The sequence below is a fragment of the Pseudomonas sp. NFACC46-3 genome (assembly GCF_900114515.1).
GTDB classification, from domain to species: domain Bacteria; phylum Pseudomonadota; class Gammaproteobacteria; order Pseudomonadales; family Pseudomonadaceae; genus Aquipseudomonas; species Aquipseudomonas fluorescens_Q.
In genome coordinates, this window is sequence record NZ_FOTH01000001.1 from 515,508 (window position 1) to 630,850 (window position 115,343).

The 115,343-nt window shown below is 61.1% G+C and carries 95 protein-coding genes, 1 tRNA gene and 4 pseudogenes (1 of these 100 only partly in view); 64 read left to right on the top strand and 36 right to left on the bottom strand.

Translation table 11 applies throughout. The features are described 5' to 3' along the window. Nucleotides 1-121: 121 nt before the first annotated feature. Nucleotides 122-1,669: an acyl-CoA synthetase gene (locus tag BM300_RS02105; RefSeq protein WP_092344531.1), complete on the bottom strand. Its 1,548-nt coding sequence runs from the start codon at nucleotides 1,667-1,669 to the stop codon at nucleotides 122-124. 74 nt (nucleotides 1,670-1,743) lie between these two features. Next, nucleotides 1,744-3,192, bottom strand: a complete 1,449-nt coding sequence (locus tag BM300_RS02110; RefSeq protein WP_092412223.1) for an aldehyde dehydrogenase family protein — start codon at nucleotides 3,190-3,192, stop codon at nucleotides 1,744-1,746. Nucleotides 3,193-3,335: 143 nt separating this feature from the next. On the opposite strand from BM300_RS02110, the gene BM300_RS02115 reads away from it, so the two are divergent. Genes BM300_RS02115 through BM300_RS02135 form a run of 5 tightly spaced genes read left to right on the top strand, consistent with a single transcriptional unit; the run spans nucleotide 3,336 to nucleotide 7,525 of the window. Next, nucleotides 3,336-4,487, top strand: coding sequence for an acyl-CoA dehydrogenase family protein (locus BM300_RS02115; RefSeq protein ID WP_203417420.1), 1,152 nt, complete (start codon nucleotides 3,336-3,338; stop codon nucleotides 4,485-4,487). Between the two features lie 26 nt (nucleotides 4,488-4,513). Further along, the gene (locus BM300_RS02120; protein WP_092412225.1) at nucleotides 4,514-5,920 is read left to right on the top strand and encodes a phytoene desaturase family protein; all 1,407 of its coding nucleotides are present in this window, start codon (nucleotides 4,514-4,516) and stop codon (nucleotides 5,918-5,920) included. Then, a complete protein-coding gene (locus BM300_RS02125; protein ID WP_092225430.1) occupies nucleotides 5,917-6,624 on the top strand; it encodes a hypothetical protein in 708 nt (235 codons plus the stop codon). Before BM300_RS02120 ends, BM300_RS02125 begins: the two co-directional genes overlap by 4 nt. Further along, nucleotides 6,621-7,256, top strand: coding sequence for a cytochrome c oxidase subunit 3 (locus BM300_RS02130; RefSeq protein ID WP_092225428.1), 636 nt, complete (start codon nucleotides 6,621-6,623; stop codon nucleotides 7,254-7,256). The genes BM300_RS02125 and BM300_RS02130 overlap by 4 nt, the downstream gene beginning before the upstream one ends. Further along, nucleotides 7,253-7,525: a cytochrome C oxidase subunit IV family protein gene (locus BM300_RS02135; RefSeq protein ID WP_170861999.1), complete on the top strand. Its 273-nt coding sequence runs from the start codon at nucleotides 7,253-7,255 to the stop codon at nucleotides 7,523-7,525. Before BM300_RS02130 ends, BM300_RS02135 begins: the two co-directional genes overlap by 4 nt. A gap of 115 nt (nucleotides 7,526-7,640) precedes the next feature. Here BM300_RS02135 and BM300_RS02140 read toward each other — a convergent pair whose 3' ends face one another. From BM300_RS02140 to BM300_RS02155, 4 genes are all read right to left on the bottom strand, one after another. Beyond that, nucleotides 7,641-7,961, bottom strand: a complete 321-nt coding sequence (locus BM300_RS02140; protein WP_092412229.1) for a 2Fe-2S iron-sulfur cluster-binding protein — start codon at nucleotides 7,959-7,961, stop codon at nucleotides 7,641-7,643. A gap of 31 nt (nucleotides 7,962-7,992) precedes the next feature. Beyond that, the gene (locus BM300_RS02145) at nucleotides 7,993-9,228 is read right to left on the bottom strand and encodes an NAD(P)/FAD-dependent oxidoreductase (RefSeq protein WP_092344523.1); all 1,236 of its coding nucleotides are present in this window, start codon (nucleotides 9,226-9,228) and stop codon (nucleotides 7,993-7,995) included. 334 nt (nucleotides 9,229-9,562) lie between these two features. Then, a complete protein-coding gene (locus tag BM300_RS02150) occupies nucleotides 9,563-10,057 on the bottom strand; it encodes an aromatic-ring-hydroxylating dioxygenase subunit beta (RefSeq protein ID WP_092225420.1) in 495 nt (164 codons plus the stop codon). Continuing rightward, on the bottom strand, nucleotides 10,058-11,317 hold the full coding sequence (locus BM300_RS02155; RefSeq protein ID WP_092225418.1) for an aromatic ring-hydroxylating oxygenase subunit alpha: 1,260 nt from the start codon (nucleotides 11,315-11,317) through the stop codon (nucleotides 10,058-10,060). Between the two features lie 417 nt (nucleotides 11,318-11,734). On the opposite strand from BM300_RS02155, the gene BM300_RS02160 reads away from it, so the two are divergent. The 15 genes and pseudogenes from BM300_RS02160 to BM300_RS02220 all read left to right on the top strand — a co-directional run bounded on the left by BM300_RS02160 (nucleotide 11,735) and on the right by BM300_RS02220 (nucleotide 23,426). Beyond that, nucleotides 11,735-12,385, top strand: coding sequence for a TetR/AcrR family transcriptional regulator (locus BM300_RS02160; RefSeq protein WP_092225416.1), 651 nt, complete (start codon nucleotides 11,735-11,737; stop codon nucleotides 12,383-12,385). Nucleotides 12,386-12,402: 17 nt separating this feature from the next. Then, nucleotides 12,403-13,293, top strand: a complete 891-nt coding sequence (locus BM300_RS02165) for a fatty acid desaturase (RefSeq protein WP_092344521.1) — start codon at nucleotides 12,403-12,405, stop codon at nucleotides 13,291-13,293. A 13-nt stretch (nucleotides 13,294-13,306) separates the two neighbouring features. Continuing rightward, entirely contained in the window at nucleotides 13,307-13,468 is a 162-nt protein-coding gene (locus tag BM300_RS02170; protein WP_063321856.1) for a rubredoxin, read from the top strand. A 115-nt stretch (nucleotides 13,469-13,583) separates the two neighbouring features. Then, nucleotides 13,584-14,423: pseudogene (locus tag BM300_RS31610) on the top strand (Tar ligand binding domain-containing protein); the annotation flags it as partial. Between the two features lie 78 nt (nucleotides 14,424-14,501). Further along, complete coding sequence (locus BM300_RS31615) at nucleotides 14,502-15,281, top strand: methyl-accepting chemotaxis protein (protein WP_371914648.1); 780 nt, start codon at nucleotides 14,502-14,504, stop codon at nucleotides 15,279-15,281. Nucleotides 15,282-15,556: 275 nt separating this feature from the next. Beyond that, nucleotides 15,557-16,294: a hypothetical protein gene (locus BM300_RS02180; RefSeq protein WP_092142536.1), complete on the top strand. Its 738-nt coding sequence runs from the start codon at nucleotides 15,557-15,559 to the stop codon at nucleotides 16,292-16,294. A gap of 117 nt (nucleotides 16,295-16,411) precedes the next feature. Further along, nucleotides 16,412-17,065 (top strand): cytochrome c oxidase subunit 3 family protein, encoded by a 654-nt coding sequence (locus BM300_RS02185; protein ID WP_092344517.1) that lies wholly within the window; start codon nucleotides 16,412-16,414, stop codon nucleotides 17,063-17,065. 4 nt (nucleotides 17,066-17,069) lie between these two features. Beyond that, nucleotides 17,070-17,351: a cytochrome C oxidase subunit IV family protein gene (locus BM300_RS02190; RefSeq protein WP_092461868.1), complete on the top strand. Its 282-nt coding sequence runs from the start codon at nucleotides 17,070-17,072 to the stop codon at nucleotides 17,349-17,351. 99 nt (nucleotides 17,352-17,450) lie between these two features. Beyond that, on the top strand, nucleotides 17,451-18,524 hold the full coding sequence (locus BM300_RS02195; protein ID WP_092344513.1) for a phosphotransferase: 1,074 nt from the start codon (nucleotides 17,451-17,453) through the stop codon (nucleotides 18,522-18,524). Nucleotides 18,525-18,626: 102 nt separating this feature from the next. Continuing rightward, the gene (locus BM300_RS02200) at nucleotides 18,627-19,571 is read left to right on the top strand and encodes a DUF7064 domain-containing protein (RefSeq protein WP_092461870.1); all 945 of its coding nucleotides are present in this window, start codon (nucleotides 18,627-18,629) and stop codon (nucleotides 19,569-19,571) included. Nucleotides 19,572-20,161: 590 nt separating this feature from the next. Beyond that, the gene (locus tag BM300_RS30945; protein ID WP_158265798.1) at nucleotides 20,162-20,890 is read left to right on the top strand and encodes a hypothetical protein; all 729 of its coding nucleotides are present in this window, start codon (nucleotides 20,162-20,164) and stop codon (nucleotides 20,888-20,890) included. Further along, nucleotides 20,887-21,507 (top strand): cytochrome c oxidase subunit 3 family protein, encoded by a 621-nt coding sequence (locus tag BM300_RS02205; RefSeq protein ID WP_170862001.1) that lies wholly within the window; start codon nucleotides 20,887-20,889, stop codon nucleotides 21,505-21,507. Before BM300_RS30945 ends, BM300_RS02205 begins: the two co-directional genes overlap by 4 nt. A 3-nt stretch (nucleotides 21,508-21,510) precedes the next feature. Then, complete coding sequence (locus BM300_RS02210; RefSeq protein WP_092225404.1) at nucleotides 21,511-21,786, top strand: cytochrome C oxidase subunit IV family protein; 276 nt, start codon at nucleotides 21,511-21,513, stop codon at nucleotides 21,784-21,786. A 711-nt stretch (nucleotides 21,787-22,497) separates the two neighbouring features. Continuing rightward, entirely contained in the window at nucleotides 22,498-22,902 is a 405-nt protein-coding gene (locus BM300_RS02215) for a hypothetical protein (protein WP_092225402.1), read from the top strand. Nucleotides 22,903-23,036: 134 nt separating this feature from the next. Continuing rightward, complete coding sequence (locus BM300_RS02220) at nucleotides 23,037-23,426, top strand: acyl carrier protein (protein ID WP_092225400.1); 390 nt, start codon at nucleotides 23,037-23,039, stop codon at nucleotides 23,424-23,426. A 226-nt stretch (nucleotides 23,427-23,652) separates the two neighbouring features. On the opposite strand, the gene BM300_RS02225 is transcribed toward BM300_RS02220, so the two are convergent. Further along, nucleotides 23,653-24,207, bottom strand: coding sequence for a DcrB/PsbP domain-containing protein (locus tag BM300_RS02225; RefSeq protein WP_092142563.1), 555 nt, complete (start codon nucleotides 24,205-24,207; stop codon nucleotides 23,653-23,655). A 683-nt stretch (nucleotides 24,208-24,890) separates the two neighbouring features. Here BM300_RS02225 and BM300_RS02230 point away from each other — a divergent pair. Then, nucleotides 24,891-25,700 (top strand): isocitrate lyase/PEP mutase family protein, encoded by an 810-nt coding sequence (locus BM300_RS02230; RefSeq protein ID WP_092142566.1) that lies wholly within the window; start codon nucleotides 24,891-24,893, stop codon nucleotides 25,698-25,700. Nucleotides 25,701-25,867: 167 nt separating this feature from the next. Here the strand turns inward: BM300_RS02230 and BM300_RS02235 are convergent, their stop codons facing one another. Continuing rightward, a complete protein-coding gene (locus tag BM300_RS02235; RefSeq protein ID WP_092142569.1) occupies nucleotides 25,868-26,158 on the bottom strand; it encodes a DUF3144 domain-containing protein in 291 nt (96 codons plus the stop codon). 676 nt (nucleotides 26,159-26,834) lie between these two features. Here BM300_RS02235 and BM300_RS02240 point away from each other — a divergent pair. The 8 genes from BM300_RS02240 (at nucleotide 26,835) to BM300_RS29860 (ending at nucleotide 35,193) form a co-directional block, all read left to right on the top strand. Next, nucleotides 26,835-27,572 carry a FadR/GntR family transcriptional regulator gene (locus BM300_RS02240; protein WP_092142572.1) on the top strand — a complete coding sequence of 246 codons (738 nt, stop codon included), beginning with the start codon at nucleotides 26,835-26,837 and terminating at the stop codon, nucleotides 27,570-27,572. Further along, entirely contained in the window at nucleotides 27,569-28,573 is a 1,005-nt protein-coding gene (locus BM300_RS02245) for an ABC transporter ATP-binding protein (RefSeq protein WP_092221645.1), read from the top strand. The genes BM300_RS02240 and BM300_RS02245 overlap by 4 nt, the downstream gene beginning before the upstream one ends. Further along, nucleotides 28,570-29,688 carry an ABC transporter ATP-binding protein gene (locus tag BM300_RS02250; protein ID WP_092461872.1) on the top strand — a complete coding sequence of 373 codons (1,119 nt, stop codon included), beginning with the start codon at nucleotides 28,570-28,572 and terminating at the stop codon, nucleotides 29,686-29,688. The genes BM300_RS02245 and BM300_RS02250 overlap by 4 nt, the downstream gene beginning before the upstream one ends. Then, nucleotides 29,685-31,187 carry an ABC transporter substrate-binding protein gene (locus BM300_RS02255; RefSeq protein WP_092221641.1) on the top strand — a complete coding sequence of 501 codons (1,503 nt, stop codon included), beginning with the start codon at nucleotides 29,685-29,687 and terminating at the stop codon, nucleotides 31,185-31,187. The genes BM300_RS02250 and BM300_RS02255 overlap by 4 nt, the downstream gene beginning before the upstream one ends. Nucleotides 31,188-31,221: 34 nt before the next feature. Further along, nucleotides 31,222-32,169 carry an ABC transporter permease gene (locus tag BM300_RS02260; RefSeq protein WP_092461874.1) on the top strand — a complete coding sequence of 316 codons (948 nt, stop codon included), beginning with the start codon at nucleotides 31,222-31,224 and terminating at the stop codon, nucleotides 32,167-32,169. Continuing rightward, nucleotides 32,166-33,038, top strand: a complete 873-nt coding sequence (locus tag BM300_RS02265; RefSeq protein WP_092221637.1) for an ABC transporter permease — start codon at nucleotides 32,166-32,168, stop codon at nucleotides 33,036-33,038. The genes BM300_RS02260 and BM300_RS02265 overlap by 4 nt, the downstream gene beginning before the upstream one ends. 24 nt (nucleotides 33,039-33,062) lie before the next feature. Then, nucleotides 33,063-34,658, top strand: a complete 1,596-nt coding sequence (locus BM300_RS02270; RefSeq protein WP_092461876.1) for a gamma-glutamyltransferase family protein — start codon at nucleotides 33,063-33,065, stop codon at nucleotides 34,656-34,658. A 412-nt stretch (nucleotides 34,659-35,070) separates the two neighbouring features. Beyond that, entirely contained in the window at nucleotides 35,071-35,193 is a 123-nt protein-coding gene (locus BM300_RS29860; RefSeq protein ID WP_139197636.1) for an OprD family outer membrane porin, read from the top strand. Nucleotides 35,194-35,230: 37 nt separating this feature from the next. Here the strand turns inward: BM300_RS29860 and BM300_RS02275 are convergent. Continuing rightward, nucleotides 35,231-36,196 (bottom strand): annotated as a pseudogene (locus BM300_RS02275) (AraC family transcriptional regulator N-terminal domain-containing protein). A 185-nt stretch (nucleotides 36,197-36,381) separates the two neighbouring features. Here BM300_RS02275 and BM300_RS02280 point away from each other — a divergent pair. Further along, nucleotides 36,382-37,566 carry an aldo/keto reductase gene (locus tag BM300_RS02280; RefSeq protein WP_092461878.1) on the top strand — a complete coding sequence of 395 codons (1,185 nt, stop codon included), beginning with the start codon at nucleotides 36,382-36,384 and terminating at the stop codon, nucleotides 37,564-37,566. A 233-nt stretch (nucleotides 37,567-37,799) separates the two neighbouring features. Further along, nucleotides 37,800-38,525: a hypothetical protein gene (locus BM300_RS02285; protein WP_170862002.1), complete on the top strand. Its 726-nt coding sequence runs from the start codon at nucleotides 37,800-37,802 to the stop codon at nucleotides 38,523-38,525. On the opposite strand, the gene BM300_RS02290 is transcribed toward BM300_RS02285, so the two are convergent. The 4 genes and pseudogenes from BM300_RS02290 to BM300_RS02305 form a co-directional block, all read right to left on the bottom strand. Continuing rightward, the gene (locus BM300_RS02290) at nucleotides 38,522-39,313 is read right to left on the bottom strand and encodes an alpha-hydroxy acid oxidase (protein ID WP_092344501.1); all 792 of its coding nucleotides are present in this window, start codon (nucleotides 39,311-39,313) and stop codon (nucleotides 38,522-38,524) included. The two genes, BM300_RS02285 and BM300_RS02290, sit on opposite strands and share 4 nt — an antisense overlap. Nucleotides 39,314-39,392: 79 nt before the next feature. After that, nucleotides 39,393-39,566, bottom strand: a complete 174-nt coding sequence (locus tag BM300_RS02295; protein ID WP_139232329.1) for an EamA family transporter — start codon at nucleotides 39,564-39,566, stop codon at nucleotides 39,393-39,395. Between the two features lie 66 nt (nucleotides 39,567-39,632). Further along, nucleotides 39,633-39,820: pseudogene (locus BM300_RS31255) on the bottom strand (hypothetical protein). Between the two features lie 314 nt (nucleotides 39,821-40,134). Continuing rightward, complete coding sequence (locus BM300_RS02305; RefSeq protein WP_256572636.1) at nucleotides 40,135-41,013, bottom strand: helix-turn-helix transcriptional regulator; 879 nt, start codon at nucleotides 41,011-41,013, stop codon at nucleotides 40,135-40,137. Nucleotides 41,014-41,358: 345 nt separating this feature from the next. Here BM300_RS02305 and BM300_RS02310 point away from each other — a divergent pair, with 345 nt between their 5' ends. After that, nucleotides 41,359-43,404: a TonB-dependent receptor gene (locus BM300_RS02310; RefSeq protein WP_256575782.1), complete on the top strand. Its 2,046-nt coding sequence runs from the start codon at nucleotides 41,359-41,361 to the stop codon at nucleotides 43,402-43,404. A gap of 26 nt (nucleotides 43,405-43,430) precedes the next feature. Here the strand turns inward: BM300_RS02310 and BM300_RS02315 are convergent, their stop codons facing one another. The 3 genes from BM300_RS02315 to BM300_RS02325 are packed head-to-tail and all read right to left on the bottom strand — an operon-like array spanning nucleotide 43,431 to nucleotide 49,587. After that, the gene (locus BM300_RS02315) at nucleotides 43,431-45,578 is read right to left on the bottom strand and encodes a TonB-dependent receptor (protein ID WP_092461882.1); all 2,148 of its coding nucleotides are present in this window, start codon (nucleotides 45,576-45,578) and stop codon (nucleotides 43,431-43,433) included. Nucleotides 45,579-45,610: 32 nt separating this feature from the next. Beyond that, on the bottom strand, nucleotides 45,611-48,706 hold the full coding sequence (locus tag BM300_RS02320; RefSeq protein WP_092461884.1) for a hypothetical protein: 3,096 nt from the start codon (nucleotides 48,704-48,706) through the stop codon (nucleotides 45,611-45,613). After that, entirely contained in the window at nucleotides 48,703-49,587 is an 885-nt protein-coding gene (locus BM300_RS02325; protein ID WP_092150915.1) for an ABC transporter ATP-binding protein, read from the bottom strand. Before BM300_RS02325 ends, BM300_RS02320 begins: the two co-directional genes overlap by 4 nt. A gap of 308 nt (nucleotides 49,588-49,895) precedes the next feature. Here BM300_RS02325 and BM300_RS02330 point away from each other — a divergent pair, with 308 nt between their 5' ends. The 14 genes from BM300_RS02330 (at nucleotide 49,896) to BM300_RS31260 (ending at nucleotide 76,411) form a co-directional block, all read left to right on the top strand. Next, the gene (locus tag BM300_RS02330) at nucleotides 49,896-56,333 is read left to right on the top strand and encodes a non-ribosomal peptide synthetase (protein ID WP_092461886.1); all 6,438 of its coding nucleotides are present in this window, start codon (nucleotides 49,896-49,898) and stop codon (nucleotides 56,331-56,333) included. A 38-nt stretch (nucleotides 56,334-56,371) separates the two neighbouring features. After that, on the top strand, nucleotides 56,372-61,846 hold the full coding sequence (locus tag BM300_RS02335; protein WP_092461888.1) for a non-ribosomal peptide synthetase: 5,475 nt from the start codon (nucleotides 56,372-56,374) through the stop codon (nucleotides 61,844-61,846). Further along, entirely contained in the window at nucleotides 61,843-63,582 is a 1,740-nt protein-coding gene (locus BM300_RS02340) for an ABC transporter ATP-binding protein (protein ID WP_092461890.1), read from the top strand. The genes BM300_RS02335 and BM300_RS02340 overlap by 4 nt, the downstream gene beginning before the upstream one ends. Further along, on the top strand, nucleotides 63,579-65,324 hold the full coding sequence (locus BM300_RS02345) for an ABC transporter ATP-binding protein (RefSeq protein ID WP_092461892.1): 1,746 nt from the start codon (nucleotides 63,579-63,581) through the stop codon (nucleotides 65,322-65,324). The genes BM300_RS02340 and BM300_RS02345 overlap by 4 nt, the downstream gene beginning before the upstream one ends. Next, nucleotides 65,318-66,421 (top strand): saccharopine dehydrogenase NADP-binding domain-containing protein, encoded by a 1,104-nt coding sequence (locus BM300_RS02350; RefSeq protein ID WP_092150928.1) that lies wholly within the window; start codon nucleotides 65,318-65,320, stop codon nucleotides 66,419-66,421. Before BM300_RS02345 ends, BM300_RS02350 begins: the two co-directional genes overlap by 7 nt. Further along, a complete protein-coding gene (locus tag BM300_RS02355; RefSeq protein WP_092461894.1) occupies nucleotides 66,418-67,449 on the top strand; it encodes a class I SAM-dependent methyltransferase in 1,032 nt (343 codons plus the stop codon). The genes BM300_RS02350 and BM300_RS02355 overlap by 4 nt, the downstream gene beginning before the upstream one ends. Beyond that, nucleotides 67,449-69,161: a methyltransferase gene (locus BM300_RS02360; RefSeq protein ID WP_256575783.1), complete on the top strand. Its 1,713-nt coding sequence runs from the start codon at nucleotides 67,449-67,451 to the stop codon at nucleotides 69,159-69,161. Before BM300_RS02355 ends, BM300_RS02360 begins: the two co-directional genes overlap by 1 nt. Continuing rightward, on the top strand, nucleotides 69,158-70,303 hold the full coding sequence (locus BM300_RS02365) for a Gfo/Idh/MocA family oxidoreductase (protein ID WP_092461896.1): 1,146 nt from the start codon (nucleotides 69,158-69,160) through the stop codon (nucleotides 70,301-70,303). The genes BM300_RS02360 and BM300_RS02365 overlap by 4 nt, the downstream gene beginning before the upstream one ends. Continuing rightward, nucleotides 70,300-71,019 carry a VOC family protein gene (locus BM300_RS02370; protein ID WP_092150937.1) on the top strand — a complete coding sequence of 240 codons (720 nt, stop codon included), beginning with the start codon at nucleotides 70,300-70,302 and terminating at the stop codon, nucleotides 71,017-71,019. Before BM300_RS02365 ends, BM300_RS02370 begins: the two co-directional genes overlap by 4 nt. Next, the gene (locus tag BM300_RS02375; RefSeq protein ID WP_092461898.1) at nucleotides 71,012-72,610 is read left to right on the top strand and encodes a (2,3-dihydroxybenzoyl)adenylate synthase; all 1,599 of its coding nucleotides are present in this window, start codon (nucleotides 71,012-71,014) and stop codon (nucleotides 72,608-72,610) included. The genes BM300_RS02370 and BM300_RS02375 overlap by 8 nt, the downstream gene beginning before the upstream one ends. Next, complete coding sequence (locus BM300_RS02380; RefSeq protein ID WP_092412287.1) at nucleotides 72,607-73,365, top strand: thioesterase II family protein; 759 nt, start codon at nucleotides 72,607-72,609, stop codon at nucleotides 73,363-73,365. Before BM300_RS02375 ends, BM300_RS02380 begins: the two co-directional genes overlap by 4 nt. Continuing rightward, entirely contained in the window at nucleotides 73,362-73,670 is a 309-nt protein-coding gene (locus BM300_RS02385; protein ID WP_092461899.1) for an isochorismate lyase, read from the top strand. Before BM300_RS02380 ends, BM300_RS02385 begins: the two co-directional genes overlap by 4 nt. Continuing rightward, nucleotides 73,667-75,028, top strand: a complete 1,362-nt coding sequence (locus BM300_RS02390; protein WP_092461901.1) for an isochorismate synthase — start codon at nucleotides 73,667-73,669, stop codon at nucleotides 75,026-75,028. The genes BM300_RS02385 and BM300_RS02390 overlap by 4 nt, the downstream gene beginning before the upstream one ends. A 699-nt stretch (nucleotides 75,029-75,727) precedes the next feature. After that, nucleotides 75,728-76,411: a DMT family transporter gene (locus BM300_RS31260; RefSeq protein WP_256575784.1), complete on the top strand. Its 684-nt coding sequence runs from the start codon at nucleotides 75,728-75,730 to the stop codon at nucleotides 76,409-76,411. Nucleotides 76,412-76,707: 296 nt separating this feature from the next. On the opposite strand, the gene BM300_RS02405 is transcribed toward BM300_RS31260, so the two are convergent. The 3 genes from BM300_RS02405 to BM300_RS02415 form a co-directional block, all read right to left on the bottom strand. Beyond that, entirely contained in the window at nucleotides 76,708-77,181 is a 474-nt protein-coding gene (locus BM300_RS02405) for a methyltransferase family protein (RefSeq protein ID WP_092461903.1), read from the bottom strand. Nucleotides 77,182-77,261: 80 nt separating this feature from the next. Then, nucleotides 77,262-77,642, bottom strand: a complete 381-nt coding sequence (locus BM300_RS02410; protein WP_092461905.1) for an antibiotic biosynthesis monooxygenase family protein — start codon at nucleotides 77,640-77,642, stop codon at nucleotides 77,262-77,264. 55 nt (nucleotides 77,643-77,697) lie between these two features. Next, nucleotides 77,698-78,591: an NAD(P)/FAD-dependent oxidoreductase gene (locus BM300_RS02415; RefSeq protein ID WP_092461907.1), complete on the bottom strand. Its 894-nt coding sequence runs from the start codon at nucleotides 78,589-78,591 to the stop codon at nucleotides 77,698-77,700. Nucleotides 78,592-78,697: 106 nt separating this feature from the next. Between BM300_RS02415 and BM300_RS02420 the strand changes: the two are divergent. Continuing rightward, nucleotides 78,698-79,318 (top strand): annotated as a pseudogene (locus BM300_RS02420) (TetR/AcrR family transcriptional regulator); the annotation flags it as partial. A gap of 204 nt (nucleotides 79,319-79,522) precedes the next feature. On the opposite strand, the gene BM300_RS02425 reads toward BM300_RS02420, so the two are convergent. Next, on the bottom strand, nucleotides 79,523-80,248 hold the full coding sequence (locus BM300_RS02425; RefSeq protein WP_092461911.1) for an SDR family oxidoreductase: 726 nt from the start codon (nucleotides 80,246-80,248) through the stop codon (nucleotides 79,523-79,525). Between the two features lie 148 nt (nucleotides 80,249-80,396). Between BM300_RS02425 and BM300_RS02430 the strand changes: the two genes are divergently transcribed. The 3 genes from BM300_RS02430 (at nucleotide 80,397) to BM300_RS02440 (ending at nucleotide 82,897) form a co-directional block, all read left to right on the top strand. Then, nucleotides 80,397-81,293, top strand: coding sequence for an AraC family transcriptional regulator (locus BM300_RS02430; RefSeq protein WP_092461913.1), 897 nt, complete (start codon nucleotides 80,397-80,399; stop codon nucleotides 81,291-81,293). Nucleotides 81,294-81,639: 346 nt separating this feature from the next. Next, nucleotides 81,640-81,891 carry an ArsR/SmtB family transcription factor gene (locus tag BM300_RS31620; RefSeq protein WP_092461915.1) on the top strand — a complete coding sequence of 84 codons (252 nt, stop codon included), beginning with the start codon at nucleotides 81,640-81,642 and terminating at the stop codon, nucleotides 81,889-81,891. Then, nucleotides 81,821-82,897, top strand: a complete 1,077-nt coding sequence (locus BM300_RS02440; protein WP_092461917.1) for a M10 family metallopeptidase C-terminal domain-containing protein — start codon at nucleotides 81,821-81,823, stop codon at nucleotides 82,895-82,897. Before BM300_RS31620 ends, BM300_RS02440 begins: the two co-directional genes overlap by 71 nt. 23 nt (nucleotides 82,898-82,920) lie before the next feature. Here BM300_RS02440 and BM300_RS02445 read toward each other — a convergent pair whose 3' ends face one another. The 7 genes from BM300_RS02445 to BM300_RS02475 all read right to left on the bottom strand — a co-directional run bounded on the left by BM300_RS02445 (nucleotide 82,921) and on the right by BM300_RS02475 (nucleotide 88,096). After that, nucleotides 82,921-83,376: a hypothetical protein gene (locus BM300_RS02445; RefSeq protein ID WP_092461919.1), complete on the bottom strand. Its 456-nt coding sequence runs from the start codon at nucleotides 83,374-83,376 to the stop codon at nucleotides 82,921-82,923. A 190-nt stretch (nucleotides 83,377-83,566) separates the two neighbouring features. Beyond that, a tRNA-Gly gene (locus tag BM300_RS02450) sits at nucleotides 83,567-83,642 on the bottom strand. Between the two features lie 63 nt (nucleotides 83,643-83,705). Next, entirely contained in the window at nucleotides 83,706-84,266 is a 561-nt protein-coding gene (gene pgsA / locus BM300_RS02455) for a CDP-diacylglycerol--glycerol-3-phosphate 3-phosphatidyltransferase (RefSeq protein WP_018608070.1), read from the bottom strand. Nucleotides 84,267-84,298: 32 nt separating this feature from the next. Then, nucleotides 84,299-86,122 (bottom strand): excinuclease ABC subunit UvrC, encoded by a 1,824-nt coding sequence (gene uvrC, locus BM300_RS02460; RefSeq protein ID WP_092145661.1) that lies wholly within the window; start codon nucleotides 86,120-86,122, stop codon nucleotides 84,299-84,301. A 2-nt stretch (nucleotides 86,123-86,124) separates the two neighbouring features. Then, nucleotides 86,125-86,766: a response regulator transcription factor GacA gene (gene uvrY, locus BM300_RS02465; RefSeq protein WP_003200277.1), complete on the bottom strand. Its 642-nt coding sequence runs from the start codon at nucleotides 86,764-86,766 to the stop codon at nucleotides 86,125-86,127. A gap of 126 nt (nucleotides 86,767-86,892) precedes the next feature. Continuing rightward, the gene (locus tag BM300_RS02470) at nucleotides 86,893-87,327 is read right to left on the bottom strand and encodes a GNAT family N-acetyltransferase (RefSeq protein ID WP_092145659.1); all 435 of its coding nucleotides are present in this window, start codon (nucleotides 87,325-87,327) and stop codon (nucleotides 86,893-86,895) included. Nucleotides 87,328-87,334: 7 nt separating this feature from the next. Next, nucleotides 87,335-88,096: a carbon-nitrogen hydrolase family protein gene (locus tag BM300_RS02475; protein ID WP_092224031.1), complete on the bottom strand. Its 762-nt coding sequence runs from the start codon at nucleotides 88,094-88,096 to the stop codon at nucleotides 87,335-87,337. Nucleotides 88,097-88,712: 616 nt separating this feature from the next. Here BM300_RS02475 and BM300_RS02480 point away from each other — a divergent pair. Then, complete coding sequence (locus BM300_RS02480; protein WP_092412601.1) at nucleotides 88,713-89,780, top strand: 3-deoxy-7-phosphoheptulonate synthase; 1,068 nt, start codon at nucleotides 88,713-88,715, stop codon at nucleotides 89,778-89,780. Nucleotides 89,781-90,005: 225 nt separating this feature from the next. Here the strand turns inward: BM300_RS02480 and BM300_RS02485 are convergent, their stop codons facing one another. Continuing rightward, complete coding sequence (locus tag BM300_RS02485; protein WP_256575785.1) at nucleotides 90,006-91,067, bottom strand: hypothetical protein; 1,062 nt, start codon at nucleotides 91,065-91,067, stop codon at nucleotides 90,006-90,008. A gap of 325 nt (nucleotides 91,068-91,392) precedes the next feature. Here BM300_RS02485 and BM300_RS02490 point away from each other — a divergent pair, with 325 nt between their 5' ends. From BM300_RS02490 to BM300_RS02515, 6 genes are all read left to right on the top strand, one after another. Next, a complete protein-coding gene (locus tag BM300_RS02490) occupies nucleotides 91,393-92,271 on the top strand; it encodes an esterase/lipase family protein (RefSeq protein ID WP_092145655.1) in 879 nt (292 codons plus the stop codon). A 96-nt stretch (nucleotides 92,272-92,367) separates the two neighbouring features. Beyond that, nucleotides 92,368-92,649 carry a peptidylprolyl isomerase gene (locus BM300_RS02495; RefSeq protein WP_003200262.1) on the top strand — a complete coding sequence of 94 codons (282 nt, stop codon included), beginning with the start codon at nucleotides 92,368-92,370 and terminating at the stop codon, nucleotides 92,647-92,649. 126 nt (nucleotides 92,650-92,775) lie between these two features. Further along, the gene (locus BM300_RS02500) at nucleotides 92,776-94,644 is read left to right on the top strand and encodes an extracellular solute-binding protein (protein ID WP_092461921.1); all 1,869 of its coding nucleotides are present in this window, start codon (nucleotides 92,776-92,778) and stop codon (nucleotides 94,642-94,644) included. Further along, the gene (locus BM300_RS02505; protein ID WP_092224023.1) at nucleotides 94,644-95,702 is read left to right on the top strand and encodes a microcin C ABC transporter permease YejB; all 1,059 of its coding nucleotides are present in this window, start codon (nucleotides 94,644-94,646) and stop codon (nucleotides 95,700-95,702) included. Before BM300_RS02500 ends, BM300_RS02505 begins: the two co-directional genes overlap by 1 nt. Next, nucleotides 95,702-96,724, top strand: a complete 1,023-nt coding sequence (locus BM300_RS02510) for an ABC transporter permease (RefSeq protein ID WP_063321976.1) — start codon at nucleotides 95,702-95,704, stop codon at nucleotides 96,722-96,724. Before BM300_RS02505 ends, BM300_RS02510 begins: the two co-directional genes overlap by 1 nt. Nucleotides 96,725-96,750: 26 nt before the next feature. Then, nucleotides 96,751-98,325, top strand: a complete 1,575-nt coding sequence (locus BM300_RS02515; RefSeq protein ID WP_092345078.1) for an ABC transporter ATP-binding protein — start codon at nucleotides 96,751-96,753, stop codon at nucleotides 98,323-98,325. A 5-nt stretch (nucleotides 98,326-98,330) separates the two neighbouring features. On the opposite strand, the gene BM300_RS02520 is transcribed toward BM300_RS02515, so the two are convergent. Genes BM300_RS02520 through BM300_RS02530 form a run of 3 tightly spaced genes read right to left on the bottom strand, consistent with a single transcriptional unit; the run spans nucleotide 98,331 to nucleotide 100,551 of the window. After that, nucleotides 98,331-99,194 (bottom strand): class I SAM-dependent methyltransferase, encoded by an 864-nt coding sequence (locus BM300_RS02520; RefSeq protein WP_092461923.1) that lies wholly within the window; start codon nucleotides 99,192-99,194, stop codon nucleotides 98,331-98,333. Between the two features lie 26 nt (nucleotides 99,195-99,220). Further along, a complete protein-coding gene (locus BM300_RS02525; protein ID WP_092170273.1) occupies nucleotides 99,221-99,601 on the bottom strand; it encodes an antibiotic biosynthesis monooxygenase family protein in 381 nt (126 codons plus the stop codon). 56 nt (nucleotides 99,602-99,657) lie between these two features. After that, complete coding sequence (locus tag BM300_RS02530) at nucleotides 99,658-100,551, bottom strand: NAD(P)/FAD-dependent oxidoreductase (protein WP_092461925.1); 894 nt, start codon at nucleotides 100,549-100,551, stop codon at nucleotides 99,658-99,660. Between the two features lie 108 nt (nucleotides 100,552-100,659). On the opposite strand from BM300_RS02530, the gene BM300_RS02535 reads away from it, so the two are divergent. From BM300_RS02535 to BM300_RS02555, 5 genes are all read left to right on the top strand, one after another. Next, complete coding sequence (locus tag BM300_RS02535; protein ID WP_092145643.1) at nucleotides 100,660-101,307, top strand: TetR/AcrR family transcriptional regulator; 648 nt, start codon at nucleotides 100,660-100,662, stop codon at nucleotides 101,305-101,307. Nucleotides 101,308-101,482: 175 nt separating this feature from the next. Then, nucleotides 101,483-102,898, top strand: a complete 1,416-nt coding sequence (locus tag BM300_RS02540; RefSeq protein WP_092344491.1) for a sigma-54 interaction domain-containing protein — start codon at nucleotides 101,483-101,485, stop codon at nucleotides 102,896-102,898. Between the two features lie 301 nt (nucleotides 102,899-103,199). Further along, nucleotides 103,200-104,591: a GntP family permease gene (locus BM300_RS02545; RefSeq protein ID WP_063321983.1), complete on the top strand. Its 1,392-nt coding sequence runs from the start codon at nucleotides 103,200-103,202 to the stop codon at nucleotides 104,589-104,591. Between the two features lie 7 nt (nucleotides 104,592-104,598). Further along, nucleotides 104,599-105,375, top strand: a complete 777-nt coding sequence (locus tag BM300_RS02550; RefSeq protein WP_072347040.1) for a 3-hydroxybutyrate dehydrogenase — start codon at nucleotides 104,599-104,601, stop codon at nucleotides 105,373-105,375. 190 nt (nucleotides 105,376-105,565) lie between these two features. Further along, nucleotides 105,566-107,521 carry an acetoacetate--CoA ligase gene (locus BM300_RS02555; RefSeq protein WP_092461927.1) on the top strand — a complete coding sequence of 652 codons (1,956 nt, stop codon included), beginning with the start codon at nucleotides 105,566-105,568 and terminating at the stop codon, nucleotides 107,519-107,521. A gap of 167 nt (nucleotides 107,522-107,688) precedes the next feature. Here BM300_RS02555 and BM300_RS02560 read toward each other — a convergent pair whose 3' ends face one another. Next, complete coding sequence (locus tag BM300_RS02560; RefSeq protein WP_092224007.1) at nucleotides 107,689-108,804, bottom strand: PilT/PilU family type 4a pilus ATPase; 1,116 nt, start codon at nucleotides 108,802-108,804, stop codon at nucleotides 107,689-107,691. A gap of 132 nt (nucleotides 108,805-108,936) precedes the next feature. Between BM300_RS02560 and BM300_RS02565 the strand changes: the two genes are divergently transcribed. Together BM300_RS02565 and BM300_RS02570 are read left to right on the top strand one after the other, a co-directional pair. Continuing rightward, nucleotides 108,937-111,474, top strand: coding sequence for a PAS domain-containing protein (locus BM300_RS02565; protein ID WP_092461929.1), 2,538 nt, complete (start codon nucleotides 108,937-108,939; stop codon nucleotides 111,472-111,474). Between the two features lie 48 nt (nucleotides 111,475-111,522). Beyond that, nucleotides 111,523-111,798: a peptidylprolyl isomerase gene (locus tag BM300_RS02570; protein WP_003182808.1), complete on the top strand. Its 276-nt coding sequence runs from the start codon at nucleotides 111,523-111,525 to the stop codon at nucleotides 111,796-111,798. Between the two features lie 147 nt (nucleotides 111,799-111,945). Here BM300_RS02570 and BM300_RS02575 read toward each other — a convergent pair whose 3' ends face one another. From BM300_RS02575 to BM300_RS02590, 4 genes are all read right to left on the bottom strand, one after another. Next, nucleotides 111,946-112,863 (bottom strand): sugar kinase, encoded by a 918-nt coding sequence (locus BM300_RS02575; RefSeq protein ID WP_092145628.1) that lies wholly within the window; start codon nucleotides 112,861-112,863, stop codon nucleotides 111,946-111,948. 140 nt (nucleotides 112,864-113,003) lie between these two features. After that, nucleotides 113,004-114,221 carry an amino acid deaminase gene (locus tag BM300_RS02580; RefSeq protein ID WP_092461931.1) on the bottom strand — a complete coding sequence of 406 codons (1,218 nt, stop codon included), beginning with the start codon at nucleotides 114,219-114,221 and terminating at the stop codon, nucleotides 113,004-113,006. Nucleotides 114,222-114,262: 41 nt separating this feature from the next. Then, entirely contained in the window at nucleotides 114,263-115,027 is a 765-nt protein-coding gene (locus BM300_RS02585) for an IclR family transcriptional regulator (protein WP_058543922.1), read from the bottom strand. A gap of 165 nt (nucleotides 115,028-115,192) precedes the next feature. After that, nucleotides 115,193-115,343: the 3' end of a RidA family protein gene (locus tag BM300_RS02590; RefSeq protein ID WP_092145622.1), read on the bottom strand. The gene runs 239 nt beyond the window's last position; only the last 151 of its 390 coding nucleotides appear in the window; the start codon falls outside the window, past its right edge; it ends in the stop codon at nucleotides 115,193-115,195.

The window sequence follows — 115,343 nt, forward strand, 5'->3', positions numbered from 1 at the left end:
ATGCCGATCAGTTAAGCCTCAAACCTGTGGGAGCAAGCTTGCTCCCACAGGTTTTGTGTCATGTGATCCTTGACTGACTGGCATTAGCCCTTGGGCGGCCTTTTTCGTTATGGCACGGTGCTCAGGCTAACCGGGCACGGTATTCGTCACGCAGCAGGCGCTTGAGCAGCTTGCCGTTGGGCTCACGCGGCAAGCTCTCGGCGAAGTCAATCACCCGCGGACACTTGATCGGCGACAAGTGCTCGCGGCAGTAGGCAATAAGCTCATCGACCAGCGTAGGGGAAGGTTCCACGCCCGATTCCAGTTGCACCACCGCGCGCACCTCCTCACCAAAGTCACGGTGAGGCGTGCCGATCACCGCGACGTCGAACACCTTGGGGTGAGTGATCAGTACGTTCTCGGTCTCCTGCGGGTACACGTTGACCCCACCGGAAATGATCATGTTGTTTTTGCGGTCGGTGAGGTACAGGAAGCCATCGGCATCCACATGTCCGATATCGCCCACCGTGGCCCAGCCGGCCGCATTGTAGGCCTCGGCGGTTTTCTCCGGGTCCTTGTGGTAGCTGAAGCGCGGGCCGTTGGCAAAATACACCAAGCCATCCTGACCCACCGGTAACTCCTGACCGTCCTCACCGACGATATGCAGCTCGCCGAGAATGGCGCGACCGACAGTGCCGGGACGCGCCAGCGCGGTCTTGCTATCGACCATGGTGGAACCGATGCTTTCAGTGCAGGAATAGAACTCGGCGAGGATCGGCCCCCACCATTCGATCATCGCCTGCTTGGTCGGTACCGGACATGGAGCCCCCGCATGCACCGCAACCTTCTGACTCGACAGGTCATAGCGCTCACGCACTTCCTGCGGCAGCGCCAGCAGGCGGTGGAACATGGTCGGCACCCACTGGCTGTGGGTGACGAGGTAGCGCTCAATGGCTTTGAGGGCGTTTTCGGAGTCGAACTTCTCCGCCAGCACCAGGATACCACCCAGGATGGTCATGCCTTGCCCCCACTTCATTGGCGCGGCGTGATAGTAAGGCGATGAAGAGAAATACACCGACTCTTCGTTAACACCAAAACCGCGCTGCATAAGACCTGCGATTACCGCCGTACTACCCAAAGGCAAACCGGTAAGGTTCGGCTTCACCCCCTTTGGCCGCCCAGTAGTACCCGAGGAATAGAGCATTTCGCTACCTTCCACGGCACCACGAATGGGGCTGCCATCGAACGCTGACAACGCGTCATCGAATAGCTTGACGCCAGGCACCGGGTCGAGGCTGTAGATCTGCGGTGGCCTTGGCAAGGCGCGCACGGCATCAAGGATCGCTGGTGCTGTCTTGGCACTGACCAGCAGTACCTGGGCTTCGCAGTCAGCCACGATATAGGCCGCCTCGAGAGCAGTCAGACGCGTACTGATAAAGGTGTAATACAAGCCAGCATAATGCGCTCCCCACTGTACTGCTGGACACTCCAGGCGATTTTCCAGGCAATAGGCCACGTGATCACCTGGCTTCAGACCCAACCACTGGTAAAGGCGGCCGAGCCGGTTGGCATAGGTATCCAGTGCGGCGTAGGTCAGCGTGGCGCCTGTTTCAGCCATGATCACGGCGGGTTTTTCCGGCGTACGCATTGCATGCACGCCTGGGTACAGTTGGGGTTGCTTGTCGCTCATTGCAGCGGCCTCTTGACAGTTGGCATTGCTTACGCTCGTGTGGCTGCACACGATTATGGTTGTTATGCAGTGGTTCACAGATGCTTGAGTATCCAGCCGAGTATCTTGCGCACTCGTGGCTTGTAAGGCGGAAAGAACATAGTCGCCAAAAGCACCTGCGTCTTGACGATGGCGCGCTCATGGGAAAATGCGCGAATGCCCCATTCGCCATGGTAACTGCCGATGCCGGAGTTATTGACTCCACCAAACGGCAGGTTATGGTGCAGAAAGTGTGCGGCAATGTGGTTGACACAAGTACCGCCAGCACTGGTACGGACAATCAGCGCATCGGCACTGGCCGGGTCGCGACTCCAGATATACAACGCCAGCGGTTTGGGCGCTGCGTTGATGCGCTCGATCACCTCATCCAGATGATTGAAAGCGATAATTGGCAACACCGGCCCGAAGATTTCTTCTTGCATGATCCGCGCGTCATCAGGTACGTCCCCCAATAACGTCGGCGAAACAAAATGCGCGCCGACATCCACTGCTCCGCCATAAATCAGCCGCGCACCGCGGGCCTTGGCGTCGTCGATCAGGTCGGCCACACGCTGGGTGTGACGCACGTTGATAACCCGTGACAGTTCAGCATCCATGGCGGCCAGTCCCTCGCCGTACCAGGTGTCAAGGTGAGCGCAAACGCGCTGCACAAACTGCGCACGGATGCTGCTGTGAACATAAATGTGGTCTGGCGCGATGCAGGTCTGCCCGGCATTGATGAACTTGCCCCAGGCGATGGTCTTGGCCGCAAGCTCGATGTCAGCGCTCTGGTCGACCACCACCGGCGACTTGCCGCCCAATTCCAGGGTGACACTGGTGAGATGCTTGGCTGCAGCGGTCATCACCACCTTGCCAATCGACGGCGAGCCGGTGAAAAAAACATGGTCGAAGGGTAGCTCGAGTAGCGCCTGTGCCACACTGGCATCGCCCTCAAACACAGCCACTTCGGACTCATCGAACACTTCACGAATGATTTTTACCAATACCGCCGACAGGTTTGGTGCAATCTCCGAGGTTTTGATCATCGCCGTATTGCCACTGGCAATGGCCGGGATCAGCGGCCCCAGGGTCAGCGTTACCGGGTAATTCCATGGCGCCAGAATCAGACAGCGCCCCCGCGGCTCATAGCGAACCCAGGCGCGAGTTCCCAGCATCATCATCGACTGTCGCACACGGCGTGGCTTTAGCCATTTCTTCAGGCGCCTGCAATAGTCCGAGATATCCATGATCACCGGCATCAGCTCGGTGAAATCGACCTCCACCGGTGGCCGTTTGAAATCTTTCCCGGCGGCCTCGACTATGGCTTCGCGATGCATCATCAGGACCTCACGCAAGCGTCTCAGCTTGGCGATGCGCTGCTCGACAGTGGAGCTGCGCAGGCTTAGTGCCGTCTGGCGCTGAATCGCAAATATCCGCTGGATATCCGCCGCCAACTGCGGCGTCAGTGTCTCGGTAGGGAAGATCGGTGCCGGGGCAGCGGACATGGCGCAACTCTCTGGTGTAGGACTGACTGACCCTCATCATCGCCAACGCTTCGAAGATGGAAATCGTCGTAAACGACGACACTGAACAATCCCCCCTTGCCTAGCATGCAGGCATCAGCCCAAAGCAAAGCATGGACATTCCTATGATCGACAGTTACCAACCGCGCTGGATGAACGAAGAGCTTCTGGCGCTGCAAGATCTTGCCAGACGTTTCACCGCCGAAGAAGTTACCCCCAATCAGGAGCGCTGGTACGAACAGGGCGCCACCGACCGCGAAGTCTGGCTCAAGGCCGGTGCCGCCGGCATCCTGCTACCGGACATCTCCAGCGAGTACGGCGGTTCCGACGGCACCTTTGCCCACGAAGCGGTACTGGCCCAAGAACTGTGCTTGGCCGGTGATACCAGTTGGCGCTGTGGCCAGCAGATCCATGTGATCGCCGCCCACTACATCGAACGCTACGGCAGCGAAGAGCAGAAACAGCGTTATCTGCCAGGCCTGGCCAGCGGCGAACTGATTGCCGGCATGGGCATGACCGAACCCAGCGGAGGCACCGACCTGCAGAACATGCGCACCCGCGCCATCAAGCAGGGCGACAAGTACATCATCAACGGTGCCAAGACCTTTATCACCAACGGCTCCATTGCCGACATCCTGGTGCTGGCGGCAAAAACAGACCCCAAGCAAAAAGCCAAGGGCGTCTCGCTGTTCATCTTTGAAACCAACAACCCGGGCTTTCGCGTCGGCCAACGCCTGAAGAAGATCGGCTTGCACGGCTCTGACACCTGCGAGCTGTTCTTCGAAGACTGCGAGGTGCCCGAAAGCGCGCTGCTCGGAGGCGTCGAAGGCCGCGGTTTCTACCAGATGATGCAGGACCTCACCTACGAACGCACCTTGACCGGCATCAACTGCGCCGCCGTCATGGAACGCGCTTTCCGCGTGACCCGCGACTATGCCCACGACCGCACCATGTTCGACAAGCGCCTGATCGATCTACAACACCCGCGCTTCGAACTGGCCGAGATCAAGACCGTGGCCACTATTGCCCGGGTGTTCTCCGACTTCGCCGTCGAACGCTATCTAGATGGCACCATCACCGCCGACATTGCCTCGATGAGCAAGTGGTGGATCAGCGAGCAGCAATGCGAAATCATCAGCCGCTGCCTGCAGTTGTTCGGCGGCCACGGCTATATGCTCGAGTACCCGATTGCCCGCATGTACATCGATGCACGCATCGAACCCATCTACGCTGGCTCCAACGAGATCCTCAGGGAAATCATCGGCCGCGGCCTGTAACGCCCCCTTGGCGCAAGGAGACAATGATGTCGGATAACCTAGAATTTGACGCCTTAGTCATTGGCGCGGGTGCCGGTGGTCTGTTTACCGCAGCACTGCTGGCAAAGCGCGGCTACCGCACATTGCTCGTGGAGCGTCTCGGCGAAGTCGGAGGCCGCGCATCGACTCGTTACAAAGATGGCTTCGCCGTGAATACCGGGGCGCTCGGGATTGAAATAGGTACAGAAACTGAAGAGGTGTTCAAAGAAGTTGGCGCACGGTTGATAGTGCGTCAACCCTCGCCGGGTATAGTTTGCCGGGTCTCAGGCAAGGATATAAACATCTCGGCGGGCCTTCCTGGCATGGCAAACCGTGTCGCTATAAAGCTACTGCGGCTTGCTCTCCACGTTATCCCACCACTCCAGCCCCGCACAGGTGAGTCCAGTCATGCCTGGGTTACACGCTTCACCAACAATCCGACGGTCCTGGGTCTACTTCACAACTTCATTGGATCAATCTTTGCCACCACACCACACCTGTTACCCGCCGATCTTTTTTTGCACTACCTGACGACCAAAGGAGCATTCAAGCAATTCGGATTCCCTCCTGGTGGAACTGTAACGGTATGGCAGGAACTCCTCACGTCCTACAAACGTCACGGCGGCGAGATTTGGTTGAACGCGCAAGTACAGCAACTGAGTTTTGCAGCCGACGGCACAGTGAACGGTGCAACGGTCAATCGCGATGGAATCCCACGGCAACTGACAACCAAGCTGACGGTGAGTGACATAGGGCCACAGGCAACCCTTGGCCTGTGCGGGGACGCAAACCTTCCCGCCGACTACATCACTACGGTAAAGCGCCAGTACCAGCCAAGCGCTATCATCACGATTTACTTTGCCAGTACTACGCCCCTGGCCAGTTTCCCAGGATTTGCCTGCTTCAGCTCCACCCGGAGGCTCTGCTACGCAGCGAATTTCACGCAAACCTGTCCGGAAAACTCGCCGCCAAACTGGCATGTTTACTGCGGAGCCAGCGTACCGCAACCCTGCACCGGTGACTTCAATGAAACCAATGAAATAGAACTCCTGAAAGCCGACCTGCTAGACGAGTTCCCTGGCTTCGCGCAGGCACGCATTTTGGACGTGGTAGTGACCCGCGACGAGTGGCCCGCGCAACGAGCCATGGCTGGCGCGGACTTGCCGAATGAAACCCCCATTGCGAACCTCTGGAACGTCGGTGATGGCGTCAAAGAATGGGGTAGCGCGGCAACGACCGCCTGTGCCGAAACTGCCATTCTGGTAGCGGCCAAGATTGAACGAGCATACCCCTGGCAAGTAGCACAAGCGGCGCTCGAGCCCCAACAACAAGAACATGCAAAAGCCGTATCACAACCCATCCCACAATCCCACGCTGTTGACCACACCAGCAGTAGTCCTAAGGAAGCACTATGAACCAGCGCGTTTTCAGCATCAGCGCCTGGAGCGGTACTGCCGCATTAGTTGTTACCTGTCTCGGGTGGCTGATCGCAGGAATACTGCCACTCCCCCTAGGCCCCTCAACCAGCGCTATAGAAGTCGCCGCGTTCTTCATCGACGATGCGACGGTGACGAAGATGGGCTTTGTCATTGCTTCCGTAGGGGTTGGACTGATGCTTCCCATGTTGGCTGCTATCTCAATGCACATGTTGCGCATGGAAGGTCGTTACCCATTGCTCAGTTTTACCCAGATGATTGCCGGCGCAGTTACCGTGATACTTAACACCCTCCCCCAGTTACTGTGGGCGACCATCGCCTTTCGTACCGATCGAACACCCGAGGAGTATCAAACACTGAACGATATCGCTTGGTTGTTGCTGTTCACGGGGATCATACCTTTCATGATCCAAAACATTGCCATCGGCACGGCAGTGCTCAGCGCCCCCCACAGAGTTTTTCCACGCTGGGCAGGGTTCCTCAATCTGTGGGTTGCACTGGCCTTTGTACCTGACGTACTCGCTTACTTCTTCATGAGCGGACCATTCGCCTGGAACGGGATCTTCGTCTTCTGGTTGGCATTGGGGGCTTACGCGGTATTCCTGGTAGGCATGGGCGTTGCAATCAAACACGCCAATGCACAAATCATTGCCCTCGCCAAAATGGAAAGCGCCTCTGCATGACCTCTCAGGTCCCGGACTTTCTCTGCAACGACGTCGCAATGCCCATAGAGGGTAAACCGTCGCATGCCACCGATAACAACCACCCTGGCGAAGCGGGAATCTGGGTATTCATCTTCGGTGACATGATGATTTTTGGTGCCCTCTTTTTGACGTTCCTTTGGAACAACCGCCAAGATCGTAGTGCCTTTTCAAACGATGCAGGCAGTCTGTTTCAGAGCATCGGTGGCATCAACACACTCATCCTACTCCTCAGCTCATACTGGGTTGCGCTCGCTGTGGGCGCACAGCGTCGCGGTCATACCGTCCGCGCCGGCCGCCTGATACTAGGCGCTTTGGTCTGCGCGTTAGGATTCGCCAGCCTCAAGGCAATCGAATACAGCATTGAAGTAGCCAATGGGCATACACCTACAAGCGCCTTGTTCTTCACCTTTTACTTCGTTCTGACTGGCATCCACTTATTGCACGTTCTGATTGGCGTATGCCTGCTCAGCCTCTGGTGGAGCAGATGTCACAGCCAAGCGCCTTGGAGCGATGAGCGCGTCTTTGTCGAAATCTCGGCGGTCTACTGGCATATGGTCGATCTGCTGTGGATCCTCATCTACACGCTGCTCTATTTGGTATGCATCGCATGAGTGCTTCTTCGCAGCAACATGTGACCATCGTCTGGCTCTCTCTGGTATTAGCCACCTGCGCTACCTGGTGGCTGAGTACCAGCCATCCTTTTTCCGCCACCAGCGAACACCTGACGTCCTCCATTGCGATAGCCATCGCCTTCATCAAGGTCTATTACATCGGCATGGACTTCATGGAGCTTCGCGGGGCTTCTCGGGTACTGCGCCGCATTTTCATGGCCTGGATCGGACTGACTGGCGGTGCAGCAATCGCACTCTATGCCATCTAGGTGCAACCATGGTTACCGCCAGGCCGTCAGTCTTCGTGATCGTAAAGTGTGTTAGATCAATCCATTCAACTTCGTAGCCTCGCTTGCTGAGGCAGACTTACAGGAAGTCTGCACATCAACCCTGGCTCACTGGAATCCTGACCACCAGCCCATCCCACTCCTCGCACATTTTCAATTGGCAGCCCAGGCGACTGCTCTCATTGACCTCGAAGGCGCCTTCCAGCATGAAGGTTTCGTCGCTGCTGCGCGCCGGCAACAGTGACTGCCAGGCGGGATCGACATACACATGGCAGGTTGCACAGCTGCAGGCCCCACCGCATTCGCCGTCGATGCCCGGCACCAGATTGTCGACGGCGATCTGCATCAGCGAGCGGCCTGTCTCGGCCTCAACGCTGTGCACCACATCAGAATGTTCGATAAAAATGACTTTCGGCATAGTTCTACTTCCTACTGTTCTGGCAACGACGTCAGAGCGCTGCGGCAAGTAACGACTTGAGGTCAACACTTTCGTCCGCCAGCACTTGTGGATCGACTTGAACCCGCTCGGCAACCAGACGCTTGCCGACCATGAAGTCCTGCGGCCGGTTGACCGCGTCGACGGACAACACCACCCCCTTGCGCAGGTAAAAGGCGCAGAAGGATTCAGCAGCCATATCGCCCCGCAGCACCAGTTGGTCGTAGCCCTGGGACAGGCCGACTATCTGCAGCTTGAGATCAAATTGGTCGGACCAGAACCAGGGTACGGCGATGTGTGGCAGGTTCTTGCCACAGATCGTATGAGCGGCCGTGCGCGCCTGCTCCTGGGCACTCGGCACCGATTCGATGCGGATGAGACAGCCGAGGAAACCGTTGACGTGTCGGGCGCAGTCGCCAACCGCCAGGATGTCTGGATCAAGGGTCTGCGCGTAAGAGTCGACGACGATGCCGTTGTCGATCTCCAGACCGGCGTCACGGGCCAGTTGGTCATTGGGCAAGATTCCGATGCCGACGATGATCAAGTCGACCGGCAACTCACTGCCGTCGCTTAGCTGCACCGACTCCACTCGCTCGGCACCCTGGAATACCTGCACGCTGGTTTCCGTACGCACATCCACGCCCCGGCGGCGATGAACGCCCTCGTAGAACGCGGAAATCTCCGGAGCCGCGACCCGTGCCAGCACCCGTGGCGCCGCCTCCAGGACGGTGACCTGCAGGCCGTTCTTGATCCCGACCGAAGCGGCCTCCAGACCGATGTAACCGCCGCCGATCACCAGCAGACGCTTGCCCGCGACGAAGTCCGGCTGTAACCGTTCGATATCCGCCAGGTTACGAATGTAATGGACATTGGGCTTCTGCGCAGCCGGCTCCTCCAGGCGACGCGGCCGCCCGCCGGTGGCCAGCACCAGCTTGTCATAGGCCTGAGTCCGGCCATCACTGAGCGTGACGGTCCGCCGCTCGCGGTCGATGGCGCAGACCTGCACGCCGGTCCAGCACGCCACCTGCAACTTGTCGTACGCGGCCGCACTGCGAATCAGCAACGACTCGCGGCTCGCCTCACCGGAAAGGTAGGTCTTGGACAACGGCGGGCGCCGATAAGGAAGCTCGGGCTCATCGCCGATCAGGATAATCCGGCCGGGATAGCCGTTCTGACGCAGCGTAGCCACCAGTTCGGCACCTGCATGACCGGCGCCGACAATGACGGCAGTTTCGTTCTGTGGATACATGGGGCGGCTCTCTTCGAGATGACTATGGCTTGCATTTTTCAGTCATGCTCGCCCGCCGCCGGAAGCCGCACATCGTCGTTTGCGACGAACTCGTGGCGGCTCCCTTACCTGCCATCCAGGGGTCAGCAACGGGCTCACGCCTGGTTGATCGAGCCGCCTGAACAACGGGGCTGCCCGGCGCAGGAAGGGGCTTCAGGCAGCAACTGCATGACGCACTGGTAGCAGCCCCAGCACGCCTCCCAGGCCTCGTAACCGACATTGATGACCCGCCCTCAACCCGCCGCCGTGCAGCCCCAGCACCTGCGCCATTCCATACTGCTCATGGAAGACGAACTCAGATTAGGAAAGACAGGGTGAAAAGGGCCTTGTCGTTGTTAACCAAGACCACTTTCTTGCGCGCCATGCGCAGGCCGCCTTCTTCTCGACGCAGCAGGTATTCGTTGCGGGTGCACCACACGGTGTCGGCGCGCAGGTTGGACTCGAAGACCATGGCATTAGCCGCCACCCGAATCTCGTCACCACTGGCCTCGATGATCTCGACGTTGGACAGCACCCGCCCCAGGCGCGAGCGCGGAGACTGAGTGTGGCGCTTGCCAGTATGGAACTGCTTGATCCGCAGGGCGATGCGCGAGCGGTTGTCATAGATAATCGACATCTGCGTTTCCGGGTCGATGTCATCGCCGTTGGCCGGCACCCAGTACACACCGTCGGTGGTCCATAGAGCCTCCCAGTCGTCGTACTCGTGAGTATCCTGCAGGCGGGCTTCGCGGTAGAGGAACTGGCTAACTTCGACGATCAGGTTTTTTTCCGGGATAACTGCACTGCCCATTTATTGCGCCTCCATCAGGGAGCGGTAGTGGCTCCAGATGCCACGTGTGGTCACTTCGTCGGTAGCGTCACCGATCAGGAAGCCGTCAGCATCGCGGCGCTCACGCGCCAGGCCGCGGCCGAGGTAGTTCCACTCCGGATTGCGGCTGCGAACCCCACGTTGGGTGCGCTCGTACATTTCCGAGTCGTCGGCGAGCAGGAAACCAGCCGGCCCGACCGAGCCCATTGTCTGCTGGCGCAGGCGCCGATTGAGATCGGGCGCGCCCTTGAACTGCAGCGCGGTGACGTGTTGCACGGTCTCGTCGACCGCCAGCGGTTGGATCACGAAAATCTGGATTTCGGCGATGAACAGGTTGGGGAAGATCATGATGTGTGGCGTGCCATCGATCATGATTTCGTTGGCGCGCTCGGTGCCATATGCTTCACGCATCTTGCTCACGTACTCGGGCAGGCGTGCTTCGGTGGTGCCAAACCAGCCCATGGGCTGGCCGATGCGGCGGAACTCTGGTCGCAGGTCGATCTCGGTGTGGCCACCGCCCATATCCCGGGCCACGGCAGTGGAGTCAGCACTGTACAGATCGCCGATACCGCTGGAGGCGACATCGAAGATCGAGGCATGAACGAACTGAGGATGGTAACCATCGGTCTCGTTCTCGACGATGAACTTCCAGTTAGACTTGGCCTTGTGCTGCAGGAAGCCGGCAGTGATTTCCACCTCACCCTCGGGCGACGTCACCACCAGCGCATCGAGCGCGCCACGGGCAGCCCCCAGGTGCTCCTCCAGCGTCGGCCCCTCCACGGCCATGCTGCCGAACACAAAGCCCTGGTAAATGCCGATGCGCGCCACCTTGCCCAAGCCCAGAGTGCTTCGGTCGGTGCCTTCGTAGCCGGCCGCGAACGGATAACCGCGCAAGCTACCGGTATTGGAGAAGGTCCAACCGTGATAGGGACAGGTGAATGACTTGCGATTACCCGCATGCTCCAGGCACACCTGGTTGCCTCGATGCGGGCAACGGTTGAGTAGCAGATGGATCTGCCCCTCCCCGTCGCGGGTCATGATCACCGGTTGCGGGCCGATCGACTTGACCACGAAATCGTTGAGCTTGGGAACCTCGCTGACATGGCCAACGTAAACCCAGGTGCGGTACCAGATCCGTTCCAACTCGAGCTGGAAAAGCTCTTCGTCGGTGTAGACCGAGCCATGCACGCGGTCATGCTGGACCAGGTCATCCCAGTTACGGGTGGGAATTAATGTCGTCATCGCGAACCTCTGAAGGGGAGTGAAGACTCGATAGCCGGCACTGTATCGATGTCCCCGAAACCCCAGATCGTCGTTTTCGACGAATTCCCCAACACCCGCACCAGACAGTCCAGTCGCTGCCGACTAACTGCTTAATTGAACGACCCGTTTCTTAACCTCTTCAATACGACTCACGCTCCTGCATTCGCCCAGAAAACCAAGGGCGCCAGGGTCGAGCACACCCTACATTCCCGCTCGTCGGATTCGACGATTTTCAAACACCTGCCGAAACCGGCAAGCAGGCGAAATCACTTTTTTATTCAGATAGATAGCAGCAGATCAGCGGCTCTCAAAGATTAACAACGTTATTTTTACACAGTTAACAATACTGAAAAATGCTGTTAATTTGGCCCCACACCCCACTGAACACGATGATCCATGGCCCGCCCAGTCTACTCAGCCGATGAAACCGAGAACCTCCGCCAGACCCTGGTGCGAGGAGCCCTGGAGCTGTACCTGGAAGAGGGTATGGACAACGTCACCCTGCGTCGGATCGCCAAGCGGGTGGGACTAAGCCACACCGTCGGCTACCGCTACTTCGCCAATAAGGAAGCCCTGGTCGCCGAGATGCGTCGCGCATGCCTTTTGGAGCTGAAGGCCGCCGCAATGCCGGCCAGCGATGACGAAAGAGATCCGATCGAACGCATCCGCTCGACGCTTCGGGAGTTACTGGCGTTTGGCAGCAGCCAACCAGCCAAATACCGGCTCATTTTTTCTGACACTCAGCCGGATCTCACCGAATACCCACCGCTGCTGACAGAACGCTGGGAGTTTTTCGCCTCGTGCGTCGATCTGGTACAGACCGCCATTGACCAGAAACGCCTGCATGGCAATGCCCTGTTACTTACCCACGGTCTATGGAGCCTGCTGCACGGGATGCTCTCTCTGCACACGGCTAACCAGCTGGTGCATGGCCTGTCTCTGCGCGAAATGGCATGGCCGCTGATCGACAGTTTTCTGCACGCAGGCGATATCGCCCCCCCAACAAAAAACCCGCAGCCACCGACTAGCCAGTCGTCGCATAGCTGATGTAGAGGAGAAGACCTGTGACTATCAATGCCCTGGCTCGCTTTACCGTCCCCCTGGAAAAGCGCGCGGCCCTCGAAAAATTGTGCCGTGTCCCCGGCGCTTCCCCCATGGTGCTTGGACTGCTGATCGCCTCCACCGGCGGCGTGATTGTTGCCGACATCCTGGCCGTGCTCGGCTACTTCAACCTAGGCTGGACCTGCCTGCTCAATACCTTCCTGATGTACTGGCAGTTCACTGTGGCCCATGACTCGATTCACCGTTCAGCGGCGAAGAATCAGAAGCTCAACGACCTGTTTGGCCATATCGGCATGGCCACCTTCGCACCGCAGATCAGCTTGGGAATTTTCCGTTGGGCGCACATCCAGCATCACCGTTTCACCAATGGCCCGAAAGATCCCGACAACTGGATGCACGGCCCCTGGTGGAGCCTGCCGGCACGCTGGTCCATGCTGGAAATTGGTTACCTGCTATTCATCATGAAAAACCGGGATCCGATCGCCATGCGCCACCTGCGCGGCACACTGCTCAATGCGGCGATCACCCTGGCCATAGTCGCGGCGTTGACCTACCTGGGTTATGGCATGCATGTGCTGCTGTTGTGGTTCATCCCCTCGCGCCTGGTCTTCATCTTGGTGGGCTGCGTGTTCTTCTGGCTGCCCCATGTCAAGGACGACGTGGAATCCGAGCAGGACTTGACCCTGGCTACTTCCATGCGCCTGGGCCACGAGTGGTTGCTGACGCCGCTGTGTCAGTACCACAACTACCACCTGATTCATCACCTGTTCCCGACCATGCCCGCGTATCAGCATGTGAAGGCCTGGCAGCTGCTGGAGCCGGAGCTACGACAGCGCAACCTGCAGATTCAGCATGGCTTCGCCATTCAACCCGTCATCCATCTGGCCACCTGAAGAGGAGCCGACCATGAAACGTTGGCAATGCAGTTTCTGCTCACACATTTACGATGAGCGTCTTGGTGATCCGGACAACGGCATCCCTCCCGGCACCCCGCTGGAAGACCTCCCTGACGACTGGATGTGCCCGGACTGCGGAGCCGGCAAGGCGGACTACTTCGAGATTGTATGACTCATCATCGCCCGGGCCACTTTGGCCCGGTGTACCTGCACAAATGCGTTGAATGAGACTCCCCTACGCCCTCCAAGCTGCCCAGAAGCATCCGCCAGAAGCCAAGGAGCGTCATATGCGCAATCTGTCCGTGCGTGCAAAGCTGTACTTTCTGATGTTCTGCTTCATCACAAGCCTCGCCGTCGTAGGGACCGCCAGCCGGCTCGGTATCCACAATGCCGGCCACAGCATGGAAGAGGTCAGCGGCGCGCTAAGTGCCGTTGATGCCTTGGCATCTCTGCGTCACGCGCGACTGATCTCCATCGCCGCCATGCAGGAGGGCGCCAGTTGGCGCCCCGAGGCGTTCGACTCGATGAGCGACAAGAGCGACGCCCTGGCCGAGGCCCACGACCTGTTCAACGACATCCTCACGCGCCACCGCCAAGCCTTGACACAGGCCGAGCTGGCGTTCAAAGCCTACGATACCCAGACCAAAAGCATTGAAGAGCAGGCCCTGTGGCAGGAATTCAGCGCGCTGTGGAACGAATTCCAAAGCGCCGACCAAGTGCAGACCGAAATCTGCGAGACCCTCGCTCAAGCGAAGAGCTGGGACGACGTACATATTCGCTCGTTGGAGCTGGTAACTAACACCCTACCCTGGGCAGCGGCGATCCACGCCTCCAGTGAGCCGCTGGAGAAACTGCTCAAGCTCGGAGTCACCGATGCCACGCAGGCGCAGGCTGGCGGCGAGTCGGTAATCGCCACCGCCAACAGCCTGATCGCCAGCGTACTAGGGGCCACCATGCTGATCCTCGGTATTCTCGCCGCCCTGATCGTACGCAGCGTGGTCAATCCGCTGCATCAGTTGCGCTCGACCTTCGAACAGGTGCGCAGCAGCAACGATTTTTCCCTCCGTGCACTTAACCATGGCCGCGACGAGGTGGCGCAAGCCGCCAGCGCATTCAACGCCTTGCTCGAACGGGTGCAGACTGCCTTGCTCGAAGTGATGGTCGGCGCTAATCGCATCGACCAAACGGCCCAACAGACCAGCACCATGGCTAAACAGGTGGCCAAGAGTTCGGTGCAGCAGAACGAAGCAGCCACAGACATCGCCAGCGCGATCGAACAGATGAGCGCCTCCATCGGCCAGATCAATGCCAGTACCCGCGATGCTCACGCCCGAGCCCAGGATGCTGCGGACGCCGCCGGTTGTGGCGCGCAGGCAATCAGCCGCACAGCAGAGGAAACCGACCAGGTGACGCGCCAGGTCGGCCGAGCGAGCGAGACTATCAGCGCACTGGGCAACGAAACGGATCGCATCACCACCATCGTCGAGGTGATCAAGGCGGTTGCCGAACAGACCAACCTGCTCGCCCTTAACGCCGCCATCGAAGCAGCAAGGGCCGGCGAGCAGGGCCGTGGCTTCGCCGTGGTGGCCGATGAGGTACGCCAGTTGGCCGAGCGCACGCGCACTTCGGCCGAGGAGATCCGCGATATGGTCAGTTCCATGCAGGCCTCCGCCCGCCAGGCCGTCGTGGAAATGGCCATAGTGACCAGCCGCACTCGCGAAAGCCAGGCGCTATCGGAAAACGCGGCGGCCAGCATGAACGAGATCCTGCAGAGTGCCAGCCTGGTATCGGAGGGAATCAGCGCGGTTTCCCTGGCACTGATCGAGCAGGACCGCACCACCCAGATAATCGCCCAACGGATCGAGGCGGTGGCGCAGATGAGCCAGGAAAATTGCAGCACCGGCGAACACGCCGCAGCGGTCTCCCGCAGTTTGGACGGTGCCGCTGCTGACCTGCGCCAGGCCATTAATCAGTTCAAGGTCTGACCCCCGTTAATTCGTCGATTTCGACGACGCCGGGTGGACGTCAGGGGGAGAAGATAATACCTAAATAACAGTGTTCGCGATTCATCGCTCAGGGAATGCCTGAAGAAGACTTACCGAATCTAGTGAAATGCGCCGACCTCGTTGCCTGGACTTTTTGACGATGCAGACCGTCTTCCGACCGACGCAAACTCCGCGAAACTATATTCACCCTGACAGACCGCATACTGAATTTCATGAAACAAATACAACAAGCGCATAGCCATCGGAGAAAAACCATGAAATCCATATACAACATCCCCCAACGCCCCCACTTCACAAGTTGGCGCTGGTGCGGCTGGGCAGGTTACCTATACTGCATTATCGTCCTTATAGCCTGGGCTGGAGTTGCGGGCTTTTTACCGCCTCCCGCACAGAGCCTTAGCGTAGATGAAACCCATCAATACTATATTGACAACAGCCTCCGCATCCGAATCGGCATGTTAATGATACTCCTATCCACCCCCCTCTATTACATATGGGGCAGTGCAGTTTCTAGAACCATGCAATATGTCGAAGGCCCGAATGGCACGCTTTCCCTCATACAATTAATGGGGGCTTTCGGCACTGTAGTGGCGACCTGGGCCTCATGCGTAGGCTGGGAGGCATCCGCCTATGACCCCGAACTGAAGACAGCACAAGACATAAAATTGCTGGCCGATTACTCTTGGTTGTGGTTTGACACCACAGTCATGGTATCCGTCACCCAGTTTGTTTCATTTGGCTGCCTGTGCCTAATTGATAAAAACCCAAGACCGCTATTCCCCAAATGGCTGGGATGGTTCTCGATTGCCATGGGCCTATCGTTCCTTATGGCAGTATTAATTCCATTCTTCCGGACAGGCCCATTCGCGTGGAACGGTCTACTTTGCTACTACGTTGGCCTGTTTGATTTCTTTATATGGATCATCATCGCCACTCACTATGTACTGAAAGCCATTAAGCGCATCGAGCAGGATTCTATTGGCATCGCTTGACTGCAATTGTTTACCGAGCGCCATTGATTCCCTGCAAAAAATGATAGAGCGACCGTCCTATTGCACACTCGCGGGCGTGCAATTGGGCTTCAAACTTCCATAACAGAGCGATTTGAAATGGTTGCCAGCATTGAGAAAGTAAAAAACAGACAGTCCAACTACCCGCTCGGAGCACTACACAGCTCTCGCCCAGAGCAACATGAAACTATTCCTACTCGAACAGAAAACAAGCACGCCCCTGGCGAGGAAGGAGTGTTCATCCTTGTCCTGATGGACATGATGTTATTTATGATTATTTTCTGCTCTTACTTTTATGAAAGAGCCAAAAATCCTGACAGCTTCATTCAATCTCAATCATCGTTATCCGTAAATGCGGGAATTTTCAACACGCTCATTCTCTTAACCAGCTCATGGTTTATCGTATTGGCCATACGTAGCCTGTCCAAGCTGAACCGGCGCACCTGCATGGTGTTTATTCTCCTGACCCTAGCGTGCAGCTTGGCTTTCTCGATTTCAAAGATCCTAGAGTACAAAGAAAAACTGTCTGCCGGCATAAGCATGCTCACCAACGACTTTTTCATGTTTTACTACATGATTACCGGCCTGCATTTTATGCATGTACTCATTGGATCAATTGTTCTAATCGTCATGTTTTTTCGCATAAAAAATGGCTCATCGGGCGTTCACGGACTTGAAAGCTCCGCCACCTTCTGGCACATGGTGGATTTACTGTGGATTATAATCTTCCCCCTGCTCTACATCATGAGATAGCAAGATGATTTACTCATTCCCATCTCGCGAAACTTTTGTCTGGCTGCTTCTGATAATGGCCACGCTAGCGACTTTTTATTTCTCGGGCAGCACGCTTGGCAGTGCGTTCACTAGTAGTAAGAGCCGCTTGATCATGATCGCCATTGCAACATTTAAATGCAGGCTAGTCATGCGGGAATTCATGCAGATCAAGAACATGGCACTGCCATGGAAATTAGCGTTTGATGGCTGGCTGCTGCTTGTTTCCACAATCATATTTATTGGACTCGGCCTAGGCCAAGATTAAACACTTCACCTCCAACACCCCAGTAAAAAAAAGCAATCCAAAGCGTTTATTTATACGCCTCACCGACCCAACCGATCACGCACAAATTGAAGGGGCAACATGAAACCTATCATTCGCAACCCTGCAGAGTTTACCCCAGCTTGGTTAACGGACACCCTTACCAAGGCCGGTGCGCTTACAAAAGGACATGTGTCCAATCTTACGGTGGAGACCGTTGGCACAGGGCAATTGGGCTCTGTCGTACGCCTGACGCCTACTTATGAGGGAGCCGATGAATTTGCCCCCAATACCATTATTGCCAAACTGGCTTCCGTAAGTGAGACCAGTCGTCAAACGGGCGTTGCCATGGGAGTGTATGAAGCCGAAGTACGCTTTTATCAGCAAATCAGTCGCACCGTTGAAATCAGAACGCCACGTTGCTGGTTCGCAGAGTTCGACCCGACCGAAGGCTGGTTCACTTTGCTGTTCGAGGATCTTGGTGCCTACAGTGTGGGCAATGTCATTGAGGGAGGAACCGTCGAGCAAGCACGTCTCGCGCTACAACAACTTGTCAGGTTACAGGAACCTCGCTGGAACGACCCATCGCTCCTGGATCTGCCATGGCTCGCGGACCAGCGACGCACCGTGGGCTTGTTCTCTCTCTTCCCTGGTACTCTGGATGGGTTTTCCAAAACCTTCGCGCCCCTTATCGACCCCGAGCTGATTCGCCTGGCGGAGCGCGTAGTGCCTCGCTCAGTCGAATACATTAGTAGGTTGGACGGCCCCCGAGTCATACAGCATGGTGATTACAGGCTCGACAATATGCTCTTCGGTCACGATAGCGACCATTCGCCATTGATAGTTGTTGACTGGCAGACGGTGCGCTTAGGGTCACCGATGGTCGACGCAGCGTTTTATCTCGGAGCCGGCCTCTCCACGAAACTCCGCCAGCGCCATGAGCAAGAGTTAATCCGTGACTACCACGAACAGCTGCTTGCCATGGGAGTAAGGGACTTTTCTTGGCAAGCCTGTTGGGATGGCTACCGCCTGCATGCCCTGTACGGCTTTTTCATGGCGGTGGGTACTTCCATGCTAGTTCAACAGAATGAGCGCGGCTTAGCTATGTACAAAGCTTCGCTGGAGCGTCACGGCGCGCATGTTCTCGAGCTGAATGCAGAAGCACTCTTCAACTAAAACTGAAGTGAGCATCCGTCGAGAGCTGCGTCATACGTCCGGACAGGCAGCATTCTGTAGCAAGGCGCTGCCCTGTAAATACGATAATAATCAGGAGTGGACATGAACAAGGTAGGTAATAAGTCTTCAACAGCAGCATTTTCCCTAGGACCGGAACACGACCTCCGTCATAAATTAGGTAACGAATCCCATGCGCGCGAGTCGCTGGTTTTCATGTTGCAGCTTGCCGAGGAAAACATCGCCGCTTTCATTTACACCTGGGTGAGCGGGGACAATAAAGCAGGCGCCGCCCTGAGCGTTTACGGTTCCGGCGTGGGCAAAGAGCCCATATTTGAGATTTGCGACGGTATTCTTGTACCCAGTGATATGGATTTTGACGATTGGCACGTGGGTGATGTCCAAGTCCGCCATCGCTTACCGCTTGAGTCTGCGGAAGTTCACTACTCCGGCCAGAAAGCCAGTATCGAATACCAGTTCGAAGCGATGCACCCAGCCTACAACTACGGCTCCAGCCCGGAAGGATGTCCGACCTGGATGGCGACAGACCGTTTTGAGCAAAGTGGGCGCGTAAAGGGCGTGCTTCGCCTTGGCGAGCGCACGATTCCCTTCGAGACGTTTGGTCATCGTGACCACTCGTGGGGGACGCGTGATTGGGGGCAAGTGCAGCAGTCGAAGTGGCTCGAAGCTCAGGCGGGCCCCGATGTGGCCTTGAATGTCTTTCAGTACATGGCTGTTGGCCGCACTGGCTTCATGGGATACATCCAGAAAGAGGGACGCATTGAGCAGGTGACGGACGTGCGGGTCGACTTCACGCTAGACCCGATGTTTTATCACACCGAGATGGCCTTTGTTATCGAAGATGCAGCCGGACGCGTCACCACCGCGCGTACCAAGCTATTTGCCTTGTTTGAGTTCGAAGTCAGCCCCCTGTACACCCTTAACGAGGGTTCGATGATTGTGGAGATTGATGGTGAACCAGGTGTAGGTCACGTCGAAATGGGCTGGTCGAAGGCTTATCTTGATTATCTGCGTCAAAGCGAAAGCTAAGAACCAGGGCTGTAAATAGAGTTTTTGCACATAACAGCAGGATCACCCAACAAGGGGATGCTTACCAGCGCTGGATAGTGGGTTTTTCATGGGTAGTTAGCAGATACCGTGTCAACCACCTGTGTTGGCGCCGCATATTTTCGAACTATCAGCAAACAATCCAGCGCTGTTACACCAAATCGTCGTAACCGACGATTGGCCACGCAGCGGAGATGGCTAGCTTTCGTGGTATCGACTAGATGCAGTCTCACTCGCGTAACCAGACCCCATGCTCGACGCCTACCGCCCCCACCGGATGAACGACGAACTCGATCCCTGCGCCACCTTACTCGCCGCTTCGGGACGAAGCAGGTTGTGCCGTACCAGGAGCGCTGGTGCGAGCTGGGCGCAACCGACCGAGCGGGTGACTGTTCGACAATTGCTGCCTTACCCGCCGCAGCTGTTCGGGACGTGGAAAAGCGAGCGCCAATAATCGGGCCGACCTACACCTAAACCAACGAACTCCTCGAGAAATTGATCGGACAAACTCTATGATGCTTTCGCCAACACAAGAAAAACTGACTATTCGCCATAAAAAAGGACCTCTCGCGATGACGACCGAACGCTCGGCAAGTTACCGAATCCTGCATCTGTGCAACTACTCTGTTCTGATCGTCGCGCTTGGTGGACTACTTGGGTTTGCTGTATTCGCGGGCTTCTGGCCCCCGCCTCCGGCCTACCTCAGCGCAAGCGAAATCAGCAGCTATTTCCGAGATAATAGTTTCGGTATTCGAGTGGGCATGATGGTCATGTTCGTCTGTATGCCCTTCTACCTGACCTGGACTGCGGTCATGGCCAAAATCATGGAACGCATCCTGACGGACTCCATGAGCGTTCTCTCGCAGGTGGTGCGTACTAGCGGCGTAGCTGCCATGTTGACCTTGATGCTGCCTGCACTCTACTGGATGACCGCCGCCTTTCGGCCCGACAGCCGCTCCGATGGGGAGATCCAGATGCTCTACGACCTAGGCTGGTTCATGTTCGATCCACCCTTTGTGATCTTTGCGATCGAGTGGTGCGCCATTGGCATCTGCATGCTGATGGACAAGCGGGAGCAGCCCCTATTCCCATCCTGGATCGCGTGGTTGGGTTTCTTCACCTGCGCAACTTTCATCTCGGTCCTACTGATTCCTTTCCTGACCACCGGCATCTTTGCATGGCACGGCCTGATCACCTTCTGGCTCGTGTTCGTGACGTTCTTCGTCTACCTCTTTTGCCTTGTGCCGTTGACCCGGAAGGCTTTGCTGCGACTCGAAGCGGAAGATCGGGGGAAGAATTGAAGTTAATTCCGTCACGCCAGCGTGTTACCGCCAGGCTCATCTCGCCCCCCATGTGCACGCCACAAGTCCGTCGCCTGCCGGGTTTGGAAGGTATCTGGGTATTCGTCGGCCTGGACATGATGATCTTCGCGCTGCTGTTCGGCTCATTCATGGTCGAGCGCTTAAAGAATCCTGGCACCTTCGAGGCTTCACGTCAGGCTCTAAACCTCCACTTTGGAGGAGGCAACACGCTGATCTTACTGACCAGTTCCTGGTGCATGGTCCGCGCCGTCCAGGCGGCGCGCCGGCGCACCGCGGTCGGTCCGTGGCTGGCGGCCGCCCTCGCCAGCGGCATCGCGTTTGGCATTTCGAAAATCTTTGAATACATGGGGAAGATTCAGGCCGGCTACACCATGCTGACCAACGACTTCTTCATGTTCTATTTCGCGCTGACCGGCATCCACCTCCTGCATGTCGTCGCCGGCTGCGTAGCGCTTGCCGTATTTTGGGCACACGCTCGGGCGGGGACATACGCCAGAGACAGCAGCCTGGTTGGTATCGAGAGCATGGGAATCTACTGGCACATGGTCGATTTGCTTTGGATCATCCTTTTCCCGCTACTTTATCTCATGAGGTAATACATGGACCGCGCACAACGATGGGTGACCAGCGTGTGGTTGTTGCTGAGCATCGCGACAATCGTCACGACCTGGGGCTTGTCGAAAGACAGCGTCACCGCAGCAACCGCCACGATCGCGACGATATTGATTGCCGCCTGGAAGGTGCGTATGGTCCTGCTCCACTTCATGGAACTGGATCACGCCCCCTGGCGGGTGCGGCTCTTGTTCGAAAGCTGGACGGTGCTGGTGGCCGTCGTCATCCTCGCGCCCTATTTCCTTGCTCCGCTGTTGGCGTGACGCGCGCCAATGACCGCTCTGCTCGAAAAGTCTGACCCATTCTTCAGATCATGACCTGCGAACACAGAATCGCGATATGCGCCTTGGTTCAGCCCTGTTTAGCCAGAATCTGGTCGTCCTTCTCGCCAGCGCGAACGGGACCATGGGCCAGGCGTGGAGGAGTAAGGCTGGACAGCCTGCGCGGTCGACTCGAACGAAATGGCCACCACCTGCCAGGAAGCCAAACAGCCAGTCAACCTGCTGTCCCGGGCGGACTGCCCTCCCCCGAAGAATTGAAGCGCCTGGGCGTTAGACGACTCAGTGCGAGTTCAAGAATCGCCGACCTCTCACACCACCGTCCAAACGAACTTGCTCAAGCTTAATGACGCGATAGAGGCGACGCATGCCGGAGAGGAAGCGATCCTCAGGCTTGCGTGGGGCGATTTCGCCTATAAGCCATAGTTGTGCTCATCCTCAACACTACCTGTTTCGCGTCGCGCAAACGCCAGTCGCCGTCGCCGCAGTGAGCTCCACCCAGATACCACTTCCATCCGTCGAAACTTAATGTGTGAGTGGTACTACCCCCCTCCGCGCCTTTGGTAGTAGGCGCCTTTGTACAATTGACGCTTCTGGTCAGCCCTCCCAATACTTCACGCCGCAAAACCAGCCAGTCACAACAATAATAATTACTGCCGGGCGCCTAGATGCGCCGATGAGACAAGGAGTTCTTAAATGCTTGGTTACTATGCGCAATACAGCAAGGAATACATCACAACCCTGATGGTGGTGACCACCCTCTTCTTTGCCTTACCCATCTTTTTCGCCCCGCTCCAATGGGCCCGGCTCATGCGCTGGACCGTCCCCGAACACGAACACCTGGCTATCTATTTCGGTCGTTGCCTCGGTGCGTTCATCCTTGTCGTTGAAGTAGCGATGTTGCGCTCGGCCACCACAGGCACCAGTTTCAGCTATGCCTTCGATATTCTTTTCGTCGTCTTCACGCTGATGTTCGTTGTGCATGTCTACGGCGCAATCAAGAAGATCCAGCCTATTACCGAAACACTGGAAATCGGTTTCTGGATGATCCTCTTCGTACTCAATATTTTGTTCTACCCCACCCCCAACATCACGCTGTAAACCTTCGCCGGACCGCGGTCGGAAGTTTGCCGGTCGCCGTTCAACCCCATTGAAAGTCCGCATTGCCTGGCGCCTTCGCGTCGGCGGCCCCGTATCCGCCGAACGCTGCGCCATGGTCAGTTCAAGGGGTGAACATGATCCAATCCAGGGAAGACGCCGTGCTCAAGCCGGCGCTCAAGGAATTAGTGCGCGACCTGCTCCTGCAGGCCACCGGACTGGCCCCGGCATCGCTGCACGATGAAGCGCCGTTTCATGAGATCGGCCTGACCTCCCTGGCGATCCTCGACTTCAACGAGCGAATCCAGCCGGTGTTCCTCGGCCTCAACAAGACCTTGCTCTTCGACTGGCGGTGTGGTCGAGCACCTGCTGCGCGAGCATCCCGAGGCCTGCAACCGCTACTTGCAACTGCAGCTATAGAACATACGCCTTCCCCTGTGCCTCCACATTTTCCAGCCCGAGGGCTTGATCGATCGCGCTCAGTGCGCGCAGCATGCACGGTCGGCACGCTTGAGATCGTCTTGTGAGGTGGCGGATGTCACCGGACCGGTGATCGTGAGATTGCCTTTGCGCAACAGCTGGCCACTGACGTAGACCACCCCGCGGTGCACCACGTCGGGTACGTAGTCGCGGCGCGGGCGGGTCGGGGAGCACGACACCGAGTTGGGCAAGCTTTGCGCACGAGATCATGCGGGCTCCATGTGATGGGCAGACCGTCGGGAGCCGACAGCCTACCATCCGGAAACCTGCGGTTTACTTGCCCAGAATGTTCTTCAACGCAGCGGTATGGCCGGCCGGGTCGTTTACGCTGGACATCACTTCGATGATGGTGATCTCCTGATCGTTCATCGTCATCAACGAGGCCATCAGTAGTTTCAGGCCGTTGAAATCGTCGGTGCCGTCCAAGCGGTACATCTTCAAGCCGTTCACCTGAATGGTCTTCTCGCTAGTCATGCGAAAGTTGGGTGACGCGGCCTGCTGCTTTTCGTTCAAGGTATCCACGGCAAGGCGAAACGCAGCGTCCGGGGTAGTGCCCGCAGTCGGCGCCGGACCTTCAGTAACGATGATGGCCCGCTCGCTTTTCGGATCGAAGTACATCGTGCCGCCGTTCTCGCTGTTCAAGGTACGGGCCTCGACACCTTTCAGCACGAACTTCAGCTTGCCGCCTGCCAGGGACACCGATTGCGTGTCCGATGCCGCCGTAGCGGTTTTTTCAGGCTCGGCGGCAACTGCCATGGTGACCGCGCCGCTCAAGGCAGCAAGCACGCACAAGGAACGGGTCCAGCCCAACAGCAAATGTTTCGACATTGATAGCGCCTTTGTTTTCAGGCCGTCGAATACCAACGGCCAGTCGTGCGAACAGCCTAGCTTACTTGCCTGCTCACTTGCCCAGGATGTTGTTCACAGCCGCGGGTGACCGCGTCTGACTACCCGACAACCAGATACAGCCTCGGGCGCTGGGGCGCAAGAACTGGCTCTTTGCTGGGTCGCTACGCAGCGGGCGAGTGAGATTGCAGCGCTGCTACCGCATAGGTGGCGTCCGGCTTAGTCGTGCAAGACGGTTTGCCCGTGCGCTTACAAATAGTCCCCCTATTGCTGGTTCCAATGCATGGCGGTTGCTCAGAGGCAAGGGCGAGGGTCGTGGGACCTATGGCGCTCCTTTCGCTCTTCAGAAAAGCGCGCGCCCACCGATTGAACTATTACTCCTGCTGACCCAATGCGGTTGTTACCCGAGGAGAAGACACAATGGAGAGTAAATCTGCTGTTGCGCCTACAGAAAATCACCTCAAGGAAATGCTGACGTATTGGAAAGCAGCTGCGAGTCGTAGATCGCTCCCCGCCGGACCTTGCGCTTTTAACTCCAACCCTCCCCGAAGTGGCATGCTTACGTCACAGATGCCCCATACTTAAGCAACGTGCATTGCACAACCGGCCTCTAACACACCGTCCCTCGCCACTAAAGGCACAACTTTCAAAGGAATTGGATTGTCATGACTGCACTGGATACCGCTTTTCACAATCTGCATCAGAACGGACTGCTGGTCTTGGCCAATGTGGCCGATGCGGGCGGTGCGCGCATCGTCGAAAGCTTGGGCGGCAAGGCGGTAGCGACCAGCAGCGCGGCCATGGCCTGGTCCCACGGTTATCAGGATGGCAACAAGTTGCCTCTCGACCTCCTGAGCACCACCGTCAAGTCGATGGCACGGGTGCTCAGCGTACCGCTCACGGTGGATATCGAAGGCGGCTACTCCGATGACCTGGAGCAGGTCGGCCGAGTAATCAACACAGTCATCGCCGCCGGGGCGGTCGGGATCAACATCGAAGACGGCCTGGGCTCTCCAGAACTGCTTGTTCGCAAGATTGATGTCGCGAGAACGGTGGCAAACCAGGCGGGCGTCAAGCTGTTCATCAACGTACGGACCGACGTCTACCTGAAGAACCTTTTCCCCGCCGAACAACGCCTGGAGGAACTCCTGAAGCGCACCGCACTGTATGCCAGCGCCGGGGCGGACGGCCTGTTTGCCGCTGGCGTGGTCGATCCGAACGAAATTGCCACCCTCTGTCAGGAGACCAAACTACCCGTCAACCTGCTGTCCCGGGACGGACTGCCCTCCCCTGACGAATTGAAGCGCCTGGGCGTCAGACGACTCAGCGCGGGCTCCAGCATCGCCGAGTTTCTGCACGGCGCCATGGGAGCATTGGTCCGCAGCTTCCTGGACAATGGCCAACTCGACACCCAAACCTTGAAAGCCCACACATACGGCGAATTGAACGCTTTGATGGCGGTGAAAACCGAGTGATGCTGTCCTGCGGACGAGGGGCACAATTCGTTTACTCGCCCGATGGGCCAACGATTTTTCTGGCCATACCCCACCTAACCCGTGTGTTGCACTGATCGATTCCAGGGGCTGACGGGAAGGATTCAGGAGACCCACAGCGTATGGTTATTGGTTTCCGTCCCGACGGCCTACTTGCCCAGCCTGTACTGACCGAAATTATTGATGTGATCATCCAAATTATCCTCAAGCATCATCCGATACTGATCACAGAAATACTTCAGCAATGCCTCCCTCGCATCGGCCATTTCGGCACCGGAATTGAAGTTCTGCGCACTGGCCCATGCGTTGAAACGTGATGTGCCAAACATCATCGAGGCGCTGATCTCACCGAGGTTTCCATAGGTTTTAAGCTGTTCGTTTGACAACTCAATATGGGCGTCTGCGCGGTCATAGAAGGCGTGGTCCGTAGCGTCGGCCATGGTAAAGCTCCGGTAAGCAAATGAGGGGCGTCATTGGAACATAACCGCCGGCAGGATTGCAGATGCCTCAAGAGGTATTGATCGCTCATCAGTGCGAGCGTTGATCGTTTAAGCCCGATACCGGCCAGACATTGGCACCCCTTTCGCGGCCAACCCAAGCGGCCGAGTGGGCATTACTAATTTGGTGTTCACTGGTGTGGTCGCCCGTTGCTGTGTCGAGCCAAACCTTACCTTCGCGGCTGAGCATTCCCCGGAAACGTTGATGTTTAAAGTCGATCTATCCCCATTCGCACAATTTTTGCGCACTGTGTGAAAGCTTAAAAGGGGACGTGCATGGCGGACAGTTGCATTGCGAAGTCTATGTTTAGGTATTAACAGATCAATACCAAGCACCACCCCGGCGCACTACGCACGAATCGATGCACAATCTGCATAAGCAGCGGAAATTGGTTCAATGATCCACGAACCAATCCTCTTTAATCCCCTGAACCAACCCGACGAACCCTTGCTTATCGGCCCCCGCCGCCGCTGCTCCTGAGTAATAGCTAAGCACATAGCGCTAATCCCGAGGCGAACCAATTTCAATTGGCATCACGCTTGCACTTACCCTTTTGCCTCGATCTCCTGCCCACAGTCAGCTCGGAGCCGTTTTTTATACTCTGGCGCGAGTACCACGATGCAAAGGTTCGACCCTGACACACCCATCGACAACACTTCGAAACTAGCGCTGGATGCCTTGCGGCAGATGGTTGCGCAACATGCTGCCTTCCCGCACCGGGCATTGCCGACCGAGCGGGACCTGGCCGCCGATTTTGGCCTCAGTCGCCGGGCCATCCGGCGGGCGCTAGCGGTGCTGGAAGCCGAAGGGCAGATCTGGCGGCGCCAGGGCAAAGGAACCTTCGTCGGCCCTACTCCACCCAGTGCGGCCATGAGCTTTGCCCGGTTGTCCGGGCGGACTAACTTCAGCGAGGTTATGGAAGCGCGCCTGCATCTGGAGCCTGCACTGGCGTCCCTGGCGGCGGTTCGAGCCAACGGCGACCAGATAGCAATTTTGCGCCGCCTTGCCGAACGCACCAGACACCAACAGGCCGCCGAGCCTGCCGATGCCGAGGGCATTGAGCTGTGGGACAGCGCCCTGCATCGCGGGATCGCCGAGGCCGCAGGTAACCGCCTGATGCTGGATATCTTTGAAATGCTCGATGCGATCCGGCTCGACCCGGCCTGGCGTGACCTGCGTCAGCGGGCTCGCAACGCCGACCGCCTCGACGCCTACAGCCACGACCACAACGACATTGTCGACGCTATCGAAAACCGTGATCCGATCAAGGCCGCCACGGCCATGCGTGGCCATTTGCGCGCGCTGCAACAGGCGCTGGACAACGTCATCAATCAAGATCTGGAGGCAAGTTTATGAGCACCACAACTCAGGCCACCGACACGGTATTGAGTGTCAGCAACTTGACCGTGTGCTTTGCAGGCGCACCCGCCAATGTCGTGGACGGCGTCTCGTTCGCGGTCCAGCGCGGCAAGACCCTGGCCATCGTCGGAGAGTCCGGGTGTGGTAAAAGCGTTACGTCCATGGCGCTGATGGGCTTGCTGCCCGACACCGCCAAGATCGCCGCCCGTACGTCCGCTCTGCTCGATGAAGCCTTGTTGGGCATGCCCGACGAGCGCTTGCTGGATGTGCGCGGCAACCGCATGGCGATGATTTTCCAGGAGCCCATGACCTCCTTGAACCCGGTCTTCACCATTGGCGAGCAGATCGCCGAAAGCGTGATCCGCCATCAGGGTCTGTCGGCCAAGGACGCCCGTCAGCGCGCCCTGCAAATGCTCGAAAAGGTCCGCGTGCCTGACGCCGCGCAACGCCTGGACGCCTACCCCCATGAACTGTCCGGCGGCATGCGGCAGCGGGCAATGATTGCCATGGCCCTGGCCAACGATCCGGCGCTGATCATTGCCGACGAACCCACCACCGCCCTGGACGTGACCATTCAGGCGCAGATCCTGTCGCTGATCGCCAATCTGCAGGCTGAAACCGGCACGGCCATGATCCTGATCACCCATGATCTGGGCGTGGTCGCCGAGGTCGCTGACGACGTGATGGTGATGTACGCCGGGCGAGTGGTGGAAAGCGGCCCGGTAAAAACCCTGTTCGATGACCCGCAGCACCCGTACACCATCGGCCTGATGGGTTCGATGCCATCGATTGGCCCGCGTGAAGGTCGTCTGGCAACCATCAATGGTCGCGTCCCGACGCCTGCGCAAATGCCCACCGGTTGCCGATTCGCCGGGCGCTGCCCTTTTGTGATTCAGGCATGTCGCGAGGCGCGCCCGCCGCTGCTTGAGCTCTCCCCCGGACATTTCGCCGCGTGCATTCGTGCGCCACTGGAGCAGCATATGGGAGTCAGCGCGTGAGCCTTTCTGAACGCCAAATAGTTGAGCGTGCAAGCCCTGAGATCATTCTCGAAAGCATCGACCTGAGCAAACACTTCGGGGTGGAAAGCGGCTTGTTCCAGCGCAAGAAGCCGCCGGTGCAAGCGGTCAACCAGGTCAATCTGTCGGTGCGCAAAGGGGAGACCCTGGCGCTGGTGGGCGAGTCCGGCTCGGGTAAATCAACCCTCGGCCGTCTGCTGCTCAACCTGCTCAAACCTACGGCGGGCGACGTCATTTATGAAGGCCGTAACCTGGCCAATCTGACCCCGGAGAAGCTGCGCCAGGTGCGGCGTAATTTGCAGATCATCTTTCAGGATCCGTTTGCCTCGCTCAATCCGCGCATGACTGTGGAATCCATCGTCGGTGAGCCTATCTGGCTGCACAGCGATGCCAGCCGCAGCGACCGCCAGGCCAAAGTCGCCGAGTTGCTGCGCACCGTGGGCCTGGCGCCCGAGCACGGCGGCCGCCACCCTCACGAGTTCTCCGGTGGCCAGCGTCAGCGCATCGGCATTGCGAGGGCCCTGGCGTCTGACCCGCGTTTGATTCTGGGCGACGAACCCGTGTCCGCGCTGGACGTTTCGGTGCAGGCGCAAGTCGTCAACCTGCTGGAAGACCTCAAGCATCAATTCGGTCTGACCCTGGTGATTGTCGCCCACGGCCTGGCCGTGATCCGCCACATGAGCGACCGGGTAGCCGTGATGTACTTGGGGGAAATCGTCGAACTGGCGCCGGTCAACGGCCTGTTTGAAAACCCTCTGCACCCTTACACCCAGGCGCTTATGGCCGCCGTGCCGGTCAGCCACCCGGACCTGCGCCGGCCGCGCCCATTGCTGGGCGGCGACATGCCGAGCCCGAGTCGCCCGCCATCGGGTTGCCGCTTCCATACCCGCTGCCCGCACGCCCGGGCGCTGTGCAAAGAAGTGGTGCCAGTGATGGAAACCGTCGAGGCCGAGCGTCAGGTGGCGTGCCACTTCTGGCGTGAAATCGCCAATGCCGGTGCAGGCCCCCTGATTTTGCCGACACCCAGCGCTGCTTACACCCAGCGCCTGAATCTGTTCAAGAACCATCAATCCCTTGCAGTGGAGAGCCAGCCATGAAAATTTCACGCGTCATGACAGGAACCTTGTTATTGCTGGCCGCCAACGCCGCCTTTGCCGAATCCACCCTGCGCATCGGCATTCAGGACGATCCTGATGGGCTCGACCCGCATCGTTCGCGTACCTATTCGGGCCGTCTGGTCTATACCGCACTGTGCGACAAGCTGGTGGATGTGAACCCGGACCTGACCTACGCCCCACAACTGGCCACTGCCTGGAACTGGAGCGAAGACGGCAAGACCCTGACCATGACTCTGCGCGAAGGCGTGACTTACCACGACGGCGAAGCGTTCGATGCTGCCTCGGTGAAGTTCAACCTGGACCGCGCTCGCACCCTGCCCGACTCCCTGCGCAAGAGCGAGCTGGCCTCGGTGGACAGCGTTGAAGTGATAGACGCCAAAACCGTTGCCATCAAACTCAAGCAAGCGGACGCCACCCTGGTCTCCCAACTCTCGGACCGCGCCGGAATGATGCTTGCGCCGAAGGCCGCCCAGGGTGAGTTCGCCTCCAAACCGGTGTGCTCCGGCCCTTACAAATTCGTCCAGCGCGTGCAGCAGGATCGCATTGTGCTGGAGCGCTTCGACAACTACTGGAACAAGCAGGCTTATCACTTCGACAAGGTGATTTTCCTGCCGATTCCGGACACCTCGGTGCGTCTGGCCAACCTGCGTTCCGGCGACCTGGACATCATCGAACGGGTTGCCCCCACCGACGTGAAAACCGCCAAGGCGGACAGCAAGCTGGCGGTCTATAACACGCCAGGACTTGGCTACATGCAGTTGATGTTCAACATTAACAACGGCGAAAAGGCCAACTCGCCGATGGGCAAAGACAAGCGTGTGCGCAAGGCATTCGAGCGGTCCATCGACCGTGATGCGATCAACCAGGTGGTGTTCGAAGGCCTGTATGCGCCGAGCGCCCAGCCGTTTCCGAAAAACAGCCCGTACTACGACAAGGATCTGCCGATCCCGACCCGCGATGTGGAAAAGAGCAAGGCCTTGCTGGCCGAAGCAGGCGTGAAGCTGCCACTGGCAGTGGACCTGAAAGTCGCCAACAACCCTATCGCACAACAGGTCGGGCAGATCATTCAGGCCATGGCTGAAGAAGCGGGTTTCAAGGTCAATCTGATTGCCACTGAATACGCCACCATGCTGAGCGAACAGCAAAGCGGCAACTTCCAGATCGGCATGAGCGCCTGGTCGGGCCGTCCTGATCCGGATGGCGACATTCACCAGTTCGTGACCTGCAAGGGCGGCCAGAACGACGGCAAATACTGCAACGCCAAACTCGACGAGCTGTTGAACAAGGCCCGCACTGTCAACGATGTTGCCCAGCGCCAGGCCCTGTACAACGAAGCCCTGCGTTTGCTGGCTGACGAAGTGCCGACCGCGTACCTGTATTTCGATCCGCGAATCATGGCCATGCGTAACAACGTGACTGGTTTCGTGCCAAACCCGGATGGCCTGATTCGTCTGAACAACGTCGCGTTCAAGCCATGACTGTGAATGATCGCCGCAAAAACGAGGGTCCGGCATGCTGATGTTTATCCTGCGACGCCTGCTTAGTGCGATCCCGACACTGATCCTGGTTTCGCTCTTCGTCTTCACCCTGCAGAAACTGTTGCCGGGTGACCCGGTGCTGGCCATGGCCGGTGAAGAGCGCGACCCGGCGGTGATGGAATACCTGCGCGACAAGTATCGGCTCAACGACCCGATCCCCGTGCAGTACCTGAACTGGGTCGGCAATGTGCTGACCGGCGACTTCGGCACTTCGCTGCGCACCGAACAACCGGTGACCACGCTGTTGGCGTCCAAGTTGCCGGTGACCGTGGAGCTGGCGGTGCTGTCCTTGTTGATCGCACTGCTGATCGGCATTCCCACTGGAATTATCTCGGCCGTACGCAAAGGCACCGTCGTGGATTACGGAGCCAATGTCATCGCGCTGTCGGGGATCTCGATTCCGCACTTCTGGCTGGGGATCCTGCTGATCATGGTCTTCGCCGTGAAACTGCAATGGCTGCCGGCCTCGGGTTTCGTGCCCATGGGCGAGGACTTCGGGCAAAACCTGAAGACCTTGATCCTGCCGGCCTTCGTGCTCGGTGCAGGGTTGTCGGGGATTCTCATGCGCCATACCCGCAGCGCCATGCTTGAAGTGTTGCGCACCGACTACGTGCGCACCGCCCGGGCCAAGGGCCTGCGCCCGCGCACGGTGATCCTCAAGCATGCCCTGCGCAATGCATTGATGCCTATTGTGACCCTGACAACCCTGCTGTTTGGTGAACTGCTCGGCGGCGCGGTGCTGACCGAGCAAGTCTTCAGCATACCTGGCTTCGGCAAGATGATTGTCGACGCCGTGTTCAATCGTGATTACGCCGTGGTGCAAGGCGTGGTGCTGTGCATCGCAATTGGCTTCCTGCTGCTGAACCTGCTCGCCGACGTGCTGTACCGGATGATTAATCCGCGTCTGAGGACTGCTTCATGACCGCTATTTCCAGCCTCCCTCTTAGCGTGATCGCACCCCGCAGCCGCTCGCCGTTCGTGAAGAAATTCCTCGCCAACAAAGGCGCGGTACTCGGCGCGGCGGTGTTGCTGCTGTTTATCCTGGCGGCCTTGCTGGCGCCCTGGATTGCGCCCCATGACCCGCTGAAAGCCAACTTTCTCGCGGTCCGCAAGGCACCATCGCTGATCTACTGGATGGGCACTGACGAACTGGGTCGCGATCTGTTTTCCCGTCTGCTCTGGGGCGCACGCAGTTCGTTGCTGGCCGGTGGTGTTTCGGTGTTCATCGCCATGGCCATCGGCGTGCCTTTGGGCCTGTTGGGCGGTTATTTCGGCGGCAAACTCGACGCGGTGATATCCCGTGTCATGGAAGCGCTGTTGTCCTGCCCGTTTCTGGTATTGGCGATTGCGCTGGGCGCCTTCCTCGGCCCGAGCCTGACCAACGCAATGATCGCTATCGGCCTGTCAGCCATGCCGATCTTTGCCCGACTGACCCGTGGTCAGGTGCTGACCATCAAACACGAAGATTACCTGGAAGGTGCTCGTGCCATTGGCTTGCAGGATCGCTGGATCATCCTGCGCTACGTGCTGCCCAACGTGATGTCGCCATTGGTTGTGCAAGCCACGTTGACCATCGCCTCGGCGATTCTGGCTGAAGCCAGTCTGTCGTTCCTCGGTCTGGGCCAGCAACCGCCCTCACCTTCCTGGGGATCGATGCTCAACACCGCGAAAAATTTTATGGAGCAGGCACCCTGGATGTCGATTGCGCCTGGCGTGGCGATCTACATCACGGTCCTGTGTTTCAACCTGCTGGGGGATGGTTTGCGTGATGCGCTGGACCCCAAGGGCTAACTTTTCTGCCAAAGAGAAACGCTAATGTTTGATGATCTGGATTACAGCCAACCCTACGCTTCGGCACGCTCGCCAGTGATGGGCAGTAACATGGTCGCCTGCTCCCAGCCATTGGCCGCCCAGGCCGGGCTGGACATGCTGCGCAAGGGCGGCAACGCCGTCGACGCGGCCATCGCAGCCGCCATGGTCCTGACCGTGGTCGAGCCCACCGGTTGCGGGATCGGCAGCGACGCTTTCGCTATCGTCTGGGACGGCAGCAAGTTGCAGGGCCTGAATGCTTCCGGTCGCGCACCGCAAGCCTGGACCCCTGAGTTTTTCGCCGGGCAGAGCAAAATGCCCCAGCGCGGCTGGCCAGCGGTGACGGTGCCAGGCGCGGTTTCGGCCTGGGTCGAGCTGTCCGAGCGTTACGGAAAACTGCCTTTCGCCACCCTGGCTGAACCGGCCATCGGCTATGCTCGGGATGGCTACCAAGTCACCCCGATCATAGCCCGGCTGTGGAAGCTCGGCGCTGAACTGCTCAAGGATCAGCCGGGTTTTGCCGAGTGCTTCCTGCCCGACGGCCAAGCACCACAGGCCGGGGAGAAAATCCGGCTCAAGGATCACGCCCGCACCCTGGAGCTGATCGCCCAAACCAAAGGCGAAGCGTTCTATCGCGGCGAACTGGCCCAAGCCATCATCGCCCATGCCAACGCCAATGGCAGCGTCATGAGCCTCGACGATCTGGCGACCCACACTGTGGACTGGATCGACACCCTATCGGTGCCCTACGCCGGCGCCGTGGTTCATGAATTGCCACCTAATGGCCAGGGCATCGCTACCCTGTCCGGCCTGATTATGCTCGAAGCATTGGGCATCGGCGAGCACCCAGTGGACAGCCTGGAAACCGTGCACCCAGTGTTGGAAGCCATGAAGCTGGCCCTTGCCGACCTGAACGAACACGTGGCGGATAACGACCACATGCGCGTGCCTTCCGAGCATCTGCTGGACAAAACCTACCTGATGGAGCGCGCCGGTCTCGTCACCGACAAGGCCGCCAATCCGGGGCATGGCTCGCCTAAACCGGGCGGCACCGTTTACCTGTCGGCGGCCGATGAAAGCGGCATGATGATCTCGTTCATCCAGTCCAATTACATGGGCTTCGGCTCAGGTGTCGTGGTGCCTGGCACCGGCATCAGCCTGCAAAACCGTGGCGCGGGCTTCTCCTTGGATCCGCAGCACGTCAACTACGTTACACCGCGCAAACGTCCGTTCCACACCATCATCCCCGGCTTTGTGATGAACGCCGACGGCACGCCATTGATGTCCTTCGGCCTGATGGGCGGCCCGATGCAGGCACAGGGTCACTTGCAGATGATGATGCGCATCCTGCGCTACAAACAGAACCCGCAAGCCGCCGCAGACGCACCGCGCTGGAGGCTCGAATCTGGCCTGAAAGTCGTAGTGGAACGTGCATTCGACCCACAGGTGGTCGAAGCCTTACGTGCCAAAGGCCACGACATAGATGTCGAAGAACCTAACGGCGTATTCGCCTTTGGCGGCGCGCAGATTATCCAGCGCACCACTCATGGTTATGTGGGTGGCACTGATCCCCGGAAGGATGGTCTGGTGGCCGCGTACTGAAAGTACGAAGATCCTACGCGTAACTTAGTTGCGCGTAGGATTATTCTCTTAAAACCGCTAACTCTCATCCCACCGCAAGCTATTGCCAACATGCTTTCTCGCCTGGGACTCCGAACTGTGGCGAGCTTGCATTGGGTCTTGCAGCTAACCACCTTAAGGCGCTGTCGCAACACTTGCCCCCCCTATTCGGTAGAGTTCGCCCCCATAGAAAGCAGGAGCGCGCGATGCTTAAGCGGTACGAAATCTCCGATACAGCCTGAGAGTTGGTTGCTGATCTTTTTGAACAGCCTCGGCGCAGAGGCCGAGGACCGATGATGCTTAATGGGGTGCTCTAGATGCTTTGCTCAGGCGCTGTGACGCGACATGCCCGAACGTGCCAGTACGCGCCGTTCATGGCAACTTAGCGGATTTCATGATCCAGAACGGACCGTTGAAAAACCTGTCATTCCGCCTGCGCCAGGTGACCTATCGCAACTCGTTCAGTGGCGACGTCGACGACGTCAGGTTCATCACTCAGTACCCGATTAACCTGTAAGACGAAAGGCCCGGGGGCAGTCACCTCCGGGTTCCTTTCATTTTTCCCGTGCGCGCTTGATGTCTCTCGAGGGAGGCGCTCCAAAGCGCCGGGCATATTCGCGGCTGAATTGGGCGACGCTTTCATAACCTACTCGCAACGCGGCGGTGCTCACGTCTATCCGCTCGGTCAACATCAGGCTACGCGCGGCTTGCAGCCGTAGCGATTTTTGATACTAAATGGGGCTTGTGCCTGTCAGCTTGCGAAAGCGGTGATGCAGCGTGGAGCTGGCCATGCCTGATCGTTCGGCGAGGTCGGCCACCTGCAACGGTTTATCGTAGTGATATTTTAGCCATTCAACGGCTCTCACGATGCCCTTATCCCGGTAACCATCGCGAGTGACGCTACGCAACAAATCCCCCGCTTCACTGAGCAGCAGCCTGCCGTATATCTCCCGCTTGATAAGGCCCGACATCAAGCCTGCTTCAAGCGGCCGTTCGATCAGCGTGGCGAGTCGAGCGAACGCATCGAGCATCTCGCTCGTCGCCACCCCGGATACGAAGCCCCGCGCCTCAGTAGCCATTTCCTGCTTTGGCGGTTCGAGGGTCAGGATCACCTCATTGAGCAGGGAAAAATCGAGCTTCAACACAACGGATAAATAGGGCGTTTGCTCGTTAGCCGCGGTAACGCGAGCCAGTGTGGGAATATCGACCGATGTGACGAAAAACGCCCCTTGCCCGAAATCACAGGCTTCCTCGCCGAACGAGATCTCCTTCGCCCCCTGCAGAATGATGGCCACGCAAGGCTCATAAATGCAGTACGTGGGCGTACCTAGCTCGGCTATTCGATAAAAGCTCAAGCCTGGAATCGACGTTTCGCAAACCTCGTTCAAGCCAATCTGCAGGGTGACTTTTTCGATAAGCCGTTGGAGCGCCTGGAAGCGTTCGGTGAACTGCACGGGATCGCGCAAGGTCAGGGAATGCACACGGCTGAAACCGAACTGCGAGAAGGAACCGCTCGTCATCACATGCCCCCCAATCTACGGAAGGTTCGAGTCTGCTGAGAATGCGTGACCAGCACAAGAGCATCGGCAGGATTGTGCAAAAGATATGGCGCATTAGGGTCACCCGGCCAACCCTCGTTGTTCTAACTTTTACGCGTACCGGCTTCGATGATCCCGTGAAACCTTGGTCGCGAAAGGAAAGTTGGATGGACAGACGAGATTTTCTTACCTATTCGGCAGTGGGTACTGTTGCAGCCGCTTTGCTGCCCGCATCGAGCATCGCAAGTTCGCTGGCTACGGCCCCGGTGCCCTCTTCGCTGAAGGAGCCTGGAAGCGTGATGCGTACCGAAGGACGGATCGTGCGCGCAGACCTGCCCGTCAATTTACCCTCGCATGCAATGAGGTACATGACGCCTCAACGCTTTGGCATGGGCGGGACGCAGATCGGCAATATCTTTGCGCCGATCAGCGACGAGCAGGCGGGTTCGGTTCTGCAGGCAGCTTGGGAGGCAGGTGTAAGGCTTTACGACACCTCGCCATTCTACGGGTTTGGCTTGAGTGAATATCGTCTAGGCCGCTTCCTGCGCGGCAAGAATCCAGACGACTATGTGGTGTCCACCAAGGTCGGCCGCATATTGACGGCCGCTGGTGGCCAGCGCGCGGACCATGCTATCTGGAAGTCGCCGGCGCCCTTCAACTACCGATATGACTACACCGCGGCAGGCGCGCGTCGTTCCGTGGAAGACAGCCTGCAGCGGCTGGGGCTGCCGCGTATCGATATCGTCTTTATCCATGACATCTCGCCAGATAACACCGAACTGGAAGGCGGTTGGGAAACGGCGTATCGAATTGCGCGCACAGGGGCGATGGTTGAGCTGGAAAAAATGCGCGATGAGGGGCTCATCAAGGCATGGGGCTTCGGAGTCAATACGCCGAATGCCGTGGTTCAGGCAGTAGCCGGTTATGACCCGACTCCCGACATCGTGTTGCTTGCCTGCCAGTATTCCCTCCTTGACCACGGCGAGGCGTTGCGCAACACCTTTCCGGCGTTGAGCAGGAAGGGAACCAGCGCCGTGGTTGGAACACCACTGAACGATGGATTTCTGGGGGGACGCAGCCGCTATAACTTCAGTCCGGATCTGCCTGCCGGAGCGGTGGAAAAGCGCGCGCGAATCATGGCGGTTGCCAGCCGACATGGCATCGACATTCATACTGCCGCCCTGCAGTTCGCGGCAGCACATCCGCAAGTGTCTGCGATCATTCCAGGTGCCCGCTCGCCGGGACAGATCGTTTCCAATGTGCAGGCGATGAAGGTCGGTATCCCAGCAGCCTTTTGGGAAGAGCTGAAGAGCCAGAGCTTGATCGATGCTCAAGCACCGGTTCCTTCCTAAGGGTCTACGCCCGTGCTACCTGCTGATGTGAGGCTATCGTCGCTAGCCTCATTGAACCCATCCTCAGCGAAGCAGATAGCAGTCAGCCTTACTAGAGCTTTACCGAAGCACGTTTGAAAGATTTATCGCGGCAATCACTTATACCCATAACGTTGAGAATTAAAGGACCTTATTCTCCAGTAAACAAACTGCGCACGCGTTCAAACAAGAACGCGGGCCTAAGGTCGTAATAAATGAACATACGAACGTCTCTCATGATTGTCGGCGGCCTACTTGCGTTCTCCAGCAGTGGTCACTTATTCGCGGACACACTTGCGTTTAGCGTTCCATTGCCTGAGCCATTCCCGCAGATAAAGGTTCTGACGGTTCTTATAGGCATACATCTGCTCGGCATGTGCTTCGGTCTCGGCGGGGCGACGATGCTCGACCTCTGGATTTTGCGTTGGATGCGCAGGGGCAGCCTCCCCGTTGAAATCGGACGCACTTTTCACTTCATCAGCGACGCGGTCACTCTTGGACTATGCCTCCTGTGGCTCTCAGGCCTTGGTTTCCTTGCCCTTTACGCGATAGAGTCACCGGGAAAGTTTGAAAATCCTAAACTCTGGGCGAAGGTCATTGTGGTGAGCGTCCTGACCCTAAATGGAATCATCATTCACGCGTTTGTGTTGCCAGAAGTACTACGCGACATGAGTCGGCCCCTGCTCTTTGGCGTGTCCCGCAAAAAAGCAGCCTTGTTTCTCGCCTCCGGTGCAGTTTCGGGTGTGTCTTGGTACACGGCTTTTGCCTTCGGCATTTTTCGTGAGTTAAATAATAGTGTCACACTCTCTCTGTTGGTCATTATGTGGCTTACGTTGATAGTGGCCGCCGCGCTTGCAGCCATTTTACTTTATACCTTCCTGAAGCCGTTGTTAGAAGTTAGAACCCACTGGAAGGCAGATGGCGATTTAGGTGAACTTTAATTCGTTAGTTCGATGATGCTAGCGCCGGACCACTGCTTGCGGATCTGGCGTACGTGCTCCCAGTTCAAGTGGCCGCGGTCAGTGAAGTCACGCACAACGCTTGCAGACAAGACCGGCGCTCCGCGTGTCGCGTAGTTATTCTCGAAGTGAGGCATTCCATGCTTCACAAGCGTGCGCAGGAAGGTTCCAAACAACCAGCGCGGATGCGTCAACCCTTGGTAAGCCAGCGCAACGCTTGGCCGAAGAGGAGTGGAGAACCCTGCTCGCACATTATTTTCCCTATTCGCCTTCACTGGCGTGTCGACCGTAATGACCAAGGTCTTGACACCGGCCTTGCGCACACGCTCGATCAGCGGCGCAATTTGTGCTGTATCGCCGGGCAGGTAGGCCTGAAACCAGATATTGGGGGCGGCATCGACCACCTCTTCCAAGCGTATCAGCGAGGAGCTACTCATCACGAACGGCACATTGGCCGCCGCTGCCGCCTGCGCCAGAGACAGATCGCCCCGATAACCAGTCAGCGCGGCAATCCCCATAGGCGCGATGCCTACCGGCGCGCTGTAGCGATGACCAAACAGATCGACGGAAATATCTCGGGTTGATACATCCACCAAAACATTGGGCCTCAGGAAATAGTCGTCGAACACTTGAAGATTGGCATGGAGCGTCAGGTTGTCCTCGACACCGCCCTGCACGCAGGCGTAAAGCGGTTTGGGCAGCAGCTTGCGAGCGCTGATTTCGAAGTCAGCGAGTGAGAGGTGACGGGATCTCGACAGCGTGGAGCGCATCGCTTAGCTCTAGCGCGAGCGACAGGCCTGCCACTCCACCTGAAACCTACCCGGTGATCGAGCCAGCGCCCAAGGCAAGTTAGCCTGGTTGTCTACTGCCCAGCACCAACGCAATGCCCCCCAGGACCGCCACGGATGCTACGACCAGCCTGACGCTCAGGCTTTCGCCAAGAAAGACGATGCCCGCCAGCGAGGCCAGTATGGGCACGCTCAACTGCACCGTTGCGGCTTGAAACGCGCGAGAGTAACTCAAGGACTTGCGCGTGCCGGCGGCGACCTGAGCCGACGTTTGGTAATAATGAAAAACCGCAGACCACCGTTACGTATCCAAGTACTGCGCAAGATAATCCACCAGCTCGAGCGAACTCCGACTGTCGATCACCTTGTAGATCAGATCACGCTTGCTGCGAGGTAACTTCTTGACCACGCTCCTCGCCGAAGCCTGACGGCTTCATCTGTTCCGTGAATACGTGCCGCGAGCAGCAGCCTGGCGTCAGTGTGGTTCAAGGCAAGACCCAATTTCTCAGTGCAAAAAAAAGCCACTCATCTGAGTGGCTTTTTTTTGAATCTTGGAGCGGGAAACGAGACTCGAATCTGGTGTCCGACTCATTGAATTCTAAGGGGTTTATTTTCTTTTTAGAGCAGGAAAAGACTTGATTCTGGACTTGTTTGAATTCCGCTTCAAGGAGGAAAAAATAGGTCTTTCCATTCGACAGCGCTAGCGTGGCTTTTTCTGGAAAGCTTGCAGTGCGACGTGGAGAAAACAGACTCCAGGTTCGTTAATACGCCACGCAGAGACCATTCTTCCTAACGAACAGCGCTCACTTTACCGAAATCGATAACTTGCTCCTCCCGCCATGTTTGAGAAGCGAAGGGTTGATCCCGAACTGTTTGCGAAACGCCGTGGCGAAATGGCTCGCGTTGGCATACCCAAGGTCCGACGCGATTCTCATCACCGACTCTTCTCCGTTCAACAATCGACTCCGGGCCTGGATCATCCGCGCTTGCTGGAAGACGCCGTAGACGCTGTTCAAGAACAATTGGCGAAACCCGCGTGTAAGCTTTGGTTGGCTCATCCCGGACTCGCGAGCGAGTTCTGACAGGCTTGGTGCCTTGCCAAGATCCGCGAGCAGCCGCTCACGTGCGCGAAGCAAGCGTTGGCGATCGATGTGGCTGACGCGGCAGGTGCAGTCGACATTGTGGCGCGCCTCCAGGAACAGGCTGACCAGGGTGACGCTTTGACCGTACAGCCAAAGGCCGCTTCGGGGTTGGCTACTCGGTGAATCAGGCCCCTGGTCCATCGCCGTGCACAACAGATGCGCCGTCGCGCTCATTTCGCCGCTGCGGTGCCCCTCAAGAAAACAATGATCGCAAGCCAGTGCTTTGTTCAGCAGCGGATCGAGTTTCAACTCCCACTGTACCAGCACCTCGGGACGGATCATCACCGTGATGTTGTCGATCTCCCCGTGCTGGTGATAAAGACCGTGGCGACGACGCCCGTAGCTGATGCAGCCGGCGCCTTCGTCGATCACATAGCGACGCTGCCGACGACCATCACGAAAGCTGCAGGCAGCCTTGCCCTTGAGCAGGTTGGTAAAACTGAAATGGATACATTCGCTATCGTCCTGCAAAGGTAATTCGATCGGCTGCTCGAACTTGCTTTGCCAACGCACGATGTCGAGGCCGTCCTGCAGGTTCATTCGCGTGACCCGACAGTGCGCCCCAGGCCCGAGATCACTTCCATATTCTCCCGTGATTATTCGCGAGACCGGCATCGGCTCTCCTGCCCCTCCTTGAACGACTGACATCGTGAATCTCCTGGTTGACCGGATACGGCTCGAATCAGATCACATTGGGGTGGATCTATGCAATTGATAATTATTAGCATCTGGCGCGCTCCCCATTTCTGCGCCAATTCGTTGCAGCCAACGTAACGCGCACCGATCAGAATCCTCGCTCAAGGACCTACAATGTCTGCACGACGCAACACGACGGCTACCCTTGGATCATGCTACAAATGTAATACTATAACAATAATTTTAACTTTGACATTGGCCAGTCCGGTACTCGCCGCCACTGACGAGACCTTTGAATTACCCGTCTCGACGGTGACCGCGCGCATGGAGCAGGAAGATCCGCGAAACCTGCCCATCAGCCTGAGCGTGATCAGCGGCGAACAACTGCGTACCCAGCGGCTCGACACGCTGGAAAGCGCCCTGCGCAATACGTCCGGGGTCAACGTCAACTCTTCCGGTGGCCCGAATGACTTCAACGTGCTGATCCGTGGTGTCGGCTCGCTGTACCAGATGTCGATGGATGACAGCTCGGTGGCATTCAACATCGACGGTGTTCCAGTCGCGTCACGCAGTCTCGGTTTCGGCACCTTGGATATCGATCGCATCGAGGTGCTCAAGGGCCCCCAGGGCACGATGTCCGGTGCGATTGGCCAGGCGGGCGCAGTGAACATCACTACCCGGCAGCCGACCCGCGAACCGGAAGGTTATATACGCGGCGAGATGGGTCAGGAGGGCCAGTTCCTCAGCGAAGGTGCCATCGGCGGACCGATCAGCGACAGCCTCAGCGGCCGCCTGGCAGTGCGCCGGGCCGGCTATGACAGCTGGATCGACAACGATCAGACCCACGATCCGATCACCGAGCCACGCAACGAGGCTTATCGCGCCAGCCTGCGCTGGGACCTCAACGATGACACCCATGTGCTGTTCAGCGCTGAACGCCAGAAAACCGAACGCGCCACCAACTCGTTGGTGCTGCGACCTTATGGCAGCGACCCCAGCCTGGACCTGACGCCCGGTCTGTTCGATGACAATTACAAGACCACCGAGCGCTACGCCGTCAAGGTCGATCATGACTTCGCCAACAGTCGCCTCACGTCGACAACCGCGACCTCCACCGCCGATTTCGAAGGCCTGGTCGCCTACGACAGCAAACTGATGGGCGCCCTGTATGGCACGCCCAGCGAGTACTGGGCGGTGGACAAGTCCTTCGAGCGCAGTTGGAGCCAGGACCTGCACTTGAGCTCGCTGCCCGACGCCGACACGTTCTGGATCGCCGGCCTTGCCGCCAGCCGCAACGAGCGCAGCTACGACACGCCGCGCAATACCTATGGCACCGCCGATGCCAGGTTTCGCGACTTCACCACCACCACGTATGCCGGCTACGGCGAAGTCACCTTCCCGCTCACCGAGCACCTGAAGCTCACCACCGGCTATCGCCACTCATGGGATCGCAAGACCTACGACGGCCAGTACTTCGCTGGCGCCAGCGTCGTGGACGATTCACGCAAGCTGACTGACCACTACGGCACTGGCCGCGTAGCCCTGAGCTATGCGCTCACCCCGCAAACCAACGTCTACGTGCAATTGGCGCGAGGCTATAAATCCGGCGGGTTCAATGATTATGCCGCGCAGGTCAGCGACAGCGAGCCCTACAAGGCCGCCGTCAGCCGAGCCGCCGAACTGGGCTTCAAAAGTGAAACCGAAGATCGCCGTGGCAGCCTGAACGGTGCGCTGTTCTACACCCGCGTGCACGACGACCACCTGTTGGGCTACAACGCTGCAACCTTCGCCACCAGTGCGTTCAATGCCGATACCCGCACCCGGGGCGCTGAACTGGAAGGCGCTTGGCGCTTCGACCATGGCCTGGCCGTTACCGCCAGCGCCACCTACCTAGACGCCAGGATCACCAGCGCCGTACACGGTATCCAGGCCGGTGACGTCGCCGCCGGCAACCGTACCCCGGATGTTCCACGCTGGAGCGGCAATCTCAACATCGGCTGGCGACACCCCTTGGGCAGCTTTACCAGCCTTGGCGAAACGATCTTGAACACCAGCCTCAATTATCATCTGGTGGGCGAACGCGCAGCCGATCCACAAAACCACTTCAACCTGGACAACTACGAAAAACTCGACCTGCGCGCGGGCCTCGAAAGCCGCTTCGGCGAAGTCTATGCCTTCGCCGACAACCTGCTGAACCAGACCTACGACACCTATGGTTTCTACAGTGACCCTGTAGCCTATGGTGCACCGGCTCGGCGGCGCACCTTGGGTCTCGGCTACACCTATCAGTTCTGACCTGCCCTTGACTCCATGAGGAGCACTCAGAACGAATAACTGTACCCCACGCCGGCCGAGCGCCCCCGGCCCGGCATGCCGGTCAGCACTTGATCAGTTGAGTACGATCCATACAAGTCATATCGCGCATCGAGCAGGTTATCGCCCCACAGGTAGACTTCCGAACCGCCACTCTCCAGGCCCACGTGCAGGTCCAGCTTGGCGTAGCCTTTGAGGTCGTAGTGGTTCTGTGGGTCGGCGGGGCGATTTTTCTGCACGCGATAGTTGAGCAACGTGTTCAGCCGCGGGGCAGGCAAGCCCATGAACTCGCCCAGGTTCCTCTGCCAGGCGATGCTGAAGTTACCGCTCCACAGCGGCACGTCCGGCACACGATTCCCCGCCGCGACATCGCCACCGGAAACGCCCGGTGCATCAGAGGTCACCACCGCGTTGGTGTAGCTCACCGCACTGCCGAGGGTCAGCTCATCAGTGACATGCCAGGTGCTCGACAGCTCGGCGCCCTTGCTGCGGGTATCGGCATTCACGGCACTGACCGCCAGGGTGTTGAAGTCATACCCCAGCAGGTGGTCGTCCTGCACACGGGTCATGAACAACGCACCCTCGAGACTCACGGCACCCTCGGCGCTTTCATGCTTGAAACCGATTTCGGCGGAGTTCACCTTGGCCGCCTTGTAAGGTTCGCTGTCCCTGACCGACGTCGCGTAATCGTTGAAGCCCGCTGATTTATAGCCTCGCGACAGCACCGCATACAGATTCGTCTGCGGCGTGAGCGCGTAGCTCAAGGCCACGCGCCCGGTGTTGTAGTCATTCCGTAACCGGCGATCGTCGGCGACACTATTGCCCCCGCTTGAATAGTCGGCGCCGTAGGTCTTGCGGTCCCAGGTGTGGCGCAGGCCTGTGGTGAGCTTCCAGTCTTCGGCGATCGGATACGTCATCTCGCCGTACAGCGCATAACTGTTGGTGGCGAAATCGCGCCTCTGCTGGGCGCCGCTGGTGAAGTCGTCGGAGTCGAAGCTACGCTCGGAGCGCGACAGGTTCACCCCGGTCACCCAGAACACCTCGGCATCCTCCAGCGAGCCCAGGCGCAGATCCTGGCTCCACACGCGCTCCTTGGCAGTATCTTCGATCAGGTATTCGAACGGTGATCCGTAGAGAGCCTCGGTGATGTTGCGGTCATAGCCTTTTACCGCATTGAAATCGGTGCTGGTGTAGGCACTGATCGAGGTGATCCGCGACTGCGCCAAGTCATGATTGAGCTCGAAAGAATAACGCTCGTTGGTCTTCTGGTTGTCATCGAACGTACCGGGCGTGTAGTCCAGGCTGGGACGGTTGCCAAACGGGCGCAGCATTTCCAGGCCGGCATAATGATCGGCGCGCTGGCGCTCGGCGGTCAGCAGGCCGGTTGTGCCCTGATCGTTGTCCCATAGCAGACTGCCGCGCAGGGCCAGGTCGCGAGGTTTGGTCAACGGGTCGCCGTCCTGCTGGTCGTCGATCCAGTTATCGAAGCCGCTACGGCGCACGGCAATACGCCCCGCGAGGGATTCGGTCAACGGCCCGCCGATGGCACCTTCGGTCATGAACTGGCCCTGGTTGCCAACTTCGCCGCGCACATAACCTTCCAGTTCGCGGGTCGGCTTGCGGGTGGTCACATTGATCGCGCCCGCCTCGCTGTTGCGCCCGAACAGTGTGCCCTGGGGGCCTTTGAGCACCTCCACTTGCTGCACATCAAGCGTGGCCATCGCCGCGTTGCGCACCGACATCGGAACCCCGTCGACATTCAGTACCACCGAGCCGTCGTCCATGCTCATCTGGTTCAGCGAACCGACACCACGGATGCGCACATTGGCATCGTTGGCGCCGCCCCAGGAGTTCACATCCACGCCCGGCGTGGTCCGCAATGCATCCTCCAGGCTGCGCAAGCGCCGGGCTTCGAGGGTCTGTCCATCGATCACGGAAAGTCCGAAGGGAATATCCTTGGCGCTTTCCTCGTTCAACCGGGCGCTGACTGTCAGCGGGGCCAACTCGATGACCTCCGCACTGGTGGAGGGTTGATAGCCGGCGGAATAGGCCGTGCATACCTGGCTGGACAACGCCAGCGCCAGGGTTTGGGTCAACACGTTTTCCCGCCAGCCAAGCGGACGGCGTAGCGGTTGGAGAGACAACTCAGGTGACATGGGAAGCTCCAAAAAACAGGGATGGTTCGAATTCATTGCGCAGGCCCCCAGCGCTTGAGCGCCGTGGTGATTGCCTGATCGGAGGGCGCGCCCAGCAGGCCCTGCATTGCGGCTGGCCATCCCTGGCCGTTTCGGATATTTGTGCTCATCGCCATCAGTTGTCCGGCGCTTTGTCCGGCCACCCAATCCAGGCTGACCAGGGGCGCATAAGACGCAACCCAGCCCTGCTCTCGGGCGTCAGCCAAGGTGCCGATGGGCTCGCCGTCATTGCCCAAGGCACGGGTCAAGTCTTCGCCCATCAACTTCACCAGGGCCGAGCGGGCATCAGCGCCGTCGACATCACCGACACATAGCAGGCCGATCGCGCCCGCCACGCCCTGGCTCAACCAGAGGTAGCCTGGGGCTTGCCGCAGGTCGCTGGCGTCGATCAGCATTCGGCGTGCGAGCAGTTCGGCGATATGCGCGCGGCGCGTCCAGCGCCCGACGCCCGCTGGCGCCACGTCCCAATCCGGCGCCTGACCGAGCAAAAGATGGGTCTGGCTCAACTGGCTGGAGCCCATGCCGGGCGGCCACTGGCTCAGGTGTTCGACGGTCGGGCGATGGCCCAGGCGCCGAGCCACACAAGCGGACATGAGCTCCAGATCCTCGCGGACTTCACGGGCGGTTTGCTGGCGGCCGGCATCGGCGAGTACCTTCACGCCGTCGAGGTCTTGCGTCGCGGCCATGTGGTAGGCGAAGTCCAGTGGCCCGTCGCTTTGTCCGATTAAAGCCTGGCCATCAACCTCGATCAGCCACTGCCACGCCCCCGCCGGCGCCACCGCGTCTACGGCAACTGTCGACCCTGCTGGCAGACTCGGCACCTCAGCCGATAAACCGGCTTCGGCACGCTGCGCCGGCGCACGCAGCAAGCGCTCGCGGTCCAGGCCCAGGCGCGGCATCACGCGGCGCGCCTGCAGCCACACCCCTCGCGGTCCCAGCCAGAATGCGTCACCTTCGGACGGCCAGCCGGCGGCTTCCAGCGTCCAGTTCAGTTGCATGCTGCAGCCGCTCGCCGCGCATTCATTCAGAGGCACACGCAGGTGCCCGGCCGCCTGCTCGAAAATCACCGGGCGCCCCATGACGCTCACCGTCGTGATGTGCAAACCCGGCGGCAGTTCGGCGTCCAGGCGCTGATTGGCAGCGGTCACAGCCCCCAGTGTCCACTCGCCTTCGACACGTCGCGCAACGCTGTCGATACGCAAGCGCAAACGTCCTTGCGCTACTTGCCAAGCGCCCGCCCCAGCCAGCCATCGCTGTTCCCATTCGGCGTGCTCGGCCCGTTCCTCGGCCACCGACCGGTACTCGCCCTGCTCTACCAGATGCCGATGCAACAGCACGCCGCTGCCCAGCAAACCGACAGCCCCCAATACCAACAAAGCACCGGGCAGACTCCACAGGCTGCGGCGTACATCGATGAGACGTCGCCGTTCCGGCCCCCGGGGCAAGACCAGCGCCGCCAACGCGACCAGTACCAGGCAGCCGGCCAGTTTCCAGCTCGTCAAGGTGGCGAGATAAGGCAACCAGGGCGCCCAGCCCGTGAGTTGCGACAACGCCACGTGAGCCGGAATCGCCATGGCATAGGCGGGATAACTGACCAGCCCCAACTCATGGTTGAGCACCAGGAAAAATGTCAGCAGCATCGACGTCGCGTACGCCAGGCCGGAGCGACGGATCAAGGCATGCACCAGCACCGTGAGCATCGCCAGTTCCAGCAACGGTGGCGCGAATACCAGTACCTGATAGATCAGCACAAAGCCTGGGGCCAGGTTACCGGGGGCGGCAATCGCGCTGATCACCAGGCTGGCAATGCCCGGCACCAGTGCCAAGGCCGATGTCGCCGTCAGCACGCAGGCCACCCGTCCCAACAAGCGCAGCCATGCCGGCGCCGGGGTCGCTTGCAGCATCGCGCCCAAGCCTTCGACGTCATCGCGCCGGCACACCAGCCCCACCAGCGCTGCAACAATAAAGGCGATCACCAGGAAAGACGCGCTCGATAACAGCGGCAAGATCAGATCCGGCCGCGGCACCATCGGCCCACGTGCATGCCAGACGATGTGGACAAACCCGCTAAGAATGCCCATGGCCAGCAGCAACCCAAGGGCTGCCCACCAGAGGCGCCGGGCAAACAACTGACGCACCTGCCAGCGAACCTCGCGCCACAAGGCCCGCGACCACTGGCTGCTGGATAACGGACCCGGCAAGCGCACGTGGCTCGCCAACTGCATCGGTGGCTCGGCCAACATGGTGCCGCTGCGCCGGCCCATCAAGCCTTGGCGGCTGGTGCGGGCCAGGACGACGGCGAGCAGCAGCAAGGGCAACCCACACCACAGCGCCCGGTTCAGCCAGAACCCCGGCGTCAATGCCAACAGCGATCGGGATTTCTGCGTGGCGGACCAGGTTTCCACCTGGGCCTGGGCAAAGGTAAACAGTGACGGATCAAGGCTGGCGGCCAGCAGCGGGTTGATATGCCCGCCCTTGAGCACCACTACCGCGAACATCCACAGCAGCATCAGCACCGTTGCCAAAGCAAACGGCGCGGCCAGGCCGCGGCTGCGCAAGGCCAGCAGGTAATACAACGCACCGATCCCGGTGCTCACCGGCAACAGCAACGCGACCCAGGCAAACCCCAGCGCCGACCAGTTTGGCGCGCCGATGCTCGCCGCTGGCACCCAGCCGAGCCACCCCAGCACCGGGCTGAGCAGAAACCCGACGATCAACGAACTGGCGAGTAAACCACCCACCAGCGCTGCACCGATGAAACGTCCCCACAACAGCGCCGGCAGCGACAGTGGCAAAGCCAGCAACACTTCTTCCAATTGCGCCTTGCGGTCCCTCAGGGCCGGCTGGGCAAAGACCCATGCCCAGGCAAAAAACAGGAAGAACATACAGCCGCACGACATCAGGTAGATCAGGCTCGGGGCATTGCGGGCGATATCGCTGGCGCCCATTTTCTGCACGTAGTCGGCGTTGGCCAGGGACATCAGCAAATAGCCGGTCAGGCCGAGGAACACCAGCAACGGGATGCCGCTGCGCAGGCCGGCGCGCACTTCAACCCAGGCCTCACGCATCAGCAGAGCAAAGGTATTCATGCGTCGATCGCCTCACCCGCCTGGGCCAGGGCCAGGTAATAGATGTCTTCCAGGCGCGGCGCGTGGGGCACGAAGCGAGGGTCGGCAGGACATGCGCCGTGCACAATGACGCGGCTGCCTTGAGGACTGGCGGCCACATGCAAGGCATCGGGCAGCGCCTCGCCACGGTCGAAGGACGCTTCCCACAATCTTCCCTGCTCGGCGCCCAACAACTGCGCCGGGCTCCCTTCGACAATAATCTGTCCACCGGCCAGCACCGCCAGCCGGCTGCAGAGGTTCTCGACGTCCTCGACGATGTGCGTCGAAAGCAACACGATCGATTCGGCGGCGACATCGGCGAGCACTCGATGAAAACGGTTGCGCTCCGCCGGATCGAGGCCTGCCGTGGGTTCGTCGACGATCAACAGGCGTGGCGAGCCCACCAGCGCCATGGCGATGCCGAACCGGCGCAGCATGCCGCCCGAATAAGTGGCAAGCGCCCGATGGGCTGCCTGCCGGAGGTTGACCTTGTCCAGCAGACCCTCGATTTCCTCACGGCGTTGACGGCTGTCGGTTCGTCCCTTGAGCCAGGCAAAACGATCAAGCAGATCCCGTGCACTTACGCCCGGATACGCGCTCAACTGCTGCGGCAGATAGCCCAGGCGGCGGCGCAAATAATCGGCATCGGCCAGCACATCCACTCCGTCCAGGTGAATGCTGCCGGCGTCTGGTTGCTGCAAAGTCGCCAGGGTCCGCATCAGACTGCTTTTGCCCGCGCCGTTCGGCCCCAGCAGACCATACATGCCGGGCCCGACGCTCAGGTCCACGCCGCGCAGCGCTTCGACGCCGTTGCTGTAGCGCTTGCGCAGGCCGCGCACTTGTAAACCCGAATCGAAAGACATCCACAACTCCAGACCAGATCAGAGGGACACAGGCCCTGCAAGAGGGCGGCGAGCGACGGTAATCAAGGCCATGGTCGGGCTCTACCCGATTCAAGTCATTTTCCAACCGCATCCTGCGACCGACCGGCATTGCGCGCAGCCACCACGCCACTGCAACCGGTGAGCGAGACGCGGATGCGGGGCAAAAACGATTCGATCCGGGTAGTTGCCAAAATGAGAATGACTAGCATCTTCCTCCAAGCATCTGCCTGCCCCCAGCGCCTGGGCCAACCCCGGTCCGGGCCCTAGTAATGAGAAGACGTTGAGCCATGGCCACTCCCAGCACCTCAACCGCGACACTGCTGCGCCAGTCCCTTTCCCAAGCCCTCGATCTGCCCGCCGAGAAAATTCCCCTGGAGGCGAACCTGATCGAATGGGGGCTGGACTCCGTCACCCTGATTCGCCTCGCCGGCCAATGGCGCCGCCAGGGCCTGGCCGCGCGCTTCGCCGAGTTGATCGCCGACCCGCGCCTGTCAGCCTGGCTGGCACTGCTCGATGTGGCGACCCCTGCCCCCGCCGCGCCCACTGTGCAAGTAGACGAAGGGCAGCCCTTCGAACTGGCGCCGATGCAACACGCCTACTGGATCGGGCGTGCGCCCGGCCAGCAATTGGGCGGTGTGGCGGCGCACTTCTATAACGAATTCGATGGCCGCGACGTTGACCCCGCCCGCTTGGAAGCCGCCGTTCGGGCGCTGCTGGTGCGGCACCCGATGTTGCGCGCGCAGTTTCTCGACGACGGCCGCCAGCGGATCCTCGCGCAGAGCCCTTGGCCAGGATTGAAAGTGCATGACTTGCGCCAGGCCAGCGTCGATCAACAGCAACAACGACTGGAGGCGTTGCGCGCGGAGTTATCCCACCGCCAATTGGCCGTTGAACAAGGTCAGGTACTGGATATCCAGTTGTCGCTGCTGCCCGACGGGACTCGCCTGCACTTGAACCTCGACATGCTCGCAGCCGATGCCTTGAGCCTGCGCATCTTGCTCGGCGACCTGGTGCAGTTGTATCACCAACAGCCCCTGGCCGCGCTGGACTACAGCTTCGCCTGTTACCTGGCCGACCTGCGCGATGAACAGGCCGACCCTGAGCAGCTTGCTCGTCATCAACACGCCCGTGACTACTGGTTGCAGCGCCTGGACCGGTTGCCCGGTGCCCCGCGCCTGCCCGTCAAGATCCAGGGCGACGATCGCCAGGTGCGGCGCCGTCACCATTGGCTGCCGCCGTCCCAGCGCCAGGCCTTCGAGCGCCACGCCCGGGAACAGGGGCTCACGCCGGCGATGGCCCTGGCGGCGGTGTTCTGTGAAGCGCTTGGTGCCTGGTGCGAGACGCCCGAGCTGCTGCTCAACCTGCCGCTGTTCAACCGCACCCCGTTGCATGCCGATGTCGACCGCCTGGTTGGCGATTTCACTTCATCGATCCTGCTGGCTTGGGACGGTCATGTCGCCGGCACTTTTGCCGCTCGCGCCACGGCCCTGCAACGACGCTTCCACAGCGATGCGGCGCACAGCGCGTTTTCCGGTTTGGAGGTGTTGCGCGAGCTGTCGCGGCAACGCGGTGAGCAAGTGCTGGCACCGGTGGTGTATACCAGCGCCCTGGGGCTAGGGGAATTGTTCGCCGAGGGCGTGCAGGCGTGTTTCGGCGAACCGGCCTGGATCATTTCCCAGGGCCCGCAGGTGTGGCTCGACGCTCAGGTTACCGAACTGGATGGTGGCATCCTGATCAATCTCGATGCCCGTGAGGGGCTGTTCGCCGACGGGGTGCTGGACGGTTTGTTCGAGGCCTACATCGGCCTGTTGCAGCGCCTGTGTTTTGAATCTTCGGCCTGGGATCTGCCGCCGCCGGCGCTGATCCCCGCCAACCAACTTGAGGTCCGCAACAGCGTTCAAGGCCAGGTCGCGCCCCTGCCGGAACAGCGCCTGCACGAAGCCTTTTTTGCCCAGGCGCGCCTGACGCCAGACCTGCCCGCGTTGTTGCACGGCAATCAGCCCGTCATCCACTACGGCCAGCTGGCCGAGCGCGCCCTGAGCGTGGCGGCCTACCTGGAAGGCCAAGGCGTCCGGCGCGGCGATGTGGTGGCGTTGCAACTGCCCAAGGGGCCCGAGCAGGTGATTGCGGTGCTGGGCATCCTGGCGTGCAGCGCCACGTACCTGCCCATCAGCGTCGATCAACCTACGGCGCGTTGCCAGAAAATCCGTGAGTCATCGGGTGCACGCTTATTGCTCACGGAACTACCCGCCACCGGCACCGCGCTGGACGCTCCGCGGCCCGGAGCAATCAGCGACCTGGCCTATATCCTCTATACCTCGGGCTCCACAGGTGAACCCAAGGGCGTGGAAATCAGTCATCAGGCGGCCGCCAATACCCTGCAAGACTTGCAACGGCGCTTGCACTTGAACACTGACGACCGAATCCTCGCGCTGTCGGCGCTGGAGTTCGACCTGTCGGTGTTCGACCTGTTTGCCGCGCTGTCGACGGGGGCCGCGGTGATCGGTATCGAGCCCGAGGCCCAGCGCGATGCCGGACGCTGGCGTGAACTGGCCCTGCAGCATCGCGCCAGCGTGCTCAACTGCGTGCCGGCATTGCTCGACATGCTGCTCGGTTGCGCCCCTGCCGACGCCAGCCTGCCGCTACGCGCGGTGTTGCTGGGCGGCGACAAAGTCGCTCCGAATCTGGCGCCACGGCTGTGGGCCCAAGCACCCGGCTGCCGCTTCATGGCTCTGGGCGGTGCCACCGAAACCGCCATCCACTCGACCCTGTTCGAAGTGCTGCCTGGCCAAACATTGCCCTGGCACTGCCTGCCCTATGGCACGCCACTGGATAATGTCCACCTGCGCATCGTCGACCCGCACGGCCACGACTGCCCGGACTGGGTCGCCGGTGAACTGTGGATCGGCGGCACCGGTGTGGCCGAGGGTTATCGCGGCGACCGGGTGCGCACCGCTGAACGCTTTGTAGACTATCAAGGCCTGCGCTGGTACCGCACCGGCGACAATGCGCGCTATCACCCCGACGGCAATGTCGAATTCCTCGGGCGTCGCGATTTCCAACTCAAGCTGCACGGCTTGCGCATCGAAGCCGGGGAAGTCGAAAGCGCATTGCTTGCCTGGCCAGGCATCGAGCAGGCGGTGGCGCTGCTGGCCAGCCAGCAACTGGCGGCGGTGGTGCGCCTGACAAATGGCCCCGAAGAGCCCACTCGGTTTGACTCGCCGGGCTTTGCCCGGCATCTCGCCGAGCACCTGCCGGCCTACATGATTCCCGGCACGATCCTGGGGTGCGCGCAGTTGCCCTTGACCGGCAACGGCAAGGTGGATCGTAAGGCGCTGAGCGCCTGGCTGGCCGTGAACAACACTCGCGTACCGGCCAATCTGTCGCCTCCCTGCGGCGACATCGAAACGCAGGTGGCGCGTGTCTGGCAGCAGTTGCTGGGCTGTGACAAAGTCTGCCGTGAAGACAATTTCTTCGCCCTGGGCGGTGACTCCCTGAGCGCCACCCGCCTGGTGCGCCTGCTCGCCGAACAGGGGCTGGGTGGCGCGCGTATCGCCCAGGTCTTTGTCAAACCGGTGCTCGCGCTTTTTTGTGCCGATTTGCATCGACTGACCCAGGCCGAACCGCAGCGCACGATTGTGCCCGACCTGCCGCAACGCCACGCGCCTTTCCCCATGACCGAGGTCCAGCAAGCTTATTGGCTGGGCCGCGATCCGAGCCTGGTACTGGGCGGCGTGAGCTGTCACTTCTATCGCGAATACGACGTTGAGGACCTTGACCTGCCGCGCCTGCAAAACGCCCTAGGGCGCTTGATCGAGCGCCACGAAATGCTCCGCGCCGTGTTCGATCAATGCGGCCAGGCCCGCATCCTGCCCTTGCAACAGCTGCCATCCTTCAAGATCGGCCAGGGCTATGCCAACCTCGCAGACTTGCGCGAACACTGTGCCCATCGCGTGTTCGATCCAGGCCAGTGGCCGCTGTTCGATGTGCAGGCCGTGGCCCACGGCCGCTATACGCGGTTGGCCATCAGCCTGGACAACTTGATCCTCGATGCCCTGAGCATCCTGCGCTTCTACGCAGAACTCGATGCCCTGTACCGTGACCCCGAATTGACGTTGACTCCCCTGGAACTGTCGTTCCGCGACTATCAATTGCAATCCGCCGTGGACGCGGCCGAGCTGCAAGCCGCGCAACAGTTCTGGCAGGAACGCCTGCCCGAGCTGCCAGCGCATCCGCAATTGCCGCTGGCGGTTGACCCCGCCAGCCTTGGCCAACCGCGCTTCGACCGTCTGCAAGGGCAGATCGACGCCCAAGCCTGGGCAGCGATCCTGGCCAAGGCCCAACAGCACGGCCTCACCGCATCGGCGGTACTGCTCTGCGCATTTGCCGAAACCCTCGGCCGCTGGAGTGCGCGCCCGGACCTCAGCCTCAACCTCACGTTGTTCGATCGTCGCGCGCTGCATCCCCAGATCGATCAGGTCATGGGCGATTTCACCTCCCTGACTTTGCTTGGCTATGTACCGGTGCCCGGCGAGCGCTGGATCGACCGTGCCCGGCGTACCCAGCGAACCCTGGGCGAGGCTTTGGAACATCGTTGCCTCGGCTCGGTCAGCTTGTTGCGGCGATTGGCCCGGGGCAATGGCGAGCGGCAGGTAAGCATGCCCGTGGTGTTCACCAGTGCCCTCGGGGTTCCGGATGGCACGGCCGCGCCGGTGGATGGGCCGTTTGCCCGGCAAGTCTTTGGCCTGACTCAAACGCCACAGGTCTGGCTCGACCATCAGGTGGTCGAAGCCAACGGCGGCGTAGCCTTGAACTGGGACTACGTGGTCGGCCTGTTCCCCGAAGGTCTGGTCGAAACGATGTTCGACGCCTACCTGTACAGTTTGAACTGGCTGGCCGAGCACGCCTGGGACAACCCGCCGCCGGACCTGCTGCCGCAAGCCCAGGCGCAACTGCGCGCCCGGCTCAATGCCCCGGGCCCGAGCATGCCGGGTGACCCGACCTTACACCAAGAGTTCTTCGAACACGCACGCCAAGCGCCACAACGCCCGGCCCTGTTGTGGGGCGAGCATGGCACCCTGAGCTATGGCGAACTCGCCGACCGGGCGCTGCGCATTGCTCGCAGCCTGGTGGACGCAGGCGTCGGGCCGGGCGACCTGGTGGCCGTGTCATTGGCCAAGGGGCCGCAACAGATCGCCAGCGTGCTGGGCATTCTGGCCGCAGGTGCCGCATACCTGCCGGTGGGTGTCGACCAACCGCTGCAGCGCTGCCAACGCATTCTGCAACAGGCCGGCGTGAGCCTGATGCTTGCCGGGCACGACCCGCAGCTGTCGAGCGTCAGACACCTCGATCCGAGCCGCGCGCTGGAAGCTGAACCGCTGTCGGCGCCGCTCGCCGTCCCGGCCGCAGAACTGGCCTACGTGATCTACACCTCCGGTTCCACTGGCCAGCCCAAGGGCGTGGAGATCACCCACCGCGCGGCGATGAACACCGTGACCGAGATCAACCGCTGTTATGGCATCGACGCCAGCGACCGTACCCTGGCGCTGTCAGCACTGGACTTCGATCTTTCGGTATACGACTTGTTCGGCCTGCTGTCGGTGGGCGGTGCGCTGGTGTTGATCGAAGAGGATCAACGCCGTGATGCGCGGGCCTGGCTCAAGGCGTTGCAACACCATGGCGTGACCCTGTGGAACAGCGTGCCGGCCCTGCTGGACATGCTGCTCGAAGCCAACGCCCACGACCGCCAGCCACTGGGCCTGAAAGTGGCGCTGCTGTCGGGGGACTGGATTGGCCTCGACCTGCCGCAACGCTTGCGGCAACAGGCCCCTGACTGCCGCTTTATCGCCCTGGGCGGCGCCACCGAAGCGGCGATCTGGTCGAACCATTTCCAAGTGCAACAACCCTTGCCGGGTTGGCGCTCGATCCCCTACGGCGTGCCACTGGCGAACCAGGCTTACAGGGTGGTCGATACCCTGGGGCGGGACTGCCCGGACTGGGTCACCGGCGAGTTGTGGATTGGTGGCGCCGGTGTCGCTCGCGGCTATCGTCACGCGCCACAGTTGAATGCCGAGCGCTTTGTCGATGGCTGGTACCGCACCGGCGACCTGGGCCGCTACCACCCCGACGGTTTGTTGGAGTTTCTGGGCCGCGCTGACAGCCAGGTGAAGATTGGCGGCCATCGCATCGAGCTGGGCGAAATCGAAGCCGCCCTCGCCCGCCACCCCTGCGTAAACACAGCGGTGGCACTGGTCGCCAATAACCAGCTGATGGCCGCCGTCACCGCCAGCACCGAGGCGCAGGCCCTGGCGCGACACCTGGAGCAATGCCTGCCGGGGTACATGCGCCCGGAGCAGATCCTGGTGCTTGAACACCTGCCTCTGAGCAGCAACGGCAAGGTCGATCGCCGCGCGCTGCAGGCCGCCCTGGCCGACGCCACCCAAACGCGCACGGTGGTAGACGAGCAACCGCTGCGCCCGGACGAACGGGTGATCGCCGAACTCTGGCAGCAATTGCTCAACGTGCCGAGCGTGTCGCGCCACGACAACTTTTTCCGCCTCGGTGGCGACAGCCTCCTGGCCACGCGCTTTCTCGAAATGCTGCGCACCCGTCTGGGCGTTGAACTGCCCATGGGCCAGTTGTTCGGCGCCGCCACCTTGACCGAGGTGGCGCAAATCCTTGAGCGCCAGCCGTCTTCGGACACCGTTGAAGAGGGTGTCATCTGATGCCCGCACAACCTCCCTTTTCTCCAGGAGCTGTATCCATGCCCGCCGCCAAACTGTTAAGTGAACTCAAGTCCCTGGGCGTCGAACTCTGGCCCCAGGACGGACAACTGAAATTCCGCGCCCCGCAAGGCCTGCTCAATGCCGAGCGAATGGCACAACTGCGCGAGCACAAAGAACAGATCCTGCACCTGCTCGAAGTACAGGAACGGCCGTTGGTCCAGGCTGACCCGGCAAACCACCACTCCCCCTTCCCGCTCACCGACGTGCAGAACGCCTACCTTTTGGGCCGTCAATCTTCATTTGGCTACGGCAACGTGGCCTGCCACGGTTACCTGGAACTGAGCTGGCCGGCGCTCGACCCGCAACAGGTGGAAAACGCGTGGAACCGTCTGATTGAGCGCCACGACATGTTGCGCGCGGTGATTGCCAGTGAAGGCTCGCAACGTGTCCTCGCCGAAGTCGGCCCGTATTGCGTGGCCGTCACAGATCTGCGTCACGCCACGGGCGAACAGCGTCAGCACGCCGTGCAACAGATCCGCCAAGCCATGGAGCAGAAGCTCTACCCCACTGATCAATGGCCGCTGTTCGAGTTGCGCATGAGCCGCAGCGAGAGTGGCGACACCCTGCATTTTTCCATGGACTCGTTGATTGCCGACTGGGCCAGCGCCCAGTTGCTGTTCAATGAGTTGGAGCAATTGCTGGACGATCCCCAAGCCGCCCTGCCGCCCCTGGACATCACCTTCCGCGACTATCTGCTGGCCGAGCGTGGCCTGCTCGAAGGCAGCCGCCATCAACGCGACCGCGAATATTGGCTGGCGCGCGTCGACGACTTGCCCGCCGCACCGCAGCTGCCCGCGCCCCTGAGTGGCGACGACACGGCCACGCCGCGCTTCCAACGGCACTGCGCGCAGCTCGACCAGCCACACTGGAACGCCCTGAAAAAAGTCGCCAGCGAACGCGGCCTGACGCCCTCCATTGCGGTGCTCGCCACCTATGTAGGCACCCTGCAACGCTGGAGCCAGCGCCCCGCCTTCAGCCTCAACCTGACGCTGCTCAACCGCTTGCCGTTGCATCCGCAGGTGGATCGGCTGGTGGGCGACTTCACCTCCGTGAGCCTGCTGCAGGTCAACGATCCCCAAGGCCAGGATTTCAGCCAGCAGGCCCGCCAATTGGGCAGCCAGCTGTTTGCGGACCTGGAGCACCGATTGTTTTCCGGTATTGAAGTGATGCGCGAAATCGGCCGCCGTCGTGGCCGTGAAGCCGCGGTCATGCCGGTGGTGTTCACCAGCGCCATCGGCCTGGCGATCGAACCACTGGCGGCCAGCCAGCGTCGGGTGGGCCACGGCATTACCCAGACCCCGCAGGTCACCCTCGACTGCCAAGTGATGGATGACCATCACGGTTTGCACATCCATTGGGACGTGCGCCAAGGCGTGTTCCCCGATGGGTTGATCGATGACATGCAGCAGGCATTCCTGGCCCAACTGCAACAATTGGCCCTGGACCCGATCGCCTGGGAGCAACCGATGCACGTGCCCCTGCCGGCCTGGCAACAGCGCGAGCGCCTGGCGGCGAATGCCACCGCCGCGCCGCTGCCTACCGGTCGTTTGCACGACGGCCTGCTGGCCATGGCCGCTGCACATCCGCAGGCTCTGGCGGTGATCGACGCCAACGGCAGCCTGACCTACGCCGCACTCGTCGAACGCGCCCTTGCCGTCGCCGCCACCTTGCGCCAGGCCGGTTGCGCCGCCGAGGAACCAGTGGCAATCCTTATGCCCAAAGGCCTCGACCAGGTCGTGGCGGCCTACGGTGTATTGCTTGCCGGAGCCGCCTACCTGCCGCTCGACAGCAACGCCCCGCCCTCCCGCCGCGACCGCGTGCTACGCAGCGCCCAGGTGTACCACGTGCTCGGCCAGTCTCACGCGCTGCCCAACACGCCGCTGCCCGATGGTCTGCACTGGCATCTGGTGGATCAACTGGCGCTGGCTCCAGCCGACTTCAAAGCGGTCGACGGCAGCCCCGATGACCTCGCCTACGTGATCTTCACTTCCGGCTCCACGGGCGATCCCAAAGGCGTGATGATCAGCCATCGCGCCGCTCTCAATACCGTGCAGGACATCAATCGGCGCTTTCAGCTCAGCGCCAGTGATCGCGTGCTGGGGTTGGCACAGTTGAGTTTCGACCTGTCGGTGTACGATCTCTTCGGCCCCCTCGCCGTCGGTGGCGCACTGGTGCTGCCCGACCCGGCCCGTGGCGCCGACCCGTCGCACTGGGCCGAGCTGATACAGCGCCACCAGGTAACGTTATGGAACTCGGTGCCTGCGCAATTACACATGCTCGCTCATTACTTGCATGCCGAACCGCGGCCGCTGGACAGCCTGCGCCTGGCGTTGTTGTCCGGTGACTGGATCCCGCTGAACCTGCCGCCGCAACTCCAACAGCTGCTGCCCGACCTGGCCCTGGTCGGCCTCGGTGGCGCGACCGAAGCATCGATCTGGTCCAACCTGCACCCGATCGGCGCGATTGACCCGGCGTGGCGCAGCATTCCTTATGGCCTGCCCTTGGCCAACCAGGGCTTTCGCGTGCTCGACAGCCAATGGCGCGACGCCCCGACCTGGGTGCCCGGTGACCTGTATATCACCGGTGTCGGCCTGGCCCAGGGTTACCTCGGCGATCAGGCGCTGAGCGAGGCGCGGTTCTTCGCCCATCCCGTTGACGGTCAGCGCCTGTATCGCACGGGCGACCGTGGACGCTACCTGCCGGGTGGCGAACTGGAGTTCCTCGGTCGTGAAGACGGCCAAGTGAAGATTCGCGGGCACCGCGTTGAACTGGGCGAGATCGACGCGGCCTTGCTCGCCACGCCCGGCGTGGACAGCGCCATCAGCCTGGTCAGCGGTGAAGCATCCGGCGAGCGCAGCCTGATGGCCTTCGTCACCGCTGCGCGGACAGCGCCAGAACCACTGCCGGACGCGTCGTTGCTCACGACGATCAATCGTTTTGCCGACAGCCAGGTCGGCACCTTCGATGCACAAGGCGTTCGTGATTATCAGTCGGACCTCAAGGTTGCGGCGCTGAGCTCGATGCTGGAGGTGATGCTCAAGGCCGGCTTGTTCAGCGCCGAGCTGGCCGAACCCGATGCGCCGACCATTCTCAACGCCTTGCAGGCACAGCCGCGCCATCACTGGTTGGTGCGGCGCTGGCTGGACTCGCTGTGCGAGTCGGGCCTGCTACAACAGGAACAGTCCCGCTATCGACTGGCGCAACCCGTGCCAGAGCCGGCACTGGCCTGGGGGCGGGTGGAACAGGCGGTCGCCTCGGGGCTGTGCAGCCAAGCGCTGTTCGACTACCAGCTCAACCATGTCTGGCAATTGCCGCAACTGCTCAAGGGCGAAGTCAACCCCTTCGACTTGCTGTTCCCCCAGGGCCAACAGGACCTGGCGTTGCAGCTGTACGGCGGGGACGCCGTCTCGCGCTACAACAATCACAGCATCGCGGCACTGATCAATCGCCTCGCCACCCACCATGACGGCGACGGTCCGCTGCGCATCCTGGAAATCGGTGCCGGTACCGGGGCCACCAGCGCGCCCGTGATCGGCCTGCTCGATGGCCTGGATGTCGATTACCTGTTCACCGACATGACCGCCTTTTTCCTGCCGGCGGCCAAACAACGTTTTGCCGAGCACGCCTGGGTGCGTTACGGCGTGCTCGACATCGACCAGGACATCCGGCCCCAAGGGCTGGTCAGCAACAGCGCCGATGTCGTGCTCTGCGCGGGCATGCTCAACAGCGTCAAGGACGTCGACCAAGCCCTCGCCCGGATCACCGAATTGCTCAGCCCCGGTGGCTGGTTGGTGTTCAGCGAACCCACCGGCGAATGGCCGCCGATCCTGCTGACCCAGGGCTTCATGATGACCCCGGTCAACGGCGACCACGACCTGGGTCGCAGCGGTTTGCGCGACGCCGAAACCTGGCAGGCGCGGATCCAGGCGTTCGGTGGAGAATGCCTGCCCGCCCTGCCCCAGGCCGATCATCCGCTGGCCACCCTCGGCATGCAGGTGTTCGCCGCCCGTTTCAAGGCCGGGTATCGGCGCCTGGGTGTCGACAGCCTGCGCCGCGCCCTGGCACAGCGCTTGCCCGATTACATGCTGCCGGCGCACCTGCAAGTGCTTGACCACTTGCCATTGACTGCCAACGGCAAGATCGACCGCAAGACTCTGGCCGGCTTGCGTCCCGCAGTCGATGCCCAGGCATCCAATGACCAGGCGACGCCGAGTGATCCTCTCACAGCCGAGCTTTGCCGGTTATGGGCCGAGGCCTTGAGCTTGACGCAGATTGGCGTCAACGACAGTTTCTATGAAAAAGGCGCGGACTCACTGATCCTCGCCCGGGTCGCCGGACAACTGCGTGAACAACTGCCCCAGGCCCAGGGCTTGAGTTACGACACACTGCTGCGGCAGATGCTCAACGAGCCGAATGTCGCCGCCCTGGCGCGCCTGCTCAACCACGGCGAAAGCGCGCCTGCCCCCACTGCTGCTAGCGGCGAAGCCCAGCGTTCATCAAGCAGCAACGCGTTGGTGGTGCCGTTTGGCGGTGGCGAGGTCGGCCCGGTGCGGGTGATGTTCCACGCCGCCCTCGGCACCCTGGACTACTTCCAACACCTGGGCCGCGCCCTGGCCGAACAACAGGCCGGGCCGGTGATCGGCTTTGCCGTGGCCGACACTGAACGCTACCTGGCGCTGGAGCCCAAGCACCTGATCGAAAGCGTGGCCCAGGACTACGCCGAACGCTTGATAGCCGACGGTCACCAGCGCTTCCAGTTGATCGGTTACTGCCTCGGCGGGCTGCTTGCCACCGAGGTTGCCCGGCGCCTGCTCGAACGCGGCATGGACGTGGTGGACTTGAGTCTGATCGACAGTATTCCGATGTTCATCGACACCGACGAAGAGCTGGCCTACGAGGCGATCTTCGTACCCAACCTGAACCTGGACCCGGTCAAGACCGTGTTCGGCGCGCACATTGAAGACTATGACGTGTACCGCGCCATCGATCTGTTGATGGCCCGTGACAATCGCCGCGTACCAGCCGGGGCCATGGCTTCGTTAAGCGGCGACTCGGGCCTGGAGGCCCTCGCGCTGGCGGTGCAGCAACAATCGGCGCGCAGCCAGGAAGAACGCCTGGCCGAGTATGCGCGCCTGGCGTCGGGCCAGGCCGGGGTGCCCATCGGTCCAGAGCTGGTGCCGACGTTGTTTCGCGTGTGTCGTCACAGCATGCGCGCGGCACGGTTCGACCCGCCGCCGTTCCTCGGCAACATGACCTACCTGCGCTGCCTGGAGCAGCAATCGTTCGGTATCACCGGCGGCGTTGGCCACTTGGCGGCGCCGTTCTGGGAAGACGCGTGCCTGGGGCAGTTCGAATTGATCGATGTGCCAGGCAACCATTTCAGCGTGATCGAACCGCCTCACGTCCACACCGTCACCGCACACTTGCTGGAAGCCCTACGGAAGAACTCATGAAGAGCGCTCTGGATACCCTCAAACGTCCGGTCAACCGCCTGATCCGCATCGGCGTGGCGTTTGCCGCGGTCGGCGCGCTGGTCAACCTGGTGCCCTTCATCGGGCTGACCGAACTGGGTCGGTTGCTGCTGGCCGGCAGCGTCGACAGTCAGGCCTTGTGGCGCTGGGCCGCGCTGGTGGTGATCGCCCTGAGCCTGGGTTGGATGGCCAACGGGGTGGCGCTGTGGTTGACCCACCTGGCGGACCATCGCCTGCAAACCAGCCTGCGCGAAGCCATGGTGCACAAGCTGGGGCGGGTGCCCTTGGGCTGGTACACCGACACCACTTCGGGCGCGGTGCGCAAAGTGGTCCAGGACGATCTGGAAGACCTCCATCACCTGGTCGCCCACCATGCGGTGGAACTCACCGCGGCAATCGTCACGCCCCTGGCGGGGCTGGTATGGCTGGCCACGCTGAACTGGCGCCTGGCATTACTGGCGGTGCTGACCTTGCCGGTGTATGCACTGGCCTATGCCCTGATGATGCGTGGCTTCGGCGCGAAGATGCAGTTGCTGGACAAGAGCATGAGCCGGGTCAGCGCCGCGATCGTCGAGTTTGTCCACGGCATTGCCGTGGTCAAGGCATTCGGCCAGGTAGGCCAGGCCCATCGCAGCTATCAACGGGCGGTCAACCAGTTCAGCGAACAATACGCCGGTTGGGTCAAGCCGCTGCTGCGCTTGGAAGCGCTTTCCTCGATGGCCTTGAGCGTCCCGGTGATTCTGCTGGCAAGCCTGGGGGTGGGCAGCCTGTTGCTGGCCGAAGGCTGGATCACGCCGCTGCAATTGTTTGCCGAGACCCTGGTGGCGGTGGTGATTCCGCAGTCACTGTTGGTGATCAATCAGAGCCTGACCGCGCAACGCACCGCCCTGGCCGCTGCCGACCGCATCGAAGCGCTGCTCACGGTTCAAGAGCTGCCCGCGCCGAACGTCAGCAAGCAGCCCCAGGGCAGCGACATCACTTTTGAACAGGTACAGTTCGGCTACGATGCCGGGCACCCGATCCTCAACGGCGTCGATCTGCACTGCCCGGCCGGCAGCGTAACCGCCCTGGTCGGAGCCTCCGGCGCGGGCAAATCGACCCTGGCCAAACTGGTACCGCGCTTTCACGACGTCAACGCCGGCGGCGTACGGGTCGGCGGTGTCGATGTACGAGAGATCAATCCGCGCCAACTGTACAAGCAGGTCGGTTTCGTCTTGCAGGACGCGCAACTGGTGCACGGGACCGTGGCCGAAAACCTGCGCCTGGGCCGCCCCGATGCCAGCGCTGCAGAGATGGAGATGGCGGCCCGCTCGGCGCAGATCCACTCGCGCATCCAGGCCCTGCCCCGTGGCTATCAATCGGTGATCGGCGAGGATGCGATTTTCTCCGGCGGTGAAGCGCAGCGCCTGTCCATCGCCCGCACCTTGTTGGCCGACACGCCGGTGCTGATCCTCGACGAGGCTACTTCCCACGCCGACCCCGAATCCGAAGCGCTGATCCAGGACGCACTGTCGGCCCTGACCCGGGGTCGCACGGTGCTGGTGATCGCCCACCGCCTGTCCAGTATCAGCGGGGTGGACCAGATCGTCGTCCTCGACCAGGGTCGCGTGCTGGAAAGCGGTCGTCACGATTCCCTGCTTCAGGCCAACGGCGCCTATGCCCGCCTGTGGCGCGCCGGCGCCAAGCGCTCAGCCCCCGAGCTGGAGATGTCCCTGTGATCCGCAGTCTTGTCACTTTACTGGGGCCGGCGCATGCCGCGCGCCTCTATCGATACCTCGCGTGGCTGGTGACCAGCGCCGTGCTGCAAGGCCTGGCCGTAGCACTGCTGGTGCCGATCCTGCACGCATTGTTTGCCGGTGACCTGTCCACGGCGATGGCGTGGCTGACCGGCCTCGCGGCGATGGCCGCGCTGACCTGCATCGCCCATTACCAGCAGGCGATGAAAGGCTTTGCGCTCGCACTGGTCGTGCTGACCACTTTGCATGATCGCCTCGGCCAACATCTGGCCAACCTGCCCCTGGGCTGGTTCAACTCGGAGAAAGTCGGGCGCCTGTCGCGCAGCGCCACCAGCGGCACGTTGATGGTCACCGGCTTGTTTGCGCATTACCTGGGGCCGGTGGTTTGCGGGGTGGTAGTGCCGACCACGGTCGCACTGACCCTGTTCATCTTCGACTGGCGCCTGGGCCTGACCGCCGTGCTGTGCGCACCGCTGATCTACTTCACCCATCGATGGTCAGCCGATGCCATCGGCCACAACGATGCCCGGGTCGAAGCCGCCGCGACCCTCGCCGGTAACCGAGTGGTGGAGTTCGCCCGCTACCAGCAAGTGCTGCGGGCCTTTGGCCGGACCCAGGAGGGATATGCGCCGTTGCAGGCGGCCAACCTGGCGCAAAAGCAGGCCGGCGGTTCCATGGTGTCCCAGACCTTTCCGAAATTGCTGGCCGGCGGCCTGGCCGTGCAATTGGCCTTCGCGCTGCTGGTGGGCGTGGGTATCGCCCTCGCTGCCCGAGGCGACATCGACGCCATTCAATTGGTTGCCCTGCTCGCCCTCGCGGCGCGTTTTGTCGGGCCACTGGCCGAGGCGGCGGCACGCAGCGGGCTGTTGCGCATGGCCGGCAACGACCTGGAGCAACTGGTCAGCATCCTGCGCGAGCCGCCATTGCCGCAACCACAGGTCAGTCAGCCGTTGAGCGAACCCGGCAGCTTTGCCTTCGAACACGTCAGTTTCGCCTACGCCAGTGGCCCGACAGTGCTGCGCGACCTGACATTCCACGCACCGACTCATTCAATGACGGCGATTGTCGGCGCCTCGGGTTCAGGCAAGACCACCGTCACGCGTCTGCTCATGCGTTTTTTCGATGTGACCGAGGGCCACGTCAAGGTCGGCGGCGTCGATGTGCGCGAACTGTCCAATGAGGCCTTGATGGCGCAACTGTCGCTGGTGATGCAGGACGTCTACCTGTTCGACGATAGCCTCGAAGCCAATATCCGCGTCGGCAAGCCGGACGCCAGTGCGCAACAGGTGGCTGAGGCAGCGAGCCTCGCCGGCGTCGATGAAATTGTCGCGCGCCTGCCCCAAGGCTGGCTCACCCCAGTGGGCGAAGGCGGCGCGGCGCTGTCCGGCGGCGAGCGCCAGCGGGTGTCCCTGGCCAGGGCGCTGCTCAAGCGCGCCCCGATCGTGCTGCTGGATGAAGCCACGGCCGCACTGGATCCGCACAACGAAGCCTTTGTACAGGCGGCGATTCGTAGCCTGAAGCAAAGCTCGACGGTAATGGTCATCGCCCATCGCCTGCCGACCATCATGGCCGCCGACCAGATTCTGGTGCTGGACCAGGGCCGCCTCGTGGAAGCCGGCACTCACCCGCAACTGCTGGCCCTCGACGGACGTTACGCCGGGTTCTGGCGTGATCGCCAGCGCGCCGGTGGCTGGCGCCTGAATGCGCAGGCCCAGCCATGCTGATCGGTGTGCTGGGCGCCAGTGGCGATGTCGGTCTGGCCAGCGCTCGGGCGCTGTTGAGCCTGGGCGTGAACGAGCTTCGCCTGGGCGGGCGCGATCCAGGCAACGGTGCGCGCTGCCTGGCATCGCTGCAGCAGCAATGGCCCGACGCCCGGTTGCAATGGACGGCGGTGGATTTCAATGATGCCCCTGCCCTGACCGGGTTCGCCCGCGGCTGCGACGTGCTGCTCAACTGCGCCGGCCCCTCTTGGCGGCTGGCGGACCGTGCCGCACGGGCGGCGCTGCAAGCCGATGCGCATTACGTGGATGCGGCCGGCGAGATGACACGTGCCCCACATCAATGGCGCAACCGTTGCGCCGTCCTCGGTGCCGGTCTGCAACCGGGGCTCACCGGTTTGCTGCCGCGCTGGCTGGCCGAGCAAGCCTTCACCCAAGTCCTCGAATTGACCAGCTATTTCGGCTTGCGTGACCACTTCACCGCCGTGGCCGCCGATGATTTCCTGCAAGGCGCGGTGGATGGCACCAACGAACCCTTGGCGGCCTGGCGCAACGGCCGATGCAGCCGAGCGCTACGCCGCAGCCGCGACGTGCTGCTGCCGTGTTTCCCCGGCCAGGTTCACGTGTTGCCCTATTTGAACCAGGAGGGCGAACGCCTGGCGATGGACCTGCGCCTGGATGTCGGCCAATGGTTCAACGTGATCACCGATGGGCATGTGCTCAAGGCGCTGGACCTGGCCCATAGCCTGCCGCGCGCCGAAGCGGTTCGGCGGTTGTGCGAGGCCAGCCTGCTGGACCTCAGCGGCCAGGCCCCCTTCGTCACGTTGTTGCTGCAGCTCGACGGGCTGTGGAACGGCCAGGCGCGCACCTGCAGCCTGGTGCTCAGCGGTGCAGGCAATGCGGCGCTGACCGGTGCAATGGCGGCGGCCACGGTGGTCAGCGTGGCGCACGGTGAAATCAGCACCGGCTGCCATTACGCCGCCCAGGTATTGCCGCCCGCCGTCAGCCTTGAACGCTTGCAACGCACCTCGGCGATCCGTGCCCTGAACCTGCTGCACGGCCCACTCGATCACCTGCACAGCGTCGAAGAAGGTTGCCTATGAACAACGCTCTGAACGAACTCGAACACCTGAGCCTGGGGGTGATGGCCCAGGTGTTGCTGGACACCCGGGCCTTGCCATTGCAGGCCTGGCGCAGCGCCGGGCAGATCAACCAAGCGTTAGGTACAGCGCCCCGCCATGCCTGGATCGTACGGCGCTGGCTGGCGGCGCTGACCCGCGCCGGGGCACTGGGCGAAGACGCTGAACACCTCGCCTGGCAGGACACGCCCCCCAAGGCCGCCGTCGAAAACCTGTCCGAGCTGTACGCGGAACTGGGCTTCCCGCCCAACATGGCCACCCTGCACCGCCAGGTCATCGAATGCTTGCCTGACCTGTTGCGCGATCAACTCACCCTGGCACCGTTGCTGTTGCAATCGGGTGACCCCGTCGCGGTGCTCGGGGTTTACCAGCACAACCACTTCACCGCGGCGATCAATCAGGCCCTCGCGACACGGGCGGGCGAAACCGCGGTCCACGGCAATGAGCTGCGGGTGCTGGAGCTGGGGGGCGGTGCCGCCTGCACCACTCGCGCCGTGCTTGCAGCGTTGCAGGAACGCGAAAAGGACTATCGCTTTACCGACATCAGTGCGCTTTTCACCAGCGCGGCCCAGCGCCAGTTTCGCCTGGAGCCGGGGATGCACTTCGGCTTGCTCGACCTTGATAAAGACTTCGCCGGACAAGGCATCGCGGCGCGCAGCCAGGACCTGGTGGTCGCTGGCAATACGCTGCACAACGCCCGCGATCTGCCCCGCAGCCTCGGGCAGATTCGTGCTTGCCTGCGAGACGGCGGGAGCCTGTTGTTCAGTGAGTCCATTGCGGACAACCCGGCCATGTTGACCTTCATGCACCTGTTGCTATCACCGCCCGCCGGTGCGCCGTTGCGCGATACCGATGAGGTCTTCATCACGCCCGATGCATGGCGCCAGGCCTTGCAGGCCCAAGGTTTCCAGTTGCTCGAAGTATGGCCCGCCGCAACCGACCCGCTGGCGGCCGCCGGGCAACGTTTGTTTCACGCCGTAGGAGCTTCTTGATGACGCTGCACGTTGACATTCTGCTGACTGCTCTGCCCGTCGGCACGTTTCCATGGCATTTGCCTGCCTTGACCGACCTGGGTACTCACCAGCGCTCCCCGGCACGCCTGTTGGCGATCATCGAACGCCAGCGCCCCGCCGTGGCGGTCATGAATGCCGAACAGCTGGAACGGCTGCTGGACTTCCCCGCGCTGCCGTTGACCGATCTGAGCCACCTGGAACAGCTGCTGTTCGTCACGGCGCAACCGGGCGACTGGCAACTCGCCGAACGCGCGGCGGCACAGCTCAATTGCCGCGTCCAGGGGTTTACGGAGGCCCTTGGCGACTGGCGCGACCTGGTCAGCGTCAAGCTCGAGCAGCAGCGCTGGCGCGAGCGTGCCCTTGGGCATCCCGACGTGAACAGCGTCGCGCTGCACGGCCAGACCCTGTTCGCCGTGCCTCACCCTTGCGAGGCAGCATGGGTCGAGGATCACCTCGATGAAACTGAAGCCGCCCTCAATCAGCAGTTTTCCACCGAACGACTCGTCGAAGCGGCACGACTCAACGATCGGTTGGGCCACGCCGCGTTATTGTCGATGCTCAACGGCCTGGACCATTGCGGCCTGCTGCCCGCACCGCTGAACGATGTCGCCCGAGCGCTGGCACATGGCGGCATCGCGCCGGGTCACCGCGCGCTGATCGCACGCTGGCTGGATGTGTTGCAAGGGCAAGGCCTGTTGCGCCGCGAAAGCACCCGATTACATCCCACTCTTGACGCCAGCACCTGGGGCGACGAAGCCCTCGAGGGTATCTGGACGCAACTGACCCTGGACTGGACGCGCAACACCGGAGGCAGCGGCACCCTCGAATATGCTCGAGAGAATGCGCGCCAATTGCCGGCGCTGATGCGCGGCGACTGTGCGGCTGTGCACCTGCTATTTCCGCAGGGGCGCACCGAACGCGCGGCGGCGTTGTACCGCGAAAGCCTGGCGGCGCAGTACCAGCATCGCGCCGTAGCCCATTGGGTGGGAGTCTGGGCCGCGCGCCAACCGGCCGGCGTACCGTTGCGCGTGCTGGAAGTCGGTGCCGGTACCGGCGCTACCACCCACGCAGTATTGCCCGCCCTGGCAAATGCTTCGGTGGACTACCTATGCACCGACGTGTCGCGCTATTTCTGCGAGCAGGCCGCCAAGCGTCTGCACGCCTGGCCATGGGTTCGCCACGGCGTGTTCGACATCGACCGCCCCGCCCTGGCCCAGGGTTATCGCAGCCAGAGCTGGGACCTGATCATCGCCGGTGGCGTGCTCAATGCCGCGCGCGACACCGAGCGCTCCCTGGCGACCCTGCTCGCCTTGCTCAAGCCGGGCGGCTGGCTGGTGTTCAGCGAACCCACGCAGGAGGAGTTCTGGGTGATGGCATCACAGGCCTTCATGCTCAACCAGGCCGATGATGAACGTCAGCACAGCAGCGCCACCTTCCTCAACCTCGCGCAGTGGCAAACCGCGCTGGCCAGGGCCGGGTTCCAGGGCAACCGCAGCCTGCCCGCCACCGGGCACCCACTGGCGCGCCTGGGCCATCGCGTCTTCGTCGCCCAGGTACCTGCCCAGCGGCTGAGCCGCGCGGCATTGGCCGCGCACCTCGAGGAACCCGCTCTGTCCCTCGAACTGCCCGACCAGTTGCCCGACGACCACACGCTGGCCCTGTGGGCTCGCCTCCCGGAGACCTGGCCATGAACAGCATTCCTGTGCGTAAACGCGTGATCGTGGCCGGCACCGCATTCGGTCGCATCTACCTGCAGGCCCTGGCCCGCGCCCATGACCGCTACCAGCTCGTGGGCATCCTGTCGCGTGGCAATGCCTACTCACGGGCCTGCGCCGAGCATTATGGAGTGGCGCTGTACGAGACCGTCGAACAGGTGCCGGATGACGTCGATATCGCCTGCGTGGTGGTGCGCTCCGGCGCAACCGGGGGCGTCGGCGGTGACTTGGCCCAACAACTTCTGCGCCGTGGCATCCACGTATTGCAGGAGCACCCGGTGCACCACCGCGAAATCGCCGTGTGCATGCAGGCCGCACGCCAGGGCCAAGCCGCCTATGCGGTGAATACGCTGTACCCGAATATCCTGGCGATCCGGCGTTTTCTCGCAGTGGCCGCTTACCTGCACGATCACCAGGGGTTGGCGTACATCGAGGCTGCCTGCAACAGCCAGGTGGCCTATCCCCTGCTGGATATTCTCGGGCGCTTGGCCGGTGGTCTGCGGCCTTGGACGTTCGCGGCACCCGCCCCTGCGTTCGCGGGGCAACCCTTCACGCGGCTCGATGCCCGTTTCAATGGCGTACCCATCAGCTTGCGGGTGCAGAACCAAGTGCACCCCAAGGACCCGGACAACCACTCGTTCTTGCTTCATCGCCTCGAAGTCGGCTGTGAAGCCGGGGTGCTGAGCCTGGCCGACACCCACGGCCCGGTGCTGTGGAACCCGCGCCTGCACGCCTCAAGGGACAGCACCGACCGCCTGATCATGACCGGGCCGGGCAGCGAACGGCTCGCCGGACCGACGATGGTGATGCTCGATCCGCAGGTGCCCAAGAGCTACCAGCAGGTGTTCAATCAGGTCTGGCCCGACGCGGTCAGCATCGCCCTGGACGAGTTATGCCGCGACATCGATGAACCGTCGCGGCGTCTGCGCAGTGGCGTCTGGGCCACCGAAGTGGCCATGGCGTGGCGCGAAATGAACAACCTGATCGGCATGCCCGTCTTGATTGAGCCGCCCGTGCCCCGCGCGCTACCGCTGGCCGACCTCCAGGCCCTTGCCGGCGCCGTGCAACCGCCTCGCGGTGACGACACCGCCCAACTGTTGGGAGCGCTGCCGTTTTGAACACTGCCCGATCCTCCTCCACTTGCAGCCATGTGTTGCTTTGGGTGCGCGACTTGCACCAGGCCGTGGCGAATTTCCGCGCCGCCGGTTTCGAAGTGACCTACGCCACCGCCGAGGCTCGCGCCCAACACGCGCATATCTGGTTCAGCCACGGGCCGATCATTGAATTGCTCACCACACCGCGTCACGCCTGGCTGTTCAAGTGGCCCATCGACTGCCTGGCCGGCCGTGGCGCTGGACGACGGATGTTGCGCTGGGCTGCCCACGGCGAAGGTTTCTGCGACCTGGCGCTGCTGTGCGAGACCCCGGCCCTGGCGCCGCGCCTCAAGGGGCTTGCGGGCTGCGGCGTGGCCATGGGCCGCCCGGTGAACTGGCGGCGTACCTGCGCGGATGGCAGCCAGACGCGCTTTCGTTTCGTCTACCCGCGCCATGACCGCCTGCCCTTCCTCGTCACACCCTATGAGCCGGCCCAGCATCCGCCCCGAATGATTCACCCCAACGGTGCAACGGGCCTGGCGGCGATCCACTTGGGTGTGAACCCCGCCGACCACACCGCCCTCAGCCTGCTGACCGGTGACGACCCTTTGCTGCGTATCCAGGCGGCTGATTACACCGGCGTACAGGCTGTGCAGATCGCTGGCCTGGCGCACCCGCTGACTCTGCACGGCGCCCGTTTGCTGGGGTGCCCAACCGCTCAAGGAGATTGCCATGCTTGATGGATGCACCGACTGGCCCGACGACTTTATCCGCCGTTATCGCGAATACGGCTACTGGCAGGGCGTCCCCCTGGGCCAGTTGTTGCGCGAGCAGGCGAAGCGCACGCCGCACAAAGAGGCGCTGGTGGACGGTCAGCGGCGTTGGAGTTACGCCGAACTCGACCTGCAGGCCGACCGCCTGGCCGCCGGCCTCGCCGATCGGGGCCTGCGCGCCGGCCAGCGGGTGCTGGTGCAACTGCCGAACATCGCCGAGTTTTTCAGCCTGACCTTCGCCCTGCTGCGCCTGGGTGTGATTCCGGTGTTCGCCCTGCCGGCCCATCGCGAACATGAACTGCGCCACCTGGCCGACCTGAGCCAGGCCGTGGCCTACGTGATCGTCGATCGGCACCTGGGCTTCGATTATCGACCGCTGGCGCGCGCCCTGCGTGAACAGGCGCCGAGCCTGCAACAGGTCTGGGTGGTCGGGACGGCCGAGGAATTCGTTGCTCTGGGCGACTGCGTCGCTCAGCCTCGCGCGCTGCCCGCGCCGGACTCACGGGAAGTCGCCGTGCTGCTGCTGTCCGGCGGCACCACCGGCCTGCCCAAGCTGATTCCACGCACCCATGACGACTACGCCTGTAATGCCCGCCTGGCGGCCCGCGCGTGCGGCTTCAACAGCCATACCCGCTACCTGGCGGCGTTGCCGGTGGCGCACAACTTTCCCTTGGCCTCACCCGGCGCATTGGGAGTGTTCAGTGTCGGCGCTACGCTCGTGCTGGCGCCGGAGCCCAGCCCGGAAACCACCTTCGAACTGATCGAGGGCGAACGCATCACCCATACCGCCTTGATCCCGCCGCTGGTGCTGCTGTGGCTGGAAATGGCGCAATGGTCCGACCATGACCTGAGCAGCCTGCAATGGCTGCAGGTCGGGGGAGCGCGGCTCAAGGCCGAGATCGCCGCGCGTATCGGCCCGGCCCTGGGTTGTGGGCTGCAACAGGTCTATGGCATGGCTGAAGGGCTACTGTGCTTTACGCCGCTGGATGACCCGCAAGCGCGCATCTTCGAAACCCAGGGCCTGCCACTGACCGCCGATGACGAGATTCGCATTGTCGACGCCGATGACGTTCCTGTCGCGCCAGGTGCCGTGGGCGAACTGCTGGTGCGCGGCCCCTACACCATCCGTGGCTACTACAACGCCGACGAGCAGAATCTGCGCGCTTTCACTGCCGATGGTTTCTACCGCAGCGGCGACCTGGTGCGACGCTTGCCCGAAGGCCATTTGATTGTCGAGGGGCGGACCAAGGATGTGATCAACCGCGGCGGCGAGAAAATCCCGGTGGAAGAGATCGAGAATCTGCTGCTGGGCCATCCGTTGATTCGCGATGTCGCGCTGGTGGCCTTGGCCGATGAGCTGCTGGGCGAGCGCAGTTGCGCCTGTGTGCTGGCCCACGCGGAACACGTCGAGCTGGGACCGATCAACGCCTGGCTGCGCGAGCGAGGATTGGCCGCCTACAAATTGCCGGATCGCTTGCAGGTGCTGCGCGAGTTCCCGTTGACACGGCTGGGCAAGGTCAACCGCAAGGCGCTGGCGGAACAGGTGCAGGCCTTATGAACGGCGAATTGTCCGCGTGGTTGCGTGTATTGCGTGAGGGCGACCACCCCCGCGCCCGCCTGGTGTGCCTGCCGCACGCTGGCGGCAGTGCGAGCTTCTTCCGCCCGTGGCTGACGCACCTGCCGGGAGATATCGACTTGCTGGCCGTGCAGTATCCCGGACGTGAAGAACGGTTCAACGAGACGCGTATTGCGTGCCTGGCCACTCTGGCCGAGCACATCAGCCAAGCCCTGTTGAGCCTGCCCATCCGCCCGCTGTGGCTGTTTGGCCACAGCATGGGCGCGGCGCTGGCCTACGCCGTCGGTGTGCATCTGGAGGCGGCAGGTTTCGGCGCCGAACATGTGTTTGCCTCGGCCCACCCGCCACCGCACCGGCAACCGTGCAGCGACCTGCACCGCCAGGACGACGCCGCGCTGATTGCCGACATTCTGCGCCAGGACGCCGAGGCCACAGGCTTGTGGGACAACCCGCAACTGCGCGCACTGTTCCTGCCAACCCTGCGCAGCGACTACCAGGCCATCGAGACCTGGCGACCGGCGCGGCTTGATCGGCTGACGGCGCCAATCGACGTATTGCTGGCCCGGGCCGACACCGACGTCAGCCTGGACCAGGCCCGGGCGTGGGCGGATCTGAGCAAGCACACCCCGGATATCCGCCTATTCGACGGCGACCATTTTTACCTCAAGCAACAGCCGCGCCCCGTTATCCATCACCTGCTGCAACGCGCTGCCTATCTTCAAGGAGACTCGGTATGAAAACCCCGGAACACTGCACCGGCCTGCCGGACATTCGTCACGCCATCGACACCCTCGACCGGCAGATCATCGATGCCCTGGGGCTACGCATGCAATACGTCAAGGCGGCCTCGTCGTTCAAGCCCGACCAGGCCAGTATCGCCGCACCGGACCGCGTCGCGGCGATGTTGCCGCAGCGCCGGCAATGGGCACAGGAAGCCGGTCTGGACGGCGAATTCATCGAGGGCCTGTTCAATCAGATCATCCACTGGTACATCGCGGAACAGACGGCGTTCTGGCTGCAGAAAAAGAGCACGGCCATATGAACAAAGCCGCCTTGTTAAACGCGTTTGAAGCTGCTCACCAGTGCGCGCTGAAGTATCAGCGCCCCGTCGTCGCCGTGAGCTCACACCCCGCGCCAACTCTGGATCCCCTGGTGCTCTACGAAACGCACCGGCAGGGCTTCTTCTGGTGCGCTCATTCGCCAGCCCTAACGCTGTTCGGCCTGGGCTGCGCCTGGCAGATCGAAGCGGCGGGGGCCCAGCGATTGGCCGACGTGAACCGTCAATGGCTCGCGCTGTGCGCCGACGCGGTGCTCGACGGCCCCCTTCTACCCCTGCTGCTGGGGGGCATGCGCTTCGACGCGCAGCAGCCTTGCGCGCAACATTGGGCACCGTTTGCCGATGCCAGTTTTCACCTTGCCCATTGGCTTCTCAGCGAAGACAACGATGGCCGCTGGCTGCGATGCCAGTGCGTGGTAGAACCCGACAGCGATCCAGCCGTGCTGGCGCATGCCAGTCTGGCGGCGTACGCAGAGCTATTCGCCTCCCCACACGCCCCGGCATCGCCCCCCCAGGTTATCGAACGCAACGCATTACCAGCGCCGCAGTGGCAGGCCAAAGTCGCCAACGCCTTGCAGGCCATCGACAGCGGCGACCTGAGCAAAGTGGTGCTCGCCCGCCACATCGAATATCAGCTGGACGCCACCCTTGACAGCGGTGCCGTCATGCGCCGACTGCACGAGCGACGCAGCCAAGCCCACCTCTTCGCCCTCCACCGTGGAGACAGCTGTTTCATGGGTGCAACCCCGGAACGGCTGCTCAGTTGCCAGCAAGGCAATCTAAGCACCCATGCCCTCGCGGGTAGCGCTCGCCGCGCCGTGACTCCCAAGGAGGATCAGGACGTGGGCTCAGCCTTATTAGCGGACATCAAGGAGTTGCACGAACACCAATTGGTGGTGCAGACCATCCAGCAGGGATTGAGCAGCATCGTCAGCCAACTGCACGCTGCCCCCCAACCCGAACTCCTGAAGCTGGCCACGGTGCAGCATCTGAGCACCCCGATCAGGGCGCAGCTCAAAGAGCGGTACACCTTGCTGGACGGCATCCAGGCCTTACACCCCACCCCAGCGGTCGGAGGTTTGCCAGGCGCGACAGCAATGAGCTTCATTCGGCATCACGAAGGCTTTGATCGGGGCTGGTACGCGGCGCCGGTGGGCTGGCTAGACTCGAGAGGCAATGGAGATTTTCTGGTGGCCCTGCGTTCGGCACTGATTACGCCTGAGCATTGTCACTTGTTTGCGGGGTGTGGGATCGTCGATGGGTCTCGACCGGAAGATGAGTATGAGGAAACTCAAATCAAGCTGGCCAGCATGGAGAATGCGTTACGCCTCTCCTTTAACTGAGCGTTTCTCACAGATGTCTATTGCAAGAGCATAAAAACTAACGGGGTTGACGATCGATGTGATACGTCTGCTATAGGACGATCTTGCAACGGAAAAACGCTCACTAGCAAAAGAACAGACTTGTTCTTTAACGCTTCATCCCAAGATTCTCGAAATGGCGTAAGTTTTCAGCAAGTGGCCACGTACAATATCCGCCTCGTTTGAATAGAGGAGATTTGTACGATTTCCCGAGAGGCGAGTCCGATGAAAAATTGATCTACCGAGCGCCGGATTAATGTATTACAAAATGCATTAAGAAAACTTGGATGGTAGTGTTTTCGAGTGGAACTTACTGGAACGAAAAAAAGAGGCCGAAGCCTCTTTTTTCAGTTTTTGCAAACTTCAATAGAAGCCTGTAGAACAATAATTGGAGCGGGAAATGAGACTCGCATCTGGTGTCCGACTCATTGAAATCTAAAGGGTTTCTTTTCTTTCTGGAGCAGGAAAAGACTCAATTCTGGACTTATTTTTGGGGTGCTACAAGAGCGAAAACAAGGTAATTCCAAGCAAGGCTTTTGGATGCTACCCAAAGCCAATGGGATGAACGATCATCAAACTGGCATTGTAATATCCATAAGACCAACAGGGCATAAACTCCTCGAATAGTTGTCTGCCGACCGACAACCTTGTAGCAACTCCAGGACCTGATGCAGAGATTCTATGTCCTTTGTTCCCGCCTTTACCGATTTTCTACCGACTCATCTGCAGCAGGAAGAACGTAAACGCATCCTCAAATCAATCGTCGTCACCGTAGCGCCGGAGCTGTGGCTGAGCCTGGAGTCGGCAGCGCTGCTGGACATCCATCGCGATCGGTTCGATCTCGGTGGCCAGTTGGATGATTGTAAGACGTTCAAGCCGGACAGCGCCCTGCCTGACCGCATCACCGTTCCCCGTTGGTTGATCGCCGCCGAACGGTGCAAGGCGGACAGCTGCTATCGAGTTCAGAAGGAGGTACCGATGCAGCTGGCCTTGGCTCTCAACATCGTCCTGCTATTGATGGGTATGGTCGGCAGCGTTGTCGTCGCACAGACCGGCCCTTACCTACCGGGCAACGAGGGCCTGCGGTTCCTGGTGGGCGGTTGGTCGCCGATGGCAATCAGTGACTGGGGCGTGATGGTGCTGCTAGCGGTCCTGATGCTACTGGTCAGCACCGGCATTGCTCGGGCCTATCAAATCGGCGAGACCTCGATCATCGGCGCATTCGACTACACCTACCTGATCTTCGCCATCGCCTGGGGGGCCTTGCTGTTCAACGAAGTGCTCAATGGCCGCACCGCGGCCGGTCTGGCCCTGATCCTGATTTCAGGCTTCATCCTGCTGAAAAAGCCCACCGCCACTCGCTGAACGCTTCACATGCACAGGCCTTAACAAGAAGCTGTTTATGCTGACGAATAACTTGCTGGAGCAAGGACTTATCAGCGCCGCCCCGAGTGGTCGGGCGAAAAGTGCTGATGCTGGCTTCGGTGTTTCTGGTCTTGGACATATGCGCCTGCTCCCGCGCGCGGGTGGACTGGGAGGTCAGTCGGCCAGTCGATTGGTCGTGATACAGGCTCGCAACCTTCAGGATGTCCGGGGCCATGCCAGGCATGCTGGTTTCGTGGTCTCGAGGTTCCGCAGTCGCCAGCCGCGGAGCGGAATAGTCAGAGCCAGCGGCGAACCTCGGCCTTGTAGCGGCGGTAGTCGTCGCCGAACTTCACTTCGAGATAACGTTCCTCGCGGGCGATCACCTGCCTCTGGATCGCGGTTAGCACCAACGGGAGCAAGGCGAAGGCGATCGGTCCGTCAAAGCCAATCGCAAGGCCGGCATAGATAAGCGCCATGCCGAGATACATGGGATTGCGCGTCCACCGATAGGGACCGGTCGTTGCGATGAGGGTCGTTGGCTGCGACGGCGGAATGTTGGTGCCCAGCTGCCGGAACAGCCCTACCGCTGCAAGCATCATCGCCGCGCCGGCAACGAACAGCAGCGCGCCCGCCGCGACCAGCAACCGCCAGTCGATGCCGAAAGAGCGCAGGGTAATGAACCGCTCCGCCGCCAGCCCCAACAGCAGCGCTCCCAGATAGAGTAAGGGTGGAGGGAAGCGCACACCCGCGCTGTGCGGCTCGACGGTCATACTCATCTCCAATTTGTGCTCTCAAGCCAGCATCGAGCGCTGGGCGAAGATACTCGTCAGCGCGCCATGCCATATTTTAGTCAGGCCGTGCAGAAGCCGGGGACGGCGACCTTCTGGAACAGATGCGGGCTGGCCACGACGGATGACGGATATGCTGGAAGTTTCGCGAGGAACGCGGGATCAGTGAAGGCGGCGCGGACCGCCTCGGTGGATTCCCACTTCACATAGTTCAGGTAAGTCGGGCTATCGCCGATCGCTCGATGTAGTTGCATGGAAATGAAGCCCGGTTGCTTCGTTATGATCTCGGCAGCTGCCTTGAAAGCGTCCAGGAAGCCCGCTTCATCAGCGGGATCGACGACCATGAAGAGGTTGATAAGCACGAGGGGCGCGGCCGCGATACCGAGTTGGCGGTCAAACGGAAATTTCTCGTCTAGAGGTTTGAATGGTTTTATGGCGGGCATGGTGGCGCTCCTGTCTATTGTGAAATTGAACCAGGGTGATCGATGCTGCCTGCTCTCAAACCAGCATCGACTGCTGGGCGAAGATACCCGCCATTGCACCTTGCCATGATGCCGTCGTGACTGAGGGCAGTCCGGGGGTGGCGAGGTCGCCGGCGGCATAGATGCCGGGCATGCTGGTTTCGCGGCGCTCGTCGACCTTGAGGACGATGCCGAGGGGCGTATCGACCGTGGCGAGTCCCAATGAGTCATGCAGGCTTGCGGACGGCTCGGTGGGCGGATGCGCGAACAGAATGTCGACTGCGACATCGGGGCCGGTATCGAGCTTGACGGTGGCGCTATGGCCCCCGTGACGGGCGATCCCGGTGATCCGGCCATCAACGATAGGTATGTTGCGGTGGGCCAGATCGGCCCGGATATCGGGTGCAATGTCGTGACCATCGGCGAAGACCGTCAACCTGTCGGTCCAATGCTGAAACAGCTTGACCTGAATGTGGGACTGCGGGCGGAACCAGACGAGACCCCAATGCTGGTCGGCGACTTCGAAGCCATCGCAATAGGGGCACGGGATGATGGATGTGCCCCAGCCTTCGGCAAAGCCCGGAACAGCAGGCATCTGGTCGGCGACGCCATAGCTCAGGATCAGGCGTCGCGCGCCAAGGCTTTCGCCATCGCCAGTGAGGACGGAGAAATTGTCGAGGGTACCGGAGATGCTGTCGGCGCGGGCATTGACCAGCTTGATCGCGGGATAACGCGCCAGTTGCTGCCGCGCCTCGGCCAGGATGTCCGATGGAGGCTTGTGATCGTGGCCAAGCACGCCATGGGAGTGGTCGGCGAAGCGATTGCGCGGCAGGCCGGTATCGAGAACGGTGACCTTGCGGCGGGCACGGCCGAGCTGCAGGGCTGCGGCGAGCCCGGCAAAGCTGCCGCCGATGATGATGACGTCATTCATGGTGATAGGCTCCGCGTATGGATGAAGGAAGATTCGCTTGCAGCCTTAAGATACTTTGAAGTACCGTAATTCAAGAATTAGGATACTGTCAAGTACTGGATTTCTTATGACTGAAAACAGCCAGTCCCGGCGCGGCCGGCGCGCCAATGAGGCGCTCGGCCAAACGATAGTCGCCGCCGCGGGCGAACTATTTGTGAAATTTGGTTTTCAAGCGACGACAATGGACAAGGTCGCCCAGCGGGCGAAGATATCCAAGCTCAGCATCTATCGGCACTTCGAGAACAAGGAGGCGCTGTTCAGCGCGGCCATTGCGGCCCACTGCCATCGGGTCACACCACAAGCTCTTTTTGAAGGCTTCGACGGGTCTGCCGAGGAGCAGCTCCTGACGGTGGGATCAGCCCTGCTTCGCACACTGTTGAGCCCGGACGTCCGTAGTGTCGAAGCCATGATCATGGCCGACAAGACGAATCAACAGTCGTTAAGCAAGCGCCAATACGAAGTCGGCCCCGCCCATGTCATCGCCCAGATCGAGGCCGTGTTATGTCAGTTGCACGCGAAGGCGGCTCTGCACGTGCCCGATCCTCTGCAATCCGCCCGTTTGTTTGCTGCGTTTTTCAAAGGATCCGATCTCCTGATGATCGCGCGCTTCGATGAGGCGAGAGCAGAGGACGACAACGAAATCGAATCCTATTGCCGGTCGGCTGTCGCCATGTTCATCGCCGCACACACGACGGTGCCATCCGACGATATGTTATCGGGTCCGGAGCATCGATCGGTACCGCAGCCAAAGCTGAAACGTTGTCATGTCGATAACTAAAATGCCGTCAGAATGATCTGCTACAAAATTCGAGCCGCGCCAGGCGCTCCGATAAACTTAACGAAACGCTCGGCGATTCAGTCTGTGTTGGCCGAAAACTGGCGTGTCGCCAGTCTACATTGCAGAGGCCGTCGGCCGTACGACCAGCTCGTTGACGTCGACGCTATCGGGCTGCTCAAGTGCGTAGCGGATCGCCCGAGCGATCGCGTCAGGAGACATTCCCTGCGGAATCGAGACCTTGAGCATTGCGGCGATATCGGGGTCGGTGACGTCGTGACCCAGTTCGGTTGCGGTAGGTCCGGGCGAGATGAGAGTCGTACGAATCATATCGTGCTCCTGCCGCAACCCTTCGGTAATTGCACGCACTGCATGCTTGGTCGCGGAATAGACAGAAGACGATGGCATCACGATACGCGCCGCGATGGAGGCAATATTGATGACATGCCCATTCTTTTGCGCGATGAAGTCGGGCAGCACTGCGGCGATGCCGTTGAGGACGCCGTGGATGTTTACGTCGATCATCCGCTTCCACTCGTCCCTCTTGAGCGCGGCGAGCATCGATAGCGGCATGACACCAGCATTGTTGACCAGCGCGTCGATCCGACCGAACCGCTCCTTCGCCGCACCGGCGAACGCATCGAATGCGGAGCCGTCGGTTACGTCGAGCTCGCGCCACGCAACATTCTCACCGAGCTCGTCCGCCAATGCCTCCAGCCGCGTGCCGCGACGTGCGCCAATGAACAGCCGCGCGCCTGCAGCCGCCAGCTCCCGCGTGGTCGCCTCGCCGATGCCGCTCGATGCGCCAGTAATTAGCACCACTTTGTCGATTTTGGAGGTCATGAACCGATCCTTTCCGTCCTTAAATGAGGCACTCAGGATGTTACTTGGGTCGCAACATGCGGTAGTGCGATCCTATAAATAGTTTGCACGATCTTCTAAGATTGGATGCGGCGCCAGCCTGGCGTGAACTCGACTCAAGAAGGCCTTCATGGACAGGATCAACGAACTCGCGAGCGCAATCGACCGCCACGCCCCCGGATCTGGCCTCTGCGTCACCGCCATACCCCGCTTATCACTGGTCCATGTAGATCGGCCTAGCATGCCGACGCCGGTGGTTTATGAGGCTGGGCTTTGCCTGATCGCCCAAGGGGCGAACCGCGTTTCGATGGGCGAGCGCAGCGTGGTCTACGACGCCGCGAACTACTTACTGGTCTCAGTCGACATGCCCCTCCTATGCCACGTCATCAATGCGAGCCCAGACAAACCCTACCTTTGCTGCAAGATCGGGTTCGATCCCGTACTACTTGCAGAGCTGTTGATGACGGAGGGCCGCACTTCATCTCACACCGATCTACCGATACTTGGAGTACACCCCAGCGATCCGGACCTTATCGATGCTGTCTGCAGATTTGTTCGACTCCTCGACCGGCCCGAGACAATCGGCGCTCTGGCGCCCCTCATAGAGCGAGAGATCCTTTATAGGCTCCTTACTGGCCCACACGGTCCGATGCTGCGCCACGTCGCAACAGCAGGCAGCCGCCTCAACCAGGTAAGCCGCGCCATCAGCGTAATCCGCCGGCGGTTCGACGGCCAAATCCGCATCGAAGACATTGCGGCCGAGGCAGGCATGAGCCCCTCCTCACTCCACGCACACTTCAAGGGCATCACAGGCCTGACGCCGCTCGAATACCAGAAGCAGTTGCGATTGCAAGAGGCGCGCCGCCTGATGCTGGTAGGGAACGCGACGGCAGGCGCAGCGGGGTTTGCGGTTGGATATGAAAGCCCGTCGCAGTTCAGTCGTGAATATCGGCGCCTGTTCGGCGCTCCACCCAGGCAGGACATCGAACGGTTGCATGCCGCGACAGCGACGACCGTGTCTCTTTAGAACCGTTGCGTGCTAACGATCTACCGAAGGTCGAAACAGCTTGTCCTCGCCGAGCGGCAATAGCGCAAGATTGAACAGATGACAGCGATGCAGCTGAGCTTTAGGAGGGCGAGCACAGGGGCAAGCGTACACGGTACAAGATCTTCTTGACGCGGATGGAACAGATCGTGCCGTATGAAGCTGCTGGATCAGGTCGCCCCGCAATACCCGAAGATGGAGCATCCTGTCCAAAAAATTGGATTACGGATGCGTGCTAAAGGACGGGGGTCTCTCTAACGACGATCAAAACCGGACGCCCGACGTAGTCTTGACGTGGCAATCTCTTTGACGAGCGAAAAAATAAGTAATGCCTTATAAAAAAATCTTGAACGTCCTTGCCGATCCGACTCGACGAACCATTTATGAGCGCCTGCGGCAGGCACCAAGCCATGCCAATGAGTTGGTTGCCCATCTATCCATGAGTCAGCCTGCCGTTTCCCAGCATTTGAAAGTACTCCGCGACGCCGGCCTGATCACAGAGGTTCGAAATGGGCCGCGACGGCTCTACAGCATTGTGGCTGGAGCGTTGGATGATCTGCAGGACTCCTGGAACGCTTGATTTCGTGCTAGGCCTCACCTCCCTAGCGGATGGCAGCATACTCGTCCAAGGTGCCCCGGACTTTCATAACAGCTTGCTCAAATACACGGCTGGCGGAGAACTGGACACCCGTTTTGGCGTCAATGGCATCATGGAGATCAACAATGTTGGCGGCTACGGCGGCGGAGTGGCGGTGCAAGACGATAGTAAAATACTGCTATCCAACACGACCTCTTACGATGACTTCACCGTGCTGCGCTTCAATGCCGATGGCAGCCCCGACGTCAGTTTCGGCAACCAAGGTTCAGTCAGCATTAATCTGCCTGGCGATTACGCCGCGGGCAACGCAATAGCTGTGCAGGACGACGGCAAGATTCTGCTGGGAGGAAGCGCTTTCGCCAATGGCGGCAGGGATTTTGCCGCGGTTCGGCTAAACGCCGATGGCAGTCTGGACGGCACTTTCGGCAGCACCGACGGCAGCACCCGTTTAGTGGGTTCGTCCGGCAGCGATGTGTTGAAAGGCTTGGGTACCGATGAAATCCTGCGTGGCTTGGCCGGTGACGATGTGCTGCAAGGCAATCTCGGCCGCGACCTGCTCTCCGGCGGCGCGGGAAACGACGTATTCCGCTATGCCAGCGTGACAGACAGCTTTCGCACCGCTGACAGCAGTGGCAGTGACCGCATACTCGATTTCAATCCTGCCGAGGATCGCATCGACCTCAGTGCCCTGGGTTTCACCGGGATCGGGAACGGATACGACGGCACCGTGTTGATCGCTAACAACGCAGACGATACCCGCACCTATCTGAAAAGCTTCGAGGCCAATGCCGACGGCCAACGCTTCGAGCTGGTGCTCGATGGAAACTTTACCGGACAACTCGACGTCAGCAACCTGACGTTCAGCACGGCGAGCGTCGCCCGCTCCAGCGTCGATAGTGCTGCGCTCCCCGTGGACCTTTCTGCGCCTGAACCTGTGGAACTGACGTTGATAGGCACCGTAGACCCGCATACCGATTACTTTGCCTGATCTGGTTGTGCGGCGCTATGTGCTTACCGTATCTGGTATAGCACAGCAGCCCCTGGCTTGGGCTCGAAAGCCGGCACGGTGCGTTGTTCAAGTGGCATACCCTTGGCGTCCCAAACCAAGGTGTCAGATGGATACTCGTCCTTGCGGGTCATGGCGTCGATCTGCTTGACGATCACCTCCGAACTTGCAGGCACTTCCGGGTTCCATTCGAATACGCCAACTCTGCCGTAGAACACAGCCGGCGCGTTGGCGTCGAGGCGCCGGTCGGGACACATGACCAGGCCGCGGTCAAGCATAACCCGCAACGCGCCAACAGGCACCGCCTTCACCGTGGGCGTGGTGCGCTCGGTGCTGTGGCCTGGGCAGACATTGGCCGAGCGAGTCACCATGTCCTCGACCACTTGACGATCGGATTGAGCCTGCGCCGAAAAGGCAACGGCAGACAGGGCGAGCACTACAAAGTTTGACTTCCAGGGCACGCAAAACCTCCTATGGAAAATACTTCGACGTTGCGGACCGCTCCAGTGTAGGCACAGTCCGTTGCCAGGGACTACGACATTAGGCTTTGTACGAAAAGTGCCTGCGCGACTTTTCGTACAAAGCCTAGTCTGTTCCACTTGCTGGAATCAAAAAAAAAGCCACTCATCTGAGTGGCTTTTTTCTGAATCTTGGAGCGGGAAACGAGACTCGAACTCGCGACCCCGACCTTGGCAAGGTCGTGCTCTACCAACTGAGCTATTCCCGCGTCTTGGTGTGGCGCATTCTATAGATTCAGATTACGCCGTCAACCCTTTGATTCAAAAAAGTTTTATTTCGGCTCTACATCCGTCCGCAGATGCGGCCAGGCGGCGCGCAGGTATTGGACCATCGACCACAACGTCAGCCCAGCGGAAACCAGCAGCAGCGCATAGCCCAACAGCACCCAGAAGCTGAAATCCGACGGGTTGGCCAGCAGAATCACCAGCGCGAGCATCTGCGCCGCGGTTTTCCATTTGCCGAGGTTCGACACGGCGACCTGGGCACGGGCGCCCAGCTCGGCCATCCATTCACGGAGCGCCGAGACGACGATTTCGCGACCAATGATCACCGCCGCCGGCAAGGTCAGCCAGAGGTTGCCATGTTCCTGCACCAGCAGCACCAGGGCCACCGCGACCATCAGCTTGTCGGCCACCGGATCGAGGAACGCGCCAAAGGGCGTGCTCTGCTCCAGGCGTCGGGCCAGGTAGCCGTCCAGCCAGTCCGTCGCGGCGGCGAAGGCGAAGACCGAGGCGGAGGCCACGTAGCTCCAGTGGTACGGCAAATAGAACAGCAATATGAAGATCGGGATGAGCAGGACGCGTAGGACGGTAATCAGATTTGGGATATTCATCGGCACAACTGGCTACGAGGTTGACGGGCATTCTACTCGCTATGCAGGTTTGCATAAATCGACTCTGCGAGCTTTTTACTGATACCGGGTGCTTTGGCTATCTCCTCGATGCTGGCACGAGACAGTTCCTGCAATCCACCAAAATGTTTCAACAAGTCGCGGCGTCGCGTCGGGCCGACGCCTGCCACACCTTCCAGTGTAGACGTCCGGCGCGTCTTGCCACGGCGGGCACGGTGTCCGGTGATGGCGAAACGGTGGGCTTCGTCGCGAATCTGTTGGATCAGGTGCAGCGCTGGCGAATCGCCCTTGAGGGTGAATTCATGGGCGGCATCGTTCAGGTACAAGGTCTCGAAACCGGCCTTGCGCGTCGCGCCCTTGGCCACGCCTAGCAGGATCAGGTCCGGGACCATCAACTCATTGAGCACATCGCGAGCCATGGACAACTGGCCTTTGCCGCCGTCCACCAGGAGGATGTCCGGCAACTTGCCCTCCCCGTCCTTCAGCTTGCCGAAGCGCCGCATCAACGCCTGATGCATCGCCGCATAGTCATCGCCCGGCGTGACGCCTTCGATGTTGTAACGGCGGTAGTCGGACTTGATCGGGCCTTCCGGACCGAACACCACGCAGGACGCCACGGTCGCCTCGCCGCTGGAATGGCTGATGTCATAGCACTCCAGCCGCTGCGGCGGCTCGTCCAGGTTCAGCACTTCGGCCAAGGCATCGAACCGCGCCGCCACGTGTTGGCGGTTGGCCAAGCGTGCGCCCAGGGCCTGTTCGGCGTTGGTCACGGCCAGTTGCTGCCAACGGGCACGGGTACCGCGAACACGGTGGCTGATGGTCAGTTCACGACCACGGAGCTTGTCGATGGCTTCGATCAGGGCCGGGAAGTCCTCATGGACCACGTTGACGATCAGCTCGGCAGGCAGGTCGCGTTCCGGACTGCTGATGTAGTACTGGCCCAGAAACGCCGCCATGACCTCGGACACGTCTTCCTCGATGCCCACTTGAGGAAAGAAGTTCTTGCTGCCCAGCACCCGACCGCCGCGCACACTGATCAAGTGCACGCAGGCGCCGCCCGGGTTGATGAACGCGGCAACCACATCGACATCGCCACTGCCGCCTTCCATGCTTTGCTGGTCTTGCACGCGGCGCAGCAGGCCGATCTGGTCGCGCAGCTCGGCGGCCCGTTCGAATTCAAGGTTGACCGCCGCGTCCTCCATGGCTGCCGACAGCTCATCGGTCAGCGCATTGCTGCGCCCCTCCAGGAACATCACCGAGTGACGCACATCCTCGGCGTAGACCTGCGGCTCGACAAAGCCCACGCAAGGCGCCTTGCAGCGCTTGATCTGGTACTGCAGGCAAGGCCGGGTGCGGTTCTTGTAGTAGCTGTCTTCACATTGGCGAACGAAGAAGGTCTTCTGCAGCAGGCTGAGGCTTTCACGAATCGCCCCGGCGCTGGGATAAGGGCCGAAATACCTACCCTTGGCCTTCTTGGCACCCCGATGAATGCTCAGGCGCGGAAACGCCCCGTCGGACAGAAACACGTAGGGGTAGGATTTGTCGTCGCGCAACAGGATGTTGTACGGCGGGCGCCATTCCTTGATCAGCGTCTGCTCGAGCAGCAGGGCCTCGGTTTCATTGGCGGTGATCGTCGTTTCGATTTGCGCGATGCGCCCCACCAGGGCAGAGGTCTTCGGGGCGAGGCCGGTCTTGCGAAAGTAACTGGCCAGGCGTTTCTTGAGATTCTTGGCCTTGCCGACATAAAGCAGGCGTGCGTCGCCATCGAACATGCGGTACACGCCGGGGCGACCGCTGCAAGTGGACAGGAACGCGCTTGGATCAAACAAATCAGTCATTTTCAGGCGCTGGCATCGACCATGCCGTGGCGCACCGCCAACAGTGTCAATTCGACGTCACTGCTGATCGAAAGCTTCTCGAAAATACGATAGCGGTAGGTGTTGACGGTTTTTGGCGACAGGCACAGCTTGTCGGAGATGATCTGCACCTTCTGGCAACCGACAATCATCAGCGCAATCTGGATTTCCCGCTCCGACAGTGCATCGAAGGGAGAATCGTTGGTTGGCTGGAACGACTTGATCGCCAATTGCTGGGCGATTTGCGGGCTGATGTAGCGTTGCCCGGCAAAAACCAGACGAATGGCCTGGACCATCTCGTTCAAGCCAGCGCCCTTGGTGAGGTAGCCTGCCGCGCCCGCCTGCAACAGCCGGGTGGGAAACGGATCCTCCTCGCATACGGTCACCGCGACCACCTTGATGTCAGGGTGACTGCGCAGCAGTTTGCGCGTGGCCTCAAGGCCGCCGATGCCAGGCATCTTGACGTCCATCAACACCACGTCGGGCTTCAATTCGCGCGCTTTGATCAGGGATTCTTCCCCGGATTCAGCTTGGCCAACTACCTGCAGGCCATCGATGTCAGCCAGCATTCGTGTAATGCCCGTACGGACGAGATCATGGTCATCGACCACTAACACCCTAATCAAGCAGACACCTCACGATTTGGTCTTATTTGGGTTGCACAACACCTTAGCAAAAAGCGTCCAGCAGACCTAGCGCAAAGGAACAGATAAAAGTTACAACACATCTTTATTGGCACAACGTCCGAGGCTTCAAGCACCGGCGTCTCGCTGCATCCTCAGGAAATATTCGTCTTCGCCCACGACGCGCAGGCCCATGCGTTCGTACAACGCCCTGGCCGGATTTTCCTTGAACACCGTCAGGCGCAGCGCCGGGCGACGCTCCAGGCCCACCAAGCCCCAAACCTGTCCGATCGCCCAAGTCCCGGCGCCCTGCCCACGAAACGCCTCGTCGATCTGCAGCTCCCGGATATACAACGCCCGGGCGTCACGACTGAGACTGACAAAGCCCAAAACCTGACCGGCACGACTGATTATCCAGTTCTGGCGAATGATCCAGGCCAAGTCGAACGCTTCGTCCTGCCAGAGCAAATCATGCTTGAGGTAATAAGCAAGCATGTTGTCGCAGGTCAGCTGCCGGGCGAAGTCAATGTCCCCTGCCGTTGCCGCACGCCACTCGAAGCTCATGGACACCTCATCCAAGCACTGCCACCGGCACGACTTGTCCTGCCCAGCCGTTGACTTCGCGGCGGGCGATCACCAACAGCTCGCCCGCGCCGGGCGCTGCCGCGAGCAGCGAACCGTCCGGCCCCCAGATGGCACTGCGACCAGCCGATTCCCAGCCTCCGGTGGCGCCGCCATGATTGGCCATCAGCACGGTCATGGCATGCTGCCGGGCATATCCTTGCAGCAATGCCGTATCGGACACGTAGCCAGCCTCGGTGATCAACACCCCCGCCGCATAGAGCGTAGCGCCCTGCCCAGCTGCCGCGGCAGAATGGCTGGCGTGGGAAAAATCGGCGCATACCGCCAGGGCGATGCAATCCTGCCCCATTGTCAGCATCGAGCCACCATGCCCCGGGGCGAAGGCGACTTCTTCCCCTGGGTGCAGATGCTGCTTGCTGTAGACCCCGAGGGAGCCGTCGGCACCGAGGACCAACGCACCGATCAACACCGGGGCGTCCGCCGACAGGCGAATCGGCATGCCCACCACCGCTGTCAGGCCGAGCTCGCGGGCCAAGTCGCGCAGCGGTTGCAATATGGCATCCTCCGGCAGGATGGCCAGATCCGCCGCCAGGCCGCCTTCGTAGCCGGTGAGTGATAGCTCAGGAAACACTAACAACTGCACGCCCTGTTCAGCGGCCGCCTGCATGAAATGCTGATGACGCAGGAGGTTGGCGCGAACGTCCCCCGCGATGGAGATCGACTGGGCGGCGGCGAAGGCTGGAGCGGTCATGGATCATCCTTGGTAGGCGCTGCAAACCTGAAGTTTGTCATAAAGCCCAGCGGACTCAAGCCGGGACGAACAATTGCATGCCCTCGATAGAATTTTCTGATTGAACCGGCGCCCCGCCCTCTAGTAAGCTCAGGGCCATTCATCGGAGACAGACCATGTTCAACGCCCTCTCATCGCTTCAAACCGCCAGCGCCCCGCGCTCGGTTGCGGCTGCCTGGGCGAACAGTGTTCAAACTCCGGTCAGCTTTTATTTTGGGTATTGGTTTAGCCACTGGCGCGCCTGATACCCAACCGGCGCCCACTTTAAACGGGTCGCCTTCCAGAGTTTTCCAAACCCCCGGTCGGCCTCCCGACCGGGGGTTTTGTTTTTTCAGGCCCCACACATTTGCGACACCAGACAACTTGAGGATTGAGCCATGAACTACGCCACTTATTACCGTTACGACAGTTTTTCCGCCTGGCGATTTACCAGCCACCGCTCGGGACAGCCTGCCGCCTCCGATCGGTCACCTACCGGTGGCAAGCCTCAATTGCGGGCCAATCCGGCCAATTGTCGAACACCCCACTAGGACCGGCGCGCGGGAACGAACCCGCCGCCCGTCCAGGAAGCCAGATCATGAATTCGTCCGTCTCCGCTTTGCCGCTGTCCACGCTCAACCCTGCCAACGAAGCCCTGACCCTGCGTCTGCCGAGCTCGTTGCAACTCAAGCACCAATTGCCGCTCAGCACCGCGTTGAGCCAGCAAGTCAGCGCCCATCGCCAGGCCATCCGCGCGATCCTCGACGGTGAGGACTCCCGCCTGCTGGTCATCGTCGGCCCCTGCTCGATCCACGACCCGAAGTCCGCCCTTGAATACGCCGCCAACCTGGCTCGCGTGGCCCATGAAGTGAGCGACAGCATGCTGCTGGTCATGCGCGCCTACGTGGAAAAGCCCCGCACGACCGTAGGCTGGAAAGGCCTGGCCTACGATCCTGGCCTGGATGGCAGCGATGACATGGCCGCGGGCCTGACCTTGTCCCGGGAACTGATGCGAGAGATGTTGCAGCTTGGTTTACCTGTCGCCACCGAACTGCTGCAACCCATGGCCGCCAACTACTTCGATGACCTGCTCAGTTGGGTCGCCATCGGCGCACGCACCACCGAATCGCAGATCCATCGGGAAATGGCCAGCGGCCTGGGCATGCCCGTGGGGTTCAAGAACGGCACCGACGGCGGGGTCGGCATCGCCTGCGATGCCATGCGTTCTGCTGCCCATCCCCATCGGCATTTCGGCGTAGACAGCCAGGGGCATCCGGCGATCATCCAGACGCCGGGCAACCCCGACACTCACCTGGTGCTGCGCGGTGGTCATCGCGGGCCGAACTACGACCAACAGAGCGTCACGCAGATACACCACGACCTGACCCGCCTCAAGATACCGGCCCGGATCATGGTGGACTGCAGCCACGCCAACAGCGGCAAAGACCCGTTGCGTCAGCCGCAGGTGTTCAATGACGTGCTGGAACAACGCCTGCAAGGCAACCGCGCCCTGATCGGCATGATGCTCGAAAGCCATCTGTTCGAAGGCTGCCAACCGCTGGGCACATCGATGCGCTACGGCGTATCGGTCACCGACGGTTGCCTGGGCTGGGAATCCACCGAGCAGTTGTTGCGCCAGGCCCATGGGAAATGGCTGTCCACTTAAGACTTTCCTGGGTTATGTGGCGAGGGAGCCCCCGCAGCCTGCGATGAGGCTGCGCTGTCGCGCAGAGCACATGCCGGTAAATCGGCAAATAATTTATCTTTAAAATCAATTAGATAAATTTTGCTCTACAAGAGTTTGCTTCCGCTTGAGTGCGAAGCGCTCACACAAAAGGGCTACTGCGCAGCCAGCAGGAGCAAGCTCCCTCGCCACGTTTTTTTCATCTACTCAACTCTGCGCCTTGGAACGCACCTGGACCGTGACCCAGTCGGATTGCTGGCTGACATCATCCAGGCGCTCGACCTGATAAAACAGACGCACCGATCGGTCGCGCTGCTCCTGCCAATACGCCGCCGGCACGACGAAGCTGACCGGCTGACCGGTCGTGTCCTCGGTGATTTCCCGCTCTTCGACATGGGCATAGTTGCCATTGCACTGGAACCAGACCAGCTCGCCCGCCTCAAGTCCAGCACCGTCAATGACGACCGTCAGCCCACCCTGGAGCTCATCGACATCCACCACCCCCTCCGCCACCCCCAGGATCCGAGGCGCCTTCAGCGCTGGGCGCACCAGAGGGCCTATGTGCAACGACAAGGGCTCGGCGCGGCGTACCGAATGTCCGTGGCGGACGACATAAGCCAAGCTCAGTCCGTGGCCGAAATGGGGCGCGATTTGCGAATGATCGATCCAGAACGATACCTCGCGACCGATGGCGTGGGCCTCTATCTCCAGCACATCGCGCCAGAGCGCCTTATCCTCCCGGCTGGCGATCAGGATCAGGCGGTCCCCTACGGCCATTCTGGGATAAGGCCGGATGGTCAAACGCGTGCCTTCTGGCACCCGGGCCGGATCAAGGCTGCCACCCACCGCATCGTCGGCAACGGCGGCCAGCAGTTGCAAGGGTGCATCACCGATCTGCAGTTGAAGGGGCTCCGAGTCCAGCGTGGCCGGCAATTGCTTGCCAGTCACTCGGTAGGAAATCTCCAGCGAGCCGCCATCCAGCTCGGCGATATGCCGCTCTCGTACGACGAAAACGACGTCTCGCCCAACCTGGCGCTCCGTCACGAACCGGCTTTCTTCATGCCAGTAGGGCTGGGCGTCTGAATTGAGCCCTAGCCAACACAGCGACACCTCATCCCCACACGCCATCAGCGGATAAGGCTTCACGGTGATGACCGCTTTCCTCCAGGCGGGGTTGATCACCCCGCCCTTGGCGGCAGGCAGAGAAGGCGCCAACAGCCTCGCTGGCGATCTGAGCTGGGGTGGTTGGGCGGATCGGTAAGTAGTCATGCGTGGTTCCAGTCCTTGGATGAAGGCTCCGCCACACGACGGCGCCCGACACAGCCATTAAAACCCGACCGCCTCGCCCCCCGCAGTCAGACAAGACAACGGCATCAGTGGTCCTTGGCGCTTGAAGCTGTAGCTGCAAACCCACAAGGGCCATCGGAAGTATCCAGGCACCTTTGGCGCCGCCGGGCTTCTTGTCCGATTCTTCCCACTTTTTTTATTCCAGTTTCAGTAAGTCACTGCGGTTTCTTCCTACACCGCCCAACAAAAGCCTGCATTAGAGTGAGGTCGCAATCTCAACGTGAACCTCTTCGAAAAAGGTACGAACATGCAACGGAATGCAACCACTCAATTCCCCATCCTGCTGGTCCATGGGTTGTTCGGGTTTGACAGGATCGGCGGCTTCGAACTTTTCCATGGCATCAAACAGGCACTGCGCCTCGCCGGTGCCCGGGTGTTTATCCCCTACCTGTCGGCCACCCATTCCAATGAGGCCCGCGGCGAGCAGTTGCTGGCGCAGATGGACCTGATCCTGAGCGGTACCGACACCACAAAGGTCAACCTGATCGGCCACAGCCAGGGTGCGCTGGCCGCCCGCTATGCCGCCGCCCTGGCGCCCGGCCGGGTTGCCTCAGTGACATCGGTCAGCGGCCCCAACCATGGTTCCGAACTGGCCGACTTCCTGCACAAGGCCCTCACCCCGGGGCGGCTGCCGGGCCCCGTCGCCAGTAAAGTCGCCACGCTGTTCGCCGACTTCATCTCCTTGCTCGATGGCCAGCCTCAGCTCCCGCCAGCCGCCGTTGCCGCGCTGGCTGCGCTGACCACCGAAGGCGTCGGCGCGTTCAATGACAAATACCCCCAAGGCCTGCCAAGGCATTGGGGGGAAAGTGGCCCGAACAAGGTCAACGGTGTGCGCTACTACTCCTGGAGCGGCACGTTGCCAGATGCACAGGAAGAAGGACGCCCGGCCATGGACCCTGTGCACGCCTTCTGCCGCGCCTTTTCCGAATACTTCATTACCGAAGCCGGGCAGAACGATGGCATGGTCGGACGCTTCAGCTCGCACCTGGGCAAGGTCATTCGCTCCAACTATCCCCTGCACCACATGAGTACCCTCAACCCGGCGACCGACCCAGTACGCCGAGGTACCGACCCGACGGAGCTCTACCTGCGCCACGCCGAGCGCCTGCGCAAAGCCGGCCTTTGATCGCCGGACCCAAGGTTTTGACGCAATTTTGACAACAACCCGTTCATGAATCCGGTAGGCTCAACACCTTTAAAAATATCGAAAGGAATTTCCCCCATGGCCAAAGCCACTGCCCGCCACATCCTGGTTTCCACCGAAGACAAGTGCAACGAACTCAAGGCCCAGATCGAAGCCGGCGCCGATTTCGCCGAAGTTGCCAAGGCCAACTCCTCCTGCCCGTCCAGCCGTCAGGGCGGCGACCTGGGTTCGTTCGGCCCGGGCCAGATGGTCAAGGAATTCGACACCGTGGTATTCAGTGCCCCGATCAATGTGGTCCAGGGCCCGGTCAAGACCCAGTTCGGCTACCACCTGCTGGAAGTCACCAGCCGCCAGGACTGATCCCGATTTATCGACATGACGGCCCGCCCTTCGGTGGGCCGTTGTGTTTGGGTCACACGGGGCTGGCGATCCAGGCGCCGCTCGCGTACAACTCGTGTCATCGATCACCCGGCTTTAAGGCTGACAATGCGACTGGCGTTCCCTTCCCTGCTATTGACTGCCGTGGTCCTGCTGACAGGCGCCGTCGGAGTCGATGCAGCACCGCAACATGCCCTGACCGTCTATGGCGAACCGGCCAAATATGCCGAAGGTTTCGGCCACTTCGCCTACACCAATCCCCAGTCCCCCAAAGGCGGGACCATGCGCCGCTCGGCCATCGAGATCGGCCACTTCGACCATATCTTGCCCTACATCGACAAAGGCATCGGCGTCAGCCAGATCGACGGGCTGCTCTACTCGCCACTGGCCCAACGCTCGCTGGATGAGCCCTATACCGTCTATGGCCTTGTGGCGCAGAAAATGGAGCGGGCCGACGATGGCCTGTCGCTGCGCTTCTACCTGAACCCCAAGGCCCGCTTCGCCGATGGCAAGCCCATCACCGCCCAGGACGTGCGCTACAGCTTCGAGCTGTTGATGACCCAAGGCAGCCTGCGCTATCGCACCCAGTTCGCGGCGGTCAAGGACGTCGTGATCGAGGACGAACGCACCGTGCGTTTCAACTTCAAGAACAACGAAAGCCGCACCCTGCCCCTGGACATCGCCACCTTGCCGGTCTTTCCCGAACATTGGTGGAAGACCCGCGATTTCGCTAACGGCGGCGGCTACGAGCCCCCGCTGGGCAGTGGCCCCTACCGGGTAAGCAAAGTCGATTCCGGGCGCAGCATTACCTTCAAACGTAATGCCGATTGGTGGGGCAAGGATCTGCCGGTCAGTCGCGGCCTCTACAATTTCGACCATTTCAGCATCGAGTATTTTGGCGACACCGATGTGGCCCGCCAGGTGCTGCGCGGTGGCGCCTATGACTACAATCGCGAGTTCTCCGCCACCGGCTATGCCATCGGCTATGACAGCCCGGCCCTGCACGACGGTCGCCTGCAAAAGGCTCACCTGGCCACCCAGGCTCCCCAGACCGCCCAGGGTTTCGTCTTCAACCTGCAAAAACCGCAGTTCCAAGACCGCCGTGTGCGCCAGGCCCTGGCGATGCTCTGGGATTTCGAATGGAGCAATCGCCAGATGATGCGCAACGTCTATGTGCGTCAGCAGAGTTACTTTTCCAACACTGACCTCGCCGCTCGAGAACTGCCCGATGCCGGCGAACTGGCGATCCTCGAGCCGTTGCGCGGCAAGATTCCCGACGAAGTCTTCACCCAAGTCTTCCAGGCCCCGAAAACCGACGGCAGTGGCGTGATCCGCGACAAACAACTGCAAGCCCTCGCCTTGTTGGAACAGGCCGGCTGGAAACCCGACGGCGACCGCCTGGTGAATGCCGAGGGCGAGCCGCTGAGCTTCACCTTCCTGAACAGCCAGAACGGTATCGATCGCCTGCTGCTGCCCTACAAACGTACCTTGGCGCAAATCGGCATCGACATGAGCATTCGCCGCATCGACGCCTCCCAGTACGTCAATCGCCTGATGAGTCGCGACTACGACATGATCATCACCGGCTACCCCGTCAGCACCTCGCCGGGCATGGAACTCTACAACTACTTCGGTTCGGCGGCCGCCAATGATCCAGGGGCCAACAACTACATGGCCTTGAAGGACCCGGCGGTGGACGCGCTGATCGACGGCTTGGTCAAGGCCAGCACCCAAGCCGACATGCTGCGCCATGCCCACGCCCTGGACCGGGTGCTGCAATGGAATTACTACTGGATTCCCAATTATTACCCGCCGGGCAGCTCGACCGTGTGGTGGAACCGCTTCGGCATCCCGAAAGTGCAGGCCAGCAATGACGAAGCCATCGAGAGCTGGTGGGAAGTGAGCAGCACACCGTTGACCAACGAGCAGATGCGCGCCGAACTCATCAAGCGCGGCACACCCGGAGGGCGGCATTGATGTGGGCCTATATTGCGCGGCGCCTGCTGCTGATCATCCCCACGCTGGTGATTATCCTGCTGGTGAACTTCGTCATCGTGCAGGCCGCACCCGGCGGGCCGGTGGAACAAGCCATCGCCCACCTGCAAGGCGTCGGCGGCGCCAGCGTCGGCGGTTCAGGCAATACCATGACCAACAGCTCCCGCGCCAGTCGCGGCCTCGATCCACAGTTGATCAAGGACATCGAAAAACAATACGGCTTCGACAAACCGGCCCATGAACGCTTATGGCTGATGCTCAGCAGCTACGCCCGCCTGGATTTCGGCAAGAGCTTCTTCCGTGGCGCCACGGTCACCGACCTGATCCTGGAAAAGATGCCGGTGACCATTTCCCTTGGGCTCTGGGCAACATTGATCACCTATCTGGTGTCGATCCCCCTGGGCATCCGCAAGGCGGTGCATCACGGCTCGGCATTCGATGTGTGGAGCAGCACGGCGATCATCATTGGCTATGCGATGCCGGCGTTCCTCTTCGCAATGTTCCTGATCGTGGTGTTTGCCGGCGGTACGTCGTTGAACTGGTTTCCGGTGCGCGGGCTGGTGTCGGATAACTTCGAGTCGCTGTCGACACTGGGCAAGATCGCCGACTACTTCTGGCACTTGGTGCTGCCGGTCACGTCGCTGGTGATCGGCGGCTTCGCCACCCTGACGATCCTGACCAAGAACTCGTTCCTCAATGAAATCACCCGCCAGTACGTGGTCACCGCGCGAGCCAAGGGCATGAGCGAACGCCGGGTGCTGTACGGCCACGTGTTCCGCAACGCGATGCTGCTGGTGGTATCGGGTATTCCCCAGGCGTTCATCAGCGTGTTCTTCGCCGGCTCGCTGCTGATCGAGGTGATTTTTTCCCTCGACGGCCTGGGACGCATGAGCTACGAGGCCGCAGTCTCCCGGGATTATCCGGTGGTGTTCGGCTCGTTGTTCATTTTTACGCTGTTCGGCCTGCTGATCAAACTCGTCGGCGACCTCTGCTACACCCTGGTGGACCCGCGCATCGACTTCGCCGCGAGGAATGCCTGATGTTCAAGTTTTCCCCCTTGGGCCGTCGGCGCTTCGAGCGTTTCAAGAAAAACCGTCGGGGCTGGTGGTCGCTGTGGCTGTTCATCGGCTTGTTCATCCTGACGTTGGGCGGTGAACTGATCGCCAATGACAAACCGCTGGTGGTGAGCTACCAGGGCTCGCTGTATTTCCCGGTGTTCAAGCGCCATACCGAACAGGAATTTGGTGGGCAGCTGCCGTTCCAGGCCGACTACCGCAGCAGCTACGTGCAGAACCTGATCCACAAGGACGGCGGCTGGCTGTGGTTCCCACCGATCCCGTTCAGCGACGATACACCCAATTACGACCTCAACCAGCCGGCCCCGAGCCCACCCTCGACCGTGAACTGGCTGGGCACCGATGACCAATCCCGGGACGTGCTGGCCCGGGTGATCTTCGGTGCGCGAGTGTCGATCCTGTTCGCCCTGGCACTGACCGCCATCAGCACGCTGATCGGTATCGCCGCCGGTGCGTTGCAGGGCTATTACGGTGGTTGGGTGGATTTGCTCGGGCAACGCTTGCTGGAAGTCTGGTCCGGGCTTCCGGTGCTCTACTTGCTGATCATCTTGTCCGGCTTCGTGGAGCCGAACTTCTGGTGGCTGCTGGGGATCATGGCGCTGTTTTCCTGGCTGGCCCTGGTGGACGTGGTCCGTGCCGAGTTCCTGCGCGGGCGCAACCTGGAATACGTCAAGGCGGCCAGGGCCCTGGGGCTCAGTGATCGCAAGGTGATCATGCGGCATATCCTGCCCAACGCGATGAACGCCACCCTGAGTTACTTGCCCTTCATCCTCACCGGGGCGATCTCGACCCTCACCGCCCTGGATTTCCTCGGCTTCGGCATGCCGGCCGGCAGCGCGTCGCTGGGGGAACTGATCGCCCAAGGCAAGCAAAACCTGCAAGCGCCGTGGCTGGGGCTGACGGCATTTTTCACCCTGGCCCTGATTCTTTCCCTGCTGGTGTTTATCGGCGAGGCGTTGCGAGACGCGTTCGACCCACGCTCTTGAAAACAGCCATGAAGCGAAACCTTGAGATGAGCGACAACCTGATCGAAATCCGTAACCTGAGCGTGGCCTTCAACGACCAGACGGTGGTGCGCAACCTGTGCCTGGACATCCGCCCCGGCGAGTGCCTGGCGCTGGTGGGCGAGTCGGGCTCGGGCAAGTCGGTGACCGCCCATTCGATCCTGCAATTGCTGCCCGAGAATGAAGCCCACACCAGCGGCAGCATTCGCTATCGCGGCCAGGAGCTGGTGGGGGCCGACACCCAGGCTCTGCGGGAGCTGCGCGGCAATCGGATCGCGATGATCTTCCAGGAGCCAATGACTTCGCTGAACCCGCTGCACAGCGTCGAAAAGCAGATCGGCGAAACGCTGATGCTGCACAAGGGCCTGGGGGGCAAAGCCGCGCGCCAGCGGATTCTGGAACTGCTGACCCTGGTTGGCATTCAAAACCCTGTCGAGCGACTCAAGGCCTATCCGCATCAACTGTCCGGCGGTCAGCGACAGCGGGTCATCATCGCCATGGCCCTGGCCTGCGAGCCGGAACTGTTGATCGCCGACGAACCGACCACCGCGCTGGACGTGACCGTGCAGCGCAAGATCCTGCTGCTGCTCAAGTCCTTGCAGCAACGGCTCGGCATGTCCTTGCTGCTGATCAGTCACGACCTCAATCTGGTGCGCAGCATTGCCCAACGGGTGTGTGTGATGAAGGCCGGGGAAATCGTCGAGCAGGCGCCGTGCGAAACCCTGTTCAGCGCACCGAAACATCCCTACAGCTGTGAGCTGCTGCACGCCGAACCGGAAGGCGAGGCCCTGCCCCGGGACGACCGCGAGGAGGTGTTGCAAGTGCAAGACCTGCGCGTGAGTTTCCCCCTGGGCGGCGGGCTGTTCCGGCGCAAGGAATACTTGCGCGCCGTGGACGGTATCAGCCTGAGCATCCAGCGCGGCAAGACCCTGGGCATCGTCGGCGAATCCGGCTCCGGCAAGTCCACCCTCGGCCAGGCGATCCTGCGCCTGATCGAGTCCGAAGGCAGCATCCGTTTCCAGGGCCAGGCCCTCGATCATCTGTCGCAAAAAGCCCTGCGACCGTGGCGCAAGCAGATGCAGGTGGTGTTCCAGGACCCGTTCGGCAGCCTCAGCCCGCGCATGTCAGTGCAGCAGATCATCAGCGAGGGCCTGGAGGTCCACCAGCCTTCCAGCCCCGAACAGTGTGAAGCCCGAGTGATCCAGGCCCTCAAGGAGGTCGGCCTCGACCCTTCGACCCGTCATCGCTACCCCCACGAGTTCTCCGGCGGCCAGCGCCAGCGCATCGCCATTGCCCGGGCCCTGGTGCTCAAGCCAGCGTTGATTTTGCTGGACGAACCCACCTCGGCATTGGATCGCACCGTGCAGAAACAAGTCGTCGCCCTGCTCCGTCAGCTCCAGCAGAAGTACGACTTGACCTACCTGTTCATCAGCCACGACCTGGCGGTGGTCCGCGCCCTGGCCCACGACATGATCGTGATCAAGGACGGCAAGGTGGTCGAGCAAGGCGCCAGTCATGACGTGTTCGATTCGCCCCAGCATCCCTATACCAAGGAGCTGTTGGCGGCGGCGCATCCCGGGTAATCCTGTCAGCTTGCAGGATTGCGTGCCGTGACGATCCACGCCGCGCCGTCCATCATCACCGACCGCTCACCAGGGAGGCCCGCGAAGGCGGCACGAACCGCGGCCCAGGCGCGGGCGCGGATGTCGTCGGACTGATCAGCCAACACAAGCGACAATGGGCCGCCCTCGAACGCCATCTTCACCGCGTCGTCGATCGCTTCGTCCCGCGTCCCGCCCTCACCGAACGGGATGGCAGCATCGAAGGGCGTGAGAGCGATATCGGTGAAGCCGGCCGCCGTCAGGATGCGTGTCACCCGCCCCCGGTCGCCGAACGAGAACGGACCGGGTGCTTCGGGACCGGGCGGCGCGGGTAGCGGGACGATGTCCTTGATCGCGCCCATCGGCAGGCGCACCCAATCGTTCTCGGCCACGCCGCGCCAGCAGACGAAAGCGACTCGCCCGCCCGGCCGCAGCGCACGCCGCATATGGGCAAACGCACCAGTCGGATCGTCGAAGAACATCACCCCGAAACGCGAGAACAGGAGGTCGAACGCGCCCTCAGGCAGCTCGGCGCTGCTGGCGTCGGCTACCCGGAACTGGGCCGGCGTATCCTGTGGCGCCAGTGCGCGCGCTCGGCCGATCAGCGGTTCGGATATGTCCACGCCCAGCACATGGCCGCCCGCACCGACGCGGGAGGCCAGAGCCAGACTCGACGCGCCCGCGCCGCAGCCGACGTCCAGCACGCGCTCGCCCATGGTGGGCGCGGCGGCTTCGATCGCGGCCTGGCCGAATACCGCAAACATGGCGTCGAGCCGGGCCTGGTTGGCGGCCCAGTACTCACCGCTTTGGCCATTCCAGTCGGCGACTTGATGGGCATTTTGCTCTGTCATGACATCTCCTCGTCTTGAGTCGTTCTTCAGGCCACGCAAAAGCCGGGGACGGCGACCTTCTGGAACAGGTGCGGGCTGGCCACGACGGATGACGGATATGCAGGAAGTTTCGCGAGGAACGCGGGATCAGTGAAGGCGGCGCGGACCGCCTCGGTGGATTCCCACACCACATAGTTCAGGTAAGTCGGGCTATCGCCGATCGCTCGATGCAGTTGCATGGAAATGAAGCCCGGTTGCTTCGTTATGACTTCGGCAGCTGCCTTGAAAGCGTCCAGGAAGCCCGCTTCATCGGCGGGATCGACGACCGTGAAGAGGTTGATCAGCACGAGAGGCGCGGCCGCGATACCGAGTTGGCGGTCAAATGGAAATTTCTCGTCTAGAGGTTTGAATGGTTTTATGGCGGGCATGGTGGCGCTCCTGTCTATTGCGCAATTGAAACTGGGGTGATCGATGCTGATTGCTCTCAAACCAGCATCGACTGCTGAGCGGAGATGCCCGCCGTCGCGCCTTGCCATGATGCCGTGGTGACCGAGGGCATTGCGGGGTTGGCGAGGTCGCCGGCAGCGTAGATGCCGGGCACGCTGGTTTCGCGGCGCTCGTCGACCTTGAGGACGATGCCCTGGGGCGTTTCGACCGTGGCGAGACCCAGCGATTCATGCAGGCGTGCGGACGGCTTGTTGCGCGGATGCGCGAACAGGATGTCGACCGCGACAGAGGGGCCGACGTCGAGCCTGACGGTGGCGTTATGGGTCTCGTCATGGTCGATTTCGGTGATCCGGCCATCGACGACAGGGATGCCACGGCGCGCCAGATCGGCCCGGATGTCGGGTGAAATGTCGTGACCATCGGCGAAGACCGTCAACGTGTCAGTCCAATCGTGGTACAGCCTGACGTAGTTATGCGACATTGGGCCGGACCAGACAAGGCCCCAGTGCCGGCCGGCAACTTCAAAGCCGTCGCAATAAGGGCAAGGCACGATGGAGGAGCCCCAGCCTTCGGCAAAGCCGGGAACTTCAGGCATCTGGTCGGCAACGCCATAGCTCAGGATCAGGCGGCGCGCCCTGAGGGTTTCGCCCTCGCTCGTGAGGACGGAGAAATCATCGATGGCGCCGGAGACGCTCTCGGCCCGGGCATTGACCAGTTGGATCGAGGGATAGCGCGCCAGTTGCTGCCGCGCCTCGACCAGGATCTCCAGCGGTGGCTTGTGGTCGTGGCCGAGCACGCCATGGGAGTGGTCGGCGAAGCGATTGCGCGGCAGGCCGGTGTCGAGAACGATGACCTTGCGGCGGGCACGGCCGAGCTGCAAGGCGGCGGCGAGGCCGGCAAAACTGCCGCCGATGATGATGACGTCATTCATGGTGATGGGATCCGCGCTGTGGATGAAGGGAGATTGGCTTGCAACTTTAAGATACTTTGAAGTACCGTAATTCAAGAATTAGAATACTGTCAAGTACTGGAATTTTTTATGACCGAAAACAACCAGACCCGGCGCGGCCGTCCTGCCAACGAGGCGCTTGGCCAAACTATAGTCGACGCTGCGGGCGAACTTTTTGTGGAGTTGGGTTTTCAAGCGACGACCATGGACAAGGTCGCCCAGCGGGCGAAGATCTCCAAGCTCAGCATCTATCGGCACTTCGAGAACAAGGAGGCGCTGTTCAGTGCGGCCATCGCGGCCCACTGCCATCAATTTGCACCGCAGGCCCTTATTGAAGGCGTCGGCGGTTCGGCGGCAGATCAGCTCATGGCGGTGGGAACATCCCTGCTGCGCACGTTGTTGAGCCCCGACGTGCGCAGTGTCGAAGCCATGATCATGGCCGACAAGACGAATCAAAAATCGTTAAGCAAGCGCCATTACGAAGCCGGCCCCGCCTATGTCATCGCCCAGATCGAGGCCCTGTTGCGTCAGTTGCACGCGAAGGCGGTGCTGAACGTGCCCGATCCTCTGGGGTCCGCCCGCTTGTTTGCCGCGCTTTTCAAAGGATCCGATCTCCTGATGATCGCGCGCTTCGATGAGGCCAGAGCAGAGGACGACAACGAAATCGAATCCTATTGCCGGTCGGCCGTCGCCATGTTCATCGCCGCGCACGGTGGTAACGACCACGCGGGCGGATAAGTATTTGATTGCTCCGGGCGGCTTGGCCGGGGCCGTCCATTTGGAGAGCTTCTAACCGTACAAGTTAGCTAGAAAGCAACAGCGGCGCTTCGATCCTGGAATTTCCCCCGGCATAATGCGGCTCTTGGCACCCGTCCATGGCTGCCGGCAAATCCCTCCTCTCTGGAAATGCCCGATGAACCCCACCGAAAGCCTCAAGGATTACAAGCGCGTGCGCACGCTGGCGATCCGTTCGTTGTTCGAGATCATCGAGCAGTCCAGCGAAGGCACGGTGATTGTCGACCGTGACGCGAACATTGTCTGGATGAACGAACGCTACGCCCGGCGCTTCGGCCTGAACTCGGCGCATGAGGCGATTGGCCGGGCGTGCGAAAGCGTGATTCCCGGCAGCCTGTTGCGCGAGGTTGTGCGCACCGGGCGCCCGATCTTGCTGGACATGCAAGACACGCCCAAGGAACCCCTGGTGGTGATGCGCCTGCCGATCCACGACAGCGCGGGTGCGGTGATCGGTGCCATCGGCTTTGCCTTGTTCGATGAGTTGCGCAGCCTGTCGCCGATGCTCAAGCGCTACCTGAGCATGCAGGAAGAACTGGCCTCCACCCGCTCGCTGCTGCGGGCGCGGCAGACCAAGTACAACTTTGCCCATTTCATTGGCACCAGCAACGCCGGCCTTGAGGTCAAGCGTCGTGCCCGGCGCAGCGCCAGCGCCGATTCGCCGGTGCTGCTGCTCGGCGAAACCGGCACCGGCAAGGAACTGCTGGCCCAGGCCATCCACAGTGCTTCGCCGCGGGCGCACAAGGCGTTCGTCAGCATCAACAGCGCGGCGATTCCTGAATCGCTGCTGGAAGCCGAATTCTTCGGCACCGCGCCAGGGGCGTTTACCGGGGCCGACCGCAAGGGCCGCGCCGGTAAACTGCAGATCGCCCAGGGCGGTACGCTTTTCCTCGACGAGATCGGCGACATGCCGCTGCCGCTGCAAAGCAAGCTGCTGCGGGTGCTTCAGGAAAAGGAATACGAACCGGTGGGTTCCAACGAGGTGCTGCAAAGCGACGTGCGGGTGATCGCCGCCACCTCCATGGACCTGGAGGCGGCGATCAAGCGCGGAGAGTTTCGCGCCGACCTGTATTACCGCCTCAACGTGCTGCCGATCCACGTTCCGCCCTTGCGTGAACGCCTGGATGATTTGCCGGCCCTGAGCGAAGCGATCCTGGAAGAGTTGCGCAGCCAGCACGAACTGAACCCCACCGCCCTCGCCCTGCTACGCCAACACGCCTGGCCGGGCAACATCCGCGAACTGCGCAACGTGCTGGAACGCGCCGCGTTGCTCAGCGACGACCTGATGCTCACGGCGGCGGACATCCGCGCGGCCATCGGCACGTTCATACCGGTAACCCGCCCGGCGAGTCCGAGCCTGGAGCCGTTGCCGCAAGAAACTTTCAGCCAGGCCCGGGCACGCTTCGACCGACAGTTGATCGAAACCACCCTCGCGCAATGCGGGGGCAAGGTGGTGGAAGCGGCCGAGCGGTTGGGGTTGGGGAGGTCGACGTTGTACAAGAAGATGGTGGCTCTGGGAATTGCAGAGTCTCAATAGAGAGACTTCATTCTCAAAATATAGACTTGTGGTTTTGGAGCGCTTTGCACTCATCGCGAGCAAGCTCGCTCCCACAGGGATAGGAGTTCTTCTGAAGTACGCGGTCAACTGTGGGAGCGAGCTTGCTCGCGATGAGGCCTGCACACTCCACAAAATTCTCAAAACAGAGACATACCTCTCATTCGCGCCCTACAATCTCAATTAATTTCCTTATATTTCAGTCAGTTACATACCTGGCACAAAACTCGCTAAAGCCTCTCCCACAGCTTCATCACAACAATAACAATCCAGGAGACACACCATGAGTGTGATCATTGCCTTGGCAGCCCTCGCGCTGCTGATGGTCGCCGCCTACCGTGGCTACAGCGTTATCCTCTTTGCCCCCATCGCCGCCCTCGGTGCCGTCCTGCTCACCGACCCGTCCGCCGTCGCCCCCGCATTCACCGGGGTGTTCATGGAGAAAATGGTCGGCTTCATCAAACTGTATTTCCCGGTGTTCCTGCTCGGCGCGGTGTTTGGCAAGCTGATCGAGCTGTCGGGCTTCTCCCGCTCCATCGTCGCCGCGGCGATTCGCCTGCTGGGTACGCGCCAGGCCATGTTGGTGATCGTGCTGGTCTGCGCCCTGCTGACCTATGGCGGCGTGTCGCTGTTCGTGGTGGTGTTCGCGGTGTACCCGTTCGCCGCCGAGATGTTCCGCCAGAGCAATATTCCCAAGCGCTTGATCCCGGCCACCATTGCCCTGGGCGCGTTCTCGTTCACCATGGACGCCCTGCCCGGCACGCCGCAGATCCAGAACATCATCCCCAGCACGTTCTTCAACACCACCGCCTGGGCCGCACCTTGGCTGGGTGTGATCGGTACGATCTTCGTGTTCAGCCTCGGCATGCTGTTCCTGCAGCGCCAGCGCAACAAGGCCCAGCGTGTGGGCGAAGGTTACGGCACCGAACTGCGCAACGAGCCGGAAACCGCCGAAGACATCAAGCTGCCGAACCCTTGGATCGCCGTTTCGCCACTGCTGGCGGTGGGCATCATGAACCTGCTGTTCACCCAGTGGATCCCACAGTGGTACGGCAAGACCCACAGCCTGGCGCTGCCGGGCATGGCGACGCCAGTGACCAGCGACATCGCCAAGCTCACCGCGATCTGGGCAGTGCAGGCGGCGTTGCTGGTGGGCATCATCATGGTCCTGATATTCGGTTTCCGGGCCATTCGCAGCAAGCTGGCCGAAGGCAGCAAGAGCGCCGTGGGCGGTGCATTGCTGGCGGCAATGAACACCGCTTCGGAATACGGTTTCGGCGCGGTCATCGCCTCCTTGCCGGGCTTCCTGGTACTGGCCGACTGGCTCAAGAGCATTCCCAACCCACTGGTCAACGAAGCGGTGACCGTCACGCTGCTGGCGGGCATCACCGGTTCCGCCTCGGGCGGCATGAGCATCGCTTTGGCGGCGATGTCGGAAAGCTTTATAAGCGCCGCCCACGCCGCCAACATTCCCCTGGAAGTGCTGCACCGGGTGGCCGCCATGGCCAGCGGCGGCATGGACACCCTGCCCCACAACGGCGCGGTGATTACCCTGCTGGCGGTGACCGGGCTGACCCACCGCGAAGCCTACAAAGACATTTTCTGCATTACGCTGATCAAGACCCTCGCGGTGTTCTTCGTGATCGCTGTGTTCTACGCCACTGGCATTGTGTGAGGCTCCTATGACATCCCCTCTTTCGGGCAAGACCGCCCTGGTCACCGGTTCTACCAGCGGCATCGGCCTGGGCATCGCCCTGAGCCTGGCCAAGGCCGGGGCCAACCTGATCCTCAACGGCTTTGGCGATGCCTCGGCGGTGATCGCCGAGGTGCAACAGTTCGGCGGCAAGGTCGGTCATCATCCGGCTGATGTCAGCGACCCGGCGCAGATCGCCGACATGCTCGCCTACGCCGAGCGCGAGTTCGGCGGCGTTGACATTCTGGTGAACAACGCCGGGATCCAGCACGTGGCTGCCGTGGAAGATTTCCCCGTGGAGCGCTGGGACTCGATCATCGCCATCAACCTGTCCTCGGTGTTCCACGCCACCCGCCTGAGCCTGCCGGGCATGCGCGCCAAAGGCTGGGGGCGGATCATCAACGTCGCCTCGGTGCACGGCCAGGTCGGCTCGGTGGGCAAGGCGGCGTATGTCGCGGCCAAGCATGGGGTGATTGGCCTGACCAAGGTGGTTGGCCTGGAAACCGCCACCAGCAACGTGACCTGCAACGCCATCTGCCCGGGCTGGGTGCTGACGCCACTGGTGCAAAAGCAAATCGATGATCGCATTGCCGCCGGCGTCGATCCGCAACAGGCCCAGCATGACCTGTTGGCTGAGAAACAGCCGTCCCTGGAATTCGTCACCCCGCCGCAACTGGGGGAACTGGTGCTTTTCCTATGCAGCGAAGCCGGCAGCCAGGTGCGCGGCGCGGCGTGGAATATTGATGGTGGGTGGTTGGCTCAATAACCCCACAATCCTCTGGCAAACGCGGTTTTGTGGCGAGGGAGCTTGCTCCCGCTGGACTGCGCAGCAGGCCCATTAGGCGGCCGCTACGCAACCGAGCGGGAGCAAGCTCCCTCGCCACAGAAGCGGTTCTCGCCATAAATAACGCCTTGTGCTGCAATGTTTATAAGCCCGAAAAAACAAGAGGCACCCCATGTCCGACATCCTCTGGCAACCCAGCCCCGAACGCATCGCCCAGTCGCGCATGAACGCCTTTCGCCAGTTCGTCAACGCGCGACATCACCTGCAACTGCACGACTACCCCGCCCTGCACGCCTGGAGCATCGACCAGCGCGAAGCCTTCTGGCAGGCCATTGTCGATTTTTTCGAGATCCACTTTCACCAAGCGCCCGACGCGGTACTGGTGGAGGGTCCGCAAATGCCCAGCGCCCAGTGGTTCCCTGGCGCCACCCTGAACTTCGCCGAGTACCTGCTGCGCCGCCGCGATCATGCCGTCGCGGTGGTGGCGCTCGACGAAAACGGCAGCCAGGAACAACTGACCTGGGCCGAACTCGCCGCCCATGTCGCTGGCCTGCAAACAAGCTTGAAAGCTGCCGGCGTCACCCAGGGAGATCGAGTCGCCGCGTGCATGCCCAACACCTGGCAAACCCTGGTGGGCATGCTCGCCACCACCAGCCTGGGGGCTATCTGGTCGTGCTCGTCACCGGACTTCGGTACCCAAGGGGTCATCGACCGGTTCGGCCAGATCGAACCCAAGGTGCTGATCACCTGCGCCGGTTATCGCTACGCGGGCAAGGTCATCGACCAGCGAACCAAGGTCAACGAAATCCTTGAACGTTTGCCGTCATTGCAGCAATTGATCGTACTGCCTTATGCCCAGCCTGACGCCCGCGTCGAGGACTTCAAGACCCCGGCCGCTGTCGCGTTGTGGAACGACTTTTATCAGAGCGGTGGCGAACCGGCGTTCGTCAGCGTGCCCTTCGACCACCCGCTGTACATCCTGTATTCCAGCGGCACGACCGGCGTGCCGAAATGCATCGTCCATGGCACCGGGGGCGTGCTGCTGCAACACGTCAAGGAACATGACCTGCACGTCGACCTCAGGCCCGAGGATCGGCTGTTCTACTACACCACCTGCGGTTGGATGATGTGGAACTGGCTGGTGTCGGCCCTCGCCGTGGGCAGCACGGTGGTGCTCTACGATGGTTCGCCGTTCCACCCCGGTCCCGAGCGCTTGCTGGACCTGATCGACCAGCAGCGCATCAGCGTATTCGGCACCAGCCCCAAGTTCCTCGCCGCCCTGGAAAGCGAGGGCCTCAAGCCCCGCCAGACGCACCGTTTGGACAGCCTGAAAACCCTGCTCTCCACCGGTTCGGCACTGGCGCCCCATAGCTACGATTATGTGTACCGCGACATCAAGGCCGATGTCTGCCTGGCCTCGATGTCCGGCGGCACCGACATCGTGTCCTGCTTCGTCAACGGCAACCCGCTGTCACCGGTACGCCGGGGCGAAATGCAGGGCAAGAGCCTGGGCATGGCCGTGCAGGTCTGGAACGAGGCCGGCAATCCGGTCATCGGTGAAAAAGGTGAGTTGGTGTGCACCCGGCATTTCCCGGCGATGCCCATTGGTTTGTGGAACGACCCCCGGCAGGAAAAGCTTCGCGCCTCCTACTTCGCCCAGTTTCCCGGCGTGTGGGCCCAAGGCGACTACGCCGAAGAACTGCCCCACGGCGGTTTCCTGATCCATGGCCGCTCCGATGCCGTGCTCAACCCAGGCGGCGTGCGCATCGGCACGGCAGAAATTTATCGGCAGGTGGAAAAAGTCGAGCAAGTGCTGGACTGCGTCGCCATCGGCCAGCGATGGCAGGGCGATGTCCGGGTGGTGCTGTTCGTGCGCCTGCGCGATGGCGTGACGCTGAATGAAGCCTTGGCGCAACAGATCCGCCAGGTCATCCGGGCCAACACCACACCGCGTCATGTGCCGGCGAAGATCCTCGCGGTCAGTGATATTCCACGAACCATCAGCGGCAAGGTGGTGGAGTTGGCGGTGCGCAACGTGGTGCATGGCGAGGCGGTGAAGAACACCGATGCCCTGGCCAACCCCGAGGCGTTGGAGCAGTTTCGGGATCGACCGGAGCTTGCCGACTGAGCGCAACAGGCAGTTTTGTGGCGAGGGGATTTATCCCCGCTGGGGCGCGAAGCAGCCCCTGAATCTGACACCCCGGCATGTCAGACTGATTGAGCCAACTGTATCGGGACTGCTTCGCAGTCCAGCGGGGATAAATCCCCTCGCCACAGGGGTGGTCCCCGACACGATCAGTCCATAAGCCCCCACTCACCCGCCGCCGGATCGGCCGGTGGCACCGCGCCCGACTCGGTATGCAACTTCAACCGCAACCGCAGGTTGTTCGCCGAGTCGGCATTTTTCAGCGCTTCTTCCTCATCAATGGCACCTTCGACCACCAGGTTGAACAAGGCCTGGTCAAAGGTTTGCATTCCCAGTTCCTCTGACTTTTCCATGATGCCCTTGAGCTCGCCAAGCTCGTTGCGCCGGATCAGGTCGGCCACCGTCGGCGAACCCAGCATGACCTCCACCGCCGCCCGCCGCTGGCCGGTGCGGGTACGCACCAGGCGCTGGGAGACAAACGCCTTGAGGTTGTTGCCCAGGTCATTGAGCAATTGCGGCCGGCGTTCTTCCGGAAAGAAATTGATCACCCGGTCCAGGGCCTGGTTGGCGTTATGGGCATGCAAGGTGGAAATCACCAGGTGCCCGGTGTCGGCGAAGGCCAAGGCATGCTCCATGGTTTCCCGATCACGGATTTCGCCGATCAGCACCACGTCCGGCGCCTGGCGCAGCGTGTTTTTCAGGGCCGCATGGAAACTGCGGGTGTCGACACCGACTTCCCGTTGATTGATGATGGATTTCTTGTGCCGATGGATATACTCCACCGGGTCCTCGATGGTGATGATGTGGCCGCTGCTGTTGCGATTGCGGTAATCGATCAGCGCCGCCAGGGAGGTCGACTTGCCCGAGCCTGTCGCACCGACGAACAGCATCAACCCCTGTTTCTGCATGATGGTGTCTAAAAGCACTCGAGGCAGTTTCAGGTCTTCGAAGCGCGGGATGTCCAGCTTGACGTTGCGAATCACCATGGACACGTCATTGCGCTGCTTGAAGATATTGACCCGGAACCGCCCGACGCCGGCCAGGGAGATCGCCAGATTCATTTCCAACTCCCGATCGAACTCAAGGCGCTGTTCGGCGTCCATCAGAGACCCGGCGAGCCTGGCAATGTCGCCGACCTTGAACGCCTCGTTACCCAAGGGTTTGAGCACCCCCTCGAAACGCGCGCACGGCGGCGCCCCCGTGGACATGTAAAGGTCGGAACCATTCTGGCTCGCCAGGATTCGCAACAACGGATCGATTTCCATGGACTGAAACTTCCGCGAGACACCAATGAAACAAGCTGAGCCGAACATGAACCTCTTCAGACCCACCTGCACTTACGTTCCTCAAAGGATAGTAGACGCCGTGGTACAGACACGACAGCCAGGGGTCGCCTGATGCACGCGACACCCGCCGGCAGCGATATACAGCGCCTGATCAGCCAGGCGGACTGGACCCTGACCCCGCTGGGCGCTGCCCAGAACTGGCCCCAGAGCCTGCGCACCGCCGTGGACATCATGCTCCATTCGCCCATGGCGATGGCCTTGCTGTGGGGACCGCAGCTGTCCCATCTCTACAACGACGCCTTCGGCCGACTGGCCGGTGACAAGCACCCCCGGGCATTCGGCCAACCGACCCATACAGCATGGCCCGAACTCAAGAGCTCGACCGAAGGGATTTATCACCGGGTGTTGCAAGGCCAGACACACTCCTGCCGCGACCAGCAATGGCGCGTACCCTTCGCCGGCCGTCTCTGTGATGTCTGGCTGGACCTGACCTACAGCCCGGTGCGTGACGAAAGCAACAGCGTCGCCGGCATCCTGGTCACCGCCATCGAGACCAGCGAACGCCGCCGCCTGGCCATGGAGTTCGAACGCCGCTCCGAGGCCAGCCTCAAGGCCCAGCACGAAAGCGAAGAACGCCTGCAATTGGCCCTGGCCGCCGCCGATGCGCTGGGCACCTGGGATTGGGGCATCAGCGAAGACCGCTTTATTGCCGATGCACACTTCGCCCTGTTGCATGGCGTCGACCCCAGCCTGTCACGCCAGTTGCCTATCAGTGCCTACCTCGAAGGCGTGCACCCCGAGGACCGGGCGATGGTTGCCCGCAGCATCAAGCACTGCATCACCCATGGCACCGAATACGCCGAGGAGTACCGACTGCTGCAGCCCGACGATGAGTTGCGCTGGGTGTACGTGCGTGGGCGTTGCTACAAGGATCGCCACGGCCGACCCAAGCGTTTTCTTGGCGCGGCGCTGGACCTGACCGAACGCAAGCGCACCGAACAAGCCCTGCGCCAGAGCCAGACCGAGCTGCAGCTGATCATCAACGCCATGCCGATCCTCATCAGTTACGTGGACCGCGAAGAGCGTTTCCGTCTGAACAATAGCGCTTACCTGGACTGGTACGGCCTGACCCCGCAGGAGCTCTACGGCAAGACCATCCGTGAAGTGCTCGGCGAAGAGGCCTATGCCGCCCGCGCCCAGCAGATCGCCGATGCCCTGGCCGGCAAGCCGTGCAGCTTCACCGTGCAGATGGACCATCGCGACGGGCGCCCGCGCCATTCGCTGATCAACTACCTGCCTCGCCATGGCGCGGACGGTGCGGTGAACGGTTTCTACATCTTCGTGATCGACGAAACCGAGAGCCGAAAAACCGAGGAGGCCCTGCGCAACCTCAACGAAACACTGGAAGAACGCGTCATCGCCCGTACCCAGCAACTGGCCGAAGCCAATCACCGCCTGCAAAGCGAGATGTTCGAACGCGAGCGCGCCGAAGAAGCCTTGCGCCATGCGCAGAAAATGGAAGCCGTCGGCCAACTCACTGGCGGCATTGCCCATGACTTCAACAACATGCTCACCGGCATCCTCGGCAGCCTCGACCTGATGCAACGCTACATCGCCGCCGGCCGCGCCGCCGAGATCGGGCGCTTCACCGAAGCGGCGGTTTCCTCGGCCAACCGCGCGGCGGCCCTGACCCATCGGCTGCTGGCTTTTTCCCGGCGCCAGTCCCTGGACCGCAAACCGCTGGACGCCAATGACCTGGTGCATTCGCTCGAAGACCTGCTGAGCCGTACCACCGGCGATCACATCGTGCTGCGGCTGCAACTGGCCAGCGAGCTGTGGCCGGTCAACACCGACGCCAGCCAGTTGGAAAACGCCCTGCTCAACCTGGTGATCAACGCCCGCGATGCCATGCCCGAGGGCGGCGAATTGATCATCGAAACCGCTAATGTCTATCTCGACGGTACGGACATCAACACCCTGGAGCCGGTCAAGGCCGGGGATTACGTGATGATCGCCGTCAGTGACAACGGCAGCGGCATGACCCCCGCCGTGCTGGCCAAGGCTTTCGATCCGTTCTTCACCACCAAGCCTATCGGCCAAGGCACCGGCCTGGGCTTGTCGATGATCTACGGCTTTGCCCAGCAGTCGGGTGGGCACCTCAACCTGGACAGTGTGCCGGGCCAAGGCACGCGGGTGCAGTTGTACCTGCCGCGCTTGCACGCTTCGTCGACCCAACCACCCGAGACGCCAGAGACGGTCGTCGTACCGCCGGCCATCGCCGGGGAGACCGTGTTGCTGGTGGAGGATGAACCCGCCGTGCGCATGCTGGTGCTCGACCTGTTGCAAGCCTTGGGCTACACCGCTCTGGAAGCACGGGACGCCATGACGGCCCTGCCCATGCTGGAATCGGACCAGCGCATCGACCTGCTGGTGACCGACGTCGGGCTGCCGGGCATGAATGGCCGGCAACTGGCGGAAATCGCCCGCCAGCACCGCCCGGGGCTGAAAGTGCTGTTCATGACCGGTTACGCGCAGAAAGCCGCCGAACGCCAGGGGTTCCTCGAACAAGGCATGGACATGGTCGCCAAGCCGTTCACCCTGGATCTGCTGGCCAACAAGATCCGGACGATGATCAACCATGGCAACTGACTTGAGGCATAATCGCCGCCCCGTCGCACCGTTCAGGTCACCGCAGCAATGAAAGCCCAAGCCCGCCATATCCTGGTGAAAACCGCCGAAGAAGCCGAACAGCTCAAGCAACGCATCGCCAAGGGCGAAGCCTTCGATGTGCTGGCCAAGAAATACTCCACCTGCCCTTCGGGCAAACGCGGCGGCGATTTGGGTGAGGTAAGGCCGGGGCAGATGGTCGGCGTGATCGATGCGGTGATTTTCAAGAAACCGCTGCGGGTGGTGCACGGGCCGATCAAGAGCAAGTTCGGGTATCACCTGGTGCAGGTGTTCTACCGGGATTGAAACGATGGTGTGTTGCGAACACCGTCCCTGTGGTGAGGGAGCTTGCTCCCGCTCGGCTGCGCAGTAGCCGCCAATCGCTTATTGGGCCTGCTTCGCAGGCCAGCGGGAGCAAGCTCCCTCGCCACAGGGAAAGCAACTTTTGTGCCGTCAGTCCTTGGGCATCAACGCCCCCGGTACCTGGATCACCCGGCTCGCCAACAGGTGCCCTGCCTCGGCCGCCTCCGCCGGGCTGCCGCCCAGCAAACGACTCGCCAGGTACGCAGCACTGAAGGAGTCTCCCGCCGCCGTGGTGTCCACAACGCGCTCGACCCGCAAGGCAGGGACTTCATAGGACTGGCCGTCGCAACGAATCAGGCAGGCCTCGGCACCGCGCTTGAGTACCACCTCGGGGGTGCCAAGCTGCGCATAGGCGGCGAACACCGCTTCGCTGTCGGCATGACCGAACAATGCCTGCTCGTCCTCTACGGTCAGCAGCGCCAGTTCCACATAGGGCAAGACGCTGCGATACGCCACCCGCGCCGCTTCGATCGAGGCCCAGAGCCGGGGCCGGAAGTTATTGTCGAACACCACCAGCGCCCCGCGCCGACGCGCTTCGACCAGGGTTTCGATGAGTTTGCCACGCCCCTGCTCGCCGAGCACCGCCAGGGTTACGCCGCTGAAGTACAGCACCTCGTAATCCGGCAATGCGGCCAGGATCGGTGCGGCGGCCGGGGTGGTAAAACAATCGCGCACCGCCGCCTCGTTGCGCCAGTACAGGAATCGCCGCTCCCCCGCCGCGTCAGTCTGGATGCAATACAAACCCGGCAGGCGTCCAGGCAAGCGCTGGACCCGTTGCAGCCCGATGTTCTCGGCGGCCCAGTTTTCACACATGGCATCGCTGAAACTGTCATCGCCCAGGGCCGTGACGTAATCCACCGTGCCCCTGTCGCCCAAGGCGCGGGCCAGGTACACCGCGGTGTTCAGGGTATCGCCGCCGAAGCTTTGCAGCAGGCTGCCATCGGCGCGTTGTTGCAGTTCGATCATGCATTCGCCGATCAGCGCGATGCGGGGTTTGGGGTTGCTCATGGATGATCCTGATAATTCAGCGGTGTCTGGCAGGCCGCTATCGCGAGCTCGCTACCACAGGGAGATCACAGATTCTGTATTCACAACAATCCGGTGTGGGAGCAGGCTTGCTCGCGATAGCCGCGACTCGATCTCAAGCCTTAGAAACAAGTCTCCATGCTCTCGACCACCCGCAATTGCTCATCCACCAGGCATCCCACCCGCCACTTGTCGAACGTCAGGCACGGGTGTGAAGTACCAAACGAAATGATGTCGCCCACACGCAGCTCAACCCCTGCCGCCACATTCATGAACGCATGCTGGTCCATCACCGCCGTCACCTTGCAGCCACTCACATCGTCACCCGCCACCGTGTCCGATCCGGGCCGGTAGCGCTTGAGCGGCACCGGTAATCCGGCGTCGTAGGCCACGTCGCGCTTGCCCAGGGCGATCACCGCGAAGCCCGGCTCCGGCAGCGATTGCACATGGGCCCAGACTTCCAGCGCCGGGCGCAGGCCTTCGTGCAAATCGCTGCGCCGCTCCAGCACGCAGCACTGGGCTTCTTTGTAGATGCCGTGGTCATGGGCCACGTAACTGCCGGGACGCAGCACGCTGAGGAAACGCCCATGGGCATTCTGGGCTTCGAAGGATTCGGCGATCAGGTCATACCAGGCCGACCCCGAGGCGGTGATGATCGGTTTGTCGATGGCGAAGGCACCGCTGTCCTGCAACTGCACCGCCAGCCGTACCAACGATGCGGCGAATGCGCGGATGCCACTGATGGCGTGGTCGCCATGGATCACCCCTTCGTAGCCTTCGATACCGGTCAACGCCAGCGCCGGTTGACTACGAATCGCCTCGGCCAGGGCCAACACCTCAGCCTCGGTCCGGCAGCCACACCGACCACCGACCACGCCGTACTCGATCATCACGTTCAGCTTCATACCGCGCGAGGCGAAGAACGCCCCCAGGTCCGCGACGTTGTCCGGATGGTCGACCATGCAATGGAATTCGAACGCCGGGTCAGCCAGCAGATCGGCGATCAGCGCCATATTTGGCGCGCCCACCAGTTGGTTGGCCATCAGCACTCGACGAACGCCGTGGGCGTAAGCGGCTCGGGTCTGCACGGCGGTGGCGAGGGTCAGGCCCCAGGCACCGGCATCGAGCTGGCGTCGAAACAGCGCCGGGGTCATGCTGGTCTTGCCATGGGGTGCCAGTTCGGCGCCACTGTCGGTGACGAACGCTTGCATCCAGCGAATGTTGTGCTCCAGCGCCGCGCGGTGCAGCACCAACGCCGGCAGGCTGACGTCCTTGAGCAGATGAGCGCCGACGGTGGCCGCACCCTTCTCTACGCCAGCATTGGGAATGACAGAAGACATGTTCGTACTCCTCGCACGCGGCCGCTCGCAGCCGCGATTATCTATTCATTGATGCGCCGGGCCAGGTTGTTGGCGCTTTCGATCAGCACCCGTCGGTAGTCGGCGTAATTATTCTTGGCGTCGGCCCGTGGGGCGACGATGCACAGGGTGGCGATGGCCACGCCGCCGGGGTCTTTGACCGGTGCGGCGAAGCAGTGGGTGAAGGTGTCCGCGACGCTGTCGAAGGAGAAGAACCCATCGAGGCCGGCCTGGCGGATTTCCTTGAGGAATTGCTCCAGGGGCAAGCGCTCGCCGTCCGGCAAAATGAAGTCGTCGGGGTCGATCAGGTCGACGATCTGTTGATCACTCAAATGCGCCAGCAGCAGGCGCCCGGACGCCGTCCACGGGATCGGCGCGTTTTCACCGATGTCCGATGAAATGCGGAAATGCCGCTCGCCTTCCTTCATCAGCGCGACGGTGTATTTGCGCCCGTTGAGCAGGCACATCTGCGCCGTTTCCCGGGTCTGGCGCACGATCTCCTGCAAGGCCTGGTCAGCCTCGCGGCTCAGGTCGAAATGCCGCAGGTGTGCCTGCCCGAGAAAATACAGCTGGCGGCCCAGGTAGACATGGCCGTCCTTGCCCACCGGCTCGAGGATGCGCCGCTCCAGCAGCGACGCCACCAGTTCATAGACCGTGGACTTGGGGCTGCCGATGCCGCTGGCAATATCGTTCGGGCGCAGCGGCTGGCCGATTTCCTTGAGGAAGTCGAGGATATCGAACGCCCTATCCAATCCTCGGGCCCGGCGTTTGATGGTGTCTTCGGTCATGTCTTCGGTTCCTGAAGTTTCACTCATAGTCGCATGTATCTTTATTGTGGCGAGGGAGCTTGCTCCCGCTGGCCTGCGCAGCAGGCCCAATTTCTTGCGACTGCTGCGCAGCCGAGCGGGAGCAAGCTCCCTCGCCACAAAAGCGAATTCGCCAGAATATCCTGTTCACCCTTTTTTCTTGTAGGCCACACAATCGATCTCGACCTTGCAATCGACCATCATGCTCGCCTGCACACAGGCCCGGGCCGGGGCGTGTTCCGGGCTGAAGTACTCGCTGAATACTTTGTTGAAACTCCAGAAATCCCGCGGGTCATCC

Excerpts from the sequence above, each read along its gene's own strand:
- BM300_RS02105 (WP_092344531.1), bottom strand. The coding sequence starts at position 1,669 with ATGAGCGACAAGCAACCCCAACTGTACCCAGGCGTGCATGCAATGCGT.
- BM300_RS02110 (WP_092412223.1), bottom strand. The coding sequence starts at position 3,192 with ATGTCCGCTGCCCCGGCACCGATCTTCCCTACCGAGACACTGACGCCG.
- BM300_RS02115 (WP_203417420.1), top strand. The coding sequence starts at position 3,336 with ATGATCGACAGTTACCAACCGCGCTGGATGAACGAAGAGCTTCTGGCG.
- BM300_RS02120 (WP_092412225.1), top strand. The coding sequence starts at position 4,514 with ATGTCGGATAACCTAGAATTTGACGCCTTAGTCATTGGCGCGGGTGCC.
- BM300_RS02125 (WP_092225430.1), top strand. The coding sequence starts at position 5,917 with ATGAACCAGCGCGTTTTCAGCATCAGCGCCTGGAGCGGTACTGCCGCA.
- BM300_RS02130 (WP_092225428.1), top strand. The coding sequence starts at position 6,621 with ATGACCTCTCAGGTCCCGGACTTTCTCTGCAACGACGTCGCAATGCCC.
- BM300_RS02135 (WP_170861999.1), top strand. The coding sequence starts at position 7,253 with ATGAGTGCTTCTTCGCAGCAACATGTGACCATCGTCTGGCTCTCTCTG.
- BM300_RS02140 (WP_092412229.1), bottom strand. The coding sequence starts at position 7,961 with ATGCCGAAAGTCATTTTTATCGAACATTCTGATGTGGTGCACAGCGTT.
- BM300_RS02145 (WP_092344523.1), bottom strand. The coding sequence starts at position 9,228 with ATGTATCCACAGAACGAAACTGCCGTCATTGTCGGCGCCGGTCATGCA.
- BM300_RS02150 (WP_092225420.1), bottom strand. The coding sequence starts at position 10,057 with ATGGGCAGTGCAGTTATCCCGGAAAAAAACCTGATCGTCGAAGTTAGC.
- BM300_RS02155 (WP_092225418.1), bottom strand. The coding sequence starts at position 11,317 with ATGACGACATTAATTCCCACCCGTAACTGGGATGACCTGGTCCAGCAT.
- BM300_RS02160 (WP_092225416.1), top strand. The coding sequence starts at position 11,735 with ATGGCCCGCCCAGTCTACTCAGCCGATGAAACCGAGAACCTCCGCCAG.
- BM300_RS02170 (WP_063321856.1), top strand. The coding sequence starts at position 13,307 with ATGAAACGTTGGCAATGCAGTTTCTGCTCACACATTTACGATGAGCGT.
- BM300_RS31615 (WP_371914648.1), top strand. The coding sequence starts at position 14,502 with ATGGCTAAACAGGTGGCCAAGAGTTCGGTGCAGCAGAACGAAGCAGCC.
- BM300_RS02180 (WP_092142536.1), top strand. The coding sequence starts at position 15,557 with ATGAAATCCATATACAACATCCCCCAACGCCCCCACTTCACAAGTTGG.
- BM300_RS02185 (WP_092344517.1), top strand. The coding sequence starts at position 16,412 with ATGGTTGCCAGCATTGAGAAAGTAAAAAACAGACAGTCCAACTACCCG.
- BM300_RS02190 (WP_092461868.1), top strand. The coding sequence starts at position 17,070 with ATGATTTACTCATTCCCATCTCGCGAAACTTTTGTCTGGCTGCTTCTG.
- BM300_RS02195 (WP_092344513.1), top strand. The coding sequence starts at position 17,451 with ATGAAACCTATCATTCGCAACCCTGCAGAGTTTACCCCAGCTTGGTTA.
- BM300_RS02200 (WP_092461870.1), top strand. The coding sequence starts at position 18,627 with ATGAACAAGGTAGGTAATAAGTCTTCAACAGCAGCATTTTCCCTAGGA.
- BM300_RS30945 (WP_158265798.1), top strand. The coding sequence starts at position 20,162 with ATGACGACCGAACGCTCGGCAAGTTACCGAATCCTGCATCTGTGCAAC.
- BM300_RS02210 (WP_092225404.1), top strand. The coding sequence starts at position 21,511 with ATGGACCGCGCACAACGATGGGTGACCAGCGTGTGGTTGTTGCTGAGC.
- BM300_RS02215 (WP_092225402.1), top strand. The coding sequence starts at position 22,498 with ATGCTTGGTTACTATGCGCAATACAGCAAGGAATACATCACAACCCTG.
- BM300_RS02220 (WP_092225400.1), top strand. The coding sequence starts at position 23,037 with ATGATCCAATCCAGGGAAGACGCCGTGCTCAAGCCGGCGCTCAAGGAA.
- BM300_RS02225 (WP_092142563.1), bottom strand. The coding sequence starts at position 24,207 with ATGTCGAAACATTTGCTGTTGGGCTGGACCCGTTCCTTGTGCGTGCTT.
- BM300_RS02230 (WP_092142566.1), top strand. The coding sequence starts at position 24,891 with ATGACTGCACTGGATACCGCTTTTCACAATCTGCATCAGAACGGACTG.
- BM300_RS02235 (WP_092142569.1), bottom strand. The coding sequence starts at position 26,158 with ATGGCCGACGCTACGGACCACGCCTTCTATGACCGCGCAGACGCCCAT.
- BM300_RS02240 (WP_092142572.1), top strand. The coding sequence starts at position 26,835 with ATGCAAAGGTTCGACCCTGACACACCCATCGACAACACTTCGAAACTA.
- BM300_RS02245 (WP_092221645.1), top strand. The coding sequence starts at position 27,569 with ATGAGCACCACAACTCAGGCCACCGACACGGTATTGAGTGTCAGCAAC.
- BM300_RS02255 (WP_092221641.1), top strand. The coding sequence starts at position 29,685 with ATGAAAATTTCACGCGTCATGACAGGAACCTTGTTATTGCTGGCCGCC.
- BM300_RS02260 (WP_092461874.1), top strand. The coding sequence starts at position 31,222 with ATGCTGATGTTTATCCTGCGACGCCTGCTTAGTGCGATCCCGACACTG.
- BM300_RS02265 (WP_092221637.1), top strand. The coding sequence starts at position 32,166 with ATGACCGCTATTTCCAGCCTCCCTCTTAGCGTGATCGCACCCCGCAGC.
- BM300_RS02270 (WP_092461876.1), top strand. The coding sequence starts at position 33,063 with ATGTTTGATGATCTGGATTACAGCCAACCCTACGCTTCGGCACGCTCG.
- BM300_RS29860 (WP_139197636.1), top strand. The coding sequence starts at position 35,071 with ATGATCCAGAACGGACCGTTGAAAAACCTGTCATTCCGCCTGCGCCAG.
- BM300_RS02280 (WP_092461878.1), top strand. The coding sequence starts at position 36,382 with ATGGACAGACGAGATTTTCTTACCTATTCGGCAGTGGGTACTGTTGCA.
- BM300_RS02285 (WP_170862002.1), top strand. The coding sequence starts at position 37,800 with ATGAACATACGAACGTCTCTCATGATTGTCGGCGGCCTACTTGCGTTC.
- BM300_RS02290 (WP_092344501.1), bottom strand. The coding sequence starts at position 39,313 with ATGCGCTCCACGCTGTCGAGATCCCGTCACCTCTCACTCGCTGACTTC.
- BM300_RS02305 (WP_256572636.1), bottom strand. The coding sequence starts at position 41,013 with ATGAACCTGCAGGACGGCCTCGACATCGTGCGTTGGCAAAGCAAGTTC.
- BM300_RS02315 (WP_092461882.1), bottom strand. The coding sequence starts at position 45,578 with ATGTCACCTGAGTTGTCTCTCCAACCGCTACGCCGTCCGCTTGGCTGG.
- BM300_RS02320 (WP_092461884.1), bottom strand. The coding sequence starts at position 48,706 with ATGAATACCTTTGCTCTGCTGATGCGTGAGGCCTGGGTTGAAGTGCGC.
- BM300_RS02325 (WP_092150915.1), bottom strand. The coding sequence starts at position 49,587 with ATGTCTTTCGATTCGGGTTTACAAGTGCGCGGCCTGCGCAAGCGCTAC.
- BM300_RS02330 (WP_092461886.1), top strand. The coding sequence starts at position 49,896 with ATGGCCACTCCCAGCACCTCAACCGCGACACTGCTGCGCCAGTCCCTT.
- BM300_RS02335 (WP_092461888.1), top strand. The coding sequence starts at position 56,372 with ATGCCCGCCGCCAAACTGTTAAGTGAACTCAAGTCCCTGGGCGTCGAA.
- BM300_RS02340 (WP_092461890.1), top strand. The coding sequence starts at position 61,843 with ATGAAGAGCGCTCTGGATACCCTCAAACGTCCGGTCAACCGCCTGATC.
- BM300_RS02350 (WP_092150928.1), top strand. The coding sequence starts at position 65,318 with ATGCTGATCGGTGTGCTGGGCGCCAGTGGCGATGTCGGTCTGGCCAGC.
- BM300_RS02355 (WP_092461894.1), top strand. The coding sequence starts at position 66,418 with ATGAACAACGCTCTGAACGAACTCGAACACCTGAGCCTGGGGGTGATG.
- BM300_RS02360 (WP_256575783.1), top strand. The coding sequence starts at position 67,449 with ATGACGCTGCACGTTGACATTCTGCTGACTGCTCTGCCCGTCGGCACG.
- BM300_RS02365 (WP_092461896.1), top strand. The coding sequence starts at position 69,158 with ATGAACAGCATTCCTGTGCGTAAACGCGTGATCGTGGCCGGCACCGCA.
- BM300_RS02375 (WP_092461898.1), top strand. The coding sequence starts at position 71,012 with ATGCTTGATGGATGCACCGACTGGCCCGACGACTTTATCCGCCGTTAT.
- BM300_RS02380 (WP_092412287.1), top strand. The coding sequence starts at position 72,607 with ATGAACGGCGAATTGTCCGCGTGGTTGCGTGTATTGCGTGAGGGCGAC.
- BM300_RS02385 (WP_092461899.1), top strand. The coding sequence starts at position 73,362 with ATGAAAACCCCGGAACACTGCACCGGCCTGCCGGACATTCGTCACGCC.
- BM300_RS02390 (WP_092461901.1), top strand. The coding sequence starts at position 73,667 with ATGAACAAAGCCGCCTTGTTAAACGCGTTTGAAGCTGCTCACCAGTGC.
- BM300_RS31260 (WP_256575784.1), top strand. The coding sequence starts at position 75,728 with ATGTCCTTTGTTCCCGCCTTTACCGATTTTCTACCGACTCATCTGCAG.
- BM300_RS02405 (WP_092461903.1), bottom strand. The coding sequence starts at position 77,181 with ATGACCGTCGAGCCGCACAGCGCGGGTGTGCGCTTCCCTCCACCCTTA.
- BM300_RS02410 (WP_092461905.1), bottom strand. The coding sequence starts at position 77,642 with ATGCCCGCCATAAAACCATTCAAACCTCTAGACGAGAAATTTCCGTTT.
- BM300_RS02415 (WP_092461907.1), bottom strand. The coding sequence starts at position 78,591 with ATGAATGACGTCATCATCATCGGCGGCAGCTTTGCCGGGCTCGCCGCA.
- BM300_RS02425 (WP_092461911.1), bottom strand. The coding sequence starts at position 80,248 with ATGACCTCCAAAATCGACAAAGTGGTGCTAATTACTGGCGCATCGAGC.
- BM300_RS02430 (WP_092461913.1), top strand. The coding sequence starts at position 80,397 with ATGGACAGGATCAACGAACTCGCGAGCGCAATCGACCGCCACGCCCCC.
- BM300_RS31620 (WP_092461915.1), top strand. The coding sequence starts at position 81,640 with ATGCCTTATAAAAAAATCTTGAACGTCCTTGCCGATCCGACTCGACGA.
- BM300_RS02440 (WP_092461917.1), top strand. The coding sequence starts at position 81,821 with ATGGGCCGCGACGGCTCTACAGCATTGTGGCTGGAGCGTTGGATGATC.
- pgsA (WP_018608070.1), bottom strand. The coding sequence starts at position 84,266 with ATGAATATCCCAAATCTGATTACCGTCCTACGCGTCCTGCTCATCCCG.
- uvrC (WP_092145661.1), bottom strand. The coding sequence starts at position 86,122 with ATGACTGATTTGTTTGATCCAAGCGCGTTCCTGTCCACTTGCAGCGGT.
- BM300_RS02470 (WP_092145659.1), bottom strand. The coding sequence starts at position 87,327 with ATGAGCTTCGAGTGGCGTGCGGCAACGGCAGGGGACATTGACTTCGCC.
- BM300_RS02475 (WP_092224031.1), bottom strand. The coding sequence starts at position 88,096 with ATGACCGCTCCAGCCTTCGCCGCCGCCCAGTCGATCTCCATCGCGGGG.
- BM300_RS02480 (WP_092412601.1), top strand. The coding sequence starts at position 88,713 with ATGAATTCGTCCGTCTCCGCTTTGCCGCTGTCCACGCTCAACCCTGCC.
- BM300_RS02485 (WP_256575785.1), bottom strand. The coding sequence starts at position 91,067 with ATGACTACTTACCGATCCGCCCAACCACCCCAGCTCAGATCGCCAGCG.
- BM300_RS02490 (WP_092145655.1), top strand. The coding sequence starts at position 91,393 with ATGCAACGGAATGCAACCACTCAATTCCCCATCCTGCTGGTCCATGGG.
- BM300_RS02495 (WP_003200262.1), top strand. The coding sequence starts at position 92,368 with ATGGCCAAAGCCACTGCCCGCCACATCCTGGTTTCCACCGAAGACAAG.
- BM300_RS02500 (WP_092461921.1), top strand. The coding sequence starts at position 92,776 with ATGCGACTGGCGTTCCCTTCCCTGCTATTGACTGCCGTGGTCCTGCTG.
- BM300_RS02505 (WP_092224023.1), top strand. The coding sequence starts at position 94,644 with ATGTGGGCCTATATTGCGCGGCGCCTGCTGCTGATCATCCCCACGCTG.
- BM300_RS02510 (WP_063321976.1), top strand. The coding sequence starts at position 95,702 with ATGTTCAAGTTTTCCCCCTTGGGCCGTCGGCGCTTCGAGCGTTTCAAG.
- BM300_RS02515 (WP_092345078.1), top strand. The coding sequence starts at position 96,751 with ATGAGCGACAACCTGATCGAAATCCGTAACCTGAGCGTGGCCTTCAAC.
- BM300_RS02520 (WP_092461923.1), bottom strand. The coding sequence starts at position 99,194 with ATGACAGAGCAAAATGCCCATCAAGTCGCCGACTGGAATGGCCAAAGC.
- BM300_RS02525 (WP_092170273.1), bottom strand. The coding sequence starts at position 99,601 with ATGCCCGCCATAAAACCATTCAAACCTCTAGACGAGAAATTTCCATTT.
- BM300_RS02530 (WP_092461925.1), bottom strand. The coding sequence starts at position 100,551 with ATGAATGACGTCATCATCATCGGCGGCAGTTTTGCCGGCCTCGCCGCC.
- BM300_RS02535 (WP_092145643.1), top strand. The coding sequence starts at position 100,660 with ATGACCGAAAACAACCAGACCCGGCGCGGCCGTCCTGCCAACGAGGCG.
- BM300_RS02540 (WP_092344491.1), top strand. The coding sequence starts at position 101,483 with ATGAACCCCACCGAAAGCCTCAAGGATTACAAGCGCGTGCGCACGCTG.
- BM300_RS02545 (WP_063321983.1), top strand. The coding sequence starts at position 103,200 with ATGAGTGTGATCATTGCCTTGGCAGCCCTCGCGCTGCTGATGGTCGCC.
- BM300_RS02550 (WP_072347040.1), top strand. The coding sequence starts at position 104,599 with ATGACATCCCCTCTTTCGGGCAAGACCGCCCTGGTCACCGGTTCTACC.
- BM300_RS02555 (WP_092461927.1), top strand. The coding sequence starts at position 105,566 with ATGTCCGACATCCTCTGGCAACCCAGCCCCGAACGCATCGCCCAGTCG.
- BM300_RS02560 (WP_092224007.1), bottom strand. The coding sequence starts at position 108,804 with ATGGAAATCGATCCGTTGTTGCGAATCCTGGCGAGCCAGAATGGTTCC.
- BM300_RS02565 (WP_092461929.1), top strand. The coding sequence starts at position 108,937 with ATGCACGCGACACCCGCCGGCAGCGATATACAGCGCCTGATCAGCCAG.
- BM300_RS02570 (WP_003182808.1), top strand. The coding sequence starts at position 111,523 with ATGAAAGCCCAAGCCCGCCATATCCTGGTGAAAACCGCCGAAGAAGCC.
- BM300_RS02575 (WP_092145628.1), bottom strand. The coding sequence starts at position 112,863 with ATGAGCAACCCCAAACCCCGCATCGCGCTGATCGGCGAATGCATGATC.
- BM300_RS02580 (WP_092461931.1), bottom strand. The coding sequence starts at position 114,221 with ATGTCTTCTGTCATTCCCAATGCTGGCGTAGAGAAGGGTGCGGCCACC.
- BM300_RS02585 (WP_058543922.1), bottom strand. The coding sequence starts at position 115,027 with ATGACCGAAGACACCATCAAACGCCGGGCCCGAGGATTGGATAGGGCG.